A 115103-nucleotide genomic window follows, 5' to 3' on the forward strand; every position below is an offset into this window, starting at 1 on the left:
AACAGGTTGTGCTCGCGACACACTTTGACCAAGGCTTCGCGGCGCGCCACCGAAAGTACCGCCGTGGTCGGATTCTGGATCGTCGGTGTGCAGTACAGCGCTGAAACCCGGTGATTTCGACAGACTTCATCCAGCGCGCCCGGCAGCACGCCTTCTTCATCCATCTCCAGGCCGATCAACCGGATACCCAGCATCCGCGCGGCGGTAATCAGGCCCGGATACGTCAGTTGCTCGGTGACCACGGTATCGCCGGCCCGTAACAGCGCCATCATCGAACACAGCAAGCCGTGCTGGCCGCCATTGACGCAGATAACCTGCTCGGGGATCGGATGAAAATCACGCTGCACCAGCCATTGCGCGCCCGCTTCACGGTAGCGCGGCAGGCCAGCGTCCGGTGTGTAGGCGCTGATGTCCTGGAGGAATTTGGCGTTGGTCGACAGGGTCTGGAAGCTCTGGGCCAGGAACACGGTTTCCTGACCGGGGATGTGCATATTGCGGCTCATGTCGAAGTACTGGCGCGGCTCTTCGCTGAAGTTGCGAAAACCTTCATCGCGCTGGCGCTCCATCCCACGCTTGCGCACGAAAGTGCCGTCACCGACCCGCGCCACAACCAACCCCAGGCGTTCCAGTTCGCCGTAGGCCCGGCTGATGGTGCCGATCGTCACACCCAGGTTGTCGGAAAGCACCCGATGAGGCGGCAGTTTTCTTCCCGGTTCAATCAAGCCTTCGAGGATGCCCCGTTCCATGACATCGGACAGGCGCTTGTACTTCACGCCCTGACCGTTGGACAACCCCTCACGCATAATTGACACCATGTCAATATTTGTTTTGACAGCCATCTTTTGCCCTAATAGTGTGCTTTTACGGGTTCAATCGCCGGATTTTACAACTCATTACAAGCTCAATATAGAGTTCAATTTCGGCTCAGGGAAGCAATAAACGATGCCAATGTCCGCCGTTCTCGAAAACACCGCCAAGACAAAAACCCAAAAACAGTGGTTGGCAGGGCTGATCACCAGCGTGATGTTCCTGATCGTGTGCCTGAGTTGGGGCACCACGTGGCTGGGGATCAAGATTGCCGTGGAGAGCGTGCCGCCACTGACGTCCGCCGGCCTGCGCTTTCTGATCGCCTTCCCGCTGTTCCTGTGCTTTGCCATGGTGCGCCGCGAACCGATCCTGTTCCCCCGCGAGAGCCGCTGGTTCTTCGTGTTCGTGACCCTGTCCTACTTCAGCGTGCCCTACTACCTGCTCAACTACGGCGAGATGCATGTCTCGTCCGGCCTTACCGCACTGCTGTTCAGTTGCATGCCGGTGTTCATCCTGATTTTCTCTGCACTGTTCCTGCGCGAGCGCATCTACTTTTCCCAGGTGGTCGGCATCGGCATCGGTTTCGGCAGCCTCTACATGATCATCAAGAGCCAGGGCCTGCACTTGGACCACGCGGAGTTCTTCGGCGTATTGGCGATTCTGACCGCAGCGATCATGCATGCCTTGTGCTACGTGATTACCAAGCAGAAAGGCAGCGCCATCAGCGTGATCACCTACAACACCCTGCCCATCGGCATTGCCGGGCTGATGCTGTTCGTCGCCGGGCTGTGGTTTGAAACGCCGACCTTCGAAACCATCACCCTGCGCTCGTGGGGCGCGCTGTTCTACCTCGGGCTGGTGGCCTCGGTAGGCGGGTTCATCGTGTACTTCATGCTGCTCAAGCGCTTGAGCCCGATCATCCTGTCGTTCGTGTTCATCATCTTCCCGGTGTTCGCGGTGATCATCGGCGCCTGGTACGAAGGCGTGTCGATTTCCCGCGACCTGATGCTGTATTCGGCCATCCTGCTGGCCGGCTTTGCGATCACCAAACTGCCCGTTGAAAAACTCCTGGCCAAGAAAAATTGACCCCTGCCCTGCCCCATCAACTTCAGCCACGCGAGAGAAACATGGACGTCCTCCGCCCCAAAGCCCTGGAACAGATCTACGCCCACGCCAGCCGCAGCTACCCCGAGGAATGCTGTGGTTTTGTCTTCGCCGACGGCAGCGTGTACCTGGGCAGCAATATCCAGAATGAACTGCACCGCAAGAACCCCGAGATGTACCCGCGCAGCGCGGCCAACGGCTACACCTTCTCGGTGGCCGACACCCTGCTGATGAACAAGGCGTTGCGCAGCGACAACCCGGTGGTGGTGATCTACCACTCGCACCCGGATGTGGGTGCCTATTTCAGCGATGAAGACCAGGACAAGGCGCTGTTCATGGGCGAGCCGATCCACCCCGTCAGCTACCTGGTGGTCGACGTTCGCCAGGGCCAGGCCCTGGGCTCCAAGCTGTTTGCCTGGGATGGCAAGCATTTCGCCCTTCAACCTTTCAACGACCTGCACACGGAGTTGTCCATGAACGCTGTCTCTTTCCCCGACATTCTGGTTCGCGTGGCCAAGCTGCCGGAATCGACCCTCGAGGGCACCGGATCGACATTGCGCGAAGTCATTGAAAACCTCTGCAGCAGTCACCCTCAGTTGCGCCCGCACCTGTTTCACGAGAAGAACAACCAGCTCAAGGAGCACTTCCTGTTTACCGCCGAGGAAGAGCTGGTTGGCGCGGATGACCCACTGCCCGAGAAAGCCAGAATCGAGGTGCTGCTGGCCACGTCCGGCGGCATGGACGTCGACGCGCTGAGCAACGAAGAAGTACAACGCTACGTGCGCCACATCACCCTGCCCGGCGTGGGTCGCGAAGGTCAGTTGAACCTCAAGAAAGCCAAGGTGCTGATCATCGGCACTGGTGGCCTGGGTTCGCCGATCAGCCTGTATCTGGCCGCTGCCGGGGTCGGCACCCTGGGGCTGGTGGACTTCGATGTGGTGGAAAGCAGCAACCTGCAACGCCAGATCGTCCACGGTAACAGCACCCTCGGCATGCCCAAGGTAGAGTCCGCCAAGCAGCGCCTGCAAGACCTCAACCGCCACATCCAGATCAACGCCCACGACACCGCCCTGAACGCCGACAACGCCCTGGAGTTGGTGGGCGCCTACGACCTGGTGATCGACGGCACCGACAACTTCGATACTCGCTACCTGGTCAACGACGCTTGCGTGCAACTGGGCAAGCCCCTGGTGTACGGCGCGATCTACCGCTTCGACGGGCAGATCAGCGTGCTCAACTACAAAGGCGGGCCGTGCTACCGCTGCCTGTTCCCCAGCGCGCCGCCCGCAGAACTTGCGCCTAATTGCAGCGCCGGTGGCGTGATCGGTGTGCTGCCGGGTGTGGTCGGGATGATCCAGGCCACCGAGGCGATCAAGCTGTTGATCGGCATTGGTGAACCCTTGTCCGGTCGCTTGATGCGTTTCGATGCGCTGGCGATGAAGTTCAGCGAAATCCGTTTCAAGCGCCGCGCCGACTGCCCATGCTGCTCCGAGGCGCGCCACAGCGAAACCCTGGCATCGACCGCCTGCGCGGATGCCGTGCCCAGCCAACCGTCGCTGGCCGAAGAACGCTACATCAAGCCGCGCGTACTCAAGCAAGTACTCGAACACCCCAGCAGCGCCGATGTGCTGCTGGATGTGCGCGACGCCAGCGAACTGGAAGTGTGCAAATTGCCGGGCGTGGTGCATATCCCCCTGGCCGAACTGGACGGCCACCTCGACAGCCTCAGTCGGGACAATACCCATTACCTGATCTGCTACGCCGGCACCCGTGCTGAGCAAGCCGCCAGTACCTTGCTGGCGGCAGGTTTCGCCAACACCAAAGTCCTGCAGGGCGGCATGAAACATTGGGTTCGTGACGTCGAACCCGACATGCCGTTGTATTGAGCCGGGGGCTGAATGATGTTGCATAACTCCATCCTCGACGTGATCGGCCAAACGCCGATCGTGCGTCTGGCGCAGTTCTCCGAAGATCTCGGCATCGAGGTCTACGCCAAGCTGGAATCGCTCAACCCCGGCGGTAGCCACAAAGCGCGCATCGCCCTGGGCATGATCCTCGACGCCGAGCGCCGGGGCGTGCTGATCCGTGATTCCGGGCAGACCATCATCGAACCCAGTGGCGGTAACACCGGCATCGGCTTGGTGATGGCGGGCAATGTATTGGGCTACAAAGTGGTGCTGGTGATTCCCGACAACTACAGCCCGGAAAAACAGAAGCTGCTGCGTTTATACGGGGCCAAGGTGGTGCTGTCGGACAGCCGCCTGGGCAACAACTCTCACGGCGAAAAGTGCATGGAACTGCAGCTGGAAAACCCCAGCTACGTGATGCTCAACCAGCAGCGCAACGGCGCCAACCCACAGACCCATCGCGACACCACCGCACCGGAAATCCTGCGTGCCTTCGGTGAGCTGCGCGCCGACTACTTTGTCAGCGGCATCGGCACCGGGGGGCATATCACTGGCATCGGTGAAACCCTCAAAGCCGCCTGGCCGCAGCTGCGCGTCATGGGCGTGGAACCGGAAGAATGCGACCTGCTGAAAAACCAGCACGCACCGCATCACATTCAGGGCCTGTCGATCGGTTTGATCCCGAGCATTCTCAACCTGGACGTGATCGACGGCATGCTCAAGGTCTCGCGCCAGGACTGCATCGACATGATGAAACGCATCATGCGCACCGACGCTATCAGCCTGGGCCTGTCGTCCGCTGCCAACATGGTGGCCATCGCCAAGCTCGCCCCCGAACTGCCGCCCGAAACGGTGGTGCTGACCATGGTTTACGACAATGCCGACAGCTACCTGCCCAGTTTCGAATAACCGGGTTTCCAGCCAACCAGAATACGGGGGTGCCTCCATGGGCGGTTTTATCGACATGCAACAGTTGCACGATGAGCTGCTCACCCACCTCATCAAGACCCTCACGCCCGTCCAACTGAAACAGCTGGAACCGCATCTGGCCACGCTGATCCAGAATGCGGCGCAGGCGGTGGCCGAGGACCTGATCGCCTACGCCTACCGTGATCCGGCCTCACGTGGGCGCGGCGAGTTGATCCTGGAATCCTACGCCTCTTTCAAGGCGGTGCTGTATTACCGCCTGGCGCACCTGGTATGGCATTTTCCGGACCAGACCAACGGCGTGTTCTCGCGCATTGCCCTCAAGCTGAGCAACCAGGGCAAGGTGCTTTCCGGTGCAGAGATTCACCCGGCGGCGCGCATCGGCCGACGCTTCGTACTGGACCATGGCTACGGCACGGTGATCGGCGAAACCTGCGAAATCGGCAACGACTGCTACATCCTCTGCGGCGTGACCCTGGGCGCCCGTGGCATCGCCAACAACCCTGATGGCAAGCGCCATCCACGCCTGGGCAATAACGTCGAGGTCGGCTCCGGGGCCCGCGTGCTGGGCTATGTGTTGATTGGCGACAACGTGTTTATCAGCCCGTCCTGCGTAATCACCCAGGACGTTCCCGCCGGCACCAAAGTGAAGGTGGTGAACCAGATCCAGCTGCAAAAAAACGATGAATCGGACCACAGCAACTACCTCGGTGCCTTCGCCCTGGATGAGCGCTTGCACGTGGTGGGCGAAATCAACGCCAGCCATAAGGTGACCGTGCTGGACGCCGATTTCCACCCCCTGCCGGGGCTGATGCTGGAGCCCACGGTCAAGGAGCGCCACCACCTGCAATTTCGTCTGCACCGTGTCGAGTCGAGCACTCCATTGCCGCGCTTGCCGCTGAACCTGAAAGTCTGCGGGCCGGAATTCGAAATCACACTGCTCTCCCCCCCTGGCCTGAGTGCAATGGTGCGCTCCCTGCTGCAAGCCAGCCCACTGATCGTCGGAGGTTGAACATGTCCGTGCACACCATGGAAACCCTGGCGCTGTTCGACAGCGCGCCCTACCAGAACGCCTTCAGCGCCCGGGTGATTGCCGTCAGCGAACACGGTATTGCCCTGGAACACACACTGTTCTATCCCACGGGCGGAGGCCAGCCAGGCGACACGGGCCACCTCACACTGGCCGACGGTACGCGGGTCGAAGTGACCGGCACCGTGCGCGACCCGGTGCTGCGCTCGATCATCTGGCACCAGGTGGAACACTGCCCCGCGCAGCTGACCGCCGGGGTACAGGTGGATGCCGGCCTCGATTGGGACCGGCGCTACCAGCACATGAAAATGCACACCTGTTTGCACCTGCTGTGTTCGATCATCGATGCGCCGGTCACCGGATGCAGCATCAGTGCGGACAAGGGCCGGCTGGATTTCGACCTACCCGAAATGACCCTCGATAAAGACAGCATCACCCGCGACCTCAATGCGCTGATCGCACAGGCTCACGCGGTAAAAACCTTGTCGATGCCAGCTTCCGAATATTCGACTTTGCTACAGATCACGCGTACACAGGCAGTGGCTCCGCCGGTCATTCAAGGCTCGGTAAGGGTGATTGAAGTCGCCGGCATTGATATCCAGCCGTGTGGGGGCACCCATGTGATCAACACCGAAGAAATCGGCCGGGTGTTTTGCGAGAAGATCGAGAAGAAGAGCAAGCATAACCGTCGAGTCATCTTACGCTTTGAGTGAACCTGACGTTGATCCTGACAACGGAGCAACGTACAGGAATGAGCGTAGCTCCAGACGTTGGAGCCATCGCCATGTGCACATTAGTGCCTACAGGTTTCGCAGTGCGCCGATCCCAGCATCAGACGTTTTTGCCAGCGAGTTGCTGTTTCAACTCGGCAATCTGCTTTTTAAGCATTGAAACCGCTTCGACCACGCCCTCGGAGAGCTGTTTGGCCTCTTCATGAAGTTTTGCGTTTTCCTTGCTCAGCGCATCAATGTCCTCAGACCCAGACGACGTTTGCGCCTGGCTTGCTTCAGACGTATTGACGGGCGCTTGCTGCTGCGCACGGGCGCCACTGTTGCTTGGCGTAGAATCGCTGGACGGGCTCTGTGTAGCAGAGCCTCCTGATATTTTTTGCATCAGTTCCGTGAGGGCTTGGTGGAGTCGCTTGAACGCGCTGCCCAGTTCCTCCCTCAAACTGGCAAGTTGCTGACCGATACTCGTCTGGTCGCTGACCACCTGTTCAGCGGAATGGGGTGCAGCCCCCTTAGACGCCTGGCTGTCGGACGCGGAGGGAGAGTGTTCAGATGAGGACTGGTTGGCCTGGGCTGTTGCATCACGTCCGGCGCGATCACCCCTGCTCTGAGCCGATACCGCCGCATCCCCGGTAGCGGAGGGACTTGCGCCATTGAGTTGCTGCGTCAAACCGACGATTTCTTGTTGAAGCTTCTGGATTTCAATCGAAGCCTGTTCACCCAAGTGCTTTATACCCGTACGTAACTCATTGTTACTCTGAGCAAGCGCTGCCAGTGCACTGGCCCCTGCCTTAGACGAGGTCGAGTTGATCATTTGTCTGTGTGCAGATAAGCCACGACGGTCCTCCGTTGTGGCGCGCGGACGGTTCGGTACTGAAGGTTGATCAGAGCGCGCTACCGCCTGTTGGTCGGTCTCCTTCTGCCGGGAGCCCGAGGGTGACGCTTGCGCTGCCTGAGGGGTAACGGGCCGATGCGCTACAGAACTGCTATTCACGGAACTCATAAATACCTACCTATTCAGATTCAAAATGCACTCAGGAGGCGACAAACCAAAGCATGTCACCCGCCATTCTGATTGGCTCTTATCTGAAATCGGTTCCAGGCTTGTAGGAGCTATGGTTAGCGAGATATGTCAAAACACACTCAAGGTGTTAACCACGAACCCAGTTTTTCGACGCTTTTACATCACGAACACGTCCATAAACCGATTCACCGGCGTCACCTCAAGCCGCGCCTGATCCTTGCATAACGCAAAAATTTCAGCACTGCGCTGCCCGGTAAATCGCGTCGCCAGGTTGGCCTTGAACTTGTCCTCCAACAACGGAATGCCCTCCACCCGACGCCGGCGATGGCCAATTGGATACTCCACCGCCACCTGCTCGGTGCTGCTGCCATCCTTGAAAAACACCTGCACGGCATTGGCAATGGAGCGCTTGTCGGCCTCCAGGTATTCACGGCTGTAGCGTGGGTCTTCGACGATGACCATTTTGTCGCGCAACTCGTCGATGATCGGATGCGCAGCGTGGAAATCATCCTCGTACTGCTCGGCCACCAGGTTGCCGAATGCCAACGGCACGGCGGTCATGTATTGCAGGCAATGGTCGCGGTCAGCGGCATTGGCCAGTTGGCCGACTTTGGAAATGATACGGATCGCCGACTCATGGGTAGTGATCACGATGCGCTCGATTTCCTGCAGGCGGTCTTTCACCAACGGATGCAGCGTCACCGCGGCTTCACAGGCGGTTTGCGCATGGAACTCGGCGGGGAAGCTGATCTTGAACAGCACGTTTTCCATCACATAGGTGCCGTAGGGTTGGGCCAGGCTGAACGCCCGTTTGTCCTCCGGCTTGAGCGCCAAGTCCTTGTTGGTATGGCTGAACAGCACGTCATAGAAACCCCACTGCGGCGCGCTCAAGACACCCGGAATGCCCATCTCGCCCCGCAAGGCGATATCCGCCAGGCGCACGCCACGACTCGACGCATCCCCTGCCGCCCAGGACTTGCGCGAGCCGGCATTCGGTGCATGCCGGTACGTACGCAATGCCTGCCCATCGACAAACGCATGGGACAGCGCCGCCAGCAACTGCTCACGGTTGGCCCCCATCAGCTTGGCGGTGACCGCTGTGGAGGCGACTTTCACCAGCAGCACGTGGTCGAGGCCGACACGATTGAAGGAGTTTTCCAGGGCAATGACGCCCTGGATTTCGTGGGCCATGATCATCGCTTCCAGCACTGCGCGCATGGTCAACGGCGCGTCGCCATTGGCCACGCGTTTCTGCGACAGGTGATCGGCCACGGCGAGGATGCCGCCGAGATTGTCCGAGGGGTGGCCCCATTCGGCGGCGAGCCAGGTGTCGTTGTAGTCAAGCCAACGCACGATGCAACCGATGTCCCACGCGGCCTTGACCGGATCCAAGCGAAACGACGTGCCCGGCACCCGCGCGCCAAACGGCACCACCGTGCCCTCGACGATCGGTCCCAGGTGCTTGGTGCACTCGGGGAAACGCAGGGCCAGCAGTCCGCAGCCCAAGGTGTCCATCAGGCAGTTGCGGGCGGTGTCCAACGCATCCCGGGAATCGATCCGGTAGTTGAGGACATAGTCAGCAATGTCCTGCAGGACCTGATCGTAGTCCGGGCGGTTGTTCTGGTCGACGTTGGCGCTCATGGCAGTACTCCAAAAAGGGGTTGGGGTCAGTCCTCGGGCTCACGGTTGTCAAAAAGCAGATCTTGGATGCCTGCCTTGGAATAGATATCTCCTGTGTGCGGGCTTGCTCGCGAAGGCGGTGTGTCAGGCACTGAAATGTCACTGATCCACCGCATTCGCGAGCAAGCCCGCTCCCACATGGGTCCAGTATTGGACCTTAGAAGGCGTCACCGGGCACGCGCACGAAACCTTCCATAAGTACTCGGGCACTGCGGCTCATGATGGCTTTCTTCACCACCCATTCGCCGTTTACCTGGGTGGCTTCTGCGCCCACGCGCAAGGTGCCGGACGGGTGCCCGAAGCGCACCGCATTGCGCTCCACGCCACCGGCCGCCAGGTTGACCAAAGTCCCGGAAATTGCCGCCGCCGTGCCAATCGCCACCGCGGCGGTGCCCATCATTGCGTGGTGCAACTTGCCCATGGACAGTGCGCGCACCAGCAGGTCGACATCACCGGCCTTGATCGCCTTGCCACTCGACGCTACGTAGTCCAATGGCTTGGCCACAAACGCCACCTTCGGCGTGTGCTGGCGCTGGGCGGCTTCGTCCAGGTGCTTGATCAGGCCCATACGCAACGCGCCATAAGCTCGCACCGTCTCGAACATCGCCAGGGCTTTCGGGTCGCTATTGATCGCGCCTTGCAGCTCGGTGCCGCTGTAGCCGAGATCTTCGGCGTTGATGAAGATGGTCGGGATGCCGGCGTTGATCAGCGTGGCCTTGAAGGTGCCGACGCCGGGCACTTCCAGGTCGTCGACCAGGTTGCCGGTGGGGAACATCGAACCACCGCCGCCCTCTTCTTCCGCCGCCGGGTCCATGAACTCCAACTGCACTTCGGCGGCTGGGAAGGTCACGCCGTCCAGTTCAAAATCACCGGTTTCCTGCACCGCACCGTCGGTGATTGGCACATGAGCGATGATGGTCTTGCCGATATTGGCCTGCCACACCCGCACCACGGCCACGCCGTTGTGCGGGACGCGGGCCGGGTCGACCAGGCCGGCGCTGATGGCAAAGGATCCGACCGCCGCCGACAGGTTGCCGCAGTTGCCACTCCAATCCACGAACGGTTTGTCGATGGAAACCTGGCCGAACAGGTAGTCCACGTCATGCTCGGCGTGGGTACTTTTGGCCAGGATCACCGTCTTGCTGGTGCTGGAAGTGGCGCCGCCCATGCCATCGATTTGTTTGTCGTAGGGATCGGGACTGCCGATCACCCGCAACAGCAAGGCGTCGCGTGCGGCGCCCGGCACCTGCGCCGACTGGGGCAGGTCCTTGAGGCTGAAAAACACGCCCTTGCTGGTGCCGCCACGCATGTAGGTGGCGGGGATCTTGATTTGCGCTACGTGTGCCATGGTGTCCTCTCAGGCCGTCGCCGCCGATTCCAGGAAGTCTTGGGCGAAACGTTGCAACACGCCGCCCGCCTCATAGATCGACACTTCTTCGGCGGTGTCCAGGCGGCAGGTCACCGGCACCTCGACACGTTCGCCATTCTTGCGGTTGATCACCAGGGTCAACTGCGCCCGCGGAGTACGCGCGCCAACCACATCATAGGTCTCGCTGCCATCGATCTTCAGGGTGTGGCGGTCGGTGCCCGGCAGGAACTCCAGCGGCAACACGCCCATGCCCACCAGGTTGGTGCGGTGGATGCGCTCGAAACCTTCGGCCGCAATCGCTTCCACACCGGCCAGGCGCACGCCTTTGGCCGCCCAGTCGCGGGACGAGCCTTGGCCGTAGTCGGCGCCGGCAATAATGATCAGCGGCTGCTTGCGTTCCATGTAGGTCTCGATGGCTTCCCACATCCGCGTGACCTGGCCTTCCGGCTCGATGCGCGCCAGGGAACCCTGCTTGACCTTGCCGTTTTCAACCACCATTTCGTTGAACAGTTTCGGGTTGGCGAAGGTCGCGCGCTGCGCAGTCAAGTGGTCGCCACGGTGAGTCGCATAGGAGTTGAAGTCGACCTCCGGCAAGCCCATTTTCGCCAGGTATTCGCCGGCGGCGCTGTCGAGCATGATTGCGTTGGACGGCGACAGGTGGTCGGTGGTGATGTTGTCCGGCAGCACCGCCAGCGGGCGCATGCCCTTGAGCGGACGTGCACCGGCCAGCGCGCCTTCCCAATACGGCGGACGGCGGATGTAGGTGCTTTGCGGGCGCCAGTCGTACAGCGGCGCGACTTTCGGGCCGGTGTCTTCGTGAATCGCGAACATCGGGATATACACCGCGCGGAACTGCTCGGGCTTCACGGAAGCCTTGACCACCGCATCGATCTCTTCATCACTCGGCCAGATGTCCTGCAGGCGGATTTCCTTGCCGTTGGCATCGAGGCCGAGCACGTCTTTCTCGATGTCGAAACGGATGGTGCCGGCAATTGCATAGGCCACGACCAATGGTGGCGAAGCCAGGAAGGCTTGCTTGGCATACGGGTGAATACGCCCGTCGAAGTTGCGGTTGCCCGAGAGCACGGCGGTGGCGTACAGGTCGCGGTCGATGATTTCCTGCTGGATCACCGGGTCCAACGCGCCGGACATGCCGTTGCAGGTGGTGCAGGCGAAGGCCACCACGCCGAAACCGAGCTTCTCCAACTCGTGGCCTAGGCCCGCTTCTTCGAGGTACATGGCCACGGTTTTCGAACCGGGTGCCAGGGACGATTTGACCCACGGCTTGCGCGTCAGCCCCAGCTTGTTGGCATTGCGCGCCAACAGGCCGGCGGCAATCACGTTGCGCGGGTTGCTGGTGTTGGTGCAACTGGTGATGGCCGCAATGATCACTGCGCCGTCGGGCATTTGCCCCGGCACTTCGTCCCACTGGCCGGAGATGCCTTTGGACGCCAGGTCGCTGGTGGCAACGCGGGCATGCGGGTTGCTCGGGCCGGCCATGTTGCGCACGACGCTGGACAGGTCGAAGGTAAGGCCGCGCTCGTATTGCGCGCCTTTGAGGTCATCCGCCCACAGGCCTGTGTGGCGGGCGTATTGCTCAACCAGGGTGACTTGTTCGTCTTCGCGGCCGGTGAGTTTCAGGTAAGCGATAGTTTGCTGGTCGATATAGAACATCGCCGCGGTGGCTCCGTATTCCGGGGCCATGTTGGAGATGGTCGCGCGGTCGCCCAGGGTCAGTGCCGAAGCGCCTTCGCCGAAGAACTCCAGCCAGGCGCCGACCACTTTCTGCTTACGCAGGAACTCGGTCAGCGCCAGCACCATGTCGGTGGCGGTGATGCCCGGCAGCAGCTTGCCGGTGAGTTCCACGCCGACGCTTTCCGGCAGGCGCATCCAGGAGGCGCGGCCGAGCATTACGCTTTCCGCTTCCAGGCCGCCGACGCCGATGGCGATCACGCCCAGCGCGTCCACGTGCGGGGTGTGGCTGTCGGTACCGACGCAGGTGTCCGGGAACGCCACGCCGTCGCGCACCTGGATCACCGGGGACATTTTCTCCAGGTTGATCTGGTGCATGATGCCGTTGCCCGGCGGGATCACATCGACGTTCTTGAAGGCCTTCTTGGTCCACTCGATAAAGTGGAAACGGTCTTCATTGCGACGGTCTTCGATGGCACGGTTTTTCTCGAACGCGTCCGGGTCGAAACCACCGGCTTCGACGGCCAGGGAGTGGTCGACGATCAGTTGAGTCGGCACCACCGGGTTGACCTGGGCCGGGTCGCCGCCTTGCTGGGCGATGGCATCGCGCAGGCCGGCGAGGTCGACCAGCGCGGTCTGGCCGAGAATGTCGTGGCACACAACACGCGCCGGGAACCATGGAAAGTCGAGGTCGCGTTTGCGTTCGATCAGTTGGCTCAGGGACGCGTTGAGGGTGGCCGGGTCGCAGCGACGCACCAGGTTTTCGGCGAGCACGCGGGAGGTGTAAGGCAAGGTGGCGTAGGCGCCGGGGGTGATTGCCTCGACGGCCGCACGGGCGTCGAAGTAGTCCAGGCGGCTGCCGGGGAGCGGTTTGCGAAATTCAGTGTTCATCGTCAGGACTCAGTCACGGTAGGTATTCAGGGTTTCCCCCCTCCCCTGTAGGAGCCGGCTTGCCGGCGATGAGGCCCTTGAGACCGCCATCGCCGGCAAGCCGGCTCCTACAGGGATCGAGGTGTTCCCATTCAGCGACGTTCGATTGGCACGAACTTGCGCTGCTCTACGCCGGTGTATTCGGCGCTTGGACGGATGATGCGGTTGTTGGCGCGCTGCTCGAACACATGCGCGGCCCAGCCAGTCAGGCGCGAGCACACGAAGATCGGGGTGAACAGCTTGGTCGGGATGCCCATGAAGTGGTATGCCGAGGCATGGTAGAAGTCGGCGTTGGGGAACAGTTTCTTCTGCTCCCACATGGTCTTGTCGATGGCTTCGGAGACCGGGAACAGCACCTTGTCGCCTACTTCGTCAGCGAGTTTTTTCGACCAGCCCTTGATCACTTCATTACGCGGATCGCTGTCTTTGTAGATCGCGTGGCCGAAGCCCATGATCTTGTCCTTGCGCGCCAGCATGCCTAGGGTGCCCTCGACCGCCTCTTCAGCGGACGAGAAACGCTCGATCATTTCCATCGCTGCTTCGTTGGCGCCGCCGTGCAGCGGGCCACGCAGGGAGCCGATGGCGGCGGTGACGCAGGAATACAGGTCGGACAGGGTCGAGGCACACACCCGGGCGGTGAAGGTCGAGGCGTTGAATTCGTGCTCGGCGTAGAGGATCAGCGAGACGTTCATCACCTTGACGTGCAGTTCGCTCGGCTTCTTGCCGTGCAACAAGTGCAGGAAGTGGCCGCCGATGGAAGGCTCGTCGGTCACACAATCGATGCGCTTGCCGTCATGGCTGAAGCGATACCAGTAGCACATGATCGCCGGGAAGGCGGCGAGCAGCCGATCGGTGACGTCGCGCTGCACGCTGAAGTCTTGCTCGGGCTCGATATTGCCCAGGAACGAACAACCGGTGCGCATCACGTCCATCGGGTGAGCGTCGGCGGGGATGCGTTCCAGCACTTCTTTCAGCGCTTGCGGTAGGTCGCGCAGCTTGCTCAGCTTGGCGCTGTAGGCGGCCAGTTCGGCCTTGGTCGGCAATTCGCCGTACAGCAGCAGGTAGGCGACTTCTTCAAACTGCGCATCGGCGGCCAGTTCGCGCACGTCATAGCCGCGATAGGTCAGGCCGGCGCCCGCTTGGCCCACGGTGGACAATGCGGTCTGCCCGGCCACCTGGCCACGCAGGCCGGCACCACTCAGTACTTTTGCTTCAGCCATGTCGGTTCTCCAATCTTGAATTTATTAGGGAGGCTGTTCTTTACTTCTTGGCTGCGAACAGCGCGTCGAGCTTCTGCTCGAAGGTGTGGTAGTCGATGCGATCGTAAAGCTCCATGCGGGTCTGCATGGTGTCGATGACGTTTTGCTGGGTGCCGTCGCGGCGGATCGCGGTGTAGACGTTTTCGGCGGCCTTGTTCATGGCGCGGAAGGCCGAAAGCGGGTACAGCACGATGGAAACATCGGCAGATCTCAACTGTTCGGTGGTGTACAGCGGCGTGGCGCCGAACTCGGTGATGTTGGCCAGGATCGGCGCTTTCACACGGGAGGCGAACAGCTTGTACATCTCAAGTTCAGTGATGGCTTCCGGGAACACCATGTCGGCGCCGGCTTCGATGCAGGCGGCCGCACGTTCCAGGGCGGACTCCAGACCCTCCACAGCCAGGGCATCGGTGCGCGCCATGATCACGAAGCTGTCATCGGTGCGCGCATCCACGGCAGCTTTGATGCGGTCGACCATTTCCTGCTGGGACACGATTTCCTTGTTCGGACGGTGACCGCAGCGCTTGGCACCGACCTGGTCTTCGATATGGATCGCGGCCGCGCCGAACTTGATCATCGACTTGACCGTGCGCGCCACGTTGAACGCCGAGGAGCCGAAACCGGTGTCCACGTCCACCAGCAGCGGCAGGTCGCAGACGTCGGTGATGCGGCGCACGTCGGTCAGCACGTCATCCAGGCCGGTGATGCCAAGGTCAGGCACGCCGAGGGAACCGGCAGCCACACCGCCACCCGACAGGTAGATCGCCTTGAAACCGGCACGCTTGGCCAGCAGCGCGTGGTTGGCGTTGATCGCACCGACCACCTGCAAAGGATGCTCGCTGGCGACCGCGTCACGGAAACGCTGACCGGGAGTCGTCTTGTTATTGGAACTCATCATTCACCTCGTGATTGGGCAGTGCCGTCCGGGAAGTGACGGGCAATGTTGCGTTTGGATGCGCCGATATGTCGGCGCATCAACAGTTCGGCCAGTTCACCGTCGCGATCGGCAATCGCGTCAAGAATGCGGTGGTGCTCGGCAAAGGCCTGGCGTGGACGATTGGGGGTGGCGGAGAACTGGATGCGGTACATGCGCACCAATTGGTACAGCTCGCCGCAGAGCATTTGAGTCAGGGTACGGTTACCGGCGCCTTGAATGATCCGGTAATGAAAATCGAAGTCGCCTTCCTGCTGGTAATAGCCGAGGCCGGCCTGGAAGGCTTCGTCGCGTTCATGGGTGTGCAGCACCTGGCGCAGCTCTTCGATTTCCGCGTCGGTCATGCGCTCGGCGGCCAGGCGACAGGCCATGCCTTCGAGGGATTCGCGGATTTCATAGAGCTCGATCAGCTCAGCATGGCTCAATGAAACCACCCGGGCGCCGACATGCGGCACGCGCACCAGCAGGCGCTGGCCTTCCAGCCGATGGATCGCCTCGCGCAGCGGACCGCGGCTGATGCCATAGGTGCGCGCCAGTTCCGGCTCGGAGATCTTGCTGCCGGGGGCGATCTCGCCCTTGACGATGGCGGCCTGGATACGCCGGAAGACGTTCTCGGACATGGTCTGGGAATCGTCTTGCGCCACCACTGGGGATTCCAGCTGATCCAGCATATTGTCGACACCTTTAAAAGCAATGCCGCAAAAACTAGCCAATCAGCCCTGGATAGTCAAAGAATAAATCCATATTGTCGACAATCGTCTAATAACCGCCGATGCACCCTTGCAGGGCATGGCCGCCTGCCAGCGCTGGCGCCAAAAAAGCATCATGTTAGAATGCCCGCCACTTTTGCCTGACATCGCGAGATGAAACGGCGCACGAGGGAGCTTGCGCAGTAATGCCAGTCGCCTTGAATTGAACATCGCACTGCACCGCCTCGGGATTTATGAGACTCAAGCCCTTCCTTCTATTGATTTGCCTGCTGGCTGCACCGGGCCTTGGCGTCGCCGCCGAGAAGACCGTGTACGGCCTCAACGAATACGCCCAGTTGGCCGGGATCGACCTGGAAGTCGCCGCCAAACTGGACACCGGCGCCAAGACCGCCTCCCTCAGTGCCCGTGATATCAAGCGCTTCAAGCGCAACGGCGAATCCTGGGTGCGCTTTTACCTGGCCATCGACACCGCCCATTCCCACCCCATCGAACGCCCTCTGGCCCGCGTCAGCAAGATCAAGCGCCGCGCCGGTGACTACGACCCCGATGAGGACAAGAACTACACCGCCCGTCCGGTGATTGCCCTGGATATCTGCATGGGCACCGCTTTACGCAGCATCGAAGTGAACTTGACTGACCGCAGCGCATTCCAATACCCGCTGCTGATCGGCTCCGAAGCGTTGAAACGCTTTGATGCGCTGGTCGACCCCAGTCTTAAATACGCAGCAGGCAAACCCGCCTGCGCCGCCGACGCTCATACCGCCGAGTAAACCGAATGCGCTCTCTGACCCTGCACCTGAAAATCCTGATCGCCATCCTGGTGGTGCTGGGTATTTCGGTCACCGCCTACCAGATCTTCGTGCTGGGGATCCCCGTCACCGAGGACGCCACCGACGACTTGTGGAACATCGACGCCAAGGTCGAGTTCGTCGCCAACCCGAAAGACCCGGTGAAGATCCAGATGTTCGTGCCGCCTTTGAGCCGCGACTTCGTCAGCCTCAACGAGAGCTTTATCTCGAACAACTACGGCGTGAGCGTCAACCGCACCGACGGCAACCGCAAGGTGACCTGGTCAGCACGCCGCGCCAAGGGCAACCAGACCCTGTATTACCGCCTGGTCCTCACCAAGCGTTACAGCGGTGAAAAGGTCAAGGTCAAGGGCCCGACCTTCCGCGACAGCATTGCCGTGGAAGGCCCCGAAAAAATCGCCGCCGAAGCCTTGCTGGCGCCGATCCGCCAGCACTCGGCCGACGTCGAGACCTTTATCAGCGAAGCGATCAAGCGCACCAACAACCTCAATGACGACAATGTGAAGCTGCTGCTGGCCGGCGACCCGTCCACGCCGCACAAGGCCAAGATCGTCGAGTTGCTGCTGTCCATCGCCCACGTACCAGTGGAAAAGGTCCACACCATCCGCCTGGTGGCCGACCAGCCGCAAACCCCGGAACTCTGGCTGCGCAGCTTCAATGGCAATGACTGGCTGTACTTCAACCCGGAAACCGGCGAACAAGGTTTGCCTGCTGATCGCCTGCTCTGGTGGACCGGCGATGAAAACCTGATCACGGTGGATGGCGGCAAGAAGGCCATGGTGACGTTCAGCCTGAACAACAGCGAAATGAACGCGATTCGCCTGGCCAAGCTGACGGACGAAAACACCGACGCCAACTTCCTCGAATACTCGCTGTACGGCCTGCCGCTGCAAACCCAGCAGACCTTCATGATCATGGTGATGATCCCGATTGGCGTGCTGGTGATTTTGATCCTGCGCAACCTGATCGGCCTGCAGACCCTGGGCACGTTCACGCCGGTGCTGATCGCCCTGGCGTTCCGCGAGACGCAGCTGGGCTTCGGGATTGTGCTGTTTACGATTATCACGGCGCTGGGGCTGTCCCTCAGGTCGTACCTGGAACACCTGAAGTTGCAGATGCTGCCGAGGTTGTCGGTGGTGCTGACCTTCGTGGTGGTGCTGATCGCGGCCATCAGCCTGTTCAGCCATAAACTGGGGCTGGAGCGCGGGCTGTCGGTGGCGCTGTTCCCGATGGTGATCCTGACCATGACCATCGAACGCCTGTCGATCACCTGGGAAGAACGCGGCGCCAACCACGCGCTGAAAGTCGCGATTGGCACGCTGTTCGCCGCATCGCTGGCGCACATCATCATGAGCGTGCCGGAGCTGATCTACTTCGTGTTCACCTTCCCGGCGATCCTGCTGATCCTGGTGGGTTTCATGCTGGCCATGGGTCGTTATCGCGGCTATCGCCTGACCGAGCTGGTGCGTTTCAAGGCTTTTCTCAAGAAGGCTGACCAGTAATGTTCGGCTTCTGGAAGACCTGGAAAGCCCTGGAAGCTCGGGGGATCATGGGCATCAACCGGCGTAATGCCGACTACGTGCTCAAGTACAACAAGCGCAGCCTGTATCCGATCGTGGATGACAAGATCATCACCAAGGAGCGTGCCCTGGCCGCCGGCATTCATGTGCCGGAGATGTACGGGGTGATTTCCACCGAGAAGGAAATCGACAAGCTCGACGACATCATCGGCGGGCGCAGCGATTTCGTGATCAAACCGGCCCAGGGCGCCGGCGGTGACGGCATCCTGGTGGTGGCGGACCGCTTTGAAGGGCGCTATCGCACGGTGTCCGGCAAGATCATCAGCCATGAAGAGATCGAGCATCAGATCTCCAGCATCCTCACCGGCCTGTACTCGCTCGGCGGTCACCGTGACCGCGCGCTGATCGAGTACCGCGTGGTGCCTGACCTGATCTTCAAGAGCATCAGCTATGAGGGCGTGCCGGACATCCGCATCATTGTGCTGATGGGCTACCCGGTGATGGCCATGCTGCGCTTGCCGACGCGTCAGTCGGGCGGAAAGGCCAACCTGCACCAGGGTGCCATCGGCGTAGGCGTGGACCTTGCTACTGGCCTGACTTTGCGCGGCACGTGGTTGAACAACATCATCACCAAACACCCCGATACCACCAACGCGGTGGATGGCGTGCAACTGCCCAACTGGGACGGTTTCATGAAGCTCGCGGCGGGTTGCTATGAGTTGTGCGGGCTGGGTTATATCGGCGTGGACATGGTGCTGGACCAGGAGAAAGGCCCACTGATTCTTGAGTTGAATGCGCGGCCAGGGCTGAATATTCAGATTGCCAACGACTGCGGTTTGACCCTGCGAACGCATGCGGTGGAAGCACGGCTGGAAGCACTGAAAGCCGCTGGCGTGACGGAAACGCCGGAGGAGCGGGTGAAGTTCGTGCAGGAAATGTTTGGGCATATTCCACCGGTTGAGGGCTGACGGCCTCATCGCAGGCAAGCCAGCTCCCACAGATTGATCGCATTCCCATGTGGGAGCTGGCTTGCCTGCGATGGCTTTCTAACCAGCAACCGATCCCTCAAGATAGACCCTCAATCTGCTTATCCCCGACATCCCCTCTAGGACCAGAACCGACAGGGGACTACAATCCCCTCCCCCGCACCATTGGCTGATCCACCCCGCATGTCGACCTGTTCCGTACACCCGTTGCCCTATCGGGCCAACCCCGCCGAGTACTTCACGGCGATTCGTAACGCCCCTGGCGCGGTGCTGCTGGATAGCGGGCGACCGGCAGCCGAGCGCGGGCGTTATGACCTGCTGAGCGCCTGGCCACAAGCGACATTGACGGTATCGCCCGACGAAAGCGGTGTTGATTTCCTGCAACGCTTGCGGGCAAATCTTACGCAGTTGGGCAAGGCGGATCTGCCTGCTGGCTATGAGCTGCCGTTCGCGGGTGGGCTGATCGGTTACCTGAGCTATGACTTTGGTCGCCATCTTGAGCAGATGCCGCACCTTGCCGCAGACGATTTGCACCTGCCAGACGCACGGTTCGGGCTATATGCCTGGGCGTTGATCAGTGATCATCAGGCGCAGACCAGCCAGCTTGTGTTTCATCCGGCACTGGCCGAGAGCGAGCAACAACGCTTGATCACTCTGTTCGGCCAGCCGGTAGCCAACAACGCGGCGACCTTCAAGCTTGACGGCCCCATGGCTGCGGACCTCACCGCCGAGGCCTATCACCAGGCTATCGTACGCATCCAGGACTACATCCAGGCCGGCGACTGTTACCAGGTCAACTTTGCCCAGCGCTTCCGAGCGTCGTGCGCGGGCGACCCCTGGGTTGCCTACTGCGCCCTGCGCGAAGCCTGCCCGACGCCATTCTCCGGATTCCAGAGCCTGCCGGACGACGGCGCGGTGCTGAGCCTGTCGCCCGAGCGTTTTGTGCATATCAGCGAGCGCCGCGTCGAAACCCGCCCGATCAAAGGCACCCGCCCCCGCGGCCTGACGGCCGAAGAAGACGCCGCCAACGCCGCCGAACTGCTGGCCAGCCCCAAGGATCACGCCGAAAACCTGATGATCGTCGACCTGCTACGCAACGACCTCGGCCGCACCTGCCGCACCGGCTCGGTGAGCGTGCCGGAGCTGTTCAGCCTGGAGAGCTACCCCAACGTGCACCACCTGGTGAGTAGCGTCATCGGCGAATTGGCCGACGGCAAAGACGCCCTCGACCTGATCGCCGGCAGCTTCCCCGGCGGCTCCATCACCGGCGCGCCGAAGATCCGCGCGATGCAGATCATCGACGAACTTGAACCGACGCGACGCGGGTTGTACTGCGGGTCGCTGGTGTATCTGGACGTGCGGGGCGAGATGGACAGCTCCATCGCCATTCGCAGTTTGCTGGTCAAGGATGGGCAGGTGTGCTGCTGGGGCGGCGGCGGGATTGTGGCGGATTCGCAATGGGAGGCGGAGTATCAGGAGTCGCTGACGAAGGTGCGGGTGTTGTTACAAACACTGGAAGGGTTGTAGCGCCTGGGCCGGCCCCATCGCGGGCAAGCCCGGCTCCCACAGTTGATCGGGTTCACACCGCCTAAAGGTGGGAGCTGGCTTGCCTGCGAAGAGGCCATCCGCCGCACTGAAAAGCTTACAGGCTCAACGCCCGATTCGACGCTTTTATGAACTCTTTCTTCAAGTCCTCAAAGGTATGCACCGCCGGGAACTGCGGGAACTCGCGAATCACATTCTCCGGCGCATGGAACAGAATCCCACGGTCGGCTTCGCCCAACATGGTGGTGTCGTTGTAGGAATCACCTGCGGCGATCACCCGGTAGTAGAGGGTCTTGAAGGCCAATACCGACTGGCGCTTCGGGTCTTTCTGGCGCAGTTGGTAACTGACCACGCGATCGGTTTCGTCGGTGATCAGGCGGTGGCACAGCAAGGTCGGGAAACCCAGTTGGCGCATGAGCGGCTGGGAGAATTCATAGAAGGTGTCGGACAGGATCACCACCTGGAAGCGCTCGCGCAGCCAGTTGACGAACTCGATGGCGCCATCCAGCGGCTTGAGGGTAGCGATCACTGCCTGGATATCCGCGAGCTTGAGCCCGTGTTCGTCGAGGATGCGCAGGCGCTGCTTCATCAGCACGTCGTAGTCGGGAATGTCCCGAGTGGTGGCCCGCAGGGATTCAATACCGGTTTTTTCGGCGAAGGCGATCCAGATTTCCGGAACCAGCACCCCTTCCAGGTCGAGACAGGCAATTTCCACAAGACACTCCCATTGTTGATGTTGTCGGTTGAGCGAGCAAAAGGACTGCCGAACTCTAGCGATTCAAGCTCGCCGCCGCAACGCAGAGCGGATTTTGATACCATCGCTCCCCTATAGAGCGCTCAGCGCCACTGACCTGTAGGAACCGTCCTGATGAACCAAGCCTTCGACGTCGCTGAACTCGCCGCGACTTACGCCAACAAATCTGCCCAGGATATTCTCAAACTGGCGTTCAGCCAGTTCGGTGATGACCTGTGGATTTCCTTCAGCGGCGCCGAGGACGTGGTGCTGGTGGACATGGCCTGGAAGCTGAACAAGAACGTCAAGGTGTTCAGCCTCGACACCGGCCGCCTGCACCCGGAGACCTACCGGTTCATCGAGCAGGTGCGCGAGTTCTACAAAATCGACATCGAACTGATCTCGCCAGACCAGAGCAAGCTGGAACCCTTCGTCAAAGAAAAGGGCCTTTTCAGCTTCTACAAGGACGGCCATGGCGAATGCTGTGGTGTACGCAAGATCGAACCGCTGCGCCGCAAGCTCTCCGGCGTCAGCGCCTGGGCCACCGGCCAGCGCCGTGACCAGAGCCCGGGCACCCGCAGCCAGGTGGCGGCGCTGGAAATCGACACAGCCTTCTCCACCCCGGAACGCACCCTGTACAAGTTCAACCCGCTGGCGCAGATGACCAGTGAGGAAGTCTGGGGTTACATCCGTATGCTGGAGTTGCCGTACAACAGCCTGCATGAGCGCGGCTTTATCAGCATCGGCTGCGAACCCTGCACCCGCCCGGTGCTGCCGAACCAGCACGAACGCGAAGGCCGCTGGTGGTGGGAAGAAGCCACGCAGAAGGAATGCGGGCTGCACGCGGGGAATATCATCAGCAAGGCATGACCCTCTATCTGTACACAAGAATGTCACCATTAGTGCCATTCTTGTGTGCACTTATAAAATTACGCACCGAAAAGTTACATTCTTCCCCGCCTCAACACCCTCGCTATTTTGCACACACTTCACCCAACAAAATAAATAGCTGTTCAAACGGTCAATTTATATCGCTTTGAATTCAGCTACTTATTTCCTGTTCCTATAAAAACGAAATTACCCACAGTTTTCATAGATCAAAAACTGGCACGCAAGTGGCTTAAGGTGAAATGCGCTTTGTATACAATAAATACAAAACCTACATACACTTTGCCATCTGCGGCTTGGCTGCCGATGTGCTGGAGCCTGCCGGAATGCGTACAAGCCTCTCGAATAACATCGCACTGGATCTGCCCTCCTCCCTGAAGCCCGAAGCCATCGAGCCCGGTCCGCTGGTACTCAGCCCACGACTGCACAACAAGGACCTGGCGCCCACCAAAGTCGAAGGCCGGCGCTGGGGGCGCTACAGCATCTTTGCACTGTGGACCAATGACGTGCACAACATCGCCAACTATTCCTTCGCCATTGGCTTGTATGCCTTGGGCCTGGGCGGCTGGCAGATCCTGCTGTCCTTAGGGATTGGCGCGGCGCTGGTGTACTTCTTCATGAACCTGTCGGGATACATGGGGCAGAAGACCGGCGTGCCCTTTCCGGTGATCAGCCGTATCAGCTTCGGCATTCATGGCGCGCAGATTCCGGCGTTGATTCGCGCGGTGATTGCGATTGCCTGGTTCGGTATCCAGACCTACCTGGCCTCGGTAGTTTTCCGCGTGCTGCTCACGGCAATTCATCCAGGTTTTGCCGAATATGACCACAACTCGATCCTCGGCCTGTCGTCCCTCGGCTGGGCCTGTTTTGTGGCGATCTGGCTGGTGCAATTGGTAATCCTGGCCTACGGCATGGAGATGGTGCGCCGCTACGAAGGCTTCGCCGGGCCAGTGATTCTGCTGACGGTGGCGTCGTTGGCTGGTTGGATGTATTTCCAAACCGCTGGGAACATCGCGTGGTCGATCCGCGAACCGCTGAGCGGTGGCGAGATGTGGCGCAATATCTTTGCCGGTGGCGCGCTGTGGCTGGCGATCTACGGCACGCTGATCCTCAATTTCTGCGACTTCGCCCGCTCTTCGCCGTGCCGCAAAACCATCCAGGTTGGCAACTTCTGGGGCCTGCCGGTGAATATCCTGGTGTTTGCCGTGATCACCGTGCTGCTGTGTGGCGGGCAATTCCAGCTCAATGGCCGGGTGATCGAAAGCCCCACTGAAATCATCGCGGCGATTCCCAGCACCTTTTTCCTGGTGCTCGGTTGCCTGGCGTTCCTGATCGTCACCGTGGCAGTGAACATCATGGCCAACTTCGTCGCACCGGCCTTTGTGCTGAGCAACCTGGCGCCCAAGTACCTGAACTTCCGCCGTGCCGGATTGATCAGCGCCACCGTGGCGGTACTGATCCTGCCGTGGAACCTCTACAACAGCCCGTTGGTGATCGTCTATTTCCTTTCCGGCCTGGGCGCCCTGCTGGGGCCGCTGTATGGGGTGATCATGGTGGATTACTGGTTGATCCGTAAAAGCCGGGTGGACGTATTGCAGCTATATAGCGAAGACCCGAATGGCGTCTATTACTACAGCCGTGGGGTCAATTTACGCGCAGTAGCGGCCTTCATTCCCGCAGCCGTGATTGCCATTCTCCTGGCGCTGCTGCCCGGTTTCGCCAGCGTCTCGCCCTTTTCTTGGATGTTTGGCGCCGGTATTGCAGGGGTGCTGTACCTGCTGATCGCCAAGCGTCAGCCGTTCTACGCCGATGTCAGCGGCGAAAGCATTGCAGTCGATAACGTCAGTCATTAATCAAGGACATTCCATGCGTATCCTCGTGGTCAACGTCAACACCACCGAATCCATCACTGAAACCATCGCCCAGCAGGCACGGGCGGTGGCTGCGCCGGGCACTGAGATTGTCGGGCTCACGCCCTACTTCGGCGCGGAGTCGGTGGAGGGCAACTTTGAAAGCTACCTGGCGGCCATCGCGGTGATGGACCGGGTGATGGCCTACGACCAGCCGTTCGACGCGGTGATCCAGGCCGGCTACGGCGAGCACGGCCGTGAAGGCTTGCAGGAACTGCTCAACGTGCCGGTGGTGGATATCACCGAAGCCGCCGCCAGCACCGCAATGTTTCTGGGCCACGCCTACTCGGTGGTGACCACCCTGGACCGCACCGTGCCCTTGATCGAAGACCGCCTTAAACTGGCCGGCCTGTACCAGCGTTGCGCCTCGGTACGGGCCAGTGGGATGGCGGTGCTGGAGTTGGAAGAGGATCCATTGGCGGCGATGGAGGCCATCGTGCGCCAGGCCGAACTGGCCATCAGCGACGACAAGGCCGAGGTGATCTGCCTGGGCTGCGGCGGCATGGCGGGGCTGGATGAGCAGATTCGCCAGCGCACCGGTGTGCCGGTGGTAGACGGTGTAACCGCTGCTGTAACCATCGCGGAGTCGCTGGTGCGGTTGGGGTTGTCGACGTCGAAGATCAGGACCTATGCAACGCCGAGGGCGAAGAAGGTGATTGGCTGGCCGAGCAAGTTCGGCCGTTAGACCGAGTCGCGGCCATCGCGGGCAAGCCCGGCTCCCACATTGGAACGTGGGCGCCTACAAGGTTGCGTTGAATCGGTTACTGAGATGCTGTTCGGCAAATTGCTCGATGATGAAATCCACGAACGCGCGGGTCTTGCCAGGTAGCAGCTTGTGTTCGGCATAGTAGATGGAGATGTTGCCGTCGTCGACGTACCAGTCGGGCAGCACGCGTACCAACTTGCAGCTCGCGAGCCAGGGCACGGCGAACGGCATGCTCACCAGAGCGACGCCCAACGCTTGGTCGGCAGCGACGCAGGCCGCCTGCGAATCGCTCATGGTCATGCGTGCCTTGAGGTTCAGCGGGCCATGTGCGCCGTTGCGACCAGTGAGTTGCCAGGAACGCACGCGACCGGTTTGCGGTGAGCGAATCAAAATACCGTCAAAGGACTCAAGGTCTGCCGGCTGCGCTATCGCAGCACGCGCTGCCAGGTAATCGGGCGACGCCACCAACACCCGATGGGCCGGCGCGAGCTTGCGCGCGACCACCCCTTGGGGCAGTTCAAAACCGCCACCCAGCGCCGCATCGAACCCCTGGCCAATCAGGTCAACCTGGCGATTGTCGAAGTGCCAGTCGGGGCTGATATCAGGAAAGCGTTTTAAAAACTCACCCAGCAGCGGCACGATGTACAAGCACCCGACCACCGTGCCCATACTCACTTTCAGGGTTCCCACCGGCCGTCCTTCGGCGCTGGCGAGGTTGGCCATGGCATTCTGGATGGTGGTGAGGCTGCCGCTGACCTCTTCCAGAAACAGTTTTCCGGCTTCGGTCAGAGTGAGACGCCGAGTGCTACGCTGGAACAACCTGACACCCAGGCGCGCCTCCAGCTTGGCGACACTTTTGCCGACGGCTGCAGGGGTCAGGCTCAGGTGCCGCGCCGCTTCAGCGAAGCTGCCACCCTCGGCGCTGCGTACGAAGCATTCGATACTGCCAAAGCTTTCCATATCGACCCACTCTAAACTTTTGGTTTACACAGACTATAGCAATCACGGTCTACCGGGAGGGGCTGGCGAGGTCGATACTCGGTTCCAACAACAAGGCACCCCGCCTTGAACAGCTAGGAGATCGACATGACCACACAGAACCTCAGCGGCAAAGTCGCCTTGATTCAAGGCGGTTCTCGCGGCATCGGCGCCGCTATCGTCAAGCGCCTCGCGGCGCAGGGCGCAGCGGTTGCCTTTACCTACGTCAGCTCGGCCGCCAAGGCTGAAGAATTGCAGAACAGCGTGATCAGCGAAGGCGGCAAAGCCCTGGCGATCCACGCCGACAGCGCCGATGCCGGCGCCATCCGCAACGCGGTCAACGCCACGGTCGAAGCTTTTGGCCGCCTGGATATCCTGGTGAACAACGCCGGTGTGCTGGCCATCGCGCCGCTGGAAGATTTCAAGCTGGAAGATTTTGACCAGACCCTGGCGATCAACGTACGCAGCGTGTTTATCGCGACCCAGGAAGCGGCCAAGCATATGGGTGAAGGGGGTCGGGTGATCAACATTGGCAGCACCAATGCCGAGCGCATGCCGTTTGGCGGTGGTGGCCCGTATGCCATGAGCAAGGCGGCGCTGGTCGGGTTGACCAAGGGCCTGGCGCGGGACCTGGGGCCACGGGGCATCACGATCAACAATGTGCAGCCTGGGCCGGTGGATACCGATATGAACCCGGCGGACAGTGATTTTGCCGAGAGTTTGATTGGGTTGATGGCGGTGGGTCGGTATGGGCATGTGGAAGAGATCGCCAGCTTTGTGGCCTACCTGGCTGGGCCGGAAGCCGGATACATCACAGGGGCCAGTTTGACCATTGATGGTGGCTTCAGCGCATAACGAATGTGGGAGCTGGCTTGCCTGCGATGGCGATCTTGAGGACGCCATCGCAGGCAAGCCAGCTCCTACAGTTTTTTACCGCGTTTGTTCAGCGAAGAGGTGGCAGGCCGTAGGCTGCCAGATCGAAGTCCGCGAGTTTGCGGATGATCTGGTCGGCATGGTGGTATTTGCTGTCGGCCATGGCTTCATCCGGTACGGCGATGGCGGTCATGTGCGCGGCTTTGGCGGCGGTGACGCCAAACGGCGAATCCTCGAACACCAGGCAATCCTCGGGCGCAACGCCCAGGCGGCGGGCGGCCGTGAGGAAGATGTCCGGCGCGGGCTTGGCGGCGCCGACTTCAGGGTCGTCAGCGGTAACGATGGTGTCGAACAGGCCAAACCATTCGCGGTGCAAGGTGGTCTTGTGACCAAACGAATTGCGCGACGAACTGGTGCCCACGGCAATCGGGATATTGTGCGCCTTCAAGTGCCGCACCAAGGCTTCAGCGCCGGGCATGCCCAGGGCTTTTGGGAAGCGCTCGCTCATGAGTGGTTCACGGATCGTCAGGAATTCAGCGGGCGTGATCGGCAGGTCCAACGCCTTCACCACGTAGTCAGCCAGGTCCTGGGCGCCGCGCCCGATGATGTGCTGCTTGATACTCCAATCGTAGGTGCGGCCATAGCGTTCGGCGATGATCTGTGTAACTTCGGTGTAGATGCCTTCAGTGTCCAGCAACAACCCGTCCATATCGAAAATCACAGCCTTGATCGGGACAGCAGTACGTGGTGCATTCATCACAACAGATCCTTGGGGGAAGGACTAAAAGGATTCAGCACAATAGCGGTCCACCTTGCCTGCAAGCAACCGTTGCGACTCGGTATTGATAATTACTCTCAATTAAATTAACGTCGCGGCGCTCCAGGCTCTGATCTCTTTTCGAGTTTCGCTGTGACCGACAACGCCGCCAGGCTGCAACTCTACCTCGACCATCGCCCCGCACTGATCAACTACGCCAAGGTTGTGGTGGGCGACCACGCACGCGCTGAAGATGTGGTGCAAGACGCGTTCCTGCGCTTTTGCGGCAACACGGATGACCCGGTCGAGCAACCGCTGGCCTACCTTTACAGAATCGTACGTAACCTGGCGCTGGACGCCGTGCGCCGCCAGGCCACCGAGAAACGCCAGCAGAAAATGCCCGCGCAATGGATGCGTCCCGGCCAGGAGTTGTCGCCGGAACAGCGGGTGGTACATGGCGACGACGCCAGCCGCATCGCCGCGACCCTGGCCAACCTGCCGGAACAAATGCGCATCGCCGTAGAGATGCATCGCCTCGGTGGTTTCACGTTGCAGCAAACCGCCGATCATCTCAATATTTCGCTTTCCACCGCCCATCGCCTGGTCAAGGACGCCATCGTTCAGCTGGCTTCGAGCGTCGCCACCCAGGGCGCGCACAGTAAGGAACGCCCGTATGCATGATGCCCACCCGCCCAGGAATGTCTCGGCACGCAGCCTCGAAGACGCCGGCCAGTGGTTGCTTGACCTGCAAGCCCAACCCGAACGCTTCGAGGAATTCGACCGCTGGCTGCACAGTGACAACGAGCATTTCGAAGCTTGGGCACAGGTCAATCGAGCCATGGATGCACTGGACGAACAAGCGCCCACGACCCAGGAACACTGGCCACGCGCGACGCGTTCACGCCTGCCCTGGCTGGCGGCTGCGTGTATCAGCGCCTTCGCGGTAGGCGCAGCGCTGGTAGCCAACCCTGTCTGGCGCGCGGATTACAGCACTGCCACCGCCGAAACCCGCGAGATCACCCTGAGCGACGGCAGCCGCCTGACGCTGGCACCGCAAAGCGCGATCAACGTGAGCTTTAACGGCCCTCTGCGCCAAGTCACGCTGATGCAGGGCGAGGTGTTTTTCGATGTCGTCCATGATGCGCAAAAACCTTTCGAAGTGCGCAGCGACGAAACCGTGGTACGCGTGCTGGGCACCGCCTTCGATGTGGCCCGCCGCGAAGGCGGCCTGGCCGTGGAAGTGCGTGACGGCACCGTGGGTGTGAACAAAGCGTATCGACTCACGGCCGGGCAACGACTGTGGCTCGACCGCCAAAGCGGCAAGGCCACGCAATCGTCAGTGGCGCCCTCGGAGGTCGCGGGCTGGATCAATGGCGCGCAATTCTTTGAGAACGTCAGCGTTGCCCAGGTCGTCGAGCAACTGGAGCGCTACCAGCGGGGCTGGATCGTGATCAACGACCCGGCCCTGGCGAACAAGCGAGTGACCGGCCTCTACGACATGCGCGATACCCGGCGTGCGCTACAGGCGTTGGTTGCGCCGATTGGCGGTGAGGTGCACGAGTACTCGCCGTTCCTCATGGTCATCGGCCACAAAAAAACGATTGTAGAAAAATAAATACAGTGTCCTGAAAAAAACCGCGCTGGTGTTCGTCTTTGTAGCTCCTTGTATTGCGAATGAATCGTAATACCAAACACTAAGGCGACGAAACATGGGTCACCGATCACCTGCACCGTTGGCATTGGCCATCCTCTGTGCTGCTATCCACAGCGCGATTTTCCAGCCGTCCCAGGCATTGGCCGCAGAGGCCAGCGGCGCGCCGAGTGATCAGGCGACGCGTTTCTTCGACATTCCTGCGCAACCGCTGACCACCGCACTCAGCGCATTCGCCCGCCAGGCCAACCTGCAACTGGGCCTGGAAGCCGGGCTAGTGGATGGACTGCAAGCCTCAGCCTTGCGCGGCAACTTCACCCAGGAGCAAGCCCTGCAACGCCTGCTCGGCAATGCACCGGTGAACTGGAAAATCGACAACCAACGCAGCTTGATTCTCAGCCGTCGCGATGGCGCCAATGCAGGGATCAACGACCTCGACGATTCCGAAATGCTCGGTCCCGTGACCATCAAGGGCGGCGAGACCAGCCGCTTGACCGGTGCAGCCGCGCAGGTCTACACCAAGGCCGGCTCCAGCGTGTTCATCTCGGGCGAGACCATCAACCGTTTCCGTGGCTCCTCCCCCGCCGATATCCTCAAGGGTGTGCCCGGCGTACAAACCGGCGATGCCCGCAATGGAGGCGCGCTGGACGTGAACATCCGAGGTATCCAGGGCCAAAGCCGAGTGCCGGTGACCATCGACGGCAGCCAGCAGGCCATCGATGCCTACCGTGGCTACAGCGGCATGCAACAGCGCAGCTATATCGACCCCGACCTGATCAGCGAAATCAGCGTGGACAAAGGCCCCAGTCTCGGCGCCGACGCGGCGGGCGCCATTGGCGGCATGGTCAAGATGAAGACCTTGCAACCCAAAGACATCCTCAAGGACGGCGAAACCTACGGCGTGCGCCTCAAGGGTGACTTGTCGAGCAACAGCGTGGTTGCACCCGGCACCTACAAGGCCACGCCGCACCATGGCAGCAATGGCCTGGGCGGTTCCCCTGCGCATTCCGGCAGCGTGGCATTCGCCAGCACCGGCGAGACGGTGGATTTCGTCGCGGCCTATTCCCAGCGCCAAAGCGGCAACTATTACGCGGGTAAAAAGGGCTTCAAGAAGTACCAGGTGTTTCAGCAAGTGCGTAAATACGACCCGAAAACCAGGAAGTACATCTATGTCACCCAAGAGGCCAACACCGCCGCCAAATTCTTCAAGCCCGACAGCGAAGTGTTCAACACCTCGAGCGACGCGGAGTCGGTACTGCTCAAGGCGATCCTCAAGCCGGCGACGGACCAGAAACTGGAGCTGACCTACCGCTACACCGATGGCCACTATGGCGAAGTGATGCCCTCGCAGATCATCCGCAATACCAGCGGCAGCGTGCCGCAATGGGACCCGGGCAGCATGCGCATCAACGCGTACACCGCGCGCTATACCTACAAGCCCGAAGACAACCCGCTAATCGATTTGAGCGCCAACGTCTGGGCCACCAAAGCCCAGAGCGAAGCCTTCAACGGTTTGGTAACGGTGACGCCACTCTACGGCCATGAAGACGATGCCGACCCGCTCGGCGATACCTACAAGGACGCCCTGCGCAACCGCACCAAGGACAAACGCTGGGGCGTGGACCTGAGCAACACCTCGCGTTTCGACACCCGCGCCGGCAAGTTCGCCTGGACCTACGGCGGCTCTTACCAGACCGAAAACCTGGGCCCCGATGACAACTCGCCGGTGCTGCTGTCGGACCTGCAAAAGAACCGCTTCATCCGCAGTGGCGAACGTGAAGAAAGCAGCCTGGTGACGTCGCTTGAATGGTCACCGATCAAGCGCCTGACACTGACGGCGGGTGGACGCTACAGCGAATTCAGCAGCAAGGACCACAACCGCAAGGCCAGCCCCGCCACGTTCGGCCCGGACCGCAAACCGACCAGCTACACCTTCGCGCCGCCCATTGAACGGCAGGACCAGGCCTTCGCACCGTCCTTCGGCGCAAAGCTGAACCTGACCGACAACAGCTTCGTCTACCTCAACTACAACGAAGGCGTGCGCATGCCGAGCCTGTTCGAGTCGACCCTGGGCCTGTTCACGGCCGCCGTGCCGACCGATGGCATCAAGCCCGAGCGCAGCAAGAATTGGGAATTCGGCGCCAGCACCTTGCAAAACAGCGTACTGGTTGACGGCGACACCGCCGCCGCCAAACTCGCCTATTTCAACAACAAGATCGAAAACTACATCACCCGTGACTACACCGACATCTTTGCCGGCAACCTGCAGAACGTCGACAGCTTCACGGTCAAGGGTATCGAGCTGCAAACCAGCTATGACATGGGCCGGGTGTTCACCGACATCTCCGCCACCTATTACCTGAATGCCAAGACCTGCGCGCCGGACATCGCGAAGAAACTACGCGAAGAAGACAACCCTTCCACACCCAATTGTGTGGACGGCGGCTTCCCGGGCTCCTACACCAACACCCAGAACCCACCCAAATACTCTGTAAACACCACTCTGGGCAGCCGCTGGTTTGACAACCGCCTCGTCCTCGGCGGACGCATGGTCTACAACAGCGCACCCACCGCCAAACTGGACAAGTCCTGGAACAACGGCATCACCACGAACCAGATGTACTACCGCAAGTCAGCGATCTACGACCTGTTCGCCAGTTTCGAAATCGTCAAAGGCACCCAGCTGGATTTCTCGGTACAGAACCTCACCAACGTCTATTACCTGGACCCACTGGCCCAAAGCTTCATGCCCGCGCCAGGGCGAACGTTGCGCACGGGGCTGACCGTCAAGTTCTGATATTACCGTTGAGTTGAATCGCGGGATGCCCTTTTGGCATCCCGTTTTACGTTGATCCCTATTGATGAACCCATGATTCCCAAGACAGCCCCGGACTACCTCAATCCACCGCGCAAGGCCCTGTGGAGTGTTGCCACGCTGATCACCCTGAGCGTCTATGCAGGCCTTATCGCATGGTGGCTGCATACGCCCAGCGTGACAGTCGCCGAAGCCGCCCCCGCAGCGATGATGATCGAATTGGCCGCCGCCCCCGTGGCCCAGGTGGTGGAAGAAGACCTGCAAGTGGCGCCAGATAAAGTGGTGCAGAAACAGCTGAATACGCCGTCGGAAAAACCGCCAAGGGAAGTGCCCAGGAAAATAGTCGCCGCAACTCGGCCGAGTATGGCGAAAACCGCGACGTCCCCGCTTCAGGACACTGCCCGAGGCACTTACTCGTCCGCACCGAATCACGCTGCCGAGTTCGAGACCGCGCCAAAAAAACAGGACGAACAACCGGCACCTTCCACCACCACAGCACCGCCCAAACTGGACACGCACACGGCCGACACCACCGCCGCCAATCAATCTTCACGCGGTGCGGCCGACCCGGCGCAAAAGGTGCAATGGGAAGCCGAACTGCTGGCCCACCTGGAACGGTACAAGCGTTATCCGCAAAACGCCCGCGATCGAGGCGACCGGGGCGTGGCGTATCTGCGCTTCGAGATCGACAGCAACGGCAAGGTGCTCAGCGCCAGCATCGTGCGCTCGGCCGGTTTTACCGAACTGGACACTGCAACGCTGGACATGATCAACCGTGCGTCCCCTGTTCCGCGCCCGCCGGAGGGAAGCAAGACGCGGTTTACGGTGCCGGTGGTCTTTGCAAAGTGAAAGCAAAGTGAAGCCAACGTGAGGACGAAGTGAGGGCAGAGTGAGCGTTGTTTGCAAAGAGAGAATTACATGCAGCAACAGCTTTTGATCAATCGCCCTCGGAGCCTACGCTAACGTCAGGAGGCGCCGGGCGTGAGGTATTCCGAAAAAGCCCGAAAAAACTAATAAAAGACTTATAAAAAAATAAGCTTTGAATAAGCCTTCAAGGGGAAATCTTGAATAGCACATCACCCCACGTTCAGTTCATCAATGACACCGAAGGGAAACCCGTTTTTGTAGTGATTCCCTATGCCCAATATTTCGCAATGCAAGGTCGTGGGCACCTTATTCCTCATCAAGTTGTCAGCCTGATTGTCGACGGTTTACCTCCCGTCCGTGCCTGGCGCGAGTACCTCAACCTGACGCAAAAAGAAGCCGCTGAACGCCTGGGGATTTCCCAATCTGCGTTTGCCCAACAAGAGACGGTGAAAAAACTTCGCCGGGCAACGCGAGAGAAAATAGCCAAGGCATTCGGCATCAACGCTCTTCAGTTGGAGCTATAGGGTCACTCTGCGAAGTCCGCCACCTCAGTCCGTGCGTCCACATGCCCGCCAGCGTTACGTACAGGATTGAGACAGCTTCATTGGTAAAGAATCAGACTCCCTCATTCCCTTCACAGACGCCCCCATGTCCGAAGCCTTCGAAGTCCCCAGCCCCCACGAAAAACACATCGAGCACACCACCGAACATGCCCACGGCCGCGGCGATAATTTCGCCAGCCGTATCGCCGTGATGACCGCCCTTATGGCCACCCTCGGCGCGATGCTCAGCTACCAGGCCGGCTCGACCGAAAGCGAAGCGGCGATGGACAAGAACAACGCCGCCATCTTCAAGACCGAAGCGGCCAACCAATGGAACTACTACCAGGCCAAGTCCAGCCGGCAAAACCTCGCGGAACTGGCCACTCACATTCCCGGTGTGGACGCGGTGCATTACAAGGAAGAAATCGAGCGCTACAAGAACCAGAAGGAAGACGTGCGCAAACAGGCCGAGAAGCTTGAAGCCACGTCAAAGGAATGGGATGAAAAATCGGAACAGGCGCTGCACCAGCATCATCGCTGGGCCCAGGCAATGACCGCGATTCAGATCGCGATTTCGTTGGCAGCGATTACCTTGCTGACGCGGCGGGAATGGTTGAAGCGGATGTCGTATGCGGCAGGCGGTATGGCAGTGGTGTTGGGTGGACTGGCCTGGCTGCATTTCTAGCAAATTCCCTTCGGTACCCCGCCCTATCGCTATATAGTAAATAGCACAACGAAAATCAAGGAGATTACCGGTGTCCGCACAACTCAAGGAAGCCGTGGGCGCCGCCTACAGCATCGACTCCATGCGCTACGCCCAGGCCATGACCTGGCAAGCCATCGAACAACTGGCCCATCGCATCCGTCCCGGCATGCGCGAATCCGAAGCCCGCGACCTCGGCAAGCAAGTCCTCACCGAGCTCGACATGCAGCGCATCTGGCACCCACTGCTGGTGCGCTTTGGCGCCAACACCCTCAAGACCTTCAAACAACGCTCCGACGGCGACCCGGTGCTGGGCGACGATGACATCTTCTTCATCGACATGGGCGCCGTCTGGCAAGGCCACGAAGGCGACGCCGGCGCCACCTTCGCCACCGGCAACGATCCAGACATGCTCGCCTGCGCCAGCGCCGCCAAAGAGCTGTTCGACCGCGTACAAGCGCGCTGGAAAAACGACCAGGTCGTCGGCCTCGAGCTTTACCGCTACGCCGAAGCACAAGCCCAGGCCATGGGCTGGCAACTCAACCTCGACATCAAGGGCCACCGCGTCAGCGACTTCCCCCACGCCATCCACCGCGGCGGCGACCTGGGTGATTTCGAGCACTACCCGAATGCCGGGCTATGGATCCTCGAAATCCAGATCGCCCACCCGAGCAAACCCTACGGTGCTTTCTACGAAGACCTCCTCGCTTAAGGAACTGCAATGAACCGCTCCACCGAACACCCCGTGCTGTTGTTTTCCTACGGCACGCTGCAAGACAAATCCGTACAACTGGCCAACTTCGGCCGCGAACTGACCGGCCAGCAGGACGCGATGCTGGGTTACTCGCAGAGCTGGGTAGAAATCACTGACCCGGACGTGCTGGCTAGCAGTGGCAAGACACATCATCCGATTGTGGCGCCGAGTACGCAGGCAGACGCCAGGGTTGAGGGGATGGTGTTTCAGATTACCGAGCAGGAACTGGCAGCAGCGGATGCGTATGAGGTGGCGGACTACAAGCGGGTGGAGGTGGGATTGGCTTCGGGGATGAGGGCTTGGGTGTACGTGCAGGCCTGAAGCGTTGAGCTTGCTGCCTAACCCCTGAAACAACAAAACCCCTGGCTTCTCTCGAAACCAGGGGTTTTGTTTACATCGAATTTGGCGGTGAAGGAGAGATTCGAATTTAACAGCCCTTTCGACCAGCAAAGCCCATACCTAGGGGCTTTCAGCGTGCATAGTAGTACAATTGAGTAGTACAATCAGCTGTACCACTCCCCCCACTTCACGGCACTCCAATGGCAGACAACCTGATTCAAAAGAAAGGTGAATCCACATGGTACGTGCGACTGGCAGTGCCTGTGGATGTGCAGAAAACCATTGGTTGTAAGGTACTGATTCAGTCATTGAAGACGGGACTCCGCAAGGAAGCAATGGATGCACGCCTACCCTATCTCACCCAGTGGAAGGCGGAATTTGCAGCAGCCAGAACTGAGGCACAGATTCGCAAAGAGAACTGGCGCCCTGAGCTTGCACAATGGGGTCAAGAAATCGACAACCATATTGGTGCACGCTTTATGGCTGTTATGAGGAATCCCTCCAAGAAAATTAACGAGCTTACGCCGGAGGAAAATGCAGCTGGTAGGGAGAAAACTCTCGTTGAACTCTACGCTTCGGCAAACCGGTTGGAAGCTCTCGGAGTACCGGGCGTTGTCGCCCTGCTAGAACGTAGTCGTGCACAAATGCCTCCTACTGCCATAGAGCGTGTGCAACATTCTGCCGATGTCATGCGCGAACTCATGACACTTACGACCTCATCGCACTATGACCTGAGTCCGACTGAGACAGCAGAGGCGCAGGCGATAGCGCTAGACCCAGCCGTCCACAAGCCAAAGTCACCCATCACCCCCGCGCGCGTGAAAACCTATCGAGAGTTTAGGGAAAGTCGCGGTGGTGCTCCGAAACACGTCGATCAGCAAGTGGGGAAAATGGAGCGGTTGTCGGATTTCCTCAAGAAAGAGGGATTGCCGCTCAACTTCGACACGGTGGACGAATGGTTGAAATCTCTGGATCGTGCTCCAGCTACGTTAGGTCAGTACCTCATGGCTGGCACTGCGTTCTGGAAGTGGGCGATCAAGTACGATGCGGCTTGGCGTGAAGAATACAAGGACAAGGTGAATCCATTCATTGGCCACGATCTGCCACAGGGCGGAGGCTCCGAGACAGCGGGCAAAGACAGGGAAATATACACGCGTGCTGATACCCTCAAGCTGCACCAAGCAGCTCTGGACAACGGGGATAAACCGCTTGCAGACCTCATCGCATTGGGCTGGTACACCGGGGCCAGGATCGAAGAATTATGTCGATTGAACAATGACAGCGTGATCACTGTTGACGGCATCCGCTGCTTCGACTTTCCGAAGAGCAAGAGCAAGGCGAGCAAGCGTGTGGTGCCAATCCATCCGAGCCTAACCACTACCATTGACCGCCTGTGCGAAGAAACTACTGATACCTTCCTAATCCCCACCAGCTCACACGACCACTACGGCAAACGCTCCCACGCGATATCCAAGGCGTTTGGCCGACTGCGTACAGCAGCAGGCTTCAGCAAGCTTCACGTCTTCCACAGCTTTCGACATACCGTGATCACTGAATTGGTCCGGGCAGATGTGCCGGATGCCTTGGCCAAGGAATTGGTTGGACATGAAACGGGCTCAGTGACACATGACGTTTATTCGAAGGGTGCGAGCACAGCACAGAAACTAGCAGCCATCTCCAAACTCCCTTCGCTGAAAACAGAGCTGTCTGCTGACGACGCAACGATATTATGATTGCCACGCGTTCCTGTGTGGATTGTGAGAAACGGTGTGGATCGATACTCAGTACATTTTGCGGGCATACGCTTTCTGTGTGAAAGCCCAACCCTGTATTTTTCAGAATCGAGAAATCAAGACGAATCCATATCTTGCGTGTACTGAATCCGATGAATATTAGTTTCGAGAGTTTAACCGTCCGACCTTTTGCACAAAGGTGGGTGCTCAAGGTTCTGGCAAATCCGTAGGGATTGCGTTTGATGGTCGGCGGGTAGCCTGAGACTGCGTGAGAGCGTGCGTAGAAAGGTTCTACCGAGTGGTGATGGTGCCGGATCAAACTACCGGGTAATCTCAGCCAAACTCATCACCACAAGGATTGAAGATGTCAGGACAGCCAAGCACGGCGAGTCAACTCATCATGATGCACAACGAAGCAGCGACTAAATTCGACTACTTCATTCTGGGTGTGACGCTAGCAATCTGTGCCTACCTCGCCCAAACCAACCCATACGCTCCACTCGATACCAATAAAGAGACGTTCCTACTAGGTAGCTTGTTGGTGTTCGCGGCAAGTGCCATCTGTGGGTTCAAGCGTATTGAGTCCAGCATTGCAATGCTAAGGATGAATGCCGACGTGTTAAAGGAACCAAACCCAGTGATTAGGGAAAAGCTTCTAAATCATCTTAGAAACAGTCGAGAGTCACACCGCTGGTATGTAGCTCGTAATCATCTATTGCTCACTGGGCTGTCGTGTTATGTCGTCACTAAGGTGTGGGCTGCCTATCAGCACACTGGCTGGATAATGATATCGTGATTTTAGGGCATTATTACACCCATGACCCAAGATAAGGAGATGCCGAGTGAAAGACATGAATGAAGACTTCGTGAACAGCGAATACCATTACAGTGTTGGTGAGGGTGATCTGATGGTTGCGGAGGTTGAAATCCCTAAAGAAGTGCAATTCGATCCAGTTTACCTAATGGACATGGTGGTCAAGCAGATTACCGACGACCTCAAGCAACAGGGTAAAATAGTCAAGCGTGCTGATCAGCCTTTTGTCGATGTAAAAAACTCCTCGGTGTTAGATATATTTGTCACTGGACCATTCGATCCTTTCACTCTGAAAGCCTGTGACGCAGCCGACCTAATATCCCCGTTAAAAGATTCGTAGAGCTTGGAGTGATTGTTTGTTTCGGTAGCCGTTGACCACGTCACCACGCCCACACAATCCCCTGAAATTCAGAATGAGCAATCTGCCGAATTCTCCTGTGCGCGTGGTGCTGAAATCCGTAGTCGGTGCTGGATGTAGGTCTGATGAGTTTAACGCCCTAGCTCTTATGGCAGACCACCCAGTCCAACAAATTCAGAATCCGGCGAGGTGGTCGGGATGCCGTCTGATCCTGCGTAGGATCGCGCACAGGAAGCGCTAGGTGAATACTAGTAGCAGCACGCACTCATTCTTTATCGTTGCTTACAGAAGCTCTGGCTAAAATCAGAATACAAACTCATGGTACATCGCTGCTACTTCTGCACGCGTGATACCGATGTACGCCATTGTTACCGCTGGACTGGAATGGTTCAGTGTCTTGCAGATCATCTCGATTGAAACACCACCGTTGTACATCAACCAACCACGAGTCTTACGCATTGAGTGCGTACCTAGTTGAAGACTCATCTCATCACCCACGGCTTTGAATGCAGCGCCTACTGCAACGCGGCTGACAGCCTTTCCCTTCGCCCGGTTGCTATCCACTTGAAATAGGAACGTGTGCGTTGGGTGTGCCTTCCTGCGACGCTCGATGATCGCCTTGGCGGAACTATTCAAATCAATGTACCGGGTCTTACCGGTCTTGCTCTCTTTGATCGTCAGGATGTCGCCTTTCACATCGTCGAAGGTCAGGCTGAGCAAGTCACTGATACGGAGTGCAGTGTTCACGCCGAAGCGCCAGATGTCCGCATAAAGAGGATTGCCCTTGGCGTTGAGTGAAAGCTTGCGGGAGATTGTCTCTGCTTCGCCGGTTGTCTTCACTGCTTCAACAATGTTCATCTAATTTGCACTCCGTGTGATTCTCACTCGATATGTAAATTAGATCATAGGCCACTAGGCTATAGCAATGTTTTTAAAGGGCTGGCTTATTTTCACAATAGCATTGTGTCAATTAGAGCCATTGCTCACGACTACCACGATTGTGATTTCTACCGATGTGCTGGTGATGGGGCTAAGGGCTAAGGGCTAAGGGCTTAGGGAACTTTGAATATAGAATCCTTTACAAAATCATAACCTTGTACAGAAATTCAGATTGGGAAGCGCGGTGATGTCTGCTAACGATGATTTGATTACTTGGAACACCCGGTGGCGCCTACACAATGGCGTAGTGTCCTGCAAGTCATGCAGAGCATCGCAAGAGGAATCAGATAAGGATGCCTTGTTTGATCATCAGGCTGGCTGTGGGTATGCAGGGCAAGGCTCACGGCCTTAGGATGATCTGGACCGTATCACCTCCGCGTTCAGAGTGCCGAAAGGCTGAGAAAGTCGAACCAAGCAAACGTGAGTTGAGAGGTGTTAACGCCCTTTTGCTTGAAATGGCGTCGTTTTCATCCGCATTCCAACGCACGTCAGGGGAATTGGAGGGGAAAGCAATCGAGCTTAACTAGGGAAGAGCTAGAGGCCACTAGAAATCAGGGTTGTAGCTGGATTTTGCATAACAAGCTGTTACACCAAGGGCCAAGGTGATCCTGTTGCCTTACCTGATTTCAACCCTGTTGTAAGGTGGTGGTCATCACACCGGAACCAGCATGGCTTTATTTAACAACGACCAACGTCTGATTCGGATGTCACCAAAGACCATATGAAGGTCATGCGGTTTCTGTTTCTCGATTGCGCTTGCAATTGTGTACGGCTTCAGTCCTACAAGCTTCTTGCTCATGACGTTCATGGTTGATGTAAACGACTCGTCAACAATTTCTTTCAAGCCATCTGACCGGGCTGTGGTCAGGATCATTAGGTACGCTTGCAATGTCTTGTCACCCCTGCCATTTCCAGCCTTGGTCTGGATACGAACCAAGAAAGGTTGATCAGGGAATTGTTTACGCAAGGATTGCAGAAATGGTTCCTTGTCAGTCAGCAATCGGTTGCTCAACGTAAGGTCGTCATAGAACACTGAATACTGGTGTGACCACTGATGTTCTCTGAGTAGTGATAGGTACTTCCTCTTTGTCTTGTCTTGACTCGTTTCGCTCATTCCTTTCCTCCTTCCCTCTAAGGTTAAATCTCTTAAATACATACTCTCAGACACAGCACTAGAACTCTCAAACCCTCCCTTTCCTAGCAAACTACTAAACGACTGCTAAGGTTGGCTGGTGATAAACCCCTGTAAACATTGGGTCATAACGACTTTTTCAGGTCAAATACAGAAAATTACTAGTGCGGCGATTTTCGCATTACTAGTGCGGTTATTTCAACCCCATTTCTGGATCATTTACCACCCCGTTTTGTGGTGATGAACCAACCATGCTCGCGATGAACACTCACACCACACGGACACCTTTCAGCAACGCACACAAAAGCCCCGTACAGTGTTGTTACACTGCCGGAGCCGTAGCGGTATTACTTTCCATTGTGAGGTGCTCAGGAGTGACTGTAGGAGCTTACAGCGGGTGTTGCTAGATCAGTCTGGAACTACCAGTTCACCGAACGTGTCATTCACCTCCTTTTCAATGTCAGTCATTCGTTTTTTGTGGGCATCTTCGATTTTCTTTTTCTCTTTCAACTGTGCAGCTTGAAGCAACTGTGCAGTTAGTAGGTCTTTGTATTTCTGATGTTCACGCTCCAAGTCGGCGATGTACTCTTGCTTCACTTGAGAATCAAGCGCTTGGCATTCGTCAATTTTAATGGAGTCAGGCTTATCCATACGACACCAATAGCTGCCATGACCAAAAGAGACCGGATACTTCAGATTTAGCGTGTAACCCTTATCATGATGATCAATTACACTGGTCAAGAATTGAACTGGTATTTCTCCCCGTACGAACGCAGTGGATTCATCAGTCTGCTCATAAACAATATGTCGTGCTGCTTGCAGCTCCTTCAAAAGTTTCTCGTCAAACTGTGGTGGTACGCCCTTGATGGTAATTTTATCAGTCATTTTGTTTTTCCTTCTTTTGTCGAATGTGATTGACCATCAACTGAATGATGGCGGTTTGGTATTGTTCGTCACTTGATTGTTTAATGGTGGTACTGACAGTGGTGGTTGTTACACTCTGTTTTGATTGTTGATCTTTGCGTCGTGCAGATGCCCGCATAATTCCACGAGCGAAGTAATCCAGACTACTCATGTGCTTTCAACTTTTTGGTTTGGTTTAATTTATTATTCACTTGGGTTAGCATTGATTGAATACAGTGTGTCGCATTCGTATACCCAGTGTGGGCCATGATCAACTTGAGTTGATGCTCAGCTTGTTCGTTTAAGAATATTCGCATTAGATACACTCACTTTGCACAACACGATCAACAACAAATTTGTTGAATGATACGCCAGCAACAGATGCAGCTTTGGTAATAGCAGCATGGTTGATAACACTGAACATGATTCGTTCTGGAATCAAAGTGACTCGCGACTGCCTCCAATACTTTGCACGACAAGCAGCATTACAAGTTGTGGTCTGTGGACGCCGGTTAATGAGTGGTGAATTGCAAGCGCGACAATGGGTAGTAAGCATAGGATGCTACCTCTGTTAGATAATTGGGTTAATGTTTAGTAGTGTTCGGTGAAGCTAATAAAAAACCCATACCGGTTAGGAGTATGGGTTTTTTGTTCAGGAGAGAGATTGTTGGAAGATCAGACCACAGTGCAACGCCGAGAAGGAATGGGCAAGGGTTGCATTAGAGGGAACCGCACCTGCTGGCTAAACAACTGAAAAGACGGCGTGATCTGATCAACTCCAATAAAGACATTATGACACAAATGAGAATAATTGTCAATACCGCAACAGGTGTTTTGAACACTTGCGTTCAACTATTTATTTGTATTCGGCTTTGCTGATTCTGCTCTTTAAAATTCACGAACGATAATTGTTCGGTCCTTTTCACGTTCCAGTTATCCGACTTAACTAAGCCTCTAACTCTTTCCAACTTATATCTCGGGCTAGGGATTCAGCCATCGTCGAAGTTGCTCACCCCTCGCGGCGCAGGGGCTGAGATTCCGTATACTTTTTGTGAAAATTTTAGCTCTTGCTAGGGGCGGTCTTCTCATTTGATTCCAGCTTGATGTGGTTTTTCATGAGCTGAAAAAAACGGTTACTTTCTGCTGTGATTGGCTTTACGCTGTAGAGCGTATCGTAATACCGTCCAACATTATCTTTGGCCATATTCAAGTCGAGTCCCGTGCTGTATTCATCCTCTAAGCGTTTGCGGAATTCCGCAGGAGGCATCTTGAGTTCGACAGCATCATGAGTCATTACGATAATCTTACTTAAAGATTCGCTCAGAGCTGGCTCAAAATAGATTGAGAACAGGGCAAACGTTCCGCCTAGCTCAACAATCAATTCTCTAAAGGTCGAATACAGCGCCGCTGCTTTGCTTCTGTACTCAAGATGCATATCCCAACTCGCTTTTTGCACTTGCTCATTCCCTTGTTTGAAAGCTATGTCTGAAACTGCAGCAGCCATTTCGCTATTGGATACATGAATTTGATAGATGCTAATCAGGTCAGTGATTTTGGCGACATCCACTACAGCTTTCTTGAAGGTATCCACCTTCAGCTTTTCTACTTCCTGTATTTGTAAGTATCGTTGTTGTGTCTGCCAGACATCAGACTTGTAAAGTTCAAGCTGTTTCGCATACTCGACTTTCACTTGCTCAATTTTACTAGTGATATCGGCTATATCTTCTTTAGTGGCTAGATTTTTGGCTTTCTCTCCGATGTAGCCGGGGAGATAGATTTTAATGAGCAACCCCCCGATAAAAATTAAAACCAACAACACCACATCAACTGCTAATGAGATATCCATTCATTAAGCTCCAATCATTACTTGCAAGGGTAAGCATCCTTAAATGCAGACCACACTAACACTGTGTTACTCTTATTCAATAACTTCGGGTTATCTTTTAAATACTTCACTACGATGCGCACCATCTGACCATTCGTCACACTATCGGGCATACAATATTTATCATCTTTCTTCAGAACGTCACTATAGAAGTAAACCATACTATTAACACCCTCCACAAAGCCAGCACACATCCCAACGCCAATTCGATCATAGTTTGGCTCTGAGTCTGCTAATTTTAAGTACTGCTGACATTGCCCCAGTAACTCGTTCCCATCGTACTTGCGGCCTGTAGCCTGAGCACCGCCACTCCCCAACATTCCAACAAGTGCAATCGCTAATGCTATCCATGCTTTCATGATGATTCTCTCGTCGTGTAATGGCACGATGGTATCGGGCTCCTAGGCTTGGTGCCAGATAGGCAAGAGCTCAGAATCAGACTAACGGCAGTATCGAGGATATGTACAGACGAAACGAAGGGAAACGGAACAGCGGAGGGATTGAGCGGGCGTGAGGAAATGCGGGGTAGGATAAGTAGTACAATTGAGTAGTACAACCAGAAACGAAAAAGCCCCGTAACTCATTGAATTACGGGGCTTTTCTTAATATGGCGGTGAAGGAGAGATTCGAACTCTCGATACAATTTCTTGTATACACACTTTCCAGGCGTGCTCCTTAAGCCACTCGGACACTTCACCGTATCTCGTCAAACCAGTTCAGTCTGTCGAGGCGCGCTAATGTAGTCGAAAGCCTTTCTGATGGCAAAGGTTTTTTTCAGAATATTCATGCGGTTAGCCCGTTATGCCGTTCAACGCCCGGCAAGGGGTGGTGATTGTGCCATTCTCAGGCATCGCCAGGATGGGTCTGGGGCGGCGATTGCGCCCTGCCCCAGGCTTTCCCAACGCCTGTGTGCGGGAAAAGTCTGACTGGGTAGTCAGTCACGGCGCTTTACCGGGGCGGACGTGGTGGGTAACGTCTGCGCATGCACTGCTATTAACAAGCCTTCTATAACAAATCCTACAAGGAACCGCGTCATGAGTGAGTTGATTGCCTACCACCTCGAAGACGGTATCGCGACCCTGACCTTGAGCAACGGCAAGGTGAATGCCATTTCTCCGGCGGTGGTCAGTGCCTTTAATGAAGCGCTGGACCAGGCGGAGAAGGACCGGGCGGTGGTGGTGATCACCGGCACGCCGGGAATTCTGTCGGGTGGTTATGATTTGAAGGTGATGACCGCCGGTCCTAAAGAGGCGATCGGCCTGGTGACGTCCGGTTCGACCCTGGCGCGTCGTTTGTTGTCGCACCCGTTCCCGGTGATTGTGGCGTGCCCTGGGCATGCGGTGGCCAAGGGCGCGTTTCTGCTGTTGTCGGCGGACTATCGGATTGGCGTGGAAGGCCCGTTCAGCATCGGCCTGAACGAGGTAGCGATCGGCATGACCATGCACCACGCCGGTATCGAGTTGGCGCGGGATCGCCTGCGTAAGTCGGCGTTCCATCGTTCGGTGATCAATGCCGAGATGTTTGACCCGCAGGGCGCGTTGCAAGCCGGCTTCCTCGACAAGGTGGTGGCACCGGAGGAGTTGCATGCGGCTGCGCTGGAGGCGGCACGTCAGTTGAAGAAGCTGAACATGAATGCGCACAAGCACACTAAGTTGAAGGTGCGTAAAGAGCTTCTGGAGGCCTTGGACGATGCAATCATCCAGGACCAAGGGCATATCCTTAGCTAAGTCCTACCCCTGATGCGTCAGAGCCCGACCTTGAGTCGGGCTTTTTCTTACAAATAAATCAGAATCATCCTTAGCCGCTCTAGCCTGCCCGTGCCGGTAGATGTTGAAACATGCGCTTAAACATCGGCTATCTCCTACCTCTACAGGGGTAATTGCCGAATACAGTGCACATCCGTACACTGCGCCACCTTTTGTCCGGATAGGCCGTGTCGATGCTTTTTCTGTTGCGTATGTTGTTGATGGGCCTGCACTTTATGCTCGCCGGTGTGCTGGGCGTGCTGGTCGGTCTGTGTCGACCGTTCAATCCGGACAACAGTCGCCTTTGTGCGCGACTTTACGCGCTGCCGGCCATGTGGATCCTGCGGCTGAATGTGAAGGCCGATGTGGACTCGCTGCGCAACAAGCCCGGCACCTGCGTGATCCTCGCCAACCACCAGTCCAACTATGACTTGTTTGTGTTCGGCAACGTGGTGCCCTACCGCACTGTGTGTGTCGCCAAGAAAAGCCTGAAATGGGTGCCGCTGTTCGGCCAGTTGTTCTGGCTGGCGGGCAACGTGCTGATCGACCGAGGCAATGCACACAAGGCTCGCCGCGCGATGCTTACCACGACGCACACTTTGCAGCATGAAGACACATCGATCTGGGTATTCGCGGAGGGCACGCGGAATCTAGGCAAGGGTTTGCTGCCGTTCAAGAAAGGCGCTTTTCATATGGCGATTGCGGCCGGCGTGCCGATTGTGCAGGTGTGTGTCAGCACTTACGTGACGCATATGCAGCTCAATCGCTGGAACAGTGGGGATGTGCTCATACGGTCGTTGCCGCCGATTCCTACCATTGGGATGACTGTGGATGACATACCGGCGTTGATGCAGGCGTGTCATGCGCAGATGGATGAGTGCATCGCCGAGATGGACCGCGAATTGCAAAGTCCCGCAACAATAGAACTCCCTTCCAGCTAAGCTGCCCAACACCTGTCCTCCCAATAAGAAGCGATCAGCACCATGGGTAGAGTTGTTGCGGCCGCCGTCTATAGCGCCGGTAAGAAAGTCACGGATATCACCCTCGATGAAGGCGCGGCCTGGGCCGCCAAACCCGATCACTTTGTGTGGATTGGCCTGGAAGAACCCGACGCCCAGGAACTGGCCAACCTGCAACGCCAGTTCAACCTGCATGAACTGGCCATTGAAGACGCCCTGGAAAAACACAGCCGACCCAAGCTGGAAACCTTCGGTGATGCGCTGTTTATCGTCACTTATTCACCGGTGCGCGAGAACGGCAAGCTGGAGTTTATCGAGACTCATATCTTCGCCGGCAACGGCTACATCATTACTGCACGCAACGGTCACTCGGCGTCCTACGGCTTTGTGCGCCAGCGTTGTGAGGCGCGGCCACTGTTGTTGGAGCATGGGGAAGATTTCGTACTGTATGCGCTGCTGGATTTCGTCACCGAGAATTACCAGCCGGTGAGTGAAGCGATCCATGCCGAGATCGATGAGCTGGAGCGCAATGTGCTGTGCAGCTCGTTGAGCGAGCGTGATATCCAGAAGATCCACGGCCTGCGTCGCGACGTGTTGCGGCTCAAGCGTTATGTGGCGCCGATGGTGGAGATCAGCCAGGAGCTGCAGAAGCTTAGCTTTCCGTTTATCGACAAGAACATGCGCCCGTACTTCCGTGATGTGCAGATCCACGTAACGCGGCAGATGGAAGACCTGACCACTCTGCGCGATATCGCCAGCCAGACCATCGAGATCGGTGTGCTGCTGGAGGCGTCGCGCCAAAGTGTGGTGCAGCGCAAGTTCGCCGCATGGGCGGCGATCCTCGCGTTCCCCACCGCAGTGGCGGGGATTTACGGGATGAACTTCCAGAACATGCCCGAGCTGCAATGGCACTACGGCTATTTTGCGGTGCTCGGGTTTATTGCGGTGGGTTGCACCAGCCTGTGGGCCAGTTTCAAGCGTTCGGGCTGGCTTTAAACCTGGGCCTCTGGCTTATGCGCGACGAAACGCATCATCCATTCCGCCACGGTGGCGCCGTGGTGGTCGCGCTCAAGGCTGGCCACGCCGTTCGTGTAGACTTTTTCGCCCAACGTCGTCTGAAGAATCTCCAGCAACTCGCGGGAATAGTCATGGATAAATTCCGGGTGCCCCTGGAAGCACAGGACTTGCTCGCCGATGTGGTACGCGGCGAACGGGCAAAACGCGCTGGAGGCGATGACCGTGGCATTCTCCGGCAGTGTGGTGACCTGGTCCTGGTGGCTGATCAGTAGCGTCAGTTCTTCCACTTCGGGGCTCATCCACGGCGTCTTGGCATCGAGCTTGTAGTCGTGGATGCCCATGCCCCAGCCCTGGCCGGCGCGTTCGGTCTTGCCGCCGAGCAACAGTGCCAGCAGTTGGTGCCCGAAGCAGATGCCGAGCAGCTTGTCGCCGCGCTCGTAACGTTCAAGCAGGTAGGTCTTGAGGGTCTGGATCCACGGGTCGGTGCCAAAGGAGTCGGCCTTGCTGCCGGTCACCAGGTAGGCATCGAACGCTTCATCGTCCGACGGGTATTCGCCATTTACCACGTTGTACACGACAAACTCGGCGGGTATGGGCTGCTTGGCGAACAGGCGCTTGAACATCTGCCCGTACCCTTGGTATTGATCGATCAAGCCTGGACGCAGGATATCGGTTTCCAGGATACAGACGCGTAGCGACATAAAAAATACCTGACACGGTGATGGGAATATTGCACACCCCAGAGCCTGCCTTGAAATACCCCTTCAAGGCAAGCCCCCTTTAATCACCTGAACGTGTCACCTTGCGCCGCTTTTTCGAGCAATAACGCCGGCGGCGTGAAGCGTTCGCCATATTGCTCGGCCAGGTAGCGGGCGCGGGCAATGAAGTCGTGCAGTCCATATTGGTTGATGAACTGCAATGCGCCGCCGCTCCAGGCCGCGAACCCAATGCCGAAGATCGACCCCACGTTCGCATCTGCCGTGGACATCAACACGCCCTCCTCCACACAACGCACGGTCTCGATGGCCTGGATAAACAGCAGGCGGTCGCGCACATCCTGTGGCGAGATACGTTGGTCGGGCCGTTCAAAGCGGCTTTTCAGCTCTGGCCACAGGTATTTCTGCCCGCCATTGGGATATTCATAGAAACCGCCCCCCGCCGCCTTGCCCACGCGTTTGTATTCGTTGACCAACAGATCGATGACCGCCGTCGCCGGATGTGTCGGCGCAGCCTTGCCTTCCGCCTGCAGATCCTTCGCCGTCTGCTGCCTGATATGGCTCATCAGGCTGAGGGAAACTTCATCCGACACCGCCAACGGCCCCACCGGCATGCCGGCTTTGCGCGCTTCGGTCTCGATCATCGGCGCGGCCACGCCCTCACCCAGCATGGCGATGCCTTCGTTGGTAAAGGTGCCAAACACCCGCGAGGTGAAGAAGCCACGGCTGTCGTTGACCACAATCGGGGTTTTCTTGATTTGCAGGACGAAATCGAAACCACGGGCCAGGGTTTCGTCGCTGGTACGCGTGCCCTTGATGATTTCCACCAGGGGCATCTTGTCCACCGGGCTGAAGAAATGCAGGCCGATGAACTTGGCTTGATCCGGCACCGCCGTGGCCAGCCCACTGATGGGCAAGGTGGAGGTGTTGGAGGCAATCACGGCGTCGGTGCCGACCACGTGTTGCGCGGAGGCTGAGACCTTGGCCTTGAGTTCGCGGTCTTCGAACACCGCTTCGATGATCAGGTCGCAACCAGCCAGGTCGTCATCGCTGGCCGTAGGAAGAATCCGCGCCAAGGTAGTTTCTCGCTGCTCGGCGGTCATTTGCCCACGGCTGACTTTCTTGTCCAGCAGCGCCGCCGAATGCGCCTTGCCCTTCTGTGCGGCTGCCAGGTTGATGTCCTTGAGCACCACCTCAATGCCCGCACTGGCGCTGACATACGCGATGCCCGCCCCCATCATCCCAGCACCTAGCACGCCGACTTTGCGCGTGACGTAAGGCGCAAAACCTTTCGGCCGAGAACTGCCCGCGTTGATCTCATTGAGCTGGAACCAAAAGGTGCCGATCATGTTCTTCGCCACCTGCCCCGTCACCAGCTCGGTGAAATAGCGGGTTTCGATCAGGTGCGCGGTGTCGAAATCTACCTGTGCGCCCTCGACGGCGGCGCAGAGGATCTTCTCCGGCGCGGGGAAACAGCCCTGGGTCTTACTGCGCAAAATCGAAGGCGCAATCGCCAGCATCTGCGCAACTTTTGGACTTGACGGTGTACCGCCGGGGATCTGGTAGGCCTTGTGGTCCCACGGTTGCTTGGCATCCGGATTAGCCAGGACCCAGGCGCGGGACTTGGCCAGCAGTTCATCGCGATCCGCCGCCAGCTCATTCACCAGCCCGGCTTGCAACGCCTGTTGCGGCCGTACCTTCTTGCCTTCGAGCAGATACGGCAAGGCCTTTTCCAACCCCAGCATGCGCACCATACGCACCACCCCGCCGCCGCCTGGCAGCAAGCCCAAGGTAACTTCCGGCAGTCCAAGCTGCACCGATTTGTCGTCCAGCGCCACGCGATAATGGCATGCCAGGCAAATCTCCCAGCCGCCCCCCAAAGCCGCGCCATTGATGGCGGCCACTAACGGTTTGCCGAGGGTTTCCAGCCGGCGTAGTTGCGCTTTCAGTACTAGCACGCCGTCGTAGAAATCCTTGGCGTGGGCCTTGTCGACCGCGATCAGTTCATTGAGGTCGCCGCCGGCAAAAAATGTCTTCTTGGCCGAGGTAATCACCACCCCGGCAAAGCTGTCCTTTTCCGCCTCCAGGCGCTCCACCGTGGCCGCCATGGCCTCGCGGTACGCGCCGTTCATGGTGTTGGCGCTCTGGCCGGGCATGTCGAGGGTCAGCACCACGATGCCGTCCTGGCCTCTTTCGTAACGAATGGCTTGGGTCATGACAAATTCCTTGGACTCAGAGGCGTTCGATAATGGTGGCGATGCCCATGCCACCACCGACACACAGTGTGGCCAGGCCGTAGCGCTGCTGGCGCACTTCCAGTTCGTCGAGCAAGGTGCCGAGGATGGCGCAACCAGTGGCACCCAACGGATGGCCCATGGCGATGGAGCCGCCATTCACGTTGACCCGCGCCGCGTCGATGCCCATGTCCTTGATGAACTTGAGCACCACCGAAGCAAAGGCTTCGTTGACTTCGAACAGGTCGATGTCTTCAACGCGCAACCCGGCCTTGGCCAGGGCCTTGCGCGTGGCGGGCGCGGGGCCGGTGAGCATGATGGTCGGGTCAGTACTGGTGACCGCCGTGGCGACGATACGCGCACGGGGTTGCAGGCCCAGCTCGCGGCCCTTGGCCTCAGAGCCGATCAACATCAACGCGGCACCATCGACGATGCCGGAGCTGTTGCCCGGTGTGTGCACATGGTGGATGCGCTCCACATGGCTGTAGACCCGCAACGCGGTGGCGTCGAAGCCCATCTGCCCCATCATTTCAAAGCTGGGCTTGAGCTTGCCCAGGCCCTCCAGGGTCGAGTCGCTCCGAATGAATTCGTCATGGTCCAGCAGCACGATGCCGTTCTGGTCCTGCACCGCGATCAGCGATTTGTTGAAGGAACCGTCCGAACGCGCCCTGGCCGCTTTCTGTTGGGAATGTAGGGCGAAAGTGTCGACGTCTTCACGGGTGAAACCTTCCAGGGTGGCGATCAGGTCCGCGCCGATGCCCTGGGGAGTGAAGTGGCTGTGCATATTAGTCTGCGGATCGAGCACCCACGCGCCACCGTCACTGCCCATGGGCACGCGGGACATGGACTCGACGCCGCCAACCACCACCAGGTCTTCGAAGCCGGAACGCACCTTCATCGCGCCCAGGTTGACGGCTTCCAGGCCCGACGCGCAGAAGCGGTTGATCTGCACACCGGCGACGCTGATGTCCCAGTCCGCTACCAAGGCCGCGGTCTTGGCGATGTCGGCGCCCTGCTCGCCAATCGGAGTCACGCAGCCAAGCACGATGTCGTCCACTTGGTGGGTGTCTAGGTCACTGCGCCGGGCCAGCGCAGTGAGCAAACCGGCCACCAGGTTTACCGGCTTGACGCTGTGCAAGGCACCGTCGGCCTTGCCTTTGCCACGGGGCGTGCGTATCGCATCAAAGATCAAAGCTTGACTCATGACGTCCTCGAACCGCTGTGCATGTGTGCCTCTACCTTAGGCCCGATTGACACGGTTTCAATGACGGATGCGCTCATTGCTTTTGACCCCCTCGCTCGGACGAACGGTAGGCTCCTAAGCTAATCGCCGGGTTAATCGTTTTAGCTGTCTAGCCAAGGCATTGGCGCCAAGATGGCGATATGCCTCATGCCTTTTTAAGCTGAAATATTCATTAGCTGATATGAAATGAGTCTAAGCCACGAAGAACGAGGGCTCTAAGGTTGAATCAGTAGGAAGCCACTGCCGGGTTTTGCTGGAGCGGCTGTAAGAAAAGCGACACGTCATCTCGCCATACTGAAATAAAACCGGCACGCATTTGACGCTCAGGAATAACAACAAAAGGCAGTCAGCCATGTTCAAACATTCGAAAGTACGTCAGGCGGGACTCATTCTGTTCGCCACCACACTGATTCTGATCTTGCCCAATTTGACCAAGGTCATTGGGTGACCCCCGAACGCCCACATTCCGTGCCTTCACAGCACCGGGTTTGCAGCTTTTGGCAGCACCTGCCGGGACATTGCGCATAGCGGTCCTGCAGGGGCTGCCTTTTTGCGCGCCGATTTCCGGTATCGTGAGCACCATCGCCACCTTACACCGGGCCTCCCTCTTGAAACCGATCTTCGCCCTCCTCGCCTTGCTGATCGCACTTCCCGCTTCGGCAGCACAATTGACCATCGAACTCGACCACACCCGCAAGACGTGGCAGACCGCTGACCTGCTCAAGCACCCGCAGGCGCAAACGGTGCAGATTGTCGATGACGTTTCCTACAAGCGCACCATGAGTTATCGCGCAGTGCCCTTGGCCGCGCTCCTACCGGGGCTGAAACCTGAAAGCCACTTGCAGGCCGTTGCCCTGGATGGTTTCGCTGCCGAACTCACTGCTGCGCCGCTGCTGGAAACCCACGGATCACGCGCCTGGCTGGCGGTGGAAGATCCTGCCCAGCCATGGCCCGCATTGGCGGACGGCAAACCGAGTGCGGGGCCGTTCTACCTGGTGTGGACCGACCCGCAAGCCGGGCACATCAGCCCTGAGCAGTGGCCGTTCCAGATCTCCGCAATCAAGCAATTGAAGACCGTGGCAGAGCGTTTTCCCGCCTTGTTGCCCGACCCGAAATTGGCGGCCGATGACCCGATCAACCAGGGGTTTGCACTGTTCCAGAAGAACTGCCTGGCCTGTCATCGGCTCAATGGCGCCGGCGATGCGCAGGTGGGACCGGATTTGAACATTCCTTACAACCCCACCGAGTATTTTGGCGGTGATTTCCTCAAGCGCTACATCCGTGACCCGCAGAGCGTGAGGCATTGGCCGCAGGCGAAAATGCCGGCGTTTGTTGCCAGTGTGTTGCCGGACGGCGAGCTGGATTTGTTGGTGGGGTATTTGAAGCATATGGCGGGGCGTAAACGGCAACCTTAAACATCGGGTGAGGAACCCTTGTGGCGAGCGGGCTTGCCCCGCGTTGGGCTGCGAAGCAGCCCCAGTAAAGCAGAATGCGGTGTGTCAGATGGTTCCCCGGCGCCCAGTTTGGGGGCCGCTTCGCAGCCCAACGCGGGGCAAGCCCGCTCGCCACAACAAGCTAACTCACCACAAAGCAGGTCATTGCTGCTGGACGGAGATCACCGGCGTCGGCGCCACGAACACCTTGGCATGCATCTGCTCATGCCCACCGCCCCGACGCATCCCACGCACCGGGCAGGCATCCAGGTAATCCAAGCCCACCGCCAGCTTCAGATGCCGCTCCGGCCGCGCAAGCTGGTTGGTCACATCAAAGCTGTACCACGCGTCATCCAGCCAGGCTTCAGCCCAGGCGTGGCTGGCCAGGTGCGTGCTGTCTTCTGAGTACAAATACCCCGACACATACCGCGCAGGAATCCCCAGGCTGCGCGCGCACGCCAGGAACGCATGCGTGTGGTCCTGGCACACGCCCGCACGGCCGGCGAAGGCCTGGGCGGCGCAGGTGTCGACTTCGGTGGCGCCGGGCGTGTAGACCATCGCCTGGTTGAGCGCGTGCATCAGGTCGATCAACGCGGTGCGATCGCGACGTTGATGACATTGCTGGTCGGCAAAACCGCGTAAGGCTTCGTCAGGTTCGGTCAGGCGGGTGCAACGCAGAAACGGGAATGCGGATTGATGCTCATGTTCGGCCTCGCGCAACTCGTCGATATCCACCTGACCACGGGCGCCGATGATGATGGCGTCATGGGGTTCATCCAGGGTCAGCACATGCAGGATGTTGCCGAACGGGTCCACCTGCGCCCGCACCGGGCGCGGCAGGTCGAGCTGCCAGCTGAGTACGTGCTGGCGTTCGCTGTCGTGGGGCGTCAGGCGCAGGTACTGGATGCTGGCGCGTACCTGGTCTTCGTAGTGGTAGGTGGTTTCGTGGCTGATGGAGAGTCTCATGCCGCCTCCAGGTAGGAACTGTAGATGGCGTCGCCCAACTGGCGGACCAAGGGGATAAAGTCGGTCAGCCAGGCGTGCAGGCCTTCCTCGAGGATTTCATCGATGGCGGTGAAGCGCAGGCGCGCGTCCAGCTCGGCGGCCAGGCGCTGGGCCGGTCGGCCGTTCAGGCCCGGCAGGCTGGCGAGGATCTGGTCGATCTCTTCACTGCACGCGCGCAGCGAGCGCGGCACATCGGCGCGCAACAGCAACAACTCCGCGACTTGCCGGGCGCCGGGTGCATCGCGGTAGATCTCGGTGTAGGCCTCGAACGACGACAAAGCGCGCAACAACGCGCTCCACTGGTAGTAGGCGTGGGCGGTGCCATCGGTGACGGCTTCAGCACGGTCGCCGGCCATTTCATAGCGGGCGTCCAGCAGCCGTAGCGTGTTGTCGGCACGCTCGATAAAAGTGCCCAGGCGAATGAAGCGAAACGCATCGTTACGCATGATGGTGCCGTAGGTGGCGCCGCGAAACAGATGGGAACGCTCTTTGACCCACTCGCAAAACCGGCTCATGCCATAGCGGCTCAAGCCCTGCTGGGCGATGTCGCGAATATCCAGCCAGGTGGCGTTGATGTTTTCCCACATGTCGGCGGTAATTCGCCCACGCACCGCATGGGCGCTGGCCCGCGCGGCGCCGAGACAACTGTAGATGCTGGCTGGGTTGGCGGCATCCAGTGCGAAGAAGTGCAACAGGCGCTCGGCGTGCAGTTCGCCGTGGCGTTCGTGGTAATCCTCCAGGGTACCGGTGATCAACAGCGGCATGGCCAGTTCATGCAGGCCATCGCCGCGTCCGTCCTGGGGCATCAGCGACAGCGAATAGCTGACATCAAGCATGCGTGCGAGGTTTTCCGCACGTTCCAGGTAGCGCGACATCCAGTACAGATCTGAAGCAGTTCTACTCAACATGGCATCAGTCCTCGACCACCCAGGTGTCTTTAGTGCCGCCGCCCTGGGACGAGTTGACCACCAGCGAGCCCTCACGCAACGCCACGCGGGTCAAGCCACCGGGGACTACACGGGTTTCCTTGCCGGACAACACGAACGGGCGCAGGTCGATATGACGCGGCGCGATGCCGTTTTCGACAAAGGTCGGGCACGTGGATAAACACAAGGTCGGCTGGGCGATATAGGCGTGGGGCTTGGCCTTGATACGGGCGCGGAAGGCTTCGATTTCCGCGGCTGTGGACGCGGGGCCCACCAGCATGCCGTAGCCGCCGGAGCCTTGGGTTTCCTTCACCACCAGGTCCGGCAGGTTGGCCAGCACGTGGGACAATTCGTCGGGCTTACGGCACTGGAAGGTCGGAACATTCTTCAGGATCGGCTCTTCATCCAGGTAAAAACGGATCATCTCGGTGACGAAGGGGTACACCGACTTGTCATCCGCCACGCCGGTGCCAATCGCATTAGCCAGCACCACATTGCCAGAGCGATAAGCCGCGAGCAGGCCCGGCACGCCGAGCATGGAGTCGGGGTTGAAGGCCAACGGGTCGAGGAACGCGTCATCCAGGCGACGATAGATTACGTCCACGGCCTTGGGCCCGTCGGTGGTGCGCATGAAGACGCGATCATCACGCACGAACAGATCGGCGCCTTCCACCAGTTCCACGCCCATTTCTCGGGCGAGAAAGGCATGCTCGAAGAACGCACTGTTGAAGCGACCTGGCGTCAGTACAACCACGCTGGGGTTATCCAGGGGGCTTGAGCTTTTCAGGGTATCCAGCAGCAGATTGGGGTAGTGGTCGATGGGCGCGATTCGCTGGGCAGCGAACAGTTCGGGGAACAGCCGCATCATCATCTTGCGGTCTTCGAGCATGTAGCTGACGCCGCTCGGCGTACGCAAATTGTCTTCGAGCACGTAGTACGTGCCGTCACCATCGCGTACGAGGTCGACGCCGGAGATGTGGGAATAGAGGTCGCGGTGCAGGTCCAGCCCCTGCATCGCCAACTGGTATTGCTCGTTGGCCAGCACCTGTTCAGCAGGAATGATTCCGGCCTTGATGATGCGCTGTTCGTGATACAGGTCGGCGAGAAACATGTTCAGCGCCTTGACCCGCTGGATACAGCCGCGCTCGACAATCCGCCACTCGCTGGCCGGAATGCTGCGCGGGATGGTGTCGAAGGGAATCAGGCGCTCGGTGCCCTGCTCGTCCCCGTACAGCGTGAAGGTGATTCCGGCGCGGTGAAACAGCAGATCGGCTTCACGCCTGCGCTGGGCCAACAGTTCATCCGGGGTGTCGGCCAACCAACGGGCAAACTCGCGGTAATGCGGCCGGACCTGGCCAGCCCCATCGTACATTTCATCGTAATAAGTGCGGATCATGCCGAACTCCTTGTCACCCGGGCGCTAGAACCATCGCAAGGCCCGTGCCAGCGGCATAAACACTTAAAAATCAGTGAGTTGAATTACAACCAGAATCCAGCCGCACCGTCCTGGTGCGCAGAATGCCCGGTGCATGACCCGACGCTTCATCGCAATGCGGGCTTTGACTATCAACAGCATAGTCAGAGTTGATTTCACTGCCCGGCCAAGCCTGCGGATAATCGGCCCCATCTGCTGAACAGGACACGTCCTACAGTTTCAGCGAACCGCTCTTCCCTTTAAGCCACCCTCTCGGGTGGCCTTTTTTTTGGTGCGCAAAAATAGCGCGCAAGTTCCGAATATTTTCCCACGGCACAAACAAAATCGGCCGACCCAAAGGTCAGCCGATACGCTGCGTTTCTCATACTTCAAGCTGCTACATGGGTAACCCACGCACCTCCTGCTTCACGCCCCATCCCTCGATGATCCCGCCCAGCGGCTCGACCACCGCCCCAAAGTCTTGCTCGAAGTCTCCTATGCCATCGTAGGTAGCGGACATGATCTTGCTCAGCTCCAGGTACCAGGCGCCATCGTCGCGCGCACTGACCTGGGCATTCAGGGATTCCCCACGAAACTCACCCGCCGCCCGGCGCGCCCGTTCCTCATCCGGGAAAATGGCGTAGAACTCGATGGGGTGAAAACGCGAGAAGTCGAAACCGCCTTCTTTCATGCGGCGCAGAACGTTGGTGCTGATGTCTTCTTGATAGGCTGTGCTCATGAAAAGTGCTCCTCGAATTGATGGATAGACTTTCCGTGCTTCCCGAAGCCCACGCCCTACTGGCGTGGGGACTACGGCAACAACATCACCGCTGGAAAACAAGCATGTAGCTGACAAGACCAGAACTAGCGATTCATTCGCTGATCTCACTTGCAGAGTAGCGCGAAGCTATCACCTCCACCAGAGGTGCTTGAAGGGTGGACAGGGAATGTTCAGGCGGCGGGAGAGATGTCGAGGATCTGGATACTGTTCTGGTCTTTGAGGATCTTGACCGTAGGCTCGGGCTTGCGGCCCTCAAGGTCATTGAGGTCCAGTTCGGCGGCAACGGGCACCAGCTTGTTGCGGATCATGTGTGCCGCATCTTCGAGGCTGGGCTTCTGCTCGCAGGTGAACTGCTCGACGGACTTCACGCCGTGATCATCAACGAAGGTAATCTGCCACTTTTGCATCGGTGCCTCCTCGATAAAACCCGTGTGTGGGCTTACCTCTATCTGGACCTTGGGGGCTCGGAAAACGTTCCACCCAAGGCAGGAGACACCTGATCAGCTGCGCTTACTTCTCAGCGTGTTGTTTCAAGGCTTTCAAGGTGTTGAACGGCGCGTCCACCACGAACTTGTTGGCCAGCCACGAGGGCACGCTGCCGCCTGGCTCGGTGTGTACTTGGTAGGTGACTTCGGTCTGGTTGTCGCCTTTAGGCACCAGTTTCCAGAAACCGTCGACCTGGGCGACACGTACGTAGCCTTTTTCTTCGGGCTTGTAGGTCGGCACGCCTTCCAGCTTACGGGTCAGTGTGCCGTCGGCCGCCTTGGTGGTGGTGATGTGCAGGTAGGAATCACGATCCGTCACGGGGAACGGGGCCTTGAATTGGGTGTAGGTCCAACTCTCGTCGCCTTTCTTGTCGACCAGCTTCTGGGATTTGCACTCGTGGATCCAGGCACAGGCACCGGCTACGTCTTCCTGGAGCGCAACAATCTTGGCCACCGGCGCCTTGATCACGGTCACACCGCGATACGCCTTGTATTTGGAGCCGGCAATTTCGCTCAGGGACACCTTGATACCGTCTTCGTCCTTGGCGACTTGCCAATCCTCAGCCTGGGCAGTGGCAGCAAACAACACCGTAAAACCGCACAACACAGCCATTCGTTTCAGCGAACCCATTGTTGTATTCCTTATTGTCGAAGTTCCGAAAAAAAGTTCCGATAGTAAAGCCCATCAAGCCGCCGTCATCTGCTCCCACCAACCGATCAAACGGATCGCATCGGCCTGGTCGGTGCCGCAGACCTCGAGATCCGCCTTGAAATCACTGCACACCGCCGGTCGCTCCGGTTGGCCGAAAATCTGGCATAGCAGTTCGACCGACAGGTGCACGCAGCGAACGCCTGCCGGTTTGCCCTGCGGCATTCCGGGTAATGGCGAACTGATGGAGGGGGCGATGCAGCATGCGCCACAGCCTTCACGGCAATTCATGACCAGCAGGTCCTCGACGACTCAATGTGGATGGCCGGGCTAGAGTACGCCCTAAAACAGCCGTTTTAAAATGGTCTAACAGGGGTTTTTCGCAGAAAACAAAAGTGACTGACCAGTCTCCGACACATGGTCGGCGATCGACGTCACCTTTGTGGGAAAAGTTTACTGCTTGAATTCGAATTCCAACGCCGCGCCTTCCACTTCGCGCCGTTCTTCGTTGCGCAACTGCAGCTTCATTTCATTGCTGAGCAAGCGGCCGTTGATCTGGAAGGCGCTGTTGTCGGTGGGCTTCTCGCCGAACATGGGTGGCAGCAGGGGCACACTTTTGGGTTTGGGCATGGTGCCGATGGGCTGCAAGTGCCTGACCATGTCGGACGGCAGCGACAGGTCCAACTGTGCCGGTGGCAATTGCGTCTGCGTCACTTCGCGAGATGCCTTGGACTTACTGGCCGCACGTTTTTTGACGGTAGCCACCGGTTTCTTCACGGCAGGTGTTTTTTTGACGGGCGCCGGTTTCTTCGCGGGGGTCTTCTGCTCAGTACTGGCCGCGGGCTTGGTTTCGCTCACAGGGGCTGCCGCCAGCGCTGTGCCGACGTTGCACAGGCCTAACAGGCCAATCACCAAAACCGCGCGAACAATCGAAGTCATATTGCCTACAGCATTAACGGCAGAGGGCCATATGCTCGCTTGTTGTGCGCGGCATGACAAGCGCGGTGATTAGCGTGCTATAGGATTTGTCCCCTTTCTGAGCGTCACAGTCCGGCGGCGGTTTCCTGGCAGAGCTGGCTCGCCAGCATCCCCAATGTCATCAGCGCCCGCTCTGCCTCGCGGTTCCACGGCGTGCCGCAGTTGAGGCGAATACAGTGGTTGAACTGCTCGGTGTTACTGAAGATCAGCCCCGGTGCGATGCTGATGCCCTGTTGCAGTGCACGTACGTGCAGTTCCTGGGTATTGACGCGCCCAGGTAAACTGACCCACAGGATGAAGCCGCCGGTCGGACGCGTCATCTGGGTGCCTTCCGGGAAATATTGCTGCACGGCCAGTTGGAAGGCGCTGAGGTTCTTGCGGTACTCCTGGCGGATGTAACGCAGGTGCCGGTCGTAACCGCCGTTCTCCAGGTACGCGGCGACGCCCATCTGCGTAACACTGCAAGCGGAGTGGGTACTGAACATCTGCAAGCGCTGGATCTCCTGCTGGTACTTGCCGGCAATCATCCATCCGATACGCACGCCGGGAGACAGCGTCTTGGAAAAGCTGGAGCAATAGATCACCCGATCCAGGCGGTCATAGGCCTTCAAGGCCTTGGTGCGGCCCAGTTCGAACATCAGCTCGCCGTAGATATCGTCCTCGACAATCTGGATATCGAAGTCCGATGCCAGGCGCAGCAACTGTTTCTGCCGTTCTTCGGGCATGGTGCCGCCCAGCGGGTTGCTCAGCCGCGTGGTCAGCACCAGTGCCTTGATCGACCATTGGTTGGCCGCCAGTTGCAGGGCTTCCAGGCTCATGCCAGTGGACGGGTCGCTGGGGATCTCAATGACCTTGAGACCCAACAGATCAGCCAGTTGCAGCAAGCCGTAATAGGTCGGTGACTCTGCGGCAATCAGGTCGCCCGGCCGCGTCAGTACCCGCAGCGACATCTGCAAGGCATCGACGCAACCGTGGGTGATCACCACTTCGGAGGGGTCCACCACCACGCCCGCATCGCGCATGCGGATCGCCACCTGACGGCGCAGCGGTTCGAAACCGGGGCTGAACATGTAGCTGAATGCCCGTGGGCTTTGGAAGCGCGTGACCTTGGCCAGTTGCTGATGCAGCGCGCGTACCGGCAAGTAGTCCACGCTTGGCACGGCGGCGCCCAGTGGGAACACGCCTTCGCGGCGCGACTCGCCCAATACCTGCTGGATGATGCTGCTGCGGGTGACCAACCCCGGACGCTCAACCCGTGCAATATCCGGCGTCGGCGCGGTGAGTGCTGGCGTCTGGTGCACGTAATAGCCGGACTGCGGCCGCGCCCGGATCAGGCCCTGGTCTTCCAGGTTGGCGTAGGCCTGCAACACCGTGGCGTGGCTCACGTTCAACTGCGAGCTCATCTTGCGCACCGAAGGCACGCGCTCGCCCGGTTGATAGACACCGCGCCGGATATCCTCAGCCAGTTGCTGGGCGATACGTTGGTAAAGCAACAGATTGGTCATGACGCAGCACTCGATTTCACGGGTATTTTATTTTTGTGTGAAACATACCGGCACAGTTTAGAAGTGTACGGGGACAGTTGCCACAATAGTCGAGCGCGCGTTGGAGTGACAGTAAAAACTGTAGGGGTCTACACCAAACAAATGTGGGAGCGGGCTTGCTCGCGAAGACGGTGTGTCAGCCAATGAAGTACTGACTGGTACACCGCCTTCGCGAGCAAGCCAGCTCCCACAGTTTGATCGGTGTCAAGCGTCTAGCGAGCGGCGCCCAATTGACCTTTCTCATCCGAGAACACAATTTCCACCCGTCGATTCTGCGCCCTGCCCCGCTCGGACGCATTGGCCTCCACCGGGTACTGGTCGCCATAACCCTCGACCTGGATGCGTTTTTCGTCGATCCCCAGGTCTACCAGCACATCCGCCACCGACTGTGCACGGTCACGCGACAGTTTGAGGTTTTCGCGCTCGCCGCCGGTGTTGTCGGCATACCCCTCGATTCGCACCACGCGCTTGGGGTTGAGTTGCAGGAACTGTACGATTTTCAGCACCGTGCGGTTGGCCGAGTTTTTCAGCTCTGCCTCACCAGTATCGAACAGTACATCGCCCAGGGTCATCACCAAGCCACGATCGGTCTGGGTAGTGGCCAGGCTGGCGATCTGTTCTTCAAGCCATTTGCCCTGCTGCTGCACGCTGATCAGCTTGTTTTCACGCAGGGCCAATTGCAGGCGCTGGCGCTCCAGTTCGAGCTTTACACCCCGCTCTTGGTTGAGCGCCTGCTCGGTGTGTTCACGGGCGATGGCGCTGTAACGCTGGCTCAGATAAGCGTAATGCACCACGTCGCCACCACTGCCCCAGTAGCTGGACAAACGGTCGGCGCGGGCCAGGGATTCACCGGCGCGAATCACGTCCTTGGGCGCAAAGCGCAACACGTTGGCGTCTTCCTTGACCTGCTGGAAGTCGTTGCCCGCCTGTTGCAAGGCCTGCTCGCTGTCGGGATGGCTGGCGCAACCGCTCAACACGGCGGTGCCCAACAGTACCGCACAGCTCAAACCGCGGATCATCGGGCTCATTGGGCTTCTCCCAACTGCAATTGCTTGCGCAGACGGGTGATGCGGGCGTTGAGCACGTTCAACTGTTCCTGGCTCTTGCGCGTCAGCACCTTGGCTTCGGCCAGGCGTGCATCCAGTTCGGCTTGCTCGAAACGCATACGGGCGTTTTTGTAGGATTGGTCGGCCATGCTCGACTTGGCCCGGGCGAACTTGGCTTCAGCCAGTTTCAATTCAGGCGATTCATCCGCGTTGGCCCCCACGGCGCTGGCTTGCTCCAGGGCTTGCTGGGTGAGGCGCATTTGTTCATTCGGCGCAGGATCGGCTGCACATCCCGCCAGAGCGACAACGGCGAGGGCCGCGAAAAGAGGTCGAAGAGTCACTGAAAATCCCTACTTTGTTGGGGTGCCGACGGGTTGCTGCAATTGCGCTTTCCAGCGCTCCAGATTGCTCTGCAACGCAGCTTGCGCCACACCGGACGCGGGCAATTCTGTCATCTTTTTGGCCAGCTGTCCGCGCAGCCACGGATCATTGCAGGCCGAGTTGTGGGAAATCGCCAGGTACAGGCCCGGCTGGTCGATGGGGATATCGCGGGCAACCAGGTCGTTGCTCATGCCCAAGGTCTGCGCCATCGCCATGCCGGAGTAACGCCCGGCGAGCACGTAGTCGACTTCACCCAGCAGCAGTTTCTGGAACGCCGGCGTCAGCGACGGCAGGCGTTGCAGGCTCAGTTGCTCACCGGCGAAGGTTTCGAAGGCCGCGCTCAAGCGCGCACGCTCCGACACCGCGCCTTTGTGCCCGTGCAGGTCGGCGGCCGTGGCATAGGCCAGCGTCGAGTCCTTGCGCGTCCACACCAGGTAGTCGAGCTGCACCAAGGCTGGGTGGATGTAATCGAGGGTTTCCAGCTCACCCAGGTTCAGCGGTGCGTCGGCGAGGATGTCCATGCGCCCGCTGCGCACTTCCTCCAGGGCCAGGGAGCGCTTGCCACCGTAGAGCAGGTCGATTTTCAAGCCGAGGTCCTTGCCCACTTGTTGCAACACATCGGCGGTGGCGCCGATCAGGTGCGTGGGGTCTTGCGGGTCGCGCCAGAGCAACGGCGGCGCATCCGGGCTGCCGGTGATCACCAGGCGATCGCATTTGCCGGCGGCCAGCGACAGCGTCGGCAGCAATGTGAGGCCCAGCAGTACCGCCCAAGGGCGCAATTCCATGGCGTGTGTCTCCAAGTCAAAAAAAAGCCCGGTCACAAGGACCGGGCTCTTTATAAGTGAAGCCGCTGGTTTAGACCAGCTTCTCCAGCTCAGGTACAGCTTCGAACAAGTCCGCCACCAGGCCGTAATCGGCCACCTGGAAGATCGGTGCTTCTTCGTCTTTGTTGATCGCAACGATCACTTTGGAGTCTTTCATACCGGCCAAGTGCTGGATCGCGCCGGAGATACCGACGGCGATGTACAGCTGTGGCGCAACGATCTTGCCGGTCTGGCCGACCTGCATGTCGTTGGGTACGAACCCTGCGTCGACGGCCGCACGCGAAGCGCCGACCGCAGCGCCCAGCTTGTCGGCCAGGGCGTACAGGTGCTTGAAGTTGTCACCGTTCTGCATGCCACGGCCGCCGGAAACGACGATCTTGGCAGCGGTCAGCTCAGGACGATCCGACTTGGCCAGCTCTTCGCCTACGAAGCTGGAAGTGCCAGCGTCGTGGGCAGCCGCAACGGCTTCAACGGCAGCCGAACCACCTTCGGCGGCAACCGGGTCGAAACCGGTAGCACGCACGGTGATGACTTTGACCGAAGCGTTGGACTGTACGGTAGCGATGGCGTTACCGGCGTAGATCGGGCGCTTGAAGGTGTCGGCGCTTTCAACCGAGATGATCTCGGAGATCTGGTCGACGTCCAGCTGCGCGGCAACGCGCGGCAGGATGTTTTTGCCGTTGGAGGTCGCAGCAGCCAGGATGTGGCTGTAGCCAGCGCCCAGCTCTGCAACCAGAGGGGCAACGTTTTCCGGCAGTTGGTGAGCGTACGCGGCGTTGTCGGCCAGCAGGACTTTGCTCACACCAGCGATTTTCGCAGCAGCCTCAGCCACGGCGCCAGCGCCCTGACCTGCAACCAGCACGTGGATATCACCACCGATTTTCGCAGCGGCAGCCACGGTGTTCAGGGTGGCCGGGGCCACTACCTTGTTGTCGTGTTCAGCGATTACCAAGATAGTCATGATCAGATTACCTTCGCTTCGTTTTTCAGTTTCTCGACCAGTTCGGCCACCGACTTGACCTTGATGCCCGCGCTGCGTGCAGCCGGTGCTTCAACCTTGACGGTCTTGTTGGTGGAGGCGGTGGAAACGCCCAAAGCTTCAGGAGTGACCGACTCAAGCGGCTTCTTCTTGGCTTTCATGATGTTCGGCAGGGACGCGTAGCGCGGCTCGTTCAAACGCAGGTCGGTGGTGACGATGGCCGGCAGCTTCAGGGAAACGGTCTGCGCGCCGCCGTCGATTTCACGGGTTACAGCTACGCTGTCGCCGCTCACTTCGACTTTGGAAGCGAAGGTGCCCTGGCCGTAACCGGTCAGTGCAGCCAGCATCTGGCCAGTCTGATTGTTGTCGCTGTCGATGGCCTGTTTGCCGAGGATCACCAGCTGAGGCTGTTCCTTGTCGACAACAGCTTTGAGCAGCTTGGCCACGGCCAGGGAGGTCAGCTCTTCAGCGGACTCGACCAGGATGGCGCGGTCGGCACCCAGTGCCAGGGCGGTACGCAGCTGCTCTTGAGCAGTGGTAGGGCCGATGGAAACCACGACGATTTCAGTCGCCACGCCTTTCTCTTTCAGGCGGACGGCTTCTTCCACAGCGATTTCGCAGAAAGGGTTCATCGACATCTTGACGTTAGCAAGGTCGACGCCGGAATTGTCCGCCTTGACGCGAACTTTCACGTTGTAATCGACAACGCGTTTGACAGCTACAAGAACCTTCATGGATTCCTCGTTACTCTCCGGTGAAAAGAAAGTCGCCTAGGCGAACCTGGCGGTTGATGCTCATCGGCACACAAGGGCACCTCCAAAAACGCAGGCGGTGACCTTGCTCACGGGAAATGATGACCGTTCGTCAGTGGTGACTGAGAGGTCATTCTTTATCGCAGCGTGTAAACTGCGCGCCATTGTCTGGACGCGCGCCACCTGTCTTGCTTTTGGACGTGCTCTTGAAACCTGCAGTCTGCCTACGGTTAGCGCAAAACCGACCGTATATTGACCGGAACACCTATTCTGGTCAATACGGCAAAATAGCCAGTCATAAGCCGCACCACTTTGATTTACCTAGCCTGCGGGCAATTCAAACAAACGTTTGTATTGGACGCTAGCAGTGGTGTAGATATAATGCGCCACCTAGAGAGAAAGGTGGGTCTTGCCGTTGCCGCAAGACGACACCGAACCTCCACCCATTAGAAAAAAAAGCCTGTTGAGCCTTGAGTAGGAGATAGCCTGTGGAACGCGAATACATGGAATTCGACGTGGTCATCGTCGGCGCTGGCCCGGCGGGACTGTCTGCCGCCTGCCGACTGAAGCAGAAGGCCGCCGAAGCCGGTAAGGAAATCAGCGTCTGCGTGGTCGAGAAAGGCTCCGAAGTCGGCGCGCATATCCTCTCCGGTGCCGTGTTCGAACCACGCGCCCTGAACGAACTGTTCCCGGACTGGAAAGAACTCGGCGCCCCGCTCAACACTCCGGTGGTGCGCGATGACATCTATGTACTGCGCAGCCCCGAAGCCTCCACCAAGGTGCCTGACTTCTTTGTGCCCAAGACCATGCACAACGAAGGCAACTACATCATCTCCCTGGGCAACCTGTGCCGCTGGCTGGCCCAGCAGGCCGAGAACCTGGGCGTGGAAGTCTACCCAGGCTTCGCCGCCCAGGAAGCGCTGTTCGACGAAAACGGCGTGGTGCGCGGGATCATCACCGGTGACCTCGGCGTCGATCGCGAAGGCAACCCGAAAGAAGGCGTCTACACCCCCGGCATGGAACTGCGTGGCAAGTACACGCTGTTCGCCGAAGGTTGCCGTGGCCACATCGGCAAGCAGCTGATCCAGCGTTTCAACCTGGACAGCGACGCCGACGCCCAGCACTACGGCATCGGCCTGAAGGAAATCTGGGAAATCGACCCCGCCAAGCACCAACCTGGCCTGGTGGTGCACACCGCCGGTTGGCCGCTGGACATCATGAGCGCCGAAAACACCGGCGGCTCGTTCCTCTATCACCTGGAAAACAACCAGGTGGTGGTCGGTTTGATCGTCGACCTGTCCTACAGCAACACCTTCCTGTCGCCGTTCGATGAGTTCCAGCGCCTCAAGCACCACCCAGTGCTGGCCCAGTACCTGGAAGGCGGCAAACGCATCAGCTACGGCGCCCGTGCCATCTGCAAAGGCGGCCTGAACTCGCTACCGAAGATGGTCTTCAAGGGCGGCGCGCTGATCGGTTGCGATCTCGGCACCCTGAACTTCGCCAAGATCAAGGGCAGCCACACCGCGATGAAGTCCGGCATGCTCGCCGCCGACGCCGTGGCCGACCGCCTGTTCGCCGAATCCGAAGGCGGTGATGAACTGACCGCTTACGTCGACAGCTTCAAGTCCAGCTGGCTCTACGAAGAACTGTTCGCCAGCCGCAACTTCGGCCCGGCAATGCACAAGTTCGGCCCGATCATCGGCGCCGGCTTCAACTGGTTCGACCAGAACATCCTGGGCGGCAAGATGCCGTTCACCCTGCACGACACCAAGCCGGACTACGCCTGCCTCAAGCTGGCCAAGGACAGCAAGAAAATCGACTATCCGAAACCCGACGGCAAGCTGAGCTTCGACAAGCTGAGCTCGGTGTTCCTCTCCAGCACCAACCATGAAGAAGAACAGCCCTGCCACCTGAAGCTGAAAGACCCGAGCATCCCGATCGGCACCAACCTGCCGCTCTACGATGAACCGGCGCAGCGCTACTGCCCGGCTGGCGTGTATGAAGTGATCACCAAGGAAGACGGCGAGAAGCGCTTCCAGATCAACGCCCAGAACTGCGTGCACTGCAAGACCTGTGACATCAAGGATCCTTCGCAGAACATCACCTGGGTCACGCCGGAAGGCGCGGGTGGGCCGACTTACCCGAATATGTAAGCTCGCGGCTTGAACAAAAAGGCTCCCAGACAGGGAGCCTTTTTTATGCCAAACACAAATCAAATGTGGGAGCGGGCTTGCTCGCGAAGGCGGCCTGTCAGTTGAGGAATGTGTTAGCTGACCCACCGTATTCGCGAGCAAGCCCGCTCCCACATTTACGGTGTTGTGCCTGGTGGAATTATGCGGCTCTTTCTTCGCCGGGATTGCGCAGGAAGTAGCGCTTGTACTCCCGACTGAACTGCGACGTACTCTGATACCCCACGCTATGCGCCGCCTGCGCCACGCCCATGCCCTCCACCAGCAGCAGTTGCTGGGCCTTGAGCAAGCGCAGACGCTTCAGGTACTGCACCGGCGACAACAACGTACAGCGCTTGAAATGCTCATGAAACGTCGACGCACTCATGTGCGCGTACCCCGCCAGTGTCTCGATATTCAGCGGCTCGGCGTAATGGGCATGCAGGTGGTTCAGCGACGTGGCAATCCGCGAAAACTGTCCCTGTTGTTCCACCAGCGCCCGCAATACATCCGCTTGCGGGCCACGCAATGCGGTGAACAACACTTCCCTGACCCGCGCCGGGCCCATGATCCGGCTTTCCAGCGGATCGTGCAGACACTCCAATAGTCGCTCGACGGCACCGCGCATCGCGTCATCAAGCATCACCGAACTCATCGACTCCAGGGTTTGCGCGGTCGGTGGCGGTCCGGCCTGCATCCCCATGGCCATGACCAGTTCACCCAGCACCACGCGATCAATGCCCACCGTGACGCCGTACAACGGCGCATCGGACGCCATGGCAAACGTCTCGCACTCGAACGGCACCGGCATCGCCTGGATCAGGTAATGCCCGGCGCCATACTCCAGCGTACGCGGGCCGAGGTAGGCAACTTTGCTGCCCTGGGCCACGAACATCAGGCTGGGTTCGTAGATCTGCGGCCCACGCGCCACGTCACAACTGGCGCGCAGCACTTGCACGCCGGGCAGGTTCGTTGGCGAGAAACCGTCGCAGGGCGTGAGCCCTTCAATCAAGGCAACCAGCGTGGCGTTGGCGTCGAGATGGCGGGTGAGCAACATGGCAAAAAACTTCGCGAAAAGGGGATGAGAGCATCATCGCAGGTCTGGCGTCACAAGGATCCAAACGCGGGGCACTCCCGGACGAATAGGCATGAGACTCGGAGCAATCGCCATGGCCGCTTCCCGGCCCGGCGCGGAGAATGCGCCGCCTCCCCAGTGATTGTTTTAGCGAGGTTTCCCTCATGTACACCGCCATCGGTTACGCCGCCCAGTCGGCCACCACTCCCCTCGCCCCCATGTCGTTCCAGCGCCGCAGCCCGCGAGTCGATGACGTGGCGATCGAGATCCTGTACTGCGGCGTGTGCCACTCCGACATCCATCAGGCGCGCAACGAATGGGGCATCGCCGTGTACCCGCTGATGCCCGGCCACGAGATCGTCGGCAAGGTCACCGCCGTTGGCGCCAACGTCACCGCGCACAAAATCGGTGATCTGGTCGGCGTGGGCTGCATGGTCGATTCGTGCCGTCACTGCGACGCGTGCCAAGCGGACCTGGAGCAATACTGCCTCGAAGGCCCGACCATGACCTACGCCACCCCGGACCGCGTTGACGGCAGCAACACCATGGGCGGTTACTCCGACAGCATCGTGGTCAGCGAACATTTCGTGGTGAAGATCCCGGCCAAGCTTGACCTGGCCAGCGCCGCGCCGATCCTGTGTGCTGGCATCACCACCTACTCGCCGCTCAAGCACTACGGCGTGAAGGCCGGCGATAAAGTCGGCGTGCTCGGCATGGGCGGCCTGGGCCATATGGGCATCAAGTTTGCCAAGGCCATGGGCGCGGAAGTGACCTTGTTTACCCGCTCGGCGAGCAAGGCCGAAGAAGGCCGTCGCCAGGGCGCCGATCATGTGATCGTGTCCACCGACGAAGCCCAGATGAAAGCCGCCGCCGGCAGCTTCGACTTCCTGCTGGACACTATCCCGGTGCAGCACGATCTGAACCCCTACCTCGACGTGCTGCGCTTTGACGGCGTACACATCCTGGTCGGCCTGATCGAACCGGTGGACCCGCCCGTCAATGCCGCCAAGCTGGTGCTGGGCCGCAAAGTACTGGCCGGTTCCTTGATCGGCGGCATTGCCGAAACCCAGGAAGTCCTGGATTTCTGCGCCGAGCACGGCATCACCTGCGACATCGAAATGCTCGACATCCGCCACATCAACGAAGCCTACAGCCGCATGATCGCCGGCGATGTGAAGTACCGCTTTGTCATCGACATGGCGACGTTGAAGGCCTGATCAGGCCTTCGCGCCCAACTCCGCTGACAGCCGGGCTGCGACCTGTTTGACCACAGGAATCAGCTCGGCCATTTTCTCCAGCGGCATGTAGGGCACGGTACTGGCGATGCTGATGCCGGCGACGATGCGCCGGCTGGCATCGCGCACCGGTGCCGCCACGCAACGGATCGACGGTTCGTTGTCTTCCAGGTCGAACGCATAACCGCCCACCACGTATTCATGCATACGCTGCTCGAACTGTGCCCATGACTGTTCTGGGTGCTGCGGCCATTGCAGGCTTTTCCCACCCGCTGGCAGGCTGACTTCGTACAGACGTTGCCACTCCGCAACCGTGTCATCCAGCAGCAATGCCTTGCCGATCCCGGTGCGTGCCAGCGGCATGCGATGACCGACCCGTGAGCGCATTTCCGGGCCATTACGGCCGGGGTTCTTGTGCAGGTACAGCACGTCGTCGTATTCACGGATGGCCAAGTGGATGGTGTCGCCGGTCAGCGCCGACAACTCATCCAGATACGGAATGGCCAAGGTCACCAGCGGCAGCTCTTCGCGTGCCTGAAAACCCAGTTCGATCAACTTCGGTCCCAACAGGTAACCGACCTGCGGCACCACGCGCAGGTAACGCTCTTCCACCAGGCAACTGGCCAGGCGGTGGGTGGTGCTGCGGGTGGTGCCGATGCGCTTGGCGATCTCTTTCAGATCCCGCGCACCTGCCGCCACCGCTTGCACCACGCCCAGGCCACGCAGCAGGGTCTGGGTGCCGGTGGGCGCGGCGTCTTTGACGGGGGTGTGGGCGTTTTCCTGCATATCGGGCCTATTGGGGAGTACGAAAACGGCGCCATTATGGCAAATCACGGACCTCAATACAGTGGAGATCCAAATGTGGGAGCGGGCTTGCTCGCGATGGCGGTGTGTCAGTCAAAGATGTACTTACTGAACCACCGCCTTCGCGAGCAAGCCCGCTCCCACAGGGGTTAGGCGGTGTTCTTCCTAGCGTTGTTTCATGCGGTCGATGATGACGGCCAGCAACAGGATCGAACCCCGGATCACATACTGGTAAAAGGTGTCGATGTTCTTCAGGTTCATCGCATTCTCGATGATCGCCAAAATCAGCACCCCGGCAATCACGTGACGGATCATGCCAATGCCGCCACTCAACGACACCCCGCCCAATACACACGCCGAGATCACGGTCAGCTCAAACCCCTGGCCAATCATCGGCTGGCCCGAGGTCATGCGCGAGGCGAGGATCACCCCGGCCAGGGCGCCGATCAGACCGTGCACGGCAAAGATGATGATCTTGGTGCGATCAACATTTACGCCAGCCAGCAACGCCGCTTCCTGGTTACCGCCGATGGCCATGGTGTTGCGCCCGTAGGTGGTGTAGTTGAGCAGCCAGCCAAAGAACACAAAGCACAGCACAGTGATGATGATCGGCACCGGCACACCCATCAGCTGGCCGTTGCCGAACACGAAGAAGCCTTCGTCCATCACGCCGACGGCCTTGCCGTTGGAAAAGATGTACGCCAGGCCGCGTACGATTTGCATGGTCGCCAAGGTCGCGATCAATGCGTTGATACGCAGCTTGGCGATGACGATGCCGTTGATCAGCCCCACCACCAGGCCCATGGCCAACGCAGCGGACACGCCGAGCACCACGCTATCGGTGTCGCGGATCACAATGCCCGCGACCACACCGGCACAGGCAATCACCGAGCCCACCGACAAGTCGAAGTGCCCCGACGCCAGGCAGAACAGCATGGTGCACGCTGCAATACCCACGGTAGAAATCGCCAGGCCCAACCCGCGCATGTTCAGCGGCGAAAGGAAGTTATCGATAAACAACGCACTGAGCACAAAGATGCTCAACGCGGCGAGCAGCATCACCCAGTCATCGAGGAACTTGCGCTGGTTGAAACCCGGCCAGAAGCTCTTTGCAGTTTTTACCTCAGACATCATTCACCTCGAATTCTTCAAGCCCGCGAACGCGGGAGAGCCAGTTGCAACAGCCGTGCTTCGTCCGCCTGGTCGCGGGTGAGTTCGCCGGTCAGGGCGCCTTCGCTCATCACCAGGATGCGGTCGCTGATGCCCATCACTTCCATCAGGTCGCTGGACACCACGATCACCGCAATACCGCTGGCGGCGAGGTTGTGGATGATCTGGTAGATCTCCGACTTGGCGCCGATGTCGATACCACGGGTCGGCTCGTCCAACAGCAGCACCTTCATCGGCATCGACAGCCAGCGGCCGAGAATGGCCTTCTGCTGGTTGCCGCCGGAGAGGTACATGATTTTCTGTTCGGCGTTGGGCGTCTTGACCTTCATCGCCTTGATCTGCCGGTCGGCGTTGGTGGTTTCCCAGCCGTCGCGCAACAGCCAACCGAAGGTGGAATGGGCACCGCGCGCGCTGATGTTGATGTTCTCGGCCACGCTGGACAGCGGAATGATGCCCTCCTTCTTGCGGTCTTCCGGGCACAGCAGCACGCCGGCAGCAATCGCGTCGCGGGGTGAACGCAATTGCAATGTTTGCCCGCAGAGTTCAAGGCTACCGGCGGTGCTGCGAGTCAAACCGCTCAGCAGCCGAAACAGCTCCGTGCGCCCTGCCCCGACCAATCCGAACAGGCCAAGAATCTCGCCCTTCTGCACCTGCAGGCTGACCGGCTCACGCAGGCCTGGGCCGAGCAAGCCGTCAACCTTCAGCGCCACGTCGCCCTGTTCCCGTGGCCGATAATCATAGATATCCTGGATATCGCGACCGACCATGCAGGTCACCAGTTGGTCGTGGGTCAGCGCGTTCATGTCGTCGAAAGTGCGCACATAGCGGCCATCCTTGAACACCGTCACCGCGTTGCAGATACGGAAAACTTCTTCCATACGGTGCGACACATAGAGCACGACTTTGCCCTCGTCACGCAGGCGGGTGATGATCGCCATCAAGCGGTCGATCTCCCGCGCCGACAAGCTGCTGGTGGGCTCATCGAAGGCAATCACATGGGCGCCACGGGACAACGCCTTGGCAATTTCCACCAGTTGGCGCTGGCCGAGGGACAGGCGGCCGAGCTTTTCGTCCGGATCGATTTCATCGGCCAGGCCTTTGAGACAGGCCAACGCTTGCTTGCGCAATTGACTGCGGTTGACCACCCCGAAGCGCGTCGGCAAATGCCCAAGGAACAGGTTTTCGGCGACGGTCATTTCCGGCACCAGATGCAGCTCCTGGTGGATCACCGCCACGCCGCTGGCAATGCTGTCGGCGGCGGACTTGAAGTCCATGGTTTGCTCGCCGATCTGCAGCGAACCACTGCTCGGCAAGTAAGCGCCACCGAGAATCTTCAGCAGCGTCGACTTGCCCGCGCCGTTCTCGCCCATCAACGCATGCACCTCGCGCGGCCGCGCTTCAAAGCTGATCTGCGCCAGGGCTTTCACACCGGGAAATTCCTTGCCGATGCCGTTGAAACGCAGGGCCGCGCCGGTCATTTCCACAGCCCGATTTTGCTCAGCTCTTCCTTGAAGTTGGCGCGGGTGATCAGGGTCACGTTGTCCAACGCGGTGAACTTGGCAGGCTCGGTGCCTTTGGTGACCCACTCGAACATGGCGCTGGCGGTTTTGTAGCCGGAGGCGTCAGGGCTCAGCAGCATCGAGCCGTAAAAGCCAGTGTCGGTTTTCTTCAGCTCTTCAATCGCATCGGTGCCGTTGATGCCCACGCCGATCACGTTCGCCGCCTTGAAACCGGCGCTTTCGGTGGCGCGCACGCCGCCCAGTACGGTGCTGTCGTTCATCCCGCCAATGATCAGGTTTTTCGCGCCGCTGGGCAGTTTCACCAAGGCCGAGTTGGTGGCATCCATGCTGCCGGGCACGTCGAGGGTTTTCTGCGCGCTGAACAGGATGTGGTCGGCGGGCAAGCCGGCAGCCTTGAGGCCTTCGACCGAACCGTCGGTGCGTTTCTTGCCGGTTTCCAGTTCGTCGAAGGTGTTGATGACGACGTAGGTGTCCTTCCAATCCCAGTTGCGATGCTTGGCTTCGGCGGCCATGGCTTCGCCTTGTTTCTGGCCGATCTTGTAGGCATCCAGGCCGACGTAAGGCACGTCTTCCATGGGTTTGCCCTTGGCGTCGACAAAACGGTCATCCACCGCCAGCACCTTGAGGTTATTGAGCTTGGCCTTGGCCATGATTGCCGGGCCGAGGGACACATCCGGCGGGCAGATCACGAAGCCCTTGGCGCCGTTGGCGGCCAGGGTGTCGATGGCCGACAAGGTTTTTTCACCGTCCGGCACGGCGATCTTGATCACGGTGAAACCTTGGTCCTTGCCGGCTTTTTCGGCGAAGGCCCATTCGGTCTGGAACCAGGGTTCTTCGGCCTGCTTGACCAGGAAGCCGATCTTCACTTCCTCGGCGAGCGCCACGCTGCTGAACGTCATTGCCAGCGCCAGGGTGCCTAGAGTCTTCTTGAACATGGACCACCTCCTTCTTGTTATTGGAAAACGCTTTAGTCGTGGTACATCACAGAACGCCCGCCATCGATCATCAGGCAGGTTGCATTGATAAAGGGCGCCTCGTCGGTCGCCAGGAACAGCGCCGTCATCGCCACCTCGACCGGCTGGCCGATGCGCTTGGGCGGGTGCAGGTCGAACGCGCGCTGGCGCTCGGCGTGGGGGTCGGGAAATCCGTTCCAGTAGTCGACGTTGAGCTGGGTTTCGATGTAACCCGGCGCGATGGCATTCACGCGGATGCCTTTGGGCGCGTATTCGATGCCGAGGGCGCGGGTCAGGCCGAGCAGGCCGTGCTTGGCCACGGGGTAGGGAAAGCAGCCGGGGATGATGTGGCTGGAATGGGTGGACGCAATGTTGATGATGTTGCCGATGCCTTGCTTGATCATGTGCGGCAACACCGCGCGGCAGCCGAACCAGGCACCGTCGAGATCGATGGCGAAGCAGCGGCGCCAGTCTTCGTCGGTCATTTCCAGCGGGTCGCGGAACACGTTGACACCGGCGCAGTTGACCAGCACATCCACGCGACCGAAGCGCTCGATGGCCAGGTTGACCAGCGCTTGCCATTGATCCTTGGAGGTGATGTCGACGGCCTGCGCGTAAATGTCGGCGCCGCGTTCACGCCAGTGGGCGGCGACCTTCTCGACCTTTTCGCCCTGGATATCCGCAATGATCAACCGCGCTTGCTGGGCCTGGAAACACGCGACGATCGCCTCGCCAATGCCCTGGGCGGCGCCGGTGATGATCACCACTTTGCCTCTGAGCCGTTCGCCATAGGTTGGCTCGGGCACGGCGGGGAGTGACAAGGGTTGTGCCTGCATCGCTTCACCTGTTTTATTTTTGGTAGTGAGTGCTGATGCAGCCGACTATAAACCTATCATTTGAAATATCTCAATATATAAATTTGCATCCCATATAGTGAGCATAAAAACAAAAAACCGGCGAATCGTCGCCGGTTATTTGTAGGGCCTTCTCCGTCAGCCGAGGGCGAAGTCACGCAGTGCGTCGCCTTCCATGCGATAACGCACCCACTCTTCCTGCGGCTGGGCGCCGATGGATTTGTAGAAGGCAATCGCCGGTTCGTTCCAGTCCAGCACGCTCCACTCAAAGCGCCCGCAACCGTTATCGAAGGCGATCTTCGCCAGGTGGCGCAGCAGCTTCTTGCCCGCCCCGCCGCCACGCTGTTCCGGGTTGATGTAGAGGTCTTCCAGGTACAGGCAGTTGCTGCCCAACCAGGTGGAATAGCTGAAAAAGAACACCGCAAAGCCAATCGGCAAGCCGTCGCGCAGGCAGATCAGGCCATGGGCAGTGGCGCCTTCGCTGAACAGGCTGCGCTCGATGTCCACCACACTGGCGATCACTTCATGCCGGGCCTTCTCGTACTCGGCCAGCTCGGTGATAAACGTCAGGATCTGCGCAGCATCGCTGGGCACGGCGGGGCGAATCTCGATGGTCATGGGCGAGCCTTGGCAATTTCAAAGCAGACATACTAAGGCGGTTTGATGACTGATTGCAGTGCAATTTCACCGTACAGGTGGTGGCGCTCTCACAAAATCTTACAGGTAAGCTAAGACCGTTCGTCGCCATCAAGGCACGAACGCCGGACGCAGCCGGACCAATAGAGGGTAAGGACATTAATCATATGGAGACACCCTCATGAAAAATTCCAAGTTTGCTGCCCTCGCCCTCACAGGCCTGTTGTCTGCTGCGTCGCTGAGCGCCTTTGCCGCCAGCTCGACCACCGGGCCCACCGATCCAACGCCGAATGCCACCACCGAGTCGCAGAAATCCATGGGTACTGGCATGGACACCAATGGTGGCGCGGTCATTGAGCCCGGCGCTGACCCGCGCACCCAAGGCAACGATACCCAGCGTCAAGCGCCTGCCGCCGTCGGTAACGGCAAAATGGGCCCGGCGATCAACCAGCCCAACATCAACAAGGGCGATGATTCCAACGTCCCAGGTGCGCCGAAACAACCTGCGCCTTGACCCATCGAACGCAAGACGAACACCCGATCATTTCCCAGTGAAGAGGTACGCATGAACGTCGATAGAAACCTTGAGAAAGAAGTCCTCACTCGCCTGCTGCACGCCCACCCGAATGGCTTGGGCAAGGAGGTGCTGGATAACTACCGCGGCGAAAAAGAGGTGGCCAGTGTCTTGGCGTTCCTGCAGGACCGTGGGTTGATCAAGGATGGGCATGTGACCACTGACGCTGCCGGTGAGTACGCGTTGAATCTGCCAATCAAGCTGACGGCGTCGGGGGTGGATGAGGCGCGTAAGTTGGAGTCTGAAACGCTCTAGCAGCCCTCATACAAAACTAAATGTGGGAGCGGGCTTGCTCGCGAATGCGGTGGATCAGTGGCAAATCTTTGCCTGACACTCCGGCTTCGCGAGCAAGCCCGCTCCCACAGTTTTGTCCGCATTCAGCCAGCGAGTAGAGCATCCACTTCGGCAGTGCCGGGTGAGGTTGCTGGCCCCCAGCGTGTCACCGCCAACGCCGCTGCCGCATTGGCACGACGTGCCGCTTGAGTGGGTGCCAGGCCATTCGCCAACCCTGCAATAAACACCCCCGCATGGGCATCCCCCGCGCCATTGCTGTCCACCGCCTTTACCTTGAACCCCGGCACATGCTGCGCCTGGCCATTGCGGCTGACCCAGCAACCATTCGGTCCATCCCGCACCACCAGCAAGGCATCCACGGGCAGGTGACGATTGAGATCGACCAGCGCATCCGCCACCGTACCCGCCCCGGTAAAGGCCAAGGCCTCCGGGCCATTACTGGTCCAGATATCGATACGCGGTAGCAACGCCACCATCAGCGCGGAATCCGGCGCCTTGACCAACGGGCCCGGATCGAACACCACGGTGATCGCTCGCGGCAGCGCCAGCAGCCAGTCGAGCAATGCCTGCACCTTGCCTTCCAGCAACAGGCTGTAGCCGCTGACATACACGTAGTCGTCCGGTTGCGGGACCACGCGCGCCAGGTCCTCGGCACTCAAGTCACCTTCAGCGCCGAGATGGGAAATGAACGTGCGCTCGGTGGTGGCTTCGGTCAGTGAGACACACAAACCCGTGTCTTTATCGGTGCTGGGCGCCTGGGCCATTTCGACCCCTTCGACCTGCATCGCCGCACGGGCCAGGTCACCAAAGCGCCCATTGCCATGACGGCCGAGGTAAACCACCGGCAACCCATTGCGCCGCGCGGCCGCCATCACATTGAAGCCACCCCCGGCTTCGAAGCTGGCCGATTGCGCCAGCACGTCGCCGCCAGTGGCGGGCAAGGTGTCGAGGGCCATGACCAGGTCGACGATGACCTGGCCTGTGTGCAGCAATCTAGACATTAGGACGCTCTACCAAAGCCGGGCGACGGTCAGCTGCGCCACCCAGTACTGCATAAATCCCGCCGGCCACCACGAAGGTGACGATCCAGCCCAGACCATTGTGGCCCAGCCAGGAGTCGGACAAAGGCCCGGCGAACCAGATGTTTTCGGCGGTGGTGCCGATGGTGGTGAAGCTGAAACCCAGCACGATCGCCACCGCCCAGGCGCCGAACGCACGCCACTCCACACCGCCGCGATACCAGTAGGCGCTGCTTGGGCTCACGTCCAGCAGGTCCTTGGGGCTGTAGTAGTGACGGTGGATCAGGTCGACCACGAAGATGCCGACCCACGCCGTGATCGGCACGGCAAGCAACGAGATGAAGGTGATGAACGGCCCGTAGAAACTGTCCGCGATCAGCATGAAGTAGATCGAGCCGGCGAAGATCGCCACGATGTCGACGATCACCGCATGCACGCGCTTGACCTTCAGCCCCAGCGTCAGCGTGGTCAGGCCCGCCGAGTACACCGACAGGTTGTTGGACAGCAGCAAGCCACCAAACGCGGTGATCAGGTACGGCACCGCCATCCAGGTCGGCAGCATGTCGCGGATCGCGACGATCGGGTCGGTGGCCGAGGCCAGGTCGTTGTTGCCCACCGACAGCAGGCCGCCGAGGGTGATCAGCAACACCAGCGGAATGCCCGCGCCAAACGCGGCCGAGGCCACCAGGCGCACAGCCGTGACGCTGCGATGTTGGTAGCGCGACATGTCGGCGCCAGCATTTGCCCAACCGATACCCGTACCGGCAGCCATAGTACCGACGCCGATGATCATCGCGCTCAACGGCGCCGGGGTCGCGTTGAACACCGCGCTCCAATCGATGGTGGCGCAGAGGAAACCGCCGACCAGAATGTTCAAGGCGCCGAAGACGTAGGTGGCCCACTTCTGAATCACCAGCAAAGTGGCGTGGCCCAGGCCGGAAACCGACAAGGTCAGCAACACGAAGATGGCTATGAAGATCAGGGTCAGCACCGGCGCGCTTTTCGCCTCCACCGGCGAACCGAACAGGATCGAGCACAACGACAGCAGCACAAAGGCGGCCGTGGTGGTGTTGACCGTTTCCCAGCCCAGGCGCGACATCAGCGACACCAGCGTCGGCCCGATATTGCCGCGCACACCGAAGATGGCGCGGGACAGCGTCAGGCTCGGCGCACGCCCACGGCGGCCAGCGATGGAGATGATGCCCACCACCGCGAACGAACCGGCAGCGCCGAGGATCGCGACGATGACCGCCTGCCAGATCGCCAGGCCGCGAAACGCCACCAACGTGGCGCCGAGCGGCAAGCCGAGGATGCTGATGTTAGCGGCGAACCACACCCAGAACAGTTGCAGCGGGTGCCCGTTGCACTCGCCTTCAGGGACCGGTTCGATGCCGCGTGTTTCCAATTGCCCGGCACTTTGGCCGGAAGAGGTGCTGCTCATGAGGGGGTGCTCCTGGTGCCTGTATTGTTGTGGTTGTGGCAGAAAATCAAAGCGTTAACCGGTCATCCTGACTCGATAAATCACTGTAGGAGCGAGCTTGCTCGCGAAAACTTCAGGGCGACGCGTTTCGCCTGGCTTGCCACGTGACCGTCGGCCGCCTTCGCGAGCAAGCTCGCTCCTACAGGGGAGTTGGGTGCTTATCTCAATGTAAGTAGCCCTTGCACCAGCGGCTGCAACTCCAGGCCATTGACCTGCTTGACCTGTTCGATCATCGCCTCAGGCCAGCACTGCAGGCCCAGGCACGCACCCAGCATGGCGCCGAGAATGGCGGCAATGGTGTCAGTGTCGCCGCCAAGACTGGCGGCCAGGCACAGGGCCTCAAAAGCATTCATCTCACCCACCGCTACTTGCTGGGCCAGGGCAAACGACACCACCACCGACTCCTGGGACGCGACGGAAGTACCGATCAATTCGTACAGCAGGTCGGCGAACAGAGCCTTGTCGCCACTACCGACGCTCAAAGTGCGTGCCCAACTGATGCGCGTGGAAATACGCCCGCCGGCGATCCAGTGACCGTGGACTTCGGCCTGCTGGGCAATCTGGGTGCCGATGTTCAGCGCTTCACCCAGGTCTGCGCCGTTAATGCCGGCCGAGACCACCGCCGCCACCGCCGCCGCGCTGGAAATCCCCAGGGTGGTGTTATGGGTGACCTGGCAGGCCTGGATCACCGCCTGGATAAACCGCGCCGGGTCGCTGACGTCAGCGGCGATCCCCACCGGGGTGATGCGCATCGCAGCGCCGTTGGTGGTGCCGTAGCGGCCAGACTCTTCCGGCGTGTGACCGGCGAGGATCATGTCGATGGCGCGCTTGGTGGAGGGGCCGAGCAAATCCTGCGAGCCCTTGGCGCGCATCACTGCTTCCCAATCGATCAAACGCTGGGCGAGCACCGTTGGTTCGATGACGCCCTGCCCCTCCACCAGCAATTCACCCACCAGGATCGCCTGCTCCGTGTCATCAGTGATGGAACCGGCAGGCATGTTCGGCGCGATCGGCTGGTCGGCGTCGGCATCTTCCAAGCCGGTGATGGCGCCGAAACGTGCGCGGACCTGTTCGCGGTTCAAAGACTGGGTCGGCATGCCCAGGGCATCGCCCAACGCCAGGCCGTAGAAAGCGCCGAGGGCGCGAGTGTGCGGGGTCATTTCGAGTTTCCAAACTGGAGGTGCAGGCGAAAGTGCAGCGGGTCGAGCAAGCTTTCGACATGCTCCATGAAACGTTCGCGACGGTCGTAGGTGGTCCGTGAGGCCTTGAGAAACACCGTGCCTGCAGGACGGCCGAGCAACTCGGCGTCTTCGTCGCTGAGGGGTTCGGCGCCGATCCATTGGTCACCTTCGGCGCCGACGTAACCGTAGGCGGCCAGGGTGATGGTCAGGGAGTTATCGATCAGGCCGACTTTAGGCAGGCTTTCCAGGCCGCCGGACGCCGGCATCAACGAGCGCTCCAGGGACACCGCCGTGCCGTCGGTGGTGCGGCGACAGCGATCAAGGGCGATGAACTGGTCGCGGCCGAAACGGCTGAGCAGGTCCGGGCGGGTTACCGCTTCCAGGCGCAGGATGTCGGTGTTCACTCGCGCCCCTGTGTCAGCCAGGGCCTGGGCCCAACCGCTGCGTTGGTCGAGCACCATGCCGTCAAAGGTGACGATGGAGCCGACGCCGCTCTGGGTCGCGATGTAGTTGCGCCGTTTGAGTTCGGCGAGGGCTTCGCGCAGGGTGCCGCGGCTGACCGCAAACTCTTCGGCCAACTGATGCTCGCCCGGCAACAGGAAACCATCGACCATCACCCCACCCTCGATACGGCGGATGAGCTCGTCGACGACGCGTTTTTTCTTATCAAATCGAACATGTCTAATCATGTACAAATTGATAACCGAAAGCGCCCGTTTGCAGCAAGCGAATTATTTCAGGGAGATGAAAAAACCGGCGTCAGGGTTCCAGGCCGATACGGAAAAACTCGCCGCCGCTCCAGACGCCTAGCCAGTTCTGACCGTTGATCGGACGGCTCACCGCCAGCTCCACCAATTGGTAGAACGCGTTGCGATGCACCAGGGCTTCGAGGTTGGTGCGCACCCGCAGATAGGGCGCAGGTTCCTGCGTGACTGGGTCGATCACCACTCGCAAGGGGTGTTCAAGGCCCGCTTCGATCTGATCGTCCACGTTGGTGGTAAAGCGCAGTACCTGGCTTTCGCCCTGCCCTTCGACCTCCAGCGTTACCGCCACGAACGGCGCATCATCGACGCTGATGCCGACCTTTTCCACGGGAGTGACCAGGAAGTAATCATCGCCATCGCGGCGGATGATGTTGGAGAACAGTTTGACCATCGGTTTACGCCCGATCGGCGTGCCCTGGTAAAACCAGGTACCGTCGCGGGCTATGCGCATGTCGATGTTGCCGCAGAAGTCCGGGTTCCACAGATGTACCGGCGCCGGTCCCTTGCCCTTGGGCAGTTGGGCCAACAGATCGTTGGCCTTGGCGGAATCGGTCATGGGGTTCTCCTGGTGCCTATTGATCACTCATGCCCAGCAGGCTGCGGGCGTACTGGCGCAGCGGGCGGGCAATCAGATCTTGTGGCTTGTTGTCGTGGAACGTCAGCAAACCGCCACGACTGCGAATACGTGCAGTATCGATCAAATACTGGGTGCTGGTCTCGATCAACATGATCTGGATGACGCCGCTGTCCAGCCCGACGCGGTCGAGGGCTTCCTGGTCGGCCCACTCATCGGCGTTGCCGATCCGGTCATCCGCCTTGGCGAAACGGCAGTACAGCAGGTAGTGAGCGCCAGCCGCGCGGGCTTCGGACATTGCCTGCTCCAAGCCTTCCGGCTGACGGGCGCGGCGCACCATCGGGAAATATTCGATAAAGCCGTTGAAGGCTTCCTCGGCCACCACGTTTGGACGCGGATAAGCGCTGCCCGGCGGCACAAAGGCGCCCTGGGCGATAAACACGAAAGAATCCGGCTGTATGCGAACCGAGGCGGTGCGACGGGTATCGCTGTGATCCAGCAAACCGGCATCGCTCATCTGATAGCGGGTGCCTTCGGCCATATCGCTGACGGTCATGCAACCACTCAGCGTCAACGACGCCAGCAACAAAACCAGACTACGCATCCTAATCCTCCAGAAGCCGGTGACGGAAAACCGGCGAATGGGCGTGAGATGCAGGTTCTGGGCCAGACGAGCAGCCTCAAGCCTCAAGCTTGTAGCTGCTAGCTTGAAGCTTAAAACTCGGCGTCAGCCGCCAATAATCTTCATGATGGTCGCGCCACCGGAGAAGGCGACTTCCTGCTTGTCGCCCAAGGCCTTCATCAACAGGCCCTGCAGCGCCGGCAATGCTTGATGGCGAGGCTTGTCCAGCAGATCGCCGACATAGTGGCGGTTACTCGACGATAGGCAACCATGCAACCAACCCGTGGACGACAACCGCAACCGCGAGCAGGTCCGGCAAAACGGCACGCTTTCGTTGGCAATGACTCCGAAATAGCCCTTGCCGGGTATTTCATAACGCACCGCCGTCGCGTCAATGGGCGCGCTGGCTTGCAGGTACTCATGCTGTTCGCCGATCAGGCCGAGCAGTTGTTGCAGGCTGACAAACTGCTGCAGAAACGCGTTGGAGTCCTTGGCCAGGTGGCCCATGCGCATCAGCTCGATAAAGCGCAGTTCATAACCCCGCTCCAGGCAGTACTCGAGCAGCGGCATCACCTGGTCGAGGTTCTGGCCGCGCAACGGCACCATGTTGACCTTGATCTTGATTCCGGCGGCGCGGGCCTGGTCCATGCCGTCGAGCACGGTGGCCAGGTCGCCGCCACGGGCGATGCTGCGGAAGGCGTCCGCATCCAGGGTATCGAGGGAGACGTTGATGCGTTTGATCCCGGCGTCCACCAGCAGCGGCAGTTTGCGCGCGAGCAGTTGGCCATTGGTGGTCAGGCTGATGTCACTGAGGCCCATCTGCCCGACGGCGCCCATGAAGGCTTCCAGCTTGGGGCTGACCAGCGGTTCACCGCCGGTGATGCGCAGGCGGTCGATGCCGGCGGCCTCGATCAGATAAGCCACGCCACGGGCCATGGCCTCGGCCGAGAGTTCGTCCTGGGCAGCCACCAGCCGCTTGCCATTCGGCACGCAGTAGGTACACGCGTAATTGCAGGCTGAGGTCAGGCTGATCCGCAAATTGCGAAAACGCCTGCCTTGACGATCAACGATCATGGATCACTCCGGCAGAGGATGATTCGGGCGCGCTAAAAGCTGACTGATAAATCAGCTTTTAGCAAGAGTCCTTGCCTGAGTATATTCCTGGGGTACTACGCGTGGCAGCAAATCATTACGTGGAAGGCGATTCCAGCGGCGGCTGCTCGGTGCTGTGCTTGCGCTTGTTGCCCATGCGCACACCGATGTCCATCAGGAACTGGAAGAAGCCTTCCTGATCTTCCAGCACATTGCTCCAGAATGGCGAGTGGTACAGCGCCACGGCGCCGTGCACCAACGCCCAGGCCGCGCAATAGTGGAAATACGGCGGCACGTCTTCCAGCTTGCCTTCGCTGATGCGACCCTTGATCAACAGGGTCAGGCGTTCGAAGTTCGACGCCCGGATCTTGTGCAGTTCCTCGACCATCTCCGGCACCTGATGGCCCTTGACCACCTTCTCTTCCAGGCGGTCGAACAGGCGATAGCGCTGCGGGTCACGCATGCGAAACTCGAAGTAGGCGCGGGACAGGGCTTCCTTGTCCTTGTCCACGTCGGCCGAATGCAGCAGTTCGTTCAGGTCGCGCTCGTAGTCGAGCATCAGGCGCAGATAGATCTCGGCCTTGGACTTGAAGTGCTTGTAGATCGTGCCTTTGCCGATACCCACGGCATCCGCGATCATCTCGACGGTGACGCTGTCTTCACCCTGTTCGAGGAACAGCTTGAGTGCGGTGTCGAGAATTTCCTGCTCACGGCGGCGAAACTCACGGACCTTACGGGGTTCTTTGTGCATGAGGAAGAGGTCTGCAAAGGTCAAAATAGGGAGGGTGACGCAGGCCACGGATACGCGGCGATACGATTTACCCGGTGCGAGGGATTATCCCGACTGAACGGTCGCTGGGCAATGCCTATGTGAACCGCAAACGCACTTTACTTTCAGCGCGCCAACGTTTTTATGAATCTTAGTCAGAAATAATACGCAACAACTGCCACCGTGCACCGGCCCAATGAGAACTCAAGCGAAGCGCGCGTATTCCAAATCTGTTTAAAAAACGACCAGCCGCGACTGGACTGAATCGGATACTGATCAATACTTGAACTGTCGGCGTGACATCTCCCCCAAGTGACGCGCCGACCTGGGTACCAACGGACCGCGTACCCTTGTTTTACTCCTAATGGTCTTAGCCCGGATTCACCCCCCAGAACCCGGGTTTTTTTTGCCTGCGTTTTGGCCGCGTCAGCCAGCGACGTGAGCCAGCGGGAACAGACGCTTGAAGTTCTCGGTGGTCTGCTCGGCAAAGCGCTCATAGGACTCCCCCCGCAGCATCGCCAGGTAATCCGCCACATCACGCACGTACTCGGGCAGGTTCGGCTTGCCACGATGAGGAATGGGCGCGAGGTATGGCGAGTCGGTTTCCACCAGCAAGCGGTCCACCGGCACCTGGCGCGCAACATCGCGCAGGGCGTCGGCATTGCGGAAGGTGACGATGCCCGACAGGGAAATGTAGAACCCCAGGTCCAGGGCAGCCTTTGCCATGTCCCAGTCCTCGGTGAAGCAATGCAACACGCCAGCCTGGGGCAGCGCAGCTTCGCGCAACAGGGTCAGAGTGTCGGCACGGGCGCCACGGGTGTGGACGATCACCGGTTTGCCGGTCTGCTGGGCGGCTTGCAGGTGCAGGCGGAACGAAGCCTGCTGCAACTCGGCGGCTTCGGGCTCGTAGTGGTAATCCAGGCCGGTTTCGCCGATGGCCACCACGCGGGGGTGATTGAGCTCAGTCAGCAGCCAATCAAGCGCTGGGGCTTCACCGGGCTTGAGGTCCAGCGGGTGAATGCCCACCGAGCAATCCACATCGGCGTAGCGATCAGCCAGGGCCTTGACGTCGGCTGCGTTTTCGGCGCTGACGCCGATGCACAGGAAGTGCCCTACTCCGCGCTGGCGTGCAGCTTCGAGGGCGGCATCAAGGGAGCCGCTGTGCTGGGCCAGGTCGAGGCGGTCGAGGTGGCAATGGGAATCTACGAGCATAGGGATCTACAACTTCAGTCACGAAAAGTGTCTGGCCGACGATACACCTGTCGGCCACAGAATTTAACGGCGGCCGAGCAAGCCAACCCACTGCACCAGCAGCGCCTCAAGCAACAGCACACGGTTAAGGTTGGCCTTGCCGAGTACCTTCTGGCGCTGGGCGAGGATCCAGTCCTGGATCGTCAGCACCTTGTCCTGGGCACTTTTTTGCGCCAGGTATTGCACCACCTTGCGCATGTCCGGCAGGCCCAGGCCGTTTTCATCCTGGGTCAGCTGGTAGCGCAGGATCAGGCTCGACCAGTCGCAGAACCAGTCAAACAGCAGCAGCAGGGGAATGTCCTTCCAGGCGCTTTCGGCCAGTTGAGTGGCGGAGACTTCCTGCTTGATGAGTTTCTTCACGCCTTCCACCACCAGCGCGCGTTGCTCACGCACGCCCTGGGCTTGCAGCTTGACCGCCGCCAATGGCGAACCGGCCGCCAGGGTCAGCAGTTCGACCCTTTCGTCCTGACCACAGTCCGGCAACGCCTGCGCGAGCCATTCGAGGCTCATGGCCTCGCTCGGCAGCGGACACGCCTGCTGTACGCAACGGCTGCGAATGGTCGGCAACAAACGGCTGGACTGGTGGCTGACCAGCAACAGCACGGTATCGCCAGACGGCTCTTCCAGGCTCTTGAGCAAAGCGTTGGCGGCGTTGATATTCATCGCCTCCACCGGCTCGATCAACACGACCTTGCGCCCGCCCATCTGCGCGGTCTGCACCACGAAGCTGACGAGGTCGCGCACCTGGTCGACCTTGATCGCCTTGTCGGCTTCCTCGGGCTCCAACAGGTAGTTATCCGGATGGCTGCCGGCCTTGAGCAGCAGGCAGGACTTGCACTCGCCGCAGGCTTCCAGGTTGACCGGGCGCTGGCACAGCAGGCTGGCCATGAGGCGCTCGGCCAGGTCACGCTTGCCGATCCCGACCGGCCCATGCAACAGGTAGGCGTGGGCGTGCTGCGCGCGGCCGGCCAGTTGTTGCCACAGGCTGTCCTGCCACGGGTAGGCTTCAGCCACGGGCGCGCTCCAGCAGTGTCGGCAACAGCGCGTCGATGGCCTGCTGCACCTGGGCCAGCGGTTGGGCGGCGTCCAGAAGGTAGTAGCGCGCAGGTTCGGCCGCGGCACGTTTGAGGAAGGCGGTGCGTACCGCGTCGAAGAAGGTCTGGCCTTCCAGCTCGAAACGGTCCAAGCGACCACGGGCGCTCGCGCGGGCCAGGCCGACTTCCACCGGCAGGTCGAAGACCAGGGTCAGGTCAGGGCGCAGGTCGCCTTGAACGAAGGTTTCCAGGGTGGCAATGCGCTCCAGGGACAGGCCCCGACCACCGCCCTGGTAGGCATAGGTAGAGTCGGTGAACCGGTCACAGATCACCACGGCACCCCGCGCCAGGGCCGGGCGAATAACTTCGGCCAGGTGCTGGGCACGGGCGGCGAATACCAGCAGCAGCTCGGTATCCGGGCTCATCTGCTCTTCACCCGGCGCCAGCAGCACTTCGCGGATACGCTCGGCCAGCGGTGTGCCGCCGGGCTCGCGCGTCAGCACCACTTCGATACCTTCGGCGCGCAAGCGCTCAGCCAGGTAATCGCGGTTGGTGCTTTTGCCAGCGCCTTCGGGGCCTTCCAGGGTAATAAACAAGCCAGTCACAGGCAGTCCTTAGTCAGAATTATTGCGGGCTTTGCGGTGCGGCGGTGTCCGGCGCAGCTTCGGCCGGTTTATCAGCAGACGCATCGGGCGATGGCGCGACGTCTTCCGCAGGCTTCACCACCGGCGCCGGGCTGGAGCGGTAATCGGCGCGGCGCTTGAGTTGGAACTCCCGCACGGCGGCATTATGCGCATCCAGGTCATCGGAGAAAATATGGCTGCCATCGCCTCGGGCAACGAAATACAGGCTGCTGCCCGGCACCGGGTTCAGCGCGGCATGGATCGCCTCGCGGCCGACCATGGCGATAGGCGTCGGCGGCAGGCCGGCAATCATATAGTTGTTGTAGGGGTTGGCTTCCTTGAGGTGCGCACGGGTCAACTTGCCGTTGTAGCGCTCGCCCAGGCCGTAGATCACCGTTGGATCAGTCTGCAACAGCATGCCAACCTTCAGGCGACGCACAAAGACGCCGGCGATCTGCCCACGCTCGTCAGGCACGCCCGTTTCTTTCTCCACCAGGGAGGCCATGATCAATGCTTGATAAGGGTCGGTGTACGGCGCATCGGGAGCGCGCTTGCTCCACTCCTGCGCGAGGACATCATCCAGGCGGTTGTAGGCTTTTTTCAGGAAGTCGACGTCAGTCATGCCACGCACGAAGCGGTAGGTATCAGGGAAGAACCGTCCTTCGGGAAACACGCCGGGGTGGCCGAGCTTGTCCATGACTTCGCTGTCACTGAGGCCCGAGAGGGTCTGCACGATTTTTTCATGCTTGGCCAACGCTGAGCGCACCTGGCGGAAGTTCCAGCCTTCCACCAGCGTCAGGCTGTATTGCACCACTTCGCCACGCTGCCACAGGCCGATCAGGCCTTGCGCCGTCATGCCAGGGGTCATGCGGTATTCGCCGCTGTGCAGGGGCTGGCCGTCGAGGTTGAAGCGCCAGTACAGGCGCAACCAGAAGGCGCCATCCAGCACACCCTCGGCTTCCAGGCGATTGAAGGTACCGGAGGGGGTCGCCCCGGCCGGTACGTCGAGCAGTTGCTCTTGGGTCAGGTTCAAGGGCTGCTTCAGGGCCGCGTCGTATTTCCAGGCGCCATAGCCCAACAGCAACGCCGCCGAGAACAGACCGATCAGCAGCAGTACAACCAGTTTTCGTATCAACTCAAATTTCCAATAGCGCGCGAACAATGCCCTGCAGTTTACGGGTGAGCGGCCCAACCGGCCAGCTCATCCCAGCGCAACCGCGCACCGGCCAAATGCCATAAACGCTGTTGCACACGAAGACTTCGTCAGCCTGCTGCAACTGCTCAAGATCGATGTCGGCCACGGCCACCGGGAGGCCGAGGGTATGTGCCTGGGCCAGAATCTCCGCACGCATCACCCCGGCAACGCCGCAACGGGTCAGATCAGCGGTTAGTAACAAGCCGTTGCGCACCAGGAACAGGTTGCTGAATACGCCTTCAATGACACGGCCGGACACATCCAACATCAAGCCTTCAGCGTGCTCGGCGTCCTGCCATTCGGCGCGGGCGATCACCTGTTCGAGGCGATTGAGGTGCTTGAGACCGGCCAGCAACGGCTGCTCGGCCAAGCGGGTCGCACACGCAAACAGACGGATGCCGTCGACTGCATGGGCGAGGGGATAGGTAGCGGGCGGGTTGCCCTGCAAGATACGGCGCACCGGCGCGCCAGGGTTGATGCCATAACCGCGCAGGCTATCGCCACGGGTGAGGATCAACTTGAGGACACCGTCGCCGAGGGCGGCGGCATAGGCCAGCACTTCGCTGCGGATCACCACTGGGTCCGCAACCAAGGCGAGACGCCTGCAACCCTCATCGAGGCGTTGCAGGTGACGGTCGAACAGCACCGGCTGCCCGGCCCTGACGGCGATGGTCTCGAACAACCCATCGCCATACGCCAGGCCGCGATCTTTCAGGGGCACGCTGTCCGCTGGTTGACCGTCGACCCAGCTGTGCATCACTCGGCGAACCGGCGGAACACCAGGGAACCGTTGGTGCCACCAAAACCGAACGAGTTGGAGATCACCACGTCGATCGGCATCGGTTGCGCTTCGTGAGGCACGAAGTTCAGGTCGCAGCCTTCGTCCGGCTCATCCAGGTTGATGGTCGGCGGAGCGACCTGATCCTTGATGGCCATGACGCTGAAGATCGCTTCGACCGCGCCCGCCGCACCCAACAAGTGGCCGGTCATGGACTTGGTGGAGCTGACCGCCAGGTTGTAGGCGTGTGCGCCGAACACTGACTTGATGGCTTCGGCTTCCGCCAAGTCGCCAGTCGGAGTCGACGTGCCATGGGCGTTGATGTACTGCACCTGGTCCGCATTGACCTTCGCATCGCGCAGGGCATTGGTGATGCAACGCGCAGCACCGGCACCGTCGGACGGTGGCGAAGTCATGTGGTAAGCATCGCCGCTCATGCCGAAGCCGATCAGCTCGGCGTAGATAGTGGCGCCACGCGCCTTGGCGTGTTCCAACTCTTCCAGCACCAGGGCACCGGCACCGTCGGACAGCACAAAACCGTCACGGCCTTTGTCCCATGGACGGCTGGCGCGGGTCGGCTCATCGTTGCGCGTCGACAGCGCCCGGGACGCGCCGAAGCCGCCCATGCCGAGACCGCAGGCCGCCATCTCGGCACCACCGGCGATCATCACGTCGGCTTCGTCATAAGCGATGTTGCGCGCAGCCATGCCGATGCAGTGCGTGCCGGTGGTGCACGCCGTGGCGATGGCGTAGTTAGGCCCCTGTGCGCCCAAGTGGATCGACAGGAAACCGGAAATCATGTTGATGATCGAGCCCGGAACGAAGAACGGTGAAATTCGACGGGGGCCGGAATCGTGCAACGTGCGGCTGGTTTCTTCGATATTGGTCAAACCGCCAATACCCGAACCCATGGCCACGCCGATGCGGTCACGGTTGGCGTCGGTGACTTCCAGGCCGGCGTTACGCACTGCCTGAAAACCGGCTGCCAGGCCGTATTGAATGAACAGGTCGAGTTTGCGGGATTCTTTGACCGAGAGATATTCCTCGACATTGAAACCCTTTACCGAGCCGCCAAAACGGGTGGAATAGGCAGAAAGGTCCGTGTGTTCGATCAGACCAATACCACTGTGGCCAGCCAGAATGCCCTGCCAACTGCTCGGCACATCCGTGCCCAGTGGCGACAACATACCCATACCGGTGACTACGACGCGTCTACGCGACACAGCACTCTCCTTTTTCTAATGACGACACTTTTGCTTCAGCGCTTGTTTTTCATCAGGGCTAAAGAAAAAACCGCACGCCGTTACAGCAGTGCGGTTTTTCCCTGACAGCAAGCGACGACTACAAACTATTACGCCTGGTGGCTAGTAACGTAGTCGATAGCAGCTTGAACAGTAGTGATTTTTTCAGCTTCTTCGTCCGGGATTTCGGTCTCGAATTCCTCTTCCAGAGCCATCACCAGCTCAACGGTGTCAAGGGAATCGGCACCCAGGTCTTCTACGAAGGAAGCAGTGTTGACCACTTCTTCTTCTTTAACGCCCAGTTGCTCGGCGACGATTTTCTTGACGCGCTCTTCGATGGTGCTCATACCTTGTTTAACTCCTAATGGACAAATTCAGGCAGCTGGCCAGTGGGTAAGTGTATAGAAAGCCTTTTCAGCTTTTCAACTGAAAGCTTCACCCTGTACCCGGTCGGCCACCTGCCTATAAATTAAGTTGCAGCTTTATAACGGATTTTAGACAGCTCGTATGACATTTTTTTGAAGCGATCCGTCACAATTTAACTCATGTACATCCCGCCGTTCACCGGGATTGTAGCCCCAGTCACGTATGCCGCACCGTCGGATGCCAGGAAAGTGACCACATTCGCGATCTCTTGGGCCTGGCCCAGACGGCCCAGCGGAATCTGCGTCAGCAAGGCTTCACGCTGTGCTTCCGGCAGCTCACGGGTCATATCGGTGTCGATGAACCCTGGGGCCACCGAGTTGACCGTAATCGACCGCGAGCCGACTTCACGTGCCAAGGCACGGCTGAAACCTTCCAGACCGGCTTTGGCGGAGGCGTAGTTTACTTGGCCTGCGTTGCCCATGGCACCCACTACGGAGCCAATATTGATAATTCGGCCCCAGCGCGCCTTGGTCATGCCGCGCAAAACGCCCTTGGACAGGCGAAACAGACTGTTCAAGTTGGTATCGACCACGTCGTACCACTCGTCGTCTTTCATGCGCATCATCAGGTTGTCGCGGGTGATACCGGCGTTGTTCACCAGAATCGCCGGCGCACCGAACTGTGCGGTGATCTCGGCCAGTACGGCAGCCACGGACTCATCACTGGTCACATTCAGCTCAAGGCCGGTGCCTTGCACGCCATTTTCCTTCAGGGTCGCGGCGATACGCGCGGCGCCCGAAGCGGACGTGGCGGTGCCGATCACAACGGCGCCCTGACGGCCCAGTTCCAGGGCGATCGCCTGACCAATGCCACGGCTTGCGCCGGTAACCAGTGCAACTTTACCTTGCAGACTCATGCAGGCTTCTCCTTAGTTCGGGGATTAGGCCAGTGCCGCGCGAGCGGCAGCGAAGGCATCCGGGGTATTGAGGTTGGCAGTCGACACGCCGTCGGCGCAGCGCTTGTTCAGGCCGGCCAGGACTTTGCCCGGACCGCACTCGACCAGCTCGGTGGCGCCATTGGCGGCCAGGGTCTGGACCGATTCAACCCAGCGTACGGGCTTGTAGAGTTGTTCCAGCAGGTCGCGCTTGAGGGTGTCGAGGTCGGCAGCCACGGCGGCGCTGACGTTCTGCACCAACGGGATCTGCGGCGCCTGCCAGTTGATGGCGGCGATGGACTCGGCAAAACGCTCGGCCGCCGGGCGCATCAGTTCGCAGTGCGACGGCACGCTCACCGGCAGCGGCAACGCACGCTTGGCGCCACGGGCCTTGCAGCCTTCAATGGCACGCTCGACCGCAGCCTTGGCACCGGCGATCACCACCTGGCCAGGCGAGTTGAAGTTCACCGCACTGACCACTTCGCCCTGGGCCGCTTCGGCGCAGGCTTCGATCACCACGGCGTCGTCCAGGCCCAGGATAGCGGCCATGCCGCCCTGCCCGGCCGGAACGGCTTCTTGCATCAGTTGGCCACGGCGCTCGACCAGCTTGACGGCCTCACCGAGGGTCAGGCTGCCCGCCGCCACCAGAGCGCTGTATTCGCCCAGGCTGTGACCGGCAACGAATGCCGGACGCGCGCCACCTTCCGCCAGCCACAAGCGCCACAGGGCGATCGAAGCGGTCAGGATGGCCGGTTGGGTTTTATCGGTTTGATTGAGCTGCTCTTCCGGCCCTTGCTGGGTCAGCGCCCACAGGTCGTAACCGAGGGCGTCGGAAGCTTCTTTAAAGGTGTCCAGGATCAGCGGGTACTGCGCGCCCAGCTCGGCCAACATGCCGAGGGACTGCGAACCCTGCCCTGGAAAGACGAATGCGAGGGATGTAGACATGTAACAAGCCCCTAATGATCTGGTCGTCAAAAATGCACACTCCTACGGTGGGAGCGCACGAAACTGACAGATTGGATGGTCAATTGAACTGGCCGGTCACATTTAAGCACTCTCGGGCCGATTCGCCTAAGGCAACAGGTCCTCAAGACGGCCGTGCAAGCGTTGCGGCAGGTTTTCCTGGATCTCGATCAGGGCCCGCGCAATCGCACTTTGAAAGCCTTCCACACCTGCCGAGCCATGGCTTTTCACCACAATGCCCTGCAACCCCAGGAAACTCGCACCGTTATGCCGTGCCGGGGCGAGGTCAGCCTGCAGGCGACGCATCAACGGCAACGCCAGGGCGCCCACCAGACGCGACGCCAGGTTCTGCTTGAACAACGCCTCAATACGCGTAGCGATCATGGTCGCCAAGCCTTCGCTGGACTTGAGCAGGATATTGCCGACGAACCCGTCGCACACCACTACATCCGCCTCACCGCGATACAAGCCGTCACCCTCGACAAAACCGATGTAGTTCAAGCCACGCGCACCTTGCAGCAAGGTGGCGGCCAGCTTGACCTGCTGGTTACCCTTGATGTCTTCGGTACCGATATTCAGCAAGGCCACCCGTGGCCGGGCAACACCCAGCGCTTCGGCGGCCACCGAGCCCATCACGGCAAACTGGAACAAGTGCTCGGCACTGCAATCGACGTTCGCGCCCAGGTCCAGCAGTTGGCAATAGCCTTTCTGCGTCGGAATCGCCGCCACCATCGCCGGCCGGTCAATGCCAGGCAACGTCTTGAGCACAAACCGCGACAAGGCCATCAGGGCCCCGGTATTGCCGGCGCTGACACAGGCTTGCACCTTGCCATCACGCAGCAACTCCAGCGCCACCCGCATCGAAGAGTCGGGCTTGCCACGCAGGGCCGCCGCCGGCTTTTCATCCATGGTGATGGTTTCGCTGGCTGGCGTAATCGTCAGGCGCGCGCGATCCACCGCCGGATGGCTGGCAATCAGTTCTTCAAGTAGGGAGGGTTGACCGACAAGGGTCAGGTGCAGCGAGGGTGTTGCAGTCAGGCTGGCAACGCAGGCCTGAACAATGCTGCGGGGACCGAAGTCCCCGCCCATTGCGTCTATCGCGATGACTAGAGCAGACAAGTGATTACTCGTCAGCGCCCTTGTCGATCACTTTACGACCACGGTATACGCCTTCTGGCGATACGTGGTGACGCAGGTGAATTTCACCGGTGGTTTTTTCTACAGACAGAGTGCTCGCCGTCAGGGCGTCGTGCGAACGACGCATGTCACGGGCAGAGCGGGATTTTTTGTTCTGCTGAACAGCCATAATTGATTAACTCCTAAACGTTTGGGTCACGCTTTAACTGCGCCAATACACTGAACGGGTTGGACCGCGTTACCTCGTCCTCGCTCGGTTCGGGCTCGTCATCGAGACCCGCCGGCTGCTGGCATTCTTCCGGATGATGAGCAGGCACAATGGGCAAGGCGAGCAGAAGCTCCTCCTCGATCAGTGCATGCAGATCCAAAGGATCTTCGCCCAGTTCCAGCACGTCATAACCTTTCGGCAACGACTGGGTATTCGCACCCTCCTTCACCACAGCATAACTGCACTCGCTGTGGATCGGCAGGGTGACCAGCTCAAGACAACGCTGGCAAACCATTTTGACCTCGGTGTCGATAAAGCTGTGGATTACCACAGACTTACGTTCATCTCGTTCAAAAACGAATTTGGCCTGCACCGTACCGACAGTGTCGGAAAGCGGGTCGCAGAGTCTCTCCAAATCGGCCAGCAGCAACTCACCTTGAAGGGAAGTGCCACGATCAGCCAATTTGCGCGGGTCAACGTGAGGTGGAATCGGGTCATTCAACATAGGCGCAGCATTATAGGGATGCACCCAGCCATGTCAAAGGAAATTCAGCCCTGTGCGTCAGCCGGTCGCCCCGCTAGAATCCCCGGCTGCCCTGAGGAGACGCCCATGCTGCCTTTATTACTCGCATCCAGCTCGGTTTATCGCCGGGAATTGCTGAGCCGCCTGCACCTGCCGTTCATCTGCAGCTCACCGGATATCGACGAAAGCCACCGTGAAAATGAGCCCGCCGTGGAACTGGTCAAGCGCCTGGCCGAACAGAAAGCCCGCGCCCTCGCCGCCAGCCACCCAGGGCACCTGATTATAGGCTCCGACCAGGTCGCGGCGCTCGATGGCCGGATCATCGGCAAACCGCACACCTTCGAAAACGCTCGCGAACAACTGCTGGCCGCGAGTGGCAAGCGTGTGAGCTTCCTGACTGGCCTGGCACTGCTCAACAGCAAAACCGGTCAATGCCAGGTCGACTGCGTACCTTTTACCGTGCACATGCGTGAACTGGACGCGGAACGCATCGAGCGTTACCTGCGGATTGAGCAGCCGTATGACTGTGCGGGCAGTTTCAAGGCTGAAGGGTTGGGTGTGAGCCTGTTCCAGAGCACAGAGGGGCCGGATGCGACGAGCCTGGTAGGCCTGCCACTGATCCGACTGGTGGGTATGCTGCTGGCCGAAGGCGTACAGATCCCCTAAGTACACCGCATAACCAAATGTGGGAGCGGGCTTGCTCGCGAAGGCGGCGCATCAGTCAATACATCTGCGCCTGATCCAGCGTCTTCGCGAGCAAGCCCGCCCCCACATTTTGAGCTATGTCAGCCTCAGGATTTCAGCGCAGGGATGGGCCTTGGAAGCCCATGTAAAAGGCCAGCTTCTCCGCCACGCTGGCGCCCAGCCGCTTGGAGAACCGGTCAAATGGCGACTCTTCGACGGTGAAGTCCACCAACTCTTTCTCGCCAATCACATCCCGCGCCACCGAACTGGCACTGCCCAGGCCGTCGATCAGGCCCAGCGGCAACGCTTGTTCGCCCGACCACACCAGGCCGGAGAACAACTCCGGATGGTCTTTGTCCTTCAGACGATCGCCACGCCCCTGCTTCACGCTGGCAATGAACTGACGATGCGTGGTGTCGAGTACGCCCTGCCAGAACTGAGTCTCGTCAGCCTTCTGCGGCTGGAACGGATCCAGGAACGACTTGTGCTCACCCGACGTATAGGTGCGGCGCTCCACACCGAGCTTCTCCATGGTGCCGACAAAGCCGTAGCCGGCCGCCGTCACACCGATGGAACCCACCAGACTGGCCTTGTCAGCGTAGATCTGGTCAGCAGCACTGGCGATGTAATAGGCACCCGAAGCCCCCAGATCGGAAATCACCGCATACAGCTTGGTATCCGGGTGCAGGCCACGCAGGCGGCGAATCTCGTCGTACACATAGCCGGACTGCACTGGGCTGCCGCCTGGGCTGTTGATGCGCAGGATCACCCCCTTGACCTTGGGGTCTTCAAATGCGGCACGCAGGCTGCTGACGATGTTGTCGGCGCTGGCGGACTCCTTGTCGGCAATCACCCCGCGCACTTCGATCAGCGCGGTGTAGTTGGCGCCACGGGTTGCGCTTTTTTCCATGTCCATCAGCGGGCTGAACAATGCGAGCATGGCGATAAGCCAGACGAACGTCAGCAACTTGAAGAAAATCCCCCAACGCCGTGCACGGCGTTGTTCCTGGACGCTGGCCAGGAGGGTTTTCTCCAGCAGCTTCCAGCTTTTGTCGTCGCTGCTTTCAGCCTTTTCGGGCGCTTTCCACTCGTCACTCATGCCATCAACCCCAGCAAAGACTTATTGAGCCCGGCTGAGCCAGGCCTGCAATTCGGAAAAATGATCGATCGTCAGACGCGGCTCATATTGCTGCAAGGCCTCGGCAGCCTGGGCGCCATAACTGACCGCCACGCTGTCCATGCCTGCATTGCGCGCCATCATCAAGTCGAAGGAAGCATCCCCCACCATCAAAGCCTGGCGTGGCGACACGCCGCAATGGGCCAGGATCTGCTCCAGCATCAGAGGGTGAGGCTTGCTGGCAGTTTCATCGGCGGCGCGGGTGATATCGAAATAATCTTCCCAACCGTGAGCCTTGAGCACCCGATCCAGCCCGCGACGCGCCTTGCCGGTGGCGACCGCCAGCTGATAACCCTCGGCGCGGAACGCATCCAGAGACTGCACCACACCGTCGAACAACGGCGAAGGCGTGGCCTCCAGGGCGATGTAGTGATCGGCATAGTGATCACGGAAGGAGACCAGCTCGGCGTCACTGATCTCGGGGTACAAGGTACGAATCGCCTCAGGCAGGCCCAGGCCGATGATGCCCTTGACCGCGTGATCGGTGCACAGCGCATAGCCCGAGCGGGTCGACGCCGCATGCATCGACTCGACAATCCGGCCAATGGAGTTGGCCAGGGTGCCGTCCCAATCGAAAATCAGCAGTTTGTAATCAAGGTGCGACACTCAAACGCTCCACGGTCTTGGCCCACATCTCATCGACCGGCGCCTGCAGTTTCAACTCGCCACCATCAGGCAGTGGCACGGTGAGCATGTAGGCGTGCAGGAACAGGCGCTTGCCGCCCAGGTCGCGGATTTCCTTGGAGAAATCCTCGTCGCCGTACTTGGTATCGCCGGCAATGCAATGGCCGGCGTGCAAGGTGTGCACGCGAATCTGATGGGTACGCCCGGTCACCGGCTTAGCCTCGACCAGGGTGGCGAAGTCACCGAAGCGGCGCAGCACCTTGAACAGAGTCAGGGCTTCTTTGCCCTCCTCGTCCACTTCGACCATGCGCTCGCCGGAGCGCAGGTTGCTCTTCTGCAACGGCGCGCGGACGCTCTTGATGGAACTGGCCCAGTTGCCGCGCACCAGCGCCATGTAGCGCTTGTCCACGCCATCGCCACGCAGGGCGGTGTGCAGGTGGCGCAACATGCTGCGTTTCTTGGCGATCATCAGCAGGCCAGAGGTGTCGCGGTCGAGGCGATGGACCAGCTCCAACTCCTTGGCATCCGGGCGCAACTGACGAAAGGCTTCGATCACACCGAAATTCAGGCCGCTGCCGCCGTGAACTGCAATACCACAGGGCTTGTTGATCACGATCAGCTTATTGTCTTCGAAGACAATCGAGGCTTCCAGGCGTTGCAACAGACCCTGGGCCAAGGGCACAGGCTCGTCACGCTCGGGCACGCGAACCGGCGGCACACGGACGATATCGCCCGCCTGCAACTTGTACTCGGGCTTGATCCGACCCTTGTTCACCCGCACTTCACCTTTACGCAAGATGCGGTAAATCAAGGTCTTGGGCACGCCTTTGAGCCTGGCCAGGAGAAAATTGTCGATGCGTTGGCCGGCATATTCCGGCGAGACCTCAAGCAGCTGGACGCTGGGGGTCTGGGGGGCGGTAGTCGTCATGGCGGCGATGATAACAATTTTTTATGGAATTGAAGCACTTAATCATTGCTGCTATAGTCGCGAACGCCGCCAAAAGCGGCCTGGACAGAGGACTTGCGGCAAACTGCCGGCCCTGACCATCGCAATTCATCAGGACGCGAGGCCGTCCTACGGGGCTTTCGCCACCCTGGAAGGCTCAAGATTGTAACAAGCGCAGGTGACATGAGGCCTGAAGCGAGTGCAGAAAGCAGAGTGAATACTCGCGTTCTGCGCCGATATTTACGGCCAGTTCACAAAGTGCAGTCAGTCTTGGACCAGACCACGGCGAATACTTCGGAAACAACGCCTGTTAAGAGCTGAGTGAGAGCGCAACCGCCCACACCTAGTCTTGTTTAGCCATGAGCGTGGACTCCCCATTGGAGAACACGGTAAATGCCAACCCGCTGCGGATTCTGCGCGCGGCAGCACCCGAATTATCAGGGATACGTGTAGGGTGGAGATGCACAACCGTCGGACTGTGTAGCACTAGGCTTATATTTAGACGCTTCATCTCGTCCACAGTCGCCGGTTGATTCCTCCTCCTGACCTTAGCTTTTGTTGAAGTGGTGCCTTTGTCACCACCGCTAACAAGCAGGACGCGTCCGTCGCGATACCGGCCCAATTGGCTGGTTTTTGCTGGACACTGGAGTGGCCAACCACTCTTGACGCACCTGACACCGACCGTGAGAAGTCGTGTGTGCCGAACGCCGTTTCCGGCAGCCCGGAAACCGACGGTACAACATGAAAAGAATGCTGATTAACGCAACTCAACCCGAAGAGTTGCGTGTTGCACTGGTAGATGGCCAACGCCTTTACGACCTGGACATCGAGTCCGGTGCACGCGAGCAAAAGAAGGCCAACATCTACAAAGGCCGTATTACTCGCATCGAACCAAGCCTTGAGGCTGCCTTTGTCGATTTCGGCTCCGAGCGCCACGGTTTCCTGCCCCTCAAAGAAATCTCCCGCGAATACTTCAAGAAAGCCCCTGAAGGCCGCGTGAACATCAAGGACGTCCTGAGCGAAGGCCAGGAAGTCATCGTCCAGGTAGAAAAAGAAGAACGTGGCAACAAGGGCGCGGCCCTGACCACCTTCATCAGCCTGGCCGGCCGTTACCTGGTCCTGATGCCGAACAACCCACGTGCCGGCGGCATTTCCCGTCGCATCGAAGGCGAAGAGCGCAACGAACTGCGTGAAGCGCTTAACGGCCTGATCGCACCAGCCGACATGGGCCTGATCGTTCGCACTGCAGGCCTGGGCCGCAGCAGCGAAGAAATGCAGTGGGACCTCGACTACCTGCTGCAACTGTGGACCGCTATCAAAGAAGCGTCCCTGGATCGTTCCGCGCCGTTCCTGATCTATCAGGAAAGCAACGTGATCATCCGCGCCATCCGCGATTACCTGCGCCAGGACATCGGCGAAGTGCTGATCGACAGCGTTGAAGCCCAGGACGAAGCCCTGACCTTCATCCGTCAGGTGATGCCGCAGTACGCCAGCAAGATCAAGCTGTACGAAGACAGCGTTCCGCTGTTCAACCGTTTCCAGATCGAAAGCCAGATCGAGACCGCCTTCCAGCGCGTCGTCGAACTGCCTTCCGGTGGCTCCATCGTGATCGACCCGACCGAAGCCCTCGTGTCCATCGACATCAACTCGGCGCGTGCGACCAAAGGCAGCGACATCGAAGAAACCGCCCTGCAGACCAACCTGGAAGCGGCTGAAGAAATCGCCCGCCAACTGCGCCTGCGTGACATCGGCGGCCTGATCGTGATCGACTTCATCGACATGACCCCTGCCAAGAACCAGCGCGCCGTGGAAGAGAAAGTCCGCGAATGCCTGGAAGCTGACCGTGCCCGCGTACAGGTCGGTCGCATCTCGCGCTTCGGCCTGCTGGAAATGTCCCGTCAGCGCCTGCGTCCGTCCCTGGGCGAGAGCAGCGGCATCGTCTGCCCGCGTTGCAACGGCACCGGCATCATCCGTGACGTTGAATCGCTGTCGCTGGCGATCCTGCGCCTGATCGAAGAAGAAGCCCTGAAAGACCGCACCGCCGAAGTCCGCGCACAAGTGCCGATCCCGGTTGCAGCCTTCCTGCTCAACGAAAAACGCAACTCGATCACCAAGATCGAACTGCGCACCCGTGCCCGTATCGTCATCCTGCCGAACGATCACCTCGAAACCCCGCACTTCGAAGTGCAGCGCCTGCGTGACGACAGCCCGGAAGCCCACAGCGGCCAGTCCAGCTACGAAATCGCCGCTGCCGCTGCCGAAGTGGAAGAAGTCCAGCCAGCCGCTGCGACCCGTACCCTGGTTCGCCAGGAAGCTGCAGTCAAGACCGCTCCAGCTCGCGCCAATGCACCGGTTCCAGCCGAAGTTGCAGCGCCAGTTGCCGCGCCGGCCGCCCTGCCTGAGCCAAGCCTGTTCAAAGGCCTGGTGAAATCGCTGGTCAGCCTGTTCGCCACCAAGGAAGAGCCAGCTGCTCCGGTTGTGGTTGAGAAACCTGCCGCCGAGCGCCCTGCGCGCAACGAAGAACGTCGCAACGGTCGCCAGCAGAGCCGTAACCGCAATGGTCGTCGTGACGAAGAGCGCAAGCCGCGCGAAGAACGTGCACCGCGTGAAGAACGCGCGCCACGTGAAGAGCGTGCCCCTCGCGAAGCCCGTGAAGAAACCCCGACCGTAGAACGCGCACCACGCGAAGAGCGCGCACCACGTACTCCGCGCGCCCCACGTGAAGACCGCAAGCCACGTGGCGAGCGTGAAGAACGTGTGCGCGAACTGCGTGAGCCGCTGGACGCAGCCCCTGCTGTAGCCGGTGCCGCCGCTGCTGCTACCGAAGAGCGTCCAGCTCGCCAGCCGCGTGAAGAGCGTGCGCCACGTGAAGAACGCCAACCTCGCGCCCCGCGTGAAGAGCGTCAACCGCGTGCCGAGCAAGCCGCTGCCGCCAGCGAAGAAGAAGTGCTGACCGGCGAAGAGCAACTGCAGGAAGACGGTCAGGAAGGCGCCGAAGGCGATCGTCCACGCCGCCGCTCCCGTGGCCAGCGTCGTCGCAGCAACCGTCGCGAGCGTCAACGTGATGCCAATGGCAACGTGATCGAAGGCTCGGAAGAGACCGGCGAGAACGCAGAAGCCGCTACCGGCGAACCGACTGGCGCCGAACTGGCTGCTGGCCTGGCCGTTACCGCTGCCGTGGCAAGCTCGGTCATCAGCGCTCCTGCTGAAGCCCAGGCTCACGAGCAGGCTGAACGCGCCACTGCTGCTGTCGAAGAAACCGTAGTGGTTGAAGCGCCTGCTGCCGAGACCCCAGTGGTTGAAGCGCCGGTTGTTGAAGCGCCAGCAGTTGAAGCGCCAGTGGTAGAGGCACCGGTTGTCGAAGCCACTACCCCAATCGAAGCGCCGGTTGTTCCGGAAGTGGAAGTTGCCCAGGCACCTGAAACCCAACCAGAAGTTGAAGTGACGGTCGTTGAACCGGCACCTGTGGTTGAGCCTGAGCCAGTGGTCGAAGCCGTTGTTGAAGCACCGGTTGTCGAAGCCGTTCCAGAAGTGCGTGATGCTCGCGAAGAAAAGCGCGAAGAACAAACCGCCTTCCAATGGACCGCCGAACCAGCCGCTCCGGTTGAAGCGCCAGAACCTGCCCCAGCGGCAAAAGAAGCGCCAGCACCGGTTGCCGAAGTCGTGGTTGCCGAGCCAGCCCCAGTGGTTGAGCCTGCTCCGGTCGCAGAACCTGCACCCGCAGTTGAAGCGCCGGTAGCTGCCGAAGTGGCAGCGCCAGTGGTTGAAGCCGCACCGGCCAGCGCCCTGACCGAAAATGGCCGTGCACCGAACGATCCACGTGAAGTGCGTCGTCGTCGCAAGGAAGCTGAAGCCGCAGCAGCTGCTGCACAGGAAGCAGAACACGAGAGCAAACCTCTCGCCTGATTCCAGCAGCCACTAAAAAGCCCCGCCTGAGTGATCAGGCGGGGCTTTTTTTGTTCGCTCGGTCAGGCGTAATGCAGCAACGCAGGCACGTCCACATCCCATAACACGCCGGGGTCATCTACCAGCACCTCGCATACGTTCGCCTGAGCAAACAATGGCCTGGCTCCGCGATCACCGGTCAAGGCCATCAGCCCAGGCCCCAATGCCTGGCCAAACGCCACAGGATGCCCGTAGCGCCCATCCAGCACCGGCACGCTGATACCGCCCGCCTCCAGCCCATCGATTACGCGCTCAATACTCGACGACCGGATAAACGGCATGTCTCCCAGCAGCACCAGCCAGCCCTCTGCCGGGCCACTGGCCGCAACCGCCGCCGCAATACTGTCGCCCATGCCAGCCGAACGCAGCAGCACGACTTCGCAACCATAGGCTTCGGCCAACCGAATGACATCCACACGATCAGGTGACGTCACCACCCAACGCTTCACGACGCACTCAGGCAGGTTCACCAGCACCTGCTCGATCACCGGCCGCACCACGCCGTCCAGGCCAACGCAATCCGCCAACAACTTGTCCTGGTCAGCCCCGGCTTCAGCGCGGAAACGACTGCCCTGCCCCGCCGCCAGCACAATCGCCGTGACTGTCACTCTGCGACCACCGGTAACGGCTTCTTCTGCATCGGCGCCACGCCGTTCTTGATGGCGACAATTTCCGCCATCAACGACAACGCGATTTCAGCGGGCGTGTGGCTGCCGATATGCAAGCCGATCGGCCCGTGCAGGCGCGCAATCGCCTCCGCCGACAACCCCAGCGCCGCGAGGTTTTCCCGGCGTTTCTGCGTGTTGACCCGCGAACCCAGGGCGCCAATGTAGAACGCCGAGGAATTCAGCGCCGTGAGCAACGCCATATCATCCAGGCGCGGATCATGGGTGAGGCAGACGATGGCCGTGCGCTCATCGGTCTGGATATTCAGCACCGCTTCATCGGGCATGCCCGGTACAAAGCGGCCGTGCTGCTCTTCCCAGCCGTAGACGAATTCGTCGCGCGGATCGCAGATCAGCACTTCGAAATCCAGCAAGCGCGCCATTTCCGCCACATAACGCGACAACTGGCCGGCGCCGATCAACAGCAGGCGCCAGCGAGGACCATAGATCGCGCGCAAGCGTTCTCCATCGAAGGTCACGGCATCCGTCTTGCTCGCGCCGCTCAAGGTGACCTTGCCGGTGCCCAGGTCAAGCTCGCGTGCGACGATCTGGTGATCTTCACACCGCGCCAGCAGCTCAGATACCCACTCCCACTCGTCCACGCGCTCCTCGGTCAGGCGCAAGGTGCCACCGCATGGCAGGCCAAAACGCGCGGCTTCATCGCGGGTAACACCGTAGGTCACCAACTGCACCGGCGGCCCGTCTTCGGGCAAGCGACCATCCTGCAGGCGTGCAATCAAGTCATCCTCGATGCAACCGCCCGACACCGAGCCGATCACCACGCCATCGCCGCGCAACGCCAGCATTGCCCCTGGCGGACGCGGTGCGCTGCCCCAGGTCTGGACCACGCTGTACAACACTACTCGCTGCCCGGCGCGGCGCCATTCGAGCACGCTGCGCAGGACATTCAAATCAACACTGTCCACAAAACCTCCTGCAAGCGTCACAACCGATTCACTTACTGTAAAACAAAAGCAGCCAGAGTAATGCGCCAGAGACGCAAACGCCCCGAACCAGTCGGGGCGTTTGTGGGTTGCTGTGGCGTCAGGTCACGCCAGCAGCGGCTTACTTGACGGCAGGTGCAGGGCCTTCGGCCACGCCCAGGTCGTCCAGCTCGCGGGTTTCCGAGATACCGGTACCGCCGGACGCCAGCTCGCTTTGCAGCTTGTCGGTGTCCAGTTCCTTGACCCACTTGGCCACAACGATGGTGGCAACGGCGTTACCCACCAGATTGGTCAGCGCGCGGGCTTCGGACATGAAGCGGTCGATACCCAGGATCAGCGCCAGGCCGGCAACCGGCAGGTGGCCTACGGCCGACAGGGTGGCAGCCAGTACGATGAAGCCCGAACCGGTCACGCCAGCAGCGCCTTTGGAGGACAGCAGCAGCACCAGCAGCAGGGTGATCTGGTGGGTGATGTCCATGTGGGTGTCGGTCGCTTGGGCGATGAACACGGCAGCCATGGTCAGGTAGATCGAGGTACCGTCGAGGTTGAAGGAGTAGCCGGTTGGAATCACCAGGCCTACTACGGATTTCTTCGCGCCCAGACGCTCCATCTTGATCAGCATGCGTGGCAGTGCGGATTCCGAGGAGGAAGTACCCAGTACGATCAACAGCTCTTCACGGATGTAGCGGATCAGTTTGATCACGCTGAAACCATGAGCGCGGCAGATACCGCCCAGCACTATCAGTACAAACAGGATGCAAGTGATGTAGAAGCAGATCATCAACTGGCCCAGCTGCACCAGCGAACCTACGCCGTAGGCACCGATGGTGAACGCCATGGCGCCCAGGGCACCGATTGGCGCGAGCTTCATGATCATGTTGATGATGTTGAACATCACGTGGGCGAAGCGATCGATGAAGTCCAGGACCGGCTTGCCGTAGGCACCCAGGCGATGCAGGGCGAAACCGAAGATCACCGAGAACATCAGCACTTGCAGGATGTCGCCGTTGGCGAAGGCACCGACGATGGTGTTAGGGATCACGTTGAGGATAAAGCCGACGATGCTCTGGTCTTTACCGGCAGTGACGTAGGCCGCTACTTTGGAGGCGTCCAGGGTCGCTACGTCGATGTGCATGCCGGCGCCCGGTTGCACAACGTTGACCACGATCAGGCCGATCAGCAGCGCGATGGTAGAAACGATTTCGAAGTACAGCAGCGCGTAGCCGCCGGTCTTGCCGACCGATTTCATGCTTTGCATGCCAGCGATGCCGCTGACAACGGTGCAGAAGATGATCGGGGCGATGACCATTTTGATCAGTTTGATGAACCCGTCACCCAATGGCTTGAGGGCCACACCGGTCTGCGGGTAGAAGTGACCGAGCAAAATACCGATAACGATTGCAACGATCACCTGGAAGTACAGGGATTTGTAGATTGGCTGACGAGTCGTCATTGCAAAGTTCCTCAATCGTCCCGTGTGGCAAAGATCCGCCATTGCCCACGACACTTGAATTGCGAACCCTCCTGCACTGGAGGGATTTGTTGTTTGCGAGCCCTGTAGGAACAAGCCTGCGCTGTAATCCTTATCGCAAACGTCGTGCCACTTTGCTGAAAAACCCTGAAGGCCTTTAGACATCAGGGCTTGGGGTTTTGAGACGCCCCTTCACGCAGCAAAACAGGTGGCGGATTTCCGCCCACTCGTCCAATCCCGTCCTACAATTTGGCGGATATCCGCCTTGTGACTGCATTCGGGGCTGACTACCATCAGCCCCTCCATGGACGAGGCCTTCGCATGCGTGAACGTACCATCGCCAGTCATTACGCCAGGGCGGCCCTCGGCGGGGCGCGTCGAGCCGGCTATGACTATTCGGGCTTGCTGCAGCAGGTGGGCATCACCCCGGAACTGCTGACCGAACCCCGTGCCCGCATCGCGCCGGAGCAGTTCACCCGCCTGCTGCAGATGCTGTGGCTGGCACTGGACGACGAATACCTGGGGTTCGCCGACGGCCCGAGTAAACGCGGCACCTTCGCCATGATGTGCCACGCATTGATCCACTGCCGCACCCTGGAGAAGGCCCTGGAACGCGGTTTATTATTTTATAGCCTATTCCCACAAGGCCCGCGCTGGCAGCTGACACGCGAAGGCGAAATGGCCCGCTTGAGCCTGGACGATTCGCAGTTGTGGGACCCGGATCATTTCTTGAGTGAATGCCTGCTGGTGATCTGGCATCGCCTCGGGAGTTGGCTGATCGGCCAACGTATCCGGCTGCATCAGGCCACTTTCAGCTACCCAATGCCAGCGCACGCCGGTGAATATGACCTGCTGTTTCCCTGTGCCCAGGTATTCGGTGCACCGAACAGCAGCCTGGTGTTTCCCGCACGCTACCTGAACCTGCCGTTGTTGCAGGATGAACGCACGCTCAAGCACTTCCTGGAACGCTCCCCCGCCGACCTGCTGTCGCGGCCGGACGAAGGCGACAGTTTGAGCAGCCAGCTACGCCGCTTGCTCAGCCGCGATCGCACGCCCTGGCCGGACCTGGAAGCCGTCGCCCAGCACCTGCATATCAGCCCGCAGACCCTGCGCAGGCATTTGCGTGAAGAAGGCACCAGCTTTCAGGCGCTCAAGGATGAGCTGCGGCGGGACATCGCCATCTATCATTTGGGCCGGGCGGATTTGTCGTTGCAGGAGATTGCCGAACAGCTCGGGTTTTCGGAACCGTCGGCGTTTCATCGGGCGTTCAAGAAGTGGACGGGGCTGACGCCGGGGGCGTATCGCGCGCAGGAGAGTTAGAGGTGTATTGCCTTTGCCGGCCCTTTCGCGAGCAAGCCCGCTCCCACATTCGACCGCATTCCTACAGGATAAACGTGGTCGAATGTGGGAGCGGGCTTGCTCGCGAAGAGGCCAGTGGAGTCAACAAAGATCACAAGGCAGGGAAGTGAATCTTGAACGCGGCGCCGCCCAGAGGCGAATCACCCAAGGTCAGCCGAGCGCCATAACTTTCAATGATGTCCTTGACCACTGCCAAGCCGATCCCCTGCCCCGGGTGCTGACGGTCCAGCCGCTCGCCCCGCTGCAGAATCCTTGCACGCTGATCCGGCGGTACGCCTGGGCCATCATCTTCAATGCACAGCTCACTGCCTTCCAGGTTCTCCACGAAGCTGATGCGCACTTCGCTCAAACACAGGCGGTAGGCGTTTTCCAGCAGGTTGCCGAGCAACTCCAGCAACGCGCCCTTCTCGATAGGCACGTCGCATTCTTGCGGCAGTTCAAAGGACACGGTGACGCGCTTGTCCCGGTAGACCTTGTCCAGCGTATCGCACAGGCTTTGCAGCACCGGCTCCAGCCGCACCTGATGGCGCACCAGGCCGCTTTTGCGCAGGCTGGCGCGCTGCAGTTGGTAGCTGATCTGCTGGCTCATGCGCTCGATCTGCGATTGCAGCACCCAGGCCTGGTCGCGGTCTTCCGGGCGCTGGGCCATGTCTTCGCTCACACCTTGCAGTACGGCGAGCGGGGTTTTCAGGCTGTGGGCCAGGTCGTCGAGAGAGTCACGGTAACGCGCTCGTTGCTCACGCTCGCTGTGCAGCAAACGGTTGAGGGAGCCGGTGAGCCGCAATAGTTCGCGGGGGTGTTGTTCGGACAGGCTCTCGCGGGTGCCGCCTTCGATCTGGTCAAGTTCCTGGCTCAGCCGCCGCAGGGCTTGCAAACCCCAGGTCAGGCCCAGCCAGAGCAAAGTCAGCAGCACCAGCAACGCGGCGCCGAAGCCCAGGTAGAGGTTTTCGCGCAGGCCTTCGAGGGTCAGTTGGTATTCGCGCACCGGTTGCAGGGCAACGATACTGAACGCCGCGCTCTTGCCACCCAGCAGCCTGACCTCGACGTCGTAGACGAAGAATTCCTGACCGTTGGCCTCACGGATCCGCGCAAATTCATTGCCGCGCCCGTCGTAGCGCGGCTTGTAGTTGATGTTTTCTTCCTTGGTCGCCCGCGAACGCCACACCAAGTGACCTTCACGGTCATAGATGTAGCCAAGCAGACGGCTGTCGGTGAGGTTGAAGCGTTCATCCGGCAACTGCGCCGGCATCAACAGGCGGTTGTTTTCCACCCGCGCGGCCGAGATCAGCGTCGTGACGTCCGACGCCAGGCGCTGCTCGATGGAGTCCTGCAACGCCAGGCTGAACGCCCCTTGCATGGCCGGCAACAAACCCAGCATGAACAGCACGGCCAAGGTGGCGGCCGCCAACATCAAGCGCACGCGAAGCGAGCGAATCAACGGCAGCGCTCATTGAACAGGTAACCCAGGCCACGCACGGTGTCGATCGGTTTGAACCCGGCCGGGCCTTCCAGCTTGCGGCGCAGGCGACCGACCAGCACTTCAATCACGTTCGGATCACGCTCGTCATCATCGGGGTAGAGCTGTTCCATCAAGCGGTCCTTGGCCACCACTTGCTGGTGATGGCGCATCAGGTACTCAAGGATTCGGTATTCGTAGGCCGTCAGCGCCAGCGGCTGTTCGTCGAGGGACGCCTGCTTGCGGTTGAGGTCCAGCAGCAGCGGACCCGCAACAATCGTCGACTGGGTGAAGCCACTGGAGCGGCGCAGCAAGGCGTTCATCCGCGCCTCCAGCTCTTCGAACTGGAACGGCTTGACCACGTAGTCGTCGGCACCGGCTGCCAGGCCTTCGACCTTGTCCTGCCAGTTGCCACGGGCAGTGAGGATCAGGATCGGGAAGGTCTTGGCCTGGGTGCGCAGTTGGCGGATCAGGTCCAGGCCACCCATACCTGGCAGGCCCAGGTCGATGATCGCCAGGTCATGGTTGAACTGGCCAGTCTGGTACAGGGCCTCTTCGGCATTGGCCACGGCCTCGACCACATGCCCGCTGTCGGTCAGGCGGGTCAACAGGTGATGACGCAGCAGCGCCTCATCTTCCACCACCAGCAATTTCATAAGGCTCTCCAAAGCAAATCAACTGTCCGACAGAGGGATATCATAGCGGCCCTGCAAGTCTTGCGGGCGCAGTTTAATGCCATTGAACTGGCCGGTCAGGTGTTCATAGCCGGCGCGATAGGCCGGCTGCGGGGTTGCCAGGCCCAGGGATTGGCCCCAGGGCCTGGGTTGGCTGGCAGATTCTTCGAAGCTGACACGCTGGATCAAGGTGCTGGATTTCTTGGTTTTCTCACTGCCAAATGCGGCAAATGCCCCGTCAGACGCTTGGGCCCCAGCGGTGGCACTGAGCATGGTTAACGCCAACATCAACTTCTTGATCGCAGTCATGGTGTGTACCTCTACGCGTTTGGCTGTTGAAACCAGACTACGCAGGCGCCCCTGAACTCCCCCTGAACAGCGGGCTATCCTCTGACGCAGCAACTCGGCAGAATATCGCCCATGAATCCCCTACCCGCTTGCTGCACCCCACTCGACACCCATTGGCCGCTGCCCGCCCCCTTGCCGGGCACGGTGTTTCTCAGCACGCGCTTTGACCCCGCCTTATTAACGGCCGGCGATTTCCAGCGCAGCGCCGTGCCGCCCCCGGCCAGCATCCAGCGCTCGGTGGCCAAGCGCCAGGCAGAATTCCTGGCCGGTCGAGTGTGTGCCCGCGCGGCCCTGCAACAACTCGATCACCTCAACTACATCCCCGCCATCGGTGAAGACCGTGCGCCGGTGTGGCCTGCGCATATCTGTGGCTCCATCACCCACAGCACCGGGCATGCCGCCGCGATTGTCGCGCACAAGGCGCAATGGCGTGGGCTAGGGATGGACTTGGAGAATGTACTGACGCTGGAGCGGGCGGAGCGCTTGGCCGGGGAGATCCTGACGGCGGATGAACTGCAACGTATGGCAACGCTGCCGCGAGAGCAGATCGCACAATTGGTGACATTGACGTTTTCGGCCAAGGAGAGCCTGTTCAAGGCGCTCTATCCAATTGTGCAGAAGCGTTTCTATTTTGAGCATGCCGAAGTAATGGAGTGGACTGAGGCCGGGTATATAAGGCTGCGGTTGCTGACGGACTTGTCCGAGGAATGGTGCCACGGCAAGGAGTTGGCGGGACAGTTTGCGGTGGATGACGGGCAGTTATTGAGCCTGGTGGCTATCGGCGCCTGATCCCTCGGCCAACTCAGACTGAAGCATGCCCCACCCAGGTTATTGCTCTTGCCAATCAACGCCCGCCCGCCGTGCCAGTAGATGATCCGTCGCACGATCGACAACCCCAACCCATGTCCGCCGGACGCGCGGGTGCGGCTGTCGTCCAGGCGCAGGAATGGCGTGAAGATGCGCTCCCAGGCACTCTCGGGCACACCGGGGCCATCATCTTCGACATCGATGCGGCAACGCACCTGGCCCACCTGATAACTGATCAACACCTGGCCCTGGGCATGACGCATGGCATTGCTCACCAGATTCTGCAGCGCACGGTGCAAGTAACGTGGCTCAGCATCCACCCACGCATCATCCCAATGCGCCGAAGACAGGCAAATGCCCCTGCTCACCCTGACCTGCGGACGCAGTGGCGATAATTCGCCTATCACCTGATCGAGCAGCGCATCGAGGTCGACCCGCTGGAAATTCAGCTCCGGCGAGCCTTGTTCCAGCCGCGCATACGTGAGCATTTCATCGACCAGGCCATCGAGGTCCTGGATATCGCTGTCCATGCCTTCCAGGTATTTACGCCGCGCCTCGGCCGTGGTGGCATCGCCGACCATCTCCAGGCCGAAACGCAAGCGTGCCACCGGCGTGCGCAGTTCGTGGGACACCGCGCGCACCAGCTCACGCTGGATCGCCAGCAACTGCTGCAAGTGCTCAGCCATGCCATTGAAGGCTGCGGCCAGGCGCCCCACCGAGTCAGCACCGCGGGCCGGCACACGCACTTCCAGGTTGCCCTTGGCGATGCGGGTGGCGGCGGCCTCCAGGCCGCGCAGCCGCCGTTCAAGCTGACGCACCAATAGATAGACGATCAAACCGATCAGGGTCAGGCCAATCAAAGCGATCAGGATCAGCCATTGCGGCGGGTAAGGGTTCATCTGATACAGCGGCCCGAGTTCCAGCACCCATGGTGTACCGACCATGCCGGCAAACACGCGGATCGAGTCGCCCCCCTTGCCCAGGGCCATCACCGTGTCGCCTTCCGAGACGCGGCGTCGCTGGTCTTCGTCCATATCCGCCTGGTCAAGGGTCATCAGGTGCATGTCAAAGCCAAACCCCTTGGCTTCCTTTATATCCGCCAGACGCTGCGGCTGTTCAGCCACCGGGAAGCGCACCAGTTCGTCGGCGAGCAGGTAGATAGTCGCGCGCGCCAACTGTTCGCTGATCTGCTGCACTTCGCCCGTAAGCACCAACTGCGACTGATCACTGACCAGGCGCAGCACCCGCGCGGCGTGTGGCCCGGTCTGCTCCACCAGCACCTGGCCGCGTTGCAGGCGATTGCGCTGGCTCAAGTCCAGTTGCGCCTCGGCCAGGGGGCGCAGGTCCAAGGGAATGCCGAGCAAGCGCTCCCACACGGCCAGGGCGCGCTGACGTTCGATGGGGCTCATGGGTTGCAGGTTGTCGCCCATCAAGGCGAAGGTGCCGTGAGCCAGGCGCTCGCGGTATTGGCCGCTGCGCACCTCGTTGAGCAGGTGCAGGGCCAGCACGCCGAGCAGCGCCACCAGGATCAGCGCCGCGCACATGCCGCCGTAGATGCGCAGAAAGATCGAGTTCACAGCGGCATGTCGGCGGCAGCTTCAGGGACGAACAGGTAGCCCTTGCTGCGAATGGTCTTGATCAGGCGCGGATGGATCGGGTCGTCACCTATCTTGGGGCGGATGCGTGAGATACGCACGTCGATGGAGCGGTCCTGGCCGTCGTAGCCAATGCCGCGCAAGGCGATGAAGATTTCTTCGCGGGACAAAATGCGCCCGGCATTGGCCACCAACAGCCACAGCAGGTCGAATTCGGCGCTGGTCAGCTCGATACCGTCGTTGTTCAGCCAGGCTTCGCGCAGGGCATTGTCCACCACCAAGGGACCGAATTGCAGGCGACGCTGGTTCTCCACGGCCGCCGGTTCCGCCGGTTCGCTACGCCGCAGCAAGGCCTGGATGCGTGCCAGCAACAGGCGCGGGCGCACGGGTTTGCACACGTAGTCATCGGCGCCCATGTCCAGGCCCAGCACCTGGTCCATATCGTCGGTGCGCGCGGTGAGCATCAGGATCACGCCGTCATAACGCTCGCGCACCTTGCGGCAGATGCTCAGGCCGTCTTCGCCAGGCAGCATCAGGTCGAGGATCACCAGGTCCGGCTGCTCGTCGATGATGCGCCCCGCTGCCAGGGCGCCATCGCCTTCCACGGACACCTGCAGGCCATTGCTCTCCAGGTACTCACGGGTCAATTCGGCCAATCGCTGGTCGTCTTCGACTATCAATACCTGCCAGGCTTCTTGCTCCACGGGTGACCTCAATGTCTGTCATAAAAGGCGGGCATGATCTGGTAACGGCGTTGCCCAATACGGCCGATTGTAGCCATGGGCCAACCCTCAAACACAAGCCGGGAAATCCATTCGGTGATCACGTTTTTTTGTGATAGGGTTCGCGCCCTTCGAAAATGGGCAGGTTGTTTTAAGCCCGAAACATTTAATGACAAACGGCGTAATCCAGCAGCAGTGCGGCCTACACACCCATTCAACCTTTCTTACACATTTTACCCACAGCGTTATCCACAGGTTACTGCGTTGCTAACCCCTCGAAAACGCATTATCTTGTACCTCGGCACTAGAGAAGACCCTACATGTGGGGTTTTTGAAGAAAGCGCCCAACCACACAAGTGGCAAGAAATTCAAGCGTTTTATTGCTAGCGCAGCATGGAACCAACCGATTTTCAGTAGACCAAACCGCTCACGCGGATGGCAGCTGTTTCCCATCCCCGATATGGAAAACGGTACGGGTGTTGCAGGAAGAGCCTGGCACTCGCAATCAAATATAGAACGTGGAGACAACCCCCCATGCAAACCGACACAACTCGCGAGAACCCGCAAGGCTCCGTGCCGCAGGCCGCCGATTCGAACCTGGATCTGTCCGCCACTGCACCCGGCCAACTGCGTGTGATCAAGCGTAACGGCACTGTCGTTCCTTACACCGATGACAAAATCACCGTCGCCATCACCAAAGCGTTTCTTGCAGTTGAAGGCGGCACCGCTGCTGCCTCGTCGCGCATCCACGACACCGTTGCCCGCCTGACCGAACAAGTCACCGCGACCTTCAAGCGTCGCATGCCTTCGGGCGGCACCATCCACATCGAAGAAATCCAGGACCAGGTCGAACTGGCCCTGATGCGTGCCGGCGAGCAGAAAGTGGCTCGCGACTACGTGATCTACCGTGATGCCCGCTCCAAGGAGCGCGCTGTACGTTCCCCGGCTGAAGAAGCCACCGTACAGGCTCACCCATCGATCCGCATCACCCTGGCCGACGGTACGTTTGCACCGCTGGACCTGGGCCGCCTGAACACCATCATCACCGAGGCCTGCGAAGGCCTGGAAGAAGTCGATGGTGACCTGATTCAGCGCGAAACCCTGAAGAACCTGTACGACGGCGTGGCCCTGACCGACGTCAACACCGCCCTGGTGATGACCGCCCGTACCCTGGTTGAACGCGAGCCGAACTACTCGTTCGTGACCGCGCGCCTGTTGATGGACACCCTGCGTGCCGAAGGCCTGGGCTTCCTGAAAGTCGCCGACAGCGCTACCCACCACGAAATGGCCGACCTGTACGCCAAGGCCCTGCCAGCCTACATCGCCAAGGGTATCGAATTCGAATTGCTGAACCCGGTCCTGGCCACCTTCGACCTGGAAAAACTCGGCAAGGCGATCAACCACGAGCGCGACCAGCAGTTCACCTACCTGGGCCTGCAAACCCTGTACGACCGTTACTTCATCCACAAGGACGGTATCCGCTTCGAACTGCCGCAAGTGTTCTTCATGCGCGTGGCCATGGGCCTGGCGATCGAAGAGAAGCAGAAAGAAGACCGTGCCATCGAGTTCTACAACCTGTTGTCGTCCTTCGACTACATGTCGTCGACCCCGACCCTGTTCAACGCCGGCACCCTGCGTCCACAGCTGTCCAGCTGCTACCTGACCACCGTGCCGGATGACCTGTCGGGCATCTACCACGCGATCCACGACAACGCCATGTTGTCCAAATTCGCTGGCGGCCTGGGTAACGACTGGACCCCGGTGCGCGCACTGGGTTCGTACATCAAGGGCACCAACGGCAAGTCCCAGGGCGTTGTTCCGTTCCTGAAAGTGGTGAACGACACCGCTGTAGCCGTAAACCAGGGCGGCAAGCGCAAAGGCGCTGTCTGTGCCTACCTGGAAACCTGGCACATGGACATCGAAGAGTTCATCGAGCTGCGTAAGAACACCGGTGATGACCGCCGTCGTACCCACGACATGAACACCGCCAACTGGATCCCTGACCTGTTCATGAAGCGTGTCTTCGATGACGGCAAGTGGACTCTGTTCTCGCCATCCGAAGTGCCGGACCTGCACGACCTGACCGGTAAAGCCTTCGAAGAGCGCTACGAGTACTACGAAGCCCTCACCGAATACCCAGGCAAGGTCAAGCTGTTCAAGACCATCCAGGCCAAAGACCTGTGGCGCAAAATGCTGTCCATGCTGTTTGAAACCGGCCACCCATGGCTGACCTTCAAAGACCCATGCAACCTGCGCAGCCCGCAGCAGCACGTGGGCGTGGTCCACAGCTCGAACCTGTGCACCGAGATCACCTTGAACACCAACAAGGACGAGATCGCCGTTTGCAACCTGGGCTCGATCAACCTGCCGAACCACATCGTCAACGGCAAGCTGGACACCGCCAAGCTGGAACGTACCGTCAACACCGCCGTGCGCATGCTCGATAACGTGATCGACATCAACTACTACTCGGTGCCACAGGCGCAGAACTCCAACTTCAAGCACCGTCCGGTCGGCCTGGGCATCATGGGCTTCCAGGACGCGCTGTACCTGCAGCACATTCCTTACGGTTCGGACGCTGCGGTCGAGTTCGCCGACAAGTCCATGGAAGCGGTCAGCTACTACGCGATCCAGGCTTCCTGCGACCTGGCCGACGAGCGCGGCGCCTACGAGACGTTCCAGGGTTCGCTGTGGTCCAAAGGCATCCTGCCGCTGGATTCGCAACAGATCCTGATCGAAGCCCGTGGCCAGAAGTACATCGACGTTGACCTGAACGAAACCCTGGACTGGGCACCGGTGCGTGCCCGTGTGCAGAAAGGTATTCGTAACTCCAACATCATGGCCATCGCACCGACCGCGACCATCGCCAACATCACTGGCGTATCGCAGTCGATCGAACCGACTTACCAGAACCTGTATGTGAAATCGAACCTGTCGGGCGAATTCACCGTGATCAACCCGTACCTGGTTCGCGACCTGAAAGCCCGCGGCCTGTGGGACTCGGTCATGATCAACGACCTGAAGTACTACGACGGTTCCGTGCAGCAGATCGAGCGCATCCCGCAAGAACTCAAAGAGCTCTACGCGACGGCCTTCGAAGTGGACACCAAGTGGATCGTTGATGCTGCCAGCCGTCGTCAGAAGTGGATCGACCAGGCCCAGTCCCTGAACCTCTACATCGCTGGCGCTTCGGGCAAGAAGCTGGACGTGACCTACCGCATGGCGTGGTACCGTGGCCTGAAAACCACTTACTACCTCCGTGCCCTGGCCGCGACCAGCACCGAGAAGTCGACCATCAACACCGGTAAGCTGAACGCGGTTTCCAGCGGCGGCAACCACGGTGATGACTCGGTGCTTGCAGCGCCAGCCGGCCCGGCGCCAGTGCCAAAGGCTTGCGCGATTGACGAGCCGGATTGCGAAGCTTGCCAATAAGCTGAAACCGGTGCCGGGCTTGAATAGCCGGACTTAAAAAACCGGCAAACCTGGGTATCCTGGGTTTGTCGGTTTTTTTTGCATGACCGTCAGCGCTCATTCCTGCCTATATAAGCTTGTACGCGTCAGGGTGTGAAGGTGCTCCCCCTCGCTGCCCCCACTTCTCCAGACGGCCACCGATCACTGCCATTGAGTGCATGTGATCGCTCGCAACCCCAAGCGCGCCCCTGGCCAATTCAGAACTCGTCGTTCTGACAACGTGATCTTTAAGCCCCAATCGATCCAAACCTTCGCGGGCCCATTCGCCATCGTTCAAGCTTCTCAGGGCATCCGAATAGCTTCTGCGCGCGTTGTGATCGTTTTCACCATAATTTCCTGGGTTACCTTCTTCATGTGCCCGCTTGGCGCTGACGGCGTACAAGAAATTGGCGTCGGTCAGCATGCCCGGGTTATCGCCCATGAACCGTGCCTGTTGGGCTCCCTGCCTCAATTCATCTTTGGTCAGATGGAGCCGGTACCCATCCCGCATCTCGACGTCATAGCCATCGCCCGACATTTTCACGTCTTTGAAAATGTCGGTGGGTTTCTGCCCAAACCTCATCATCGCTGCCTTGATTGCTGAAACCGTGACGCAGTTTCCGTCCGGCCCCTGCCTGAAACCACTCCAGATATTTCCGTCTTCTCTGCCCTCACTAGGTTTCTTTCCAGGATTGCTCTTGTCAGGTTTGTAGTCGGTGTAACGAGCACCTTCGGTAAAAGGCTTATTACTCATGGACTCTGAGGGGCCGAAATTATTCGAACCGCCCCCGCCCCCACCTCCTCCGCCTCCGCCTCCGCCACCACCGCCACCACCGCGATCTGGTGG

108 protein-coding genes, 1 tRNA gene and 1 pseudogene (2 of these 110 cut by a window edge) are annotated in these 115103 nt (G+C 59.7%); 36 read left to right on the forward strand and 74 right to left on the reverse strand.

Going from position 1 to position 115103, the window contains the following annotated elements; translation table 11 throughout:
* Nucleotides 1–839 carry the 5' portion of an aminotransferase-like domain-containing protein gene (locus HX793_RS22105; RefSeq protein WP_177095749.1) on the reverse strand. Its footprint begins 586 nt before the window's first position, so only the first 839 of its 1425 coding nucleotides appear in the window; the start codon lies at nt 837–839; the stop codon falls past the left edge of the window.
* 160 nt (nt 840–999) lie between these two features.
* Between HX793_RS22105 and HX793_RS22110 the strand changes: the two genes are divergently transcribed.
* From HX793_RS22110 to HX793_RS22130, 5 genes are read left to right on the forward strand one after another with little or no spacing between them, the layout of a single operon-like run.
* Entirely contained in the window at nt 1000–1893 is an 894-nt protein-coding gene (locus HX793_RS22110; RefSeq protein ID WP_161630257.1) for a DMT family transporter, read from the forward strand.
* Nucleotides 1894–1934: 41 nt separating this feature from the next.
* The gene (moeB, locus tag HX793_RS22115; protein ID WP_177052333.1) at nt 1935–3797 is read left to right on the forward strand and encodes a molybdopterin-synthase adenylyltransferase MoeB; all 1863 of its coding nucleotides are present in this window, start codon (nt 1935–1937) and stop codon (nt 3795–3797) included.
* A gap of 15 nt (nt 3798–3812) precedes the next feature.
* Nucleotides 3813–4727 carry a PLP-dependent cysteine synthase family protein gene (locus HX793_RS22120; protein WP_025999978.1) on the forward strand — a complete coding sequence of 305 codons (915 nt, stop codon included), beginning with the start codon at nt 3813–3815 and terminating at the stop codon, nt 4725–4727.
* Between the two features lie 37 nt (nt 4728–4764).
* Entirely contained in the window at nt 4765–5757 is a 993-nt protein-coding gene (locus HX793_RS22125) for a serine O-acetyltransferase (protein WP_177095750.1), read from the forward strand.
* Between the two features lie 2 nt (nt 5758–5759).
* Nucleotides 5760–6488 (forward strand): alanyl-tRNA editing protein, encoded by a 729-nt coding sequence (locus HX793_RS22130; RefSeq protein ID WP_177052335.1) that lies wholly within the window; start codon nt 5760–5762, stop codon nt 6486–6488.
* Nucleotides 6489–6606: 118 nt separating this feature from the next.
* Here HX793_RS22130 and HX793_RS22135 read toward each other — a convergent pair whose 3' ends face one another.
* The 7 genes from HX793_RS22135 to HX793_RS22165 form a co-directional block, all read right to left on the reverse strand.
* Nucleotides 6607–7317 (reverse strand): hypothetical protein, encoded by a 711-nt coding sequence (locus HX793_RS22135; RefSeq protein WP_177052336.1) that lies wholly within the window; start codon nt 7315–7317, stop codon nt 6607–6609.
* 366 nt (nt 7318–7683) lie between these two features.
* Nucleotides 7684–9168: a 2-methylcitrate dehydratase gene (gene prpD, locus HX793_RS22140; RefSeq protein WP_177052337.1), complete on the reverse strand. Its 1485-nt coding sequence runs from the start codon at nt 9166–9168 to the stop codon at nt 7684–7686.
* A gap of 196 nt (nt 9169–9364) precedes the next feature.
* Entirely contained in the window at nt 9365–10555 is a 1191-nt protein-coding gene (prpF, locus tag HX793_RS22145) for a 2-methylaconitate cis-trans isomerase PrpF (protein WP_177095752.1), read from the reverse strand.
* Between the two features lie 9 nt (nt 10556–10564).
* Nucleotides 10565–13159 (reverse strand): Fe/S-dependent 2-methylisocitrate dehydratase AcnD, encoded by a 2595-nt coding sequence (acnD, locus tag HX793_RS22150; RefSeq protein WP_016979250.1) that lies wholly within the window; start codon nt 13157–13159, stop codon nt 10565–10567.
* A 131-nt stretch (nt 13160–13290) separates the two neighbouring features.
* Complete coding sequence (gene prpC / locus HX793_RS22155; protein WP_177004553.1) at nt 13291–14418, reverse strand: bifunctional 2-methylcitrate synthase/citrate synthase; 1128 nt, start codon at nt 14416–14418, stop codon at nt 13291–13293.
* 40 nt (nt 14419–14458) lie between these two features.
* Nucleotides 14459–15352 (reverse strand): methylisocitrate lyase, encoded by an 894-nt coding sequence (gene prpB, locus HX793_RS22160; RefSeq protein ID WP_177052339.1) that lies wholly within the window; start codon nt 15350–15352, stop codon nt 14459–14461.
* Complete coding sequence (locus HX793_RS22165; RefSeq protein WP_016979247.1) at nt 15352–16062, reverse strand: GntR family transcriptional regulator; 711 nt, start codon at nt 16060–16062, stop codon at nt 15352–15354. Before HX793_RS22165 ends, prpB begins: the two co-directional genes overlap by 1 nt.
* Nucleotides 16063–16334: 272 nt before the next feature.
* Between HX793_RS22165 and rloA the strand changes: the two genes are divergently transcribed.
* The 4 genes from rloA (at nt 16335) to pabB (ending at nt 20943) form a co-directional block, all read left to right on the forward strand.
* On the forward strand, nt 16335–16871 hold the full coding sequence (gene rloA, locus HX793_RS22170; RefSeq protein ID WP_028617525.1) for a retropepsin-like aspartic peptidase RloA: 537 nt from the start codon (nt 16335–16337) through the stop codon (nt 16869–16871).
* A gap of 5 nt (nt 16872–16876) precedes the next feature.
* A complete protein-coding gene (rloB, locus tag HX793_RS22175) occupies nt 16877–18412 on the forward strand; it encodes an osmotic stress tolerance membrane protein RloB (protein WP_177059804.1) in 1536 nt (511 codons plus the stop codon).
* On the forward strand, nt 18412–19398 hold the full coding sequence (locus HX793_RS22180) for an alpha-L-glutamate ligase-like protein (protein WP_177095754.1): 987 nt from the start codon (nt 18412–18414) through the stop codon (nt 19396–19398). Before rloB ends, HX793_RS22180 begins: the two co-directional genes overlap by 1 nt.
* Before the next feature lie 201 nt (nt 19399–19599).
* Nucleotides 19600–20943 (forward strand): aminodeoxychorismate synthase component I, encoded by a 1344-nt coding sequence (gene pabB, locus HX793_RS22185; protein WP_177095756.1) that lies wholly within the window; start codon nt 19600–19602, stop codon nt 20941–20943.
* Nucleotides 20944–21058: 115 nt separating this feature from the next.
* Here the strand turns inward: pabB and thrH are convergent, their stop codons facing one another.
* Nucleotides 21059–21676, reverse strand: coding sequence for a bifunctional phosphoserine phosphatase/homoserine phosphotransferase ThrH (gene thrH, locus HX793_RS22190; protein ID WP_016979242.1), 618 nt, complete (start codon nt 21674–21676; stop codon nt 21059–21061).
* Nucleotides 21677–21829: 153 nt separating this feature from the next.
* Between thrH and HX793_RS22195 the strand changes: the two genes are divergently transcribed.
* The 3 genes from HX793_RS22195 to HX793_RS22205 all read left to right on the forward strand — a co-directional run bounded on the left by HX793_RS22195 (nt 21830) and on the right by HX793_RS22205 (nt 25177).
* Complete coding sequence (locus HX793_RS22195) at nt 21830–22564, forward strand: phosphoadenylyl-sulfate reductase (protein ID WP_003214958.1); 735 nt, start codon at nt 21830–21832, stop codon at nt 22562–22564.
* A gap of 344 nt (nt 22565–22908) precedes the next feature.
* The gene (locus tag HX793_RS22200) at nt 22909–24435 is read left to right on the forward strand and encodes an NCS1 family nucleobase:cation symporter-1 (protein WP_177052342.1); all 1527 of its coding nucleotides are present in this window, start codon (nt 22909–22911) and stop codon (nt 24433–24435) included.
* 13 nt (nt 24436–24448) lie between these two features.
* A complete protein-coding gene (locus tag HX793_RS22205) occupies nt 24449–25177 on the forward strand; it encodes an aspartate/glutamate racemase family protein (protein ID WP_177052343.1) in 729 nt (242 codons plus the stop codon).
* A gap of 54 nt (nt 25178–25231) precedes the next feature.
* Here the strand turns inward: HX793_RS22205 and HX793_RS22210 are convergent, their stop codons facing one another.
* Entirely contained in the window at nt 25232–26158 is a 927-nt protein-coding gene (locus HX793_RS22210) for a LysR family transcriptional regulator (RefSeq protein ID WP_177095758.1), read from the reverse strand.
* Between the two features lie 126 nt (nt 26159–26284).
* Here HX793_RS22210 and HX793_RS22215 point away from each other — a divergent pair, with 126 nt between their 5' ends.
* The gene (locus HX793_RS22215) at nt 26285–27031 is read left to right on the forward strand and encodes a 3-oxoacyl-ACP reductase family protein (RefSeq protein WP_177052345.1); all 747 of its coding nucleotides are present in this window, start codon (nt 26285–26287) and stop codon (nt 27029–27031) included.
* A gap of 88 nt (nt 27032–27119) precedes the next feature.
* Here HX793_RS22215 and HX793_RS22220 read toward each other — a convergent pair whose 3' ends face one another.
* Nucleotides 27120–27806, reverse strand: a complete 687-nt coding sequence (locus tag HX793_RS22220; protein WP_016979237.1) for an HAD-IA family hydrolase — start codon at nt 27804–27806, stop codon at nt 27120–27122.
* Nucleotides 27807–27959: 153 nt separating this feature from the next.
* On the opposite strand from HX793_RS22220, the gene HX793_RS22225 reads away from it, so the two are divergent.
* The 10 genes from HX793_RS22225 to HX793_RS22270 all read left to right on the forward strand — a co-directional run bounded on the left by HX793_RS22225 (nt 27960) and on the right by HX793_RS22270 (nt 38364).
* A complete protein-coding gene (locus HX793_RS22225) occupies nt 27960–28487 on the forward strand; it encodes a sigma-70 family RNA polymerase sigma factor (RefSeq protein ID WP_016979236.1) in 528 nt (175 codons plus the stop codon).
* Nucleotides 28480–29421 carry a FecR family protein gene (locus HX793_RS22230; RefSeq protein WP_177095760.1) on the forward strand — a complete coding sequence of 314 codons (942 nt, stop codon included), beginning with the start codon at nt 28480–28482 and terminating at the stop codon, nt 29419–29421. The genes HX793_RS22225 and HX793_RS22230 overlap by 8 nt, the downstream gene beginning before the upstream one ends.
* 94 nt (nt 29422–29515) lie before the next feature.
* Nucleotides 29516–32254 carry a TonB-dependent receptor gene (locus tag HX793_RS22235; RefSeq protein WP_177095762.1) on the forward strand — a complete coding sequence of 913 codons (2739 nt, stop codon included), beginning with the start codon at nt 29516–29518 and terminating at the stop codon, nt 32252–32254.
* A gap of 72 nt (nt 32255–32326) precedes the next feature.
* Nucleotides 32327–33121 carry an energy transducer TonB family protein gene (locus tag HX793_RS22240; protein WP_016979233.1) on the forward strand — a complete coding sequence of 265 codons (795 nt, stop codon included), beginning with the start codon at nt 32327–32329 and terminating at the stop codon, nt 33119–33121.
* A 215-nt stretch (nt 33122–33336) separates the two neighbouring features.
* Nucleotides 33337–33663: a helix-turn-helix domain-containing protein gene (locus HX793_RS22245; RefSeq protein WP_016979232.1), complete on the forward strand. Its 327-nt coding sequence runs from the start codon at nt 33337–33339 to the stop codon at nt 33661–33663.
* A 124-nt stretch (nt 33664–33787) separates the two neighbouring features.
* Complete coding sequence (locus HX793_RS22250; protein ID WP_177052348.1) at nt 33788–34366, forward strand: DUF4337 domain-containing protein; 579 nt, start codon at nt 33788–33790, stop codon at nt 34364–34366.
* Between the two features lie 70 nt (nt 34367–34436).
* A complete protein-coding gene (locus HX793_RS22255) occupies nt 34437–35096 on the forward strand; it encodes a M24 family metallopeptidase (RefSeq protein ID WP_177052349.1) in 660 nt (219 codons plus the stop codon).
* Nucleotides 35097–35105: 9 nt separating this feature from the next.
* Complete coding sequence (locus tag HX793_RS22260) at nt 35106–35459, forward strand: gamma-glutamylcyclotransferase family protein (RefSeq protein ID WP_177062622.1); 354 nt, start codon at nt 35106–35108, stop codon at nt 35457–35459.
* A gap of 218 nt (nt 35460–35677) precedes the next feature.
* Entirely contained in the window at nt 35678–37210 is a 1533-nt protein-coding gene (locus HX793_RS22265; protein ID WP_178905537.1) for a site-specific integrase, read from the forward strand.
* A gap of 842 nt (nt 37211–38052) precedes the next feature.
* Nucleotides 38053–38364, forward strand: a complete 312-nt coding sequence (locus tag HX793_RS22270; protein ID WP_178905538.1) for a hypothetical protein — start codon at nt 38053–38055, stop codon at nt 38362–38364.
* Nucleotides 38365–38685: 321 nt separating this feature from the next.
* Here HX793_RS22270 and HX793_RS22275 read toward each other — a convergent pair whose 3' ends face one another.
* From HX793_RS22275 to HX793_RS22305, 7 genes are all read right to left on the reverse strand, one after another.
* Nucleotides 38686–39240 (reverse strand): tyrosine-type recombinase/integrase, encoded by a 555-nt coding sequence (locus tag HX793_RS22275; RefSeq protein WP_178905539.1) that lies wholly within the window; start codon nt 39238–39240, stop codon nt 38686–38688.
* Between the two features lie 733 nt (nt 39241–39973).
* On the reverse strand, nt 39974–40435 hold the full coding sequence (locus tag HX793_RS22280; protein ID WP_178905540.1) for a hypothetical protein: 462 nt from the start codon (nt 40433–40435) through the stop codon (nt 39974–39976).
* A 426-nt stretch (nt 40436–40861) separates the two neighbouring features.
* Nucleotides 40862–41338, reverse strand: coding sequence for a hypothetical protein (locus HX793_RS22285; protein ID WP_178905541.1), 477 nt, complete (start codon nt 41336–41338; stop codon nt 40862–40864).
* Nucleotides 41331–41528: a hypothetical protein gene (locus HX793_RS22290; RefSeq protein ID WP_178905542.1), complete on the reverse strand. Its 198-nt coding sequence runs from the start codon at nt 41526–41528 to the stop codon at nt 41331–41333. Before HX793_RS22290 ends, HX793_RS22285 begins: the two co-directional genes overlap by 8 nt.
* Before the next feature lie 888 nt (nt 41529–42416).
* Nucleotides 42417–43202 carry a hypothetical protein gene (locus HX793_RS22295; RefSeq protein WP_178905543.1) on the reverse strand — a complete coding sequence of 262 codons (786 nt, stop codon included), beginning with the start codon at nt 43200–43202 and terminating at the stop codon, nt 42417–42419.
* Nucleotides 43203–43219: 17 nt separating this feature from the next.
* Nucleotides 43220–43600 (reverse strand): Rap1a/Tai family immunity protein, encoded by a 381-nt coding sequence (locus tag HX793_RS22300; protein WP_178905544.1) that lies wholly within the window; start codon nt 43598–43600, stop codon nt 43220–43222.
* A 249-nt stretch (nt 43601–43849) separates the two neighbouring features.
* Nucleotides 43850–43939: transfer RNA gene (locus tag HX793_RS22305), tRNA-Ser, on the reverse strand.
* A gap of 336 nt (nt 43940–44275) precedes the next feature.
* Between HX793_RS22305 and HX793_RS22310 the strand changes: the two genes are divergently transcribed.
* The 3 genes from HX793_RS22310 (at nt 44276) to HX793_RS22320 (ending at nt 46941) form a co-directional block, all read left to right on the forward strand.
* Nucleotides 44276–44968, forward strand: a complete 693-nt coding sequence (locus HX793_RS22310) for a crotonase/enoyl-CoA hydratase family protein (RefSeq protein ID WP_015885385.1) — start codon at nt 44276–44278, stop codon at nt 44966–44968.
* A gap of 212 nt (nt 44969–45180) precedes the next feature.
* Nucleotides 45181–45927 (forward strand): 1-acylglycerol-3-phosphate O-acyltransferase, encoded by a 747-nt coding sequence (locus HX793_RS22315; protein ID WP_177052399.1) that lies wholly within the window; start codon nt 45181–45183, stop codon nt 45925–45927.
* A 42-nt stretch (nt 45928–45969) separates the two neighbouring features.
* A complete protein-coding gene (locus HX793_RS22320) occupies nt 45970–46941 on the forward strand; it encodes a magnesium and cobalt transport protein CorA (protein ID WP_016979227.1) in 972 nt (323 codons plus the stop codon).
* On the opposite strand, the gene HX793_RS22325 is transcribed toward HX793_RS22320, so the two are convergent.
* The 3 genes from HX793_RS22325 to HX793_RS22335 all read right to left on the reverse strand — a co-directional run bounded on the left by HX793_RS22325 (nt 46938) and on the right by HX793_RS22335 (nt 51116).
* Nucleotides 46938–47663, reverse strand: coding sequence for an amidotransferase (locus HX793_RS22325; RefSeq protein WP_177052351.1), 726 nt, complete (start codon nt 47661–47663; stop codon nt 46938–46940). The genes HX793_RS22320 and HX793_RS22325 overlap by 4 nt on opposite strands.
* Before the next feature lie 83 nt (nt 47664–47746).
* The gene (locus tag HX793_RS22330) at nt 47747–49894 is read right to left on the reverse strand and encodes a 3-hydroxyacyl-CoA dehydrogenase NAD-binding domain-containing protein (protein WP_177095763.1); all 2148 of its coding nucleotides are present in this window, start codon (nt 49892–49894) and stop codon (nt 47747–47749) included.
* Nucleotides 49895–49910: 16 nt separating this feature from the next.
* Nucleotides 49911–51116, reverse strand: a complete 1206-nt coding sequence (locus HX793_RS22335; RefSeq protein WP_177095765.1) for an acetyl-CoA C-acetyltransferase — start codon at nt 51114–51116, stop codon at nt 49911–49913.
* Nucleotides 51117–51763: 647 nt separating this feature from the next.
* Between HX793_RS22335 and HX793_RS22340 the strand changes: the two genes are divergently transcribed.
* Complete coding sequence (locus HX793_RS22340; protein WP_177095767.1) at nt 51764–52570, forward strand: c-type cytochrome; 807 nt, start codon at nt 51764–51766, stop codon at nt 52568–52570.
* 180 nt (nt 52571–52750) lie between these two features.
* On the opposite strand, the gene HX793_RS22345 is transcribed toward HX793_RS22340, so the two are convergent.
* The 14 genes from HX793_RS22345 to HX793_RS22410 form a co-directional block, all read right to left on the reverse strand.
* The gene (locus HX793_RS22345) at nt 52751–53554 is read right to left on the reverse strand and encodes a transglutaminase family protein (protein WP_038847069.1); all 804 of its coding nucleotides are present in this window, start codon (nt 53552–53554) and stop codon (nt 52751–52753) included.
* Nucleotides 53551–54501 (reverse strand): alpha-E domain-containing protein, encoded by a 951-nt coding sequence (locus HX793_RS22350; protein WP_095017274.1) that lies wholly within the window; start codon nt 54499–54501, stop codon nt 53551–53553. The genes HX793_RS22345 and HX793_RS22350 overlap by 4 nt, the downstream gene beginning before the upstream one ends.
* Nucleotides 54502–54505: 4 nt before the next feature.
* Entirely contained in the window at nt 54506–55915 is a 1410-nt protein-coding gene (locus HX793_RS22355; protein WP_177095770.1) for a circularly permuted type 2 ATP-grasp protein, read from the reverse strand.
* Between the two features lie 415 nt (nt 55916–56330).
* Nucleotides 56331–56672, reverse strand: coding sequence for a ribonuclease E inhibitor RraB (locus HX793_RS22360; RefSeq protein WP_010208429.1), 342 nt, complete (start codon nt 56670–56672; stop codon nt 56331–56333).
* Nucleotides 56673–56884: 212 nt separating this feature from the next.
* Nucleotides 56885–57121 carry a hypothetical protein gene (locus HX793_RS22365; RefSeq protein WP_025999984.1) on the reverse strand — a complete coding sequence of 79 codons (237 nt, stop codon included), beginning with the start codon at nt 57119–57121 and terminating at the stop codon, nt 56885–56887.
* A 103-nt stretch (nt 57122–57224) separates the two neighbouring features.
* Entirely contained in the window at nt 57225–57830 is a 606-nt protein-coding gene (locus HX793_RS22370; protein WP_095017275.1) for an START domain-containing protein, read from the reverse strand.
* A gap of 54 nt (nt 57831–57884) precedes the next feature.
* Nucleotides 57885–58139 (reverse strand): YkgJ family cysteine cluster protein, encoded by a 255-nt coding sequence (locus HX793_RS22375; protein WP_016979374.1) that lies wholly within the window; start codon nt 58137–58139, stop codon nt 57885–57887.
* A gap of 162 nt (nt 58140–58301) precedes the next feature.
* Nucleotides 58302–58787, reverse strand: coding sequence for a translation initiation factor 2 (locus tag HX793_RS22380; RefSeq protein WP_177095772.1), 486 nt, complete (start codon nt 58785–58787; stop codon nt 58302–58304).
* Nucleotides 58788–58891: 104 nt separating this feature from the next.
* Nucleotides 58892–60331, reverse strand: coding sequence for an aminotransferase-like domain-containing protein (locus HX793_RS22385; RefSeq protein WP_015885400.1), 1440 nt, complete (start codon nt 60329–60331; stop codon nt 58892–58894).
* A gap of 251 nt (nt 60332–60582) precedes the next feature.
* Nucleotides 60583–61398, reverse strand: coding sequence for an OmpA family protein (locus HX793_RS22390; protein ID WP_177095774.1), 816 nt, complete (start codon nt 61396–61398; stop codon nt 60583–60585).
* Nucleotides 61395–61757, reverse strand: coding sequence for a DUF4398 domain-containing protein (locus HX793_RS22395; protein ID WP_177095777.1), 363 nt, complete (start codon nt 61755–61757; stop codon nt 61395–61397). The genes HX793_RS22390 and HX793_RS22395 overlap by 4 nt, the downstream gene beginning before the upstream one ends.
* Before the next feature lie 9 nt (nt 61758–61766).
* Nucleotides 61767–62582: a substrate-binding periplasmic protein gene (locus HX793_RS22400; protein ID WP_177095779.1), complete on the reverse strand. Its 816-nt coding sequence runs from the start codon at nt 62580–62582 to the stop codon at nt 61767–61769.
* A gap of 70 nt (nt 62583–62652) precedes the next feature.
* Nucleotides 62653–63582, reverse strand: a complete 930-nt coding sequence (locus HX793_RS22405; RefSeq protein WP_016980004.1) for an electron transfer flavoprotein subunit alpha/FixB family protein — start codon at nt 63580–63582, stop codon at nt 62653–62655.
* A 2-nt stretch (nt 63583–63584) separates the two neighbouring features.
* Nucleotides 63585–64334 carry an electron transfer flavoprotein subunit beta/FixA family protein gene (locus HX793_RS22410; protein WP_028617555.1) on the reverse strand — a complete coding sequence of 250 codons (750 nt, stop codon included), beginning with the start codon at nt 64332–64334 and terminating at the stop codon, nt 63585–63587.
* A gap of 506 nt (nt 64335–64840) precedes the next feature.
* Between HX793_RS22410 and HX793_RS22415 the strand changes: the two genes are divergently transcribed.
* Complete coding sequence (locus tag HX793_RS22415) at nt 64841–66505, forward strand: electron transfer flavoprotein-ubiquinone oxidoreductase (RefSeq protein ID WP_016980002.1); 1665 nt, start codon at nt 64841–64843, stop codon at nt 66503–66505.
* Nucleotides 66506–66683: 178 nt separating this feature from the next.
* Here HX793_RS22415 and HX793_RS22420 read toward each other — a convergent pair whose 3' ends face one another.
* Complete coding sequence (locus HX793_RS22420) at nt 66684–67577, reverse strand: AraC family transcriptional regulator (protein ID WP_016980001.1); 894 nt, start codon at nt 67575–67577, stop codon at nt 66684–66686.
* A gap of 182 nt (nt 67578–67759) precedes the next feature.
* On the opposite strand from HX793_RS22420, the gene HX793_RS22425 reads away from it, so the two are divergent.
* Nucleotides 67760–68812, forward strand: coding sequence for an NAD(P)-dependent alcohol dehydrogenase (locus tag HX793_RS22425; protein WP_177062583.1), 1053 nt, complete (start codon nt 67760–67762; stop codon nt 68810–68812).
* Here the strand turns inward: HX793_RS22425 and HX793_RS22430 are convergent, their stop codons facing one another.
* From HX793_RS22430 to HX793_RS22455, 6 genes are all read right to left on the reverse strand, one after another.
* Complete coding sequence (locus tag HX793_RS22430; protein ID WP_016979999.1) at nt 68813–69616, reverse strand: IclR family transcriptional regulator; 804 nt, start codon at nt 69614–69616, stop codon at nt 68813–68815.
* Nucleotides 69617–69799: 183 nt separating this feature from the next.
* Nucleotides 69800–70765, reverse strand: coding sequence for an L-arabinose ABC transporter permease AraH (gene araH, locus HX793_RS22435; RefSeq protein ID WP_177062186.1), 966 nt, complete (start codon nt 70763–70765; stop codon nt 69800–69802).
* Between the two features lie 17 nt (nt 70766–70782).
* Complete coding sequence (gene araG / locus HX793_RS22440) at nt 70783–72282, reverse strand: L-arabinose ABC transporter ATP-binding protein AraG (RefSeq protein ID WP_177095781.1); 1500 nt, start codon at nt 72280–72282, stop codon at nt 70783–70785.
* Nucleotides 72279–73259: a substrate-binding domain-containing protein gene (locus tag HX793_RS22445; RefSeq protein ID WP_177062182.1), complete on the reverse strand. Its 981-nt coding sequence runs from the start codon at nt 73257–73259 to the stop codon at nt 72279–72281. The genes araG and HX793_RS22445 overlap by 4 nt, the downstream gene beginning before the upstream one ends.
* A 32-nt stretch (nt 73260–73291) precedes the next feature.
* The gene (locus HX793_RS22450) at nt 73292–74113 is read right to left on the reverse strand and encodes an SDR family oxidoreductase (RefSeq protein WP_177062180.1); all 822 of its coding nucleotides are present in this window, start codon (nt 74111–74113) and stop codon (nt 73292–73294) included.
* 156 nt (nt 74114–74269) lie between these two features.
* The gene (locus HX793_RS22455) at nt 74270–74749 is read right to left on the reverse strand and encodes a GNAT family N-acetyltransferase (RefSeq protein WP_010208407.1); all 480 of its coding nucleotides are present in this window, start codon (nt 74747–74749) and stop codon (nt 74270–74272) included.
* A 199-nt stretch (nt 74750–74948) separates the two neighbouring features.
* Between HX793_RS22455 and HX793_RS22460 the strand changes: the two genes are divergently transcribed.
* Entirely contained in the window at nt 74949–75281 is a 333-nt protein-coding gene (locus HX793_RS22460; protein WP_095017287.1) for a hypothetical protein, read from the forward strand.
* Nucleotides 75282–75332: 51 nt separating this feature from the next.
* Entirely contained in the window at nt 75333–75596 is a 264-nt protein-coding gene (locus HX793_RS22465) for a hypothetical protein (RefSeq protein ID WP_016979732.1), read from the forward strand.
* A 122-nt stretch (nt 75597–75718) separates the two neighbouring features.
* On the opposite strand, the gene HX793_RS22470 is transcribed toward HX793_RS22465, so the two are convergent.
* The 20 genes from HX793_RS22470 to HX793_RS22565 form a co-directional block, all read right to left on the reverse strand.
* Nucleotides 75719–76636: a PfkB family carbohydrate kinase gene (locus HX793_RS22470; RefSeq protein WP_177095783.1), complete on the reverse strand. Its 918-nt coding sequence runs from the start codon at nt 76634–76636 to the stop codon at nt 75719–75721.
* On the reverse strand, nt 76629–78095 hold the full coding sequence (locus HX793_RS22475; RefSeq protein WP_016979734.1) for a purine-cytosine permease family protein: 1467 nt from the start codon (nt 78093–78095) through the stop codon (nt 76629–76631). Before HX793_RS22475 ends, HX793_RS22470 begins: the two co-directional genes overlap by 8 nt.
* Before the next feature lie 197 nt (nt 78096–78292).
* Complete coding sequence (locus HX793_RS22480) at nt 78293–79294, reverse strand: ADP-ribosylglycohydrolase family protein (RefSeq protein WP_177062174.1); 1002 nt, start codon at nt 79292–79294, stop codon at nt 78293–78295.
* Nucleotides 79291–80004 (reverse strand): GntR family transcriptional regulator, encoded by a 714-nt coding sequence (locus HX793_RS22485; protein WP_016979736.1) that lies wholly within the window; start codon nt 80002–80004, stop codon nt 79291–79293. The genes HX793_RS22480 and HX793_RS22485 overlap by 4 nt, the downstream gene beginning before the upstream one ends.
* 70 nt (nt 80005–80074) lie before the next feature.
* A complete protein-coding gene (locus HX793_RS22490; RefSeq protein WP_016979737.1) occupies nt 80075–80635 on the reverse strand; it encodes a DUF1285 domain-containing protein in 561 nt (186 codons plus the stop codon).
* A 16-nt stretch (nt 80636–80651) separates the two neighbouring features.
* On the reverse strand, nt 80652–81257 hold the full coding sequence (locus tag HX793_RS22495) for a DUF4823 domain-containing protein (RefSeq protein WP_016979738.1): 606 nt from the start codon (nt 81255–81257) through the stop codon (nt 80652–80654).
* 123 nt (nt 81258–81380) lie between these two features.
* Nucleotides 81381–82349 carry a GTP 3',8-cyclase MoaA gene (locus HX793_RS22500; RefSeq protein ID WP_033901261.1) on the reverse strand — a complete coding sequence of 323 codons (969 nt, stop codon included), beginning with the start codon at nt 82347–82349 and terminating at the stop codon, nt 81381–81383.
* Nucleotides 82350–82464: 115 nt separating this feature from the next.
* Nucleotides 82465–83118 carry a TetR/AcrR family transcriptional regulator gene (locus tag HX793_RS22505; RefSeq protein WP_016979740.1) on the reverse strand — a complete coding sequence of 218 codons (654 nt, stop codon included), beginning with the start codon at nt 83116–83118 and terminating at the stop codon, nt 82465–82467.
* A gap of 444 nt (nt 83119–83562) precedes the next feature.
* Entirely contained in the window at nt 83563–84348 is a 786-nt protein-coding gene (locus HX793_RS22510) for a TatD family hydrolase (RefSeq protein WP_177062171.1), read from the reverse strand.
* Nucleotides 84349–84411: 63 nt separating this feature from the next.
* A complete protein-coding gene (locus tag HX793_RS22515) occupies nt 84412–85401 on the reverse strand; it encodes a DNA polymerase III subunit delta' (protein ID WP_028617574.1) in 990 nt (329 codons plus the stop codon).
* On the reverse strand, nt 85394–86026 hold the full coding sequence (gene tmk / locus HX793_RS22520; protein WP_177095786.1) for a dTMP kinase: 633 nt from the start codon (nt 86024–86026) through the stop codon (nt 85394–85396). The genes HX793_RS22515 and tmk overlap by 8 nt, the downstream gene beginning before the upstream one ends.
* A gap of 19 nt (nt 86027–86045) precedes the next feature.
* Nucleotides 86046–87179 carry an endolytic transglycosylase MltG gene (gene mltG / locus HX793_RS22525; protein WP_178905545.1) on the reverse strand — a complete coding sequence of 378 codons (1134 nt, stop codon included), beginning with the start codon at nt 87177–87179 and terminating at the stop codon, nt 86046–86048.
* A 1-nt stretch (nt 87180) separates the two neighbouring features.
* Nucleotides 87181–87996 (reverse strand): aminodeoxychorismate lyase, encoded by an 816-nt coding sequence (gene pabC / locus HX793_RS22530; protein WP_177061374.1) that lies wholly within the window; start codon nt 87994–87996, stop codon nt 87181–87183.
* Nucleotides 87996–89240, reverse strand: a complete 1245-nt coding sequence (gene fabF / locus HX793_RS22535; protein WP_016979749.1) for a beta-ketoacyl-ACP synthase II — start codon at nt 89238–89240, stop codon at nt 87996–87998. Before fabF ends, pabC begins: the two co-directional genes overlap by 1 nt.
* Nucleotides 89241–89368: 128 nt before the next feature.
* Entirely contained in the window at nt 89369–89605 is a 237-nt protein-coding gene (gene acpP / locus HX793_RS22540; RefSeq protein WP_003175607.1) for an acyl carrier protein, read from the reverse strand.
* Nucleotides 89606–89796: 191 nt separating this feature from the next.
* Entirely contained in the window at nt 89797–90540 is a 744-nt protein-coding gene (gene fabG, locus HX793_RS22545) for a 3-oxoacyl-ACP reductase FabG (RefSeq protein ID WP_177095788.1), read from the reverse strand.
* 24 nt (nt 90541–90564) lie between these two features.
* Nucleotides 90565–91503 carry an ACP S-malonyltransferase gene (fabD, locus tag HX793_RS22550; RefSeq protein ID WP_021491483.1) on the reverse strand — a complete coding sequence of 313 codons (939 nt, stop codon included), beginning with the start codon at nt 91501–91503 and terminating at the stop codon, nt 90565–90567.
* Between the two features lie 126 nt (nt 91504–91629).
* Nucleotides 91630–92640, reverse strand: a complete 1011-nt coding sequence (gene plsX / locus HX793_RS22555; RefSeq protein WP_016979752.1) for a phosphate acyltransferase PlsX — start codon at nt 92638–92640, stop codon at nt 91630–91632.
* A gap of 4 nt (nt 92641–92644) precedes the next feature.
* Nucleotides 92645–92827: a 50S ribosomal protein L32 gene (rpmF, locus tag HX793_RS22560; protein ID WP_008152339.1), complete on the reverse strand. Its 183-nt coding sequence runs from the start codon at nt 92825–92827 to the stop codon at nt 92645–92647.
* Between the two features lie 13 nt (nt 92828–92840).
* A complete protein-coding gene (locus tag HX793_RS22565; protein WP_010566563.1) occupies nt 92841–93371 on the reverse strand; it encodes a YceD family protein in 531 nt (176 codons plus the stop codon).
* 105 nt (nt 93372–93476) lie between these two features.
* Between HX793_RS22565 and HX793_RS22570 the strand changes: the two genes are divergently transcribed.
* Nucleotides 93477–94055: a Maf family protein gene (locus HX793_RS22570; protein ID WP_177061376.1), complete on the forward strand. Its 579-nt coding sequence runs from the start codon at nt 93477–93479 to the stop codon at nt 94053–94055.
* 133 nt (nt 94056–94188) lie between these two features.
* On the opposite strand, the gene HX793_RS22575 is transcribed toward HX793_RS22570, so the two are convergent.
* Genes HX793_RS22575 through rluC form a run of 3 tightly spaced genes read right to left on the reverse strand, consistent with a single transcriptional unit; the run spans nt 94189 to nt 96802 of the window.
* Entirely contained in the window at nt 94189–95172 is a 984-nt protein-coding gene (locus tag HX793_RS22575; RefSeq protein WP_016979756.1) for a S49 family peptidase, read from the reverse strand.
* A gap of 21 nt (nt 95173–95193) precedes the next feature.
* On the reverse strand, nt 95194–95856 hold the full coding sequence (locus HX793_RS22580) for an HAD-IA family hydrolase (RefSeq protein ID WP_177052375.1): 663 nt from the start codon (nt 95854–95856) through the stop codon (nt 95194–95196).
* Entirely contained in the window at nt 95843–96802 is a 960-nt protein-coding gene (rluC, locus tag HX793_RS22585) for a 23S rRNA pseudouridine(955/2504/2580) synthase RluC (RefSeq protein ID WP_028617584.1), read from the reverse strand. The genes HX793_RS22580 and rluC overlap by 14 nt, the downstream gene beginning before the upstream one ends.
* 768 nt (nt 96803–97570) lie before the next feature.
* Here rluC and rne point away from each other — a divergent pair.
* Complete coding sequence (gene rne, locus HX793_RS22590) at nt 97571–100726, forward strand: ribonuclease E (protein WP_218178670.1); 3156 nt, start codon at nt 97571–97573, stop codon at nt 100724–100726.
* A gap of 62 nt (nt 100727–100788) precedes the next feature.
* Here rne and HX793_RS22595 read toward each other — a convergent pair whose 3' ends face one another.
* The 3 genes from HX793_RS22595 to HX793_RS22605 all read right to left on the reverse strand — a co-directional run bounded on the left by HX793_RS22595 (nt 100789) and on the right by HX793_RS22605 (nt 103827).
* The gene (locus HX793_RS22595) at nt 100789–101373 is read right to left on the reverse strand and encodes a nucleotidyltransferase family protein (RefSeq protein ID WP_177061380.1); all 585 of its coding nucleotides are present in this window, start codon (nt 101371–101373) and stop codon (nt 100789–100791) included.
* Nucleotides 101370–102356, reverse strand: coding sequence for an XdhC family protein (locus HX793_RS22600; RefSeq protein ID WP_177095790.1), 987 nt, complete (start codon nt 102354–102356; stop codon nt 101370–101372). The genes HX793_RS22595 and HX793_RS22600 overlap by 4 nt, the downstream gene beginning before the upstream one ends.
* 139 nt (nt 102357–102495) lie before the next feature.
* Nucleotides 102496–103827, reverse strand: a complete 1332-nt coding sequence (locus tag HX793_RS22605; RefSeq protein ID WP_016979762.1) for a dicarboxylate/amino acid:cation symporter — start codon at nt 103825–103827, stop codon at nt 102496–102498.
* Nucleotides 103828–104166: 339 nt separating this feature from the next.
* Here HX793_RS22605 and HX793_RS22610 point away from each other — a divergent pair, with 339 nt between their 5' ends.
* Nucleotides 104167–105165 carry an AraC family transcriptional regulator gene (locus HX793_RS22610; protein ID WP_016979763.1) on the forward strand — a complete coding sequence of 333 codons (999 nt, stop codon included), beginning with the start codon at nt 104167–104169 and terminating at the stop codon, nt 105163–105165.
* A gap of 130 nt (nt 105166–105295) precedes the next feature.
* On the opposite strand, the gene HX793_RS22615 is transcribed toward HX793_RS22610, so the two are convergent.
* From HX793_RS22615 to HX793_RS22625, 3 genes are read right to left on the reverse strand one after another with little or no spacing between them, the layout of a single operon-like run.
* Entirely contained in the window at nt 105296–106642 is a 1347-nt protein-coding gene (locus HX793_RS22615; protein ID WP_177095792.1) for an ATP-binding protein, read from the reverse strand.
* Nucleotides 106639–107316 (reverse strand): response regulator transcription factor, encoded by a 678-nt coding sequence (locus HX793_RS22620; RefSeq protein WP_016973689.1) that lies wholly within the window; start codon nt 107314–107316, stop codon nt 106639–106641. Before HX793_RS22620 ends, HX793_RS22615 begins: the two co-directional genes overlap by 4 nt.
* Before the next feature lie 18 nt (nt 107317–107334).
* Nucleotides 107335–107643 (reverse strand): hypothetical protein, encoded by a 309-nt coding sequence (locus HX793_RS22625; RefSeq protein WP_177052379.1) that lies wholly within the window; start codon nt 107641–107643, stop codon nt 107335–107337.
* Between the two features lie 111 nt (nt 107644–107754).
* Between HX793_RS22625 and HX793_RS22630 the strand changes: the two genes are divergently transcribed.
* Nucleotides 107755–108471, forward strand: coding sequence for a 4'-phosphopantetheinyl transferase family protein (locus tag HX793_RS22630; RefSeq protein ID WP_177052380.1), 717 nt, complete (start codon nt 107755–107757; stop codon nt 108469–108471).
* On the opposite strand, the pseudogene HX793_RS22635 reads toward HX793_RS22630, so the two are convergent.
* Together HX793_RS22635 and HX793_RS22640 are read right to left on the reverse strand one after the other, a co-directional pair.
* Nucleotides 108468–110066 (reverse strand): annotated as a pseudogene (locus HX793_RS22635) (ATP-binding protein); the annotation flags it as partial. The gene HX793_RS22630 and the pseudogene HX793_RS22635 overlap by 4 nt on opposite strands.
* Complete coding sequence (locus HX793_RS22640; protein ID WP_016979769.1) at nt 110063–110788, reverse strand: response regulator; 726 nt, start codon at nt 110786–110788, stop codon at nt 110063–110065. The gene HX793_RS22640 and the pseudogene HX793_RS22635, both read right to left, overlap by 4 nt.
* A 552-nt stretch (nt 110789–111340) precedes the next feature.
* Between HX793_RS22640 and HX793_RS22645 the strand changes: the two genes are divergently transcribed.
* Nucleotides 111341–114238 carry a ribonucleoside-diphosphate reductase subunit alpha gene (locus HX793_RS22645; RefSeq protein WP_095017308.1) on the forward strand — a complete coding sequence of 966 codons (2898 nt, stop codon included), beginning with the start codon at nt 111341–111343 and terminating at the stop codon, nt 114236–114238.
* A gap of 106 nt (nt 114239–114344) precedes the next feature.
* Here the strand turns inward: HX793_RS22645 and HX793_RS22650 are convergent, their stop codons facing one another.
* A protein-coding gene (locus tag HX793_RS22650) for a hypothetical protein (RefSeq protein ID WP_177095794.1) crosses the window boundary here: on the reverse strand, nt 114345–115103 show its 3' portion. It continues 348 nt past the right edge of the window; the window shows 759 of its 1107 coding nt (coding positions 349–1107); its start codon lies off the right edge, out of view — the gene reads right to left on this strand; its stop codon occupies nt 114345–114347.

Source organism: Pseudomonas reactans, from assembly GCF_013387025.1.
GTDB lineage: Bacteria > Pseudomonadota > Gammaproteobacteria > Pseudomonadales > Pseudomonadaceae > Aquipseudomonas > Aquipseudomonas reactans.

What these genes read in the sequence shown, in the direction of transcription:
- HX793_RS22565 (WP_010566563.1), bottom strand. Translation starts at nt 93,371, where the DNA reads ATGTTGAATGACCCGATTCCACCTCACGTTGACCCGCGCAAATTGGCT.
- HX793_RS22450 (WP_177062180.1), bottom strand. Translation starts at nt 74,113, where the DNA reads ATGCAGGCACAACCCTTGTCACTCCCCGCCGTGCCCGAGCCAACCTAT.
- HX793_RS22315 (WP_177052399.1), top strand. Translation starts at nt 45,181, where the DNA reads ATGCTTTTTCTGTTGCGTATGTTGTTGATGGGCCTGCACTTTATGCTC.
- HX793_RS22630 (WP_177052380.1), top strand. Translation starts at nt 107,755, where the DNA reads ATGAATCCCCTACCCGCTTGCTGCACCCCACTCGACACCCATTGGCCG.
- HX793_RS22325 (WP_177052351.1), bottom strand. Translation starts at nt 47,663, where the DNA reads ATGTCGCTACGCGTCTGTATCCTGGAAACCGATATCCTGCGTCCAGGC.
- HX793_RS22375 (WP_016979374.1), bottom strand. Translation starts at nt 58,139, where the DNA reads ATGAATTGCCGTGAAGGCTGTGGCGCATGCTGCATCGCCCCCTCCATC.
- HX793_RS22120 (WP_025999978.1), top strand. Translation starts at nt 3,813, where the DNA reads ATGTTGCATAACTCCATCCTCGACGTGATCGGCCAAACGCCGATCGTG.
- HX793_RS22250 (WP_177052348.1), top strand. Translation starts at nt 33,788, where the DNA reads ATGTCCGAAGCCTTCGAAGTCCCCAGCCCCCACGAAAAACACATCGAG.
- HX793_RS22610 (WP_016979763.1), top strand. Translation starts at nt 104,167, where the DNA reads ATGCGTGAACGTACCATCGCCAGTCATTACGCCAGGGCGGCCCTCGGC.
- HX793_RS22180 (WP_177095754.1), top strand. Translation starts at nt 18,412, where the DNA reads ATGTTCGGCTTCTGGAAGACCTGGAAAGCCCTGGAAGCTCGGGGGATC.
- HX793_RS22230 (WP_177095760.1), top strand. Translation starts at nt 28,480, where the DNA reads ATGCATGATGCCCACCCGCCCAGGAATGTCTCGGCACGCAGCCTCGAA.
- HX793_RS22485 (WP_016979736.1), bottom strand. Translation starts at nt 80,004, where the DNA reads ATGATTAGACATGTTCGATTTGATAAGAAAAAACGCGTCGTCGACGAG.
- HX793_RS22570 (WP_177061376.1), top strand. Translation starts at nt 93,477, where the DNA reads ATGCTGCCTTTATTACTCGCATCCAGCTCGGTTTATCGCCGGGAATTG.
- HX793_RS22625 (WP_177052379.1), bottom strand. Translation starts at nt 107,643, where the DNA reads ATGACTGCGATCAAGAAGTTGATGTTGGCGTTAACCATGCTCAGTGCC.
- HX793_RS22465 (WP_016979732.1), top strand. Translation starts at nt 75,333, where the DNA reads ATGAACGTCGATAGAAACCTTGAGAAAGAAGTCCTCACTCGCCTGCTG.
- acnD (WP_016979250.1), bottom strand. Translation starts at nt 13,159, where the DNA reads ATGAACACTGAATTTCGCAAACCGCTCCCCGGCAGCCGCCTGGACTAC.
- HX793_RS22400 (WP_177095779.1), bottom strand. Translation starts at nt 62,582, where the DNA reads ATGGAATTGCGCCCTTGGGCGGTACTGCTGGGCCTCACATTGCTGCCG.
- HX793_RS22165 (WP_016979247.1), bottom strand. Translation starts at nt 16,062, where the DNA reads ATGCTGGATCAGCTGGAATCCCCAGTGGTGGCGCAAGACGATTCCCAG.
- HX793_RS22380 (WP_177095772.1), bottom strand. Translation starts at nt 58,787, where the DNA reads ATGACTTCGATTGTTCGCGCGGTTTTGGTGATTGGCCTGTTAGGCCTG.
- HX793_RS22605 (WP_016979762.1), bottom strand. Translation starts at nt 103,827, where the DNA reads ATGACGACTCGTCAGCCAATCTACAAATCCCTGTACTTCCAGGTGATC.
- HX793_RS22265 (WP_178905537.1), top strand. Translation starts at nt 35,678, where the DNA reads ATGGCAGACAACCTGATTCAAAAGAAAGGTGAATCCACATGGTACGTG.
- HX793_RS22480 (WP_177062174.1), bottom strand. Translation starts at nt 79,294, where the DNA reads ATGACCCCGCACACTCGCGCCCTCGGCGCTTTCTACGGCCTGGCGTTG.
- prpB (WP_177052339.1), bottom strand. Translation starts at nt 15,352, where the DNA reads ATGAGTTCCAATAACAAGACGACTCCCGGTCAGCGTTTCCGTGACGCG.
- HX793_RS22645 (WP_095017308.1), top strand. Translation starts at nt 111,341, where the DNA reads ATGCAAACCGACACAACTCGCGAGAACCCGCAAGGCTCCGTGCCGCAG.
- HX793_RS22505 (WP_016979740.1), bottom strand. Translation starts at nt 83,118, where the DNA reads ATGCACAAAGAACCCCGTAAGGTCCGTGAGTTTCGCCGCCGTGAGCAG.
- HX793_RS22405 (WP_016980004.1), bottom strand. Translation starts at nt 63,582, where the DNA reads ATGACTATCTTGGTAATCGCTGAACACGACAACAAGGTAGTGGCCCCG.
- HX793_RS22455 (WP_010208407.1), bottom strand. Translation starts at nt 74,749, where the DNA reads ATGACCATCGAGATTCGCCCCGCCGTGCCCAGCGATGCTGCGCAGATC.
- HX793_RS22460 (WP_095017287.1), top strand. Translation starts at nt 74,949, where the DNA reads ATGAAAAATTCCAAGTTTGCTGCCCTCGCCCTCACAGGCCTGTTGTCT.
- HX793_RS22200 (WP_177052342.1), top strand. Translation starts at nt 22,909, where the DNA reads ATGCGTACAAGCCTCTCGAATAACATCGCACTGGATCTGCCCTCCTCC.
- moeB (WP_177052333.1), top strand. Translation starts at nt 1,935, where the DNA reads ATGGACGTCCTCCGCCCCAAAGCCCTGGAACAGATCTACGCCCACGCC.
- HX793_RS22350 (WP_095017274.1), bottom strand. Translation starts at nt 54,501, where the DNA reads ATGTTGAGTAGAACTGCTTCAGATCTGTACTGGATGTCGCGCTACCTG.
- HX793_RS22195 (WP_003214958.1), top strand. Translation starts at nt 21,830, where the DNA reads ATGAACCAAGCCTTCGACGTCGCTGAACTCGCCGCGACTTACGCCAAC.
- fabG (WP_177095788.1), bottom strand. Translation starts at nt 90,540, where the DNA reads ATGAGTCTGCAAGGTAAAGTTGCACTGGTTACCGGCGCAAGCCGTGGC.
- HX793_RS22420 (WP_016980001.1), bottom strand. Translation starts at nt 67,577, where the DNA reads ATGTTGCTCACCCGCCATCTCGACGCCAACGCCACGCTGGTTGCCTTG.
- HX793_RS22205 (WP_177052343.1), top strand. Translation starts at nt 24,449, where the DNA reads ATGCGTATCCTCGTGGTCAACGTCAACACCACCGAATCCATCACTGAA.
- HX793_RS22130 (WP_177052335.1), top strand. Translation starts at nt 5,760, where the DNA reads ATGTCCGTGCACACCATGGAAACCCTGGCGCTGTTCGACAGCGCGCCC.
- HX793_RS22360 (WP_010208429.1), bottom strand. Translation starts at nt 56,672, where the DNA reads ATGAGCACAGCCTATCAAGAAGACATCAGCACCAACGTTCTGCGCCGC.
- rloA (WP_028617525.1), top strand. Translation starts at nt 16,335, where the DNA reads ATGAGACTCAAGCCCTTCCTTCTATTGATTTGCCTGCTGGCTGCACCG.
- prpD (WP_177052337.1), bottom strand. Translation starts at nt 9,168, where the DNA reads ATGAGCGCCAACGTCGACCAGAACAACCGCCCGGACTACGATCAGGTC.
- HX793_RS22620 (WP_016973689.1), bottom strand. Translation starts at nt 107,316, where the DNA reads ATGAAATTGCTGGTGGTGGAAGATGAGGCGCTGCTGCGTCATCACCTG.
- HX793_RS22490 (WP_016979737.1), bottom strand. Translation starts at nt 80,635, where the DNA reads ATGACCGATTCCGCCAAGGCCAACGATCTGTTGGCCCAACTGCCCAAG.
- HX793_RS22475 (WP_016979734.1), bottom strand. Translation starts at nt 78,095, where the DNA reads ATGAGCAGCACCTCTTCCGGCCAAAGTGCCGGGCAATTGGAAACACGC.
- HX793_RS22125 (WP_177095750.1), top strand. Translation starts at nt 4,765, where the DNA reads ATGGGCGGTTTTATCGACATGCAACAGTTGCACGATGAGCTGCTCACC.
- HX793_RS22495 (WP_016979738.1), bottom strand. Translation starts at nt 81,257, where the DNA reads ATGCGTAGTCTGGTTTTGTTGCTGGCGTCGTTGACGCTGAGTGGTTGC.
- rluC (WP_028617584.1), bottom strand. Translation starts at nt 96,802, where the DNA reads ATGACGACTACCGCCCCCCAGACCCCCAGCGTCCAGCTGCTTGAGGTC.
- rne (WP_218178670.1), top strand. Translation starts at nt 97,571, where the DNA reads ATGCTGATTAACGCAACTCAACCCGAAGAGTTGCGTGTTGCACTGGTA.
- araH (WP_177062186.1), bottom strand. Translation starts at nt 70,765, where the DNA reads ATGTCTGAGGTAAAAACTGCAAAGAGCTTCTGGCCGGGTTTCAACCAG.
- acpP (WP_003175607.1), bottom strand. Translation starts at nt 89,605, where the DNA reads ATGAGCACCATCGAAGAGCGCGTCAAGAAAATCGTCGCCGAGCAACTG.
- HX793_RS22385 (WP_015885400.1), bottom strand. Translation starts at nt 60,331, where the DNA reads ATGACCAATCTGTTGCTTTACCAACGTATCGCCCAGCAACTGGCTGAG.
- pabB (WP_177095756.1), top strand. Translation starts at nt 19,600, where the DNA reads ATGTCGACCTGTTCCGTACACCCGTTGCCCTATCGGGCCAACCCCGCC.
- HX793_RS22355 (WP_177095770.1), bottom strand. Translation starts at nt 55,915, where the DNA reads ATGATCCGCACTTATTACGATGAAATGTACGATGGGGCTGGCCAGGTC.
- HX793_RS22235 (WP_177095762.1), top strand. Translation starts at nt 29,516, where the DNA reads ATGGGTCACCGATCACCTGCACCGTTGGCATTGGCCATCCTCTGTGCT.
- prpF (WP_177095752.1), bottom strand. Translation starts at nt 10,555, where the DNA reads ATGGCACACGTAGCGCAAATCAAGATCCCCGCCACCTACATGCGTGGC.
- HX793_RS22575 (WP_016979756.1), bottom strand. Translation starts at nt 95,172, where the DNA reads ATGAGTGACGAGTGGAAAGCGCCCGAAAAGGCTGAAAGCAGCGACGAC.
- HX793_RS22220 (WP_016979237.1), bottom strand. Translation starts at nt 27,806, where the DNA reads ATGAATGCACCACGTACTGCTGTCCCGATCAAGGCTGTGATTTTCGAT.
- HX793_RS22210 (WP_177095758.1), bottom strand. Translation starts at nt 26,158, where the DNA reads ATGGAAAGCTTTGGCAGTATCGAATGCTTCGTACGCAGCGCCGAGGGT.
- rloB (WP_177059804.1), top strand. Translation starts at nt 16,877, where the DNA reads ATGCGCTCTCTGACCCTGCACCTGAAAATCCTGATCGCCATCCTGGTG.
- rpmF (WP_008152339.1), bottom strand. Translation starts at nt 92,827, where the DNA reads ATGGCTGTTCAGCAGAACAAAAAATCCCGCTCTGCCCGTGACATGCGT.
- HX793_RS22365 (WP_025999984.1), bottom strand. Translation starts at nt 57,121, where the DNA reads ATGCAAAAGTGGCAGATTACCTTCGTTGATGATCACGGCGTGAAGTCC.
- HX793_RS22430 (WP_016979999.1), bottom strand. Translation starts at nt 69,616, where the DNA reads ATGCAGGAAAACGCCCACACCCCCGTCAAAGACGCCGCGCCCACCGGC.
- araG (WP_177095781.1), bottom strand. Translation starts at nt 72,282, where the DNA reads ATGACCGGCGCGGCCCTGCGTTTCAACGGCATCGGCAAGGAATTTCCC.
- HX793_RS22345 (WP_038847069.1), bottom strand. Translation starts at nt 53,554, where the DNA reads ATGAGACTCTCCATCAGCCACGAAACCACCTACCACTACGAAGACCAG.
- HX793_RS22425 (WP_177062583.1), top strand. Translation starts at nt 67,760, where the DNA reads ATGTACACCGCCATCGGTTACGCCGCCCAGTCGGCCACCACTCCCCTC.
- HX793_RS22320 (WP_016979227.1), top strand. Translation starts at nt 45,970, where the DNA reads ATGGGTAGAGTTGTTGCGGCCGCCGTCTATAGCGCCGGTAAGAAAGTC.
- HX793_RS22370 (WP_095017275.1), bottom strand. Translation starts at nt 57,830, where the DNA reads ATGGGTTCGCTGAAACGAATGGCTGTGTTGTGCGGTTTTACGGTGTTG.
- HX793_RS22470 (WP_177095783.1), bottom strand. Translation starts at nt 76,636, where the DNA reads ATGTCTAGATTGCTGCACACAGGCCAGGTCATCGTCGACCTGGTCATG.
- HX793_RS22280 (WP_178905540.1), bottom strand. Translation starts at nt 40,435, where the DNA reads ATGAGCGAAACGAGTCAAGACAAGACAAAGAGGAAGTACCTATCACTA.
- HX793_RS22275 (WP_178905539.1), bottom strand. Translation starts at nt 39,240, where the DNA reads ATGAACATTGTTGAAGCAGTGAAGACAACCGGCGAAGCAGAGACAATC.
- HX793_RS22260 (WP_177062622.1), top strand. Translation starts at nt 35,106, where the DNA reads ATGAACCGCTCCACCGAACACCCCGTGCTGTTGTTTTCCTACGGCACG.
- HX793_RS22300 (WP_178905544.1), bottom strand. Translation starts at nt 43,600, where the DNA reads ATGAAAGCATGGATAGCATTAGCGATTGCACTTGTTGGAATGTTGGGG.
- HX793_RS22330 (WP_177095763.1), bottom strand. Translation starts at nt 49,894, where the DNA reads ATGACCCAAGCCATTCGTTACGAAAGAGGCCAGGACGGCATCGTGGTG.
- HX793_RS22215 (WP_177052345.1), top strand. Translation starts at nt 26,285, where the DNA reads ATGACCACACAGAACCTCAGCGGCAAAGTCGCCTTGATTCAAGGCGGT.
- HX793_RS22410 (WP_028617555.1), bottom strand. Translation starts at nt 64,334, where the DNA reads ATGAAGGTTCTTGTAGCTGTCAAACGCGTTGTCGATTACAACGTGAAA.
- HX793_RS22310 (WP_015885385.1), top strand. Translation starts at nt 44,276, where the DNA reads ATGAGTGAGTTGATTGCCTACCACCTCGAAGACGGTATCGCGACCCTG.
- HX793_RS22445 (WP_177062182.1), bottom strand. Translation starts at nt 73,259, where the DNA reads ATGTTCAAGAAGACTCTAGGCACCCTGGCGCTGGCAATGACGTTCAGC.
- pabC (WP_177061374.1), bottom strand. Translation starts at nt 87,996, where the DNA reads ATGCACAGCTGGGTCGACGGTCAACCAGCGGACAGCGTGCCCCTGAAA.
- fabD (WP_021491483.1), bottom strand. Translation starts at nt 91,503, where the DNA reads ATGTCTACATCCCTCGCATTCGTCTTTCCAGGGCAGGGTTCGCAGTCC.
- HX793_RS22500 (WP_033901261.1), bottom strand. Translation starts at nt 82,349, where the DNA reads ATGATCGTTGATCGTCAAGGCAGGCGTTTTCGCAATTTGCGGATCAGC.
- HX793_RS22510 (WP_177062171.1), bottom strand. Translation starts at nt 84,348, where the DNA reads ATGCTCGTAGATTCCCATTGCCACCTCGACCGCCTCGACCTGGCCCAG.
- HX793_RS22290 (WP_178905542.1), bottom strand. Translation starts at nt 41,528, where the DNA reads ATGAGTAGTCTGGATTACTTCGCTCGTGGAATTATGCGGGCATCTGCA.
- HX793_RS22135 (WP_177052336.1), bottom strand. Translation starts at nt 7,317, where the DNA reads ATGATCAACTCGACCTCGTCTAAGGCAGGGGCCAGTGCACTGGCAGCG.
- HX793_RS22285 (WP_178905541.1), bottom strand. Translation starts at nt 41,338, where the DNA reads ATGACTGATAAAATTACCATCAAGGGCGTACCACCACAGTTTGACGAG.
- HX793_RS22390 (WP_177095774.1), bottom strand. Translation starts at nt 61,398, where the DNA reads ATGAGCCCGATGATCCGCGGTTTGAGCTGTGCGGTACTGTTGGGCACC.
- HX793_RS22295 (WP_178905543.1), bottom strand. Translation starts at nt 43,202, where the DNA reads ATGGATATCTCATTAGCAGTTGATGTGGTGTTGTTGGTTTTAATTTTT.
- prpC (WP_177004553.1), bottom strand. Translation starts at nt 14,418, where the DNA reads ATGGCTGAAGCAAAAGTACTGAGTGGTGCCGGCCTGCGTGGCCAGGTG.
- HX793_RS22240 (WP_016979233.1), top strand. Translation starts at nt 32,327, where the DNA reads ATGATTCCCAAGACAGCCCCGGACTACCTCAATCCACCGCGCAAGGCC.
- HX793_RS22335 (WP_177095765.1), bottom strand. Translation starts at nt 51,116, where the DNA reads ATGAGTCAAGCTTTGATCTTTGATGCGATACGCACGCCCCGTGGCAAA.